This is a genomic window from Sorangium sp. So ce887 (genome assembly GCF_051521455.1).
GTDB lineage: Bacteria > Myxococcota_A > Polyangia > Polyangiales > Polyangiaceae > Sorangium.
Window position 1 is genome coordinate 3,192,666 of sequence record NZ_CP150354.1, and the last position, 115,343, is coordinate 3,308,008.

The 115,343-nt window shown below is 72.9% G+C and carries 83 protein-coding genes (2 of these 83 cut by a window edge); 37 read left to right on the top strand and 46 right to left on the bottom strand.

The annotated features are described in order from the left end of the window. The 4 genes from WMF36_RS12145 to WMF36_RS12160 all read left to right on the top strand — a co-directional run. Positions 1 to 238, top strand: the final stretch of a protein-coding gene (locus tag WMF36_RS12145) for a hypothetical protein (RefSeq protein ID WP_437579757.1). 1,421 nt of this gene lie to the left of the window's left edge; only the last 238 of its 1,659 coding nucleotides appear in the window; the start codon falls outside the window, past its left edge; it ends in the stop codon at positions 236 to 238. A gap of 189 nt (positions 239 to 427) precedes the next feature. Continuing rightward, entirely contained in the window at positions 428 to 2,488 is a 2,061-nt protein-coding gene (locus WMF36_RS12150; protein WP_437579758.1) for a MopE-related protein, read from the top strand. Between the two features lie 223 nt (positions 2,489 to 2,711). Then, entirely contained in the window at positions 2,712 to 3,347 is a 636-nt protein-coding gene (locus tag WMF36_RS12155; protein ID WP_437579759.1) for a hypothetical protein, read from the top strand. A 277-nt stretch (positions 3,348 to 3,624) separates the two neighbouring features. After that, a complete protein-coding gene (locus WMF36_RS12160) occupies positions 3,625 to 4,875 on the top strand; it encodes a helix-turn-helix transcriptional regulator (RefSeq protein ID WP_437579760.1) in 1,251 nt (416 codons plus the stop codon). A 129-nt stretch (positions 4,876 to 5,004) separates the two neighbouring features. On the opposite strand, the gene WMF36_RS12165 is transcribed toward WMF36_RS12160, so the two are convergent. Then, a complete protein-coding gene (locus WMF36_RS12165; RefSeq protein WP_437579761.1) occupies positions 5,005 to 6,393 on the bottom strand; it encodes a KamA family radical SAM protein in 1,389 nt (462 codons plus the stop codon). A gap of 209 nt (positions 6,394 to 6,602) precedes the next feature. Beyond that, positions 6,603 to 7,307 carry a transglycosylase SLT domain-containing protein gene (locus WMF36_RS12170; RefSeq protein ID WP_437579762.1) on the bottom strand — a complete coding sequence of 235 codons (705 nt, stop codon included), beginning with the start codon at positions 7,305 to 7,307 and terminating at the stop codon, positions 6,603 to 6,605. A 252-nt stretch (positions 7,308 to 7,559) separates the two neighbouring features. Between WMF36_RS12170 and WMF36_RS12175 the strand changes: the two genes are divergently transcribed. Beyond that, positions 7,560 to 8,045 carry a hypothetical protein gene (locus WMF36_RS12175; protein WP_437579763.1) on the top strand — a complete coding sequence of 162 codons (486 nt, stop codon included), beginning with the start codon at positions 7,560 to 7,562 and terminating at the stop codon, positions 8,043 to 8,045. Between the two features lie 51 nt (positions 8,046 to 8,096). On the opposite strand, the gene WMF36_RS12180 is transcribed toward WMF36_RS12175, so the two are convergent. After that, the gene (locus tag WMF36_RS12180; protein ID WP_437579764.1) at positions 8,097 to 9,125 is read right to left on the bottom strand and encodes a CPBP family glutamic-type intramembrane protease; all 1,029 of its coding nucleotides are present in this window, start codon (positions 9,123 to 9,125) and stop codon (positions 8,097 to 8,099) included. Between the two features lie 193 nt (positions 9,126 to 9,318). Here WMF36_RS12180 and WMF36_RS12185 point away from each other — a divergent pair, with 193 nt between their 5' ends. The 3 genes from WMF36_RS12185 to WMF36_RS12195 all read left to right on the top strand — a co-directional run bounded on the left by WMF36_RS12185 (position 9,319) and on the right by WMF36_RS12195 (position 12,594). Continuing rightward, a complete protein-coding gene (locus WMF36_RS12185; RefSeq protein WP_437579765.1) occupies positions 9,319 to 9,696 on the top strand; it encodes a hypothetical protein in 378 nt (125 codons plus the stop codon). Positions 9,697 to 9,922: 226 nt separating this feature from the next. Next, positions 9,923 to 11,854, top strand: coding sequence for a biosynthetic arginine decarboxylase (gene speA, locus WMF36_RS12190; RefSeq protein ID WP_437579766.1), 1,932 nt, complete (start codon positions 9,923 to 9,925; stop codon positions 11,852 to 11,854). A gap of 8 nt (positions 11,855 to 11,862) precedes the next feature. Then, a complete protein-coding gene (locus WMF36_RS12195; protein WP_437579767.1) occupies positions 11,863 to 12,594 on the top strand; it encodes a heme exporter protein CcmB in 732 nt (243 codons plus the stop codon). Positions 12,595 to 12,645: 51 nt separating this feature from the next. On the opposite strand, the gene WMF36_RS12200 is transcribed toward WMF36_RS12195, so the two are convergent. After that, positions 12,646 to 13,920: a 2Fe-2S iron-sulfur cluster-binding protein gene (locus tag WMF36_RS12200; protein WP_437579768.1), complete on the bottom strand. Its 1,275-nt coding sequence runs from the start codon at positions 13,918 to 13,920 to the stop codon at positions 12,646 to 12,648. Positions 13,921 to 14,122: 202 nt separating this feature from the next. On the opposite strand from WMF36_RS12200, the gene WMF36_RS12205 reads away from it, so the two are divergent. The 6 genes from WMF36_RS12205 (at position 14,123) to WMF36_RS12230 (ending at position 22,738) form a co-directional block, all read left to right on the top strand. Further along, a complete protein-coding gene (locus WMF36_RS12205) occupies positions 14,123 to 14,740 on the top strand; it encodes a hypothetical protein (RefSeq protein ID WP_437489990.1) in 618 nt (205 codons plus the stop codon). Further along, on the top strand, positions 14,724 to 15,401 hold the full coding sequence (gene nadD / locus WMF36_RS12210; RefSeq protein WP_437579769.1) for a nicotinate (nicotinamide) nucleotide adenylyltransferase: 678 nt from the start codon (positions 14,724 to 14,726) through the stop codon (positions 15,399 to 15,401). Before WMF36_RS12205 ends, nadD begins: the two co-directional genes overlap by 17 nt. Positions 15,402 to 15,406: 5 nt before the next feature. Then, the gene (locus tag WMF36_RS12215; protein ID WP_437581898.1) at positions 15,407 to 16,270 is read left to right on the top strand and encodes a DUF2520 domain-containing protein; all 864 of its coding nucleotides are present in this window, start codon (positions 15,407 to 15,409) and stop codon (positions 16,268 to 16,270) included. A gap of 276 nt (positions 16,271 to 16,546) precedes the next feature. Then, positions 16,547 to 20,011, top strand: a complete 3,465-nt coding sequence (locus WMF36_RS12220) for a sigma 54-interacting transcriptional regulator (protein WP_437579770.1) — start codon at positions 16,547 to 16,549, stop codon at positions 20,009 to 20,011. 4 nt (positions 20,012 to 20,015) lie between these two features. Next, positions 20,016 to 20,417 (top strand): hypothetical protein, encoded by a 402-nt coding sequence (locus WMF36_RS12225; protein WP_437579771.1) that lies wholly within the window; start codon positions 20,016 to 20,018, stop codon positions 20,415 to 20,417. Positions 20,418 to 20,524: 107 nt separating this feature from the next. Beyond that, positions 20,525 to 22,738, top strand: a complete 2,214-nt coding sequence (locus WMF36_RS12230; protein WP_437579772.1) for an ATP-binding protein — start codon at positions 20,525 to 20,527, stop codon at positions 22,736 to 22,738. A 108-nt stretch (positions 22,739 to 22,846) separates the two neighbouring features. On the opposite strand, the gene WMF36_RS12235 is transcribed toward WMF36_RS12230, so the two are convergent. Beyond that, positions 22,847 to 23,926 (bottom strand): L-erythro-3,5-diaminohexanoate dehydrogenase, encoded by a 1,080-nt coding sequence (locus WMF36_RS12235; protein ID WP_437579773.1) that lies wholly within the window; start codon positions 23,924 to 23,926, stop codon positions 22,847 to 22,849. Between the two features lie 337 nt (positions 23,927 to 24,263). On the opposite strand from WMF36_RS12235, the gene WMF36_RS12240 reads away from it, so the two are divergent. After that, the gene (locus WMF36_RS12240; protein WP_437489996.1) at positions 24,264 to 25,193 is read left to right on the top strand and encodes a DUF4388 domain-containing protein; all 930 of its coding nucleotides are present in this window, start codon (positions 24,264 to 24,266) and stop codon (positions 25,191 to 25,193) included. Positions 25,194 to 25,356: 163 nt separating this feature from the next. Here the strand turns inward: WMF36_RS12240 and hisD are convergent, their stop codons facing one another. Continuing rightward, positions 25,357 to 26,742 carry a histidinol dehydrogenase gene (gene hisD / locus WMF36_RS12245; RefSeq protein ID WP_437579774.1) on the bottom strand — a complete coding sequence of 462 codons (1,386 nt, stop codon included), beginning with the start codon at positions 26,740 to 26,742 and terminating at the stop codon, positions 25,357 to 25,359. Positions 26,743 to 26,907: 165 nt separating this feature from the next. On the opposite strand from hisD, the gene WMF36_RS12250 reads away from it, so the two are divergent. After that, positions 26,908 to 27,900 (top strand): hypothetical protein, encoded by a 993-nt coding sequence (locus tag WMF36_RS12250; protein ID WP_437579775.1) that lies wholly within the window; start codon positions 26,908 to 26,910, stop codon positions 27,898 to 27,900. Positions 27,901 to 27,907: 7 nt separating this feature from the next. Here the strand turns inward: WMF36_RS12250 and WMF36_RS12255 are convergent, their stop codons facing one another. Both WMF36_RS12255 and WMF36_RS12260 read right to left on the bottom strand, forming a co-directional pair. Then, positions 27,908 to 29,827 carry a protein kinase domain-containing protein gene (locus WMF36_RS12255; RefSeq protein WP_437579776.1) on the bottom strand — a complete coding sequence of 640 codons (1,920 nt, stop codon included), beginning with the start codon at positions 29,825 to 29,827 and terminating at the stop codon, positions 27,908 to 27,910. Positions 29,828 to 29,881: 54 nt separating this feature from the next. Further along, complete coding sequence (locus WMF36_RS12260; protein ID WP_437579777.1) at positions 29,882 to 30,373, bottom strand: SMI1/KNR4 family protein; 492 nt, start codon at positions 30,371 to 30,373, stop codon at positions 29,882 to 29,884. Between the two features lie 240 nt (positions 30,374 to 30,613). On the opposite strand from WMF36_RS12260, the gene WMF36_RS12265 reads away from it, so the two are divergent. Further along, complete coding sequence (locus WMF36_RS12265) at positions 30,614 to 31,429, top strand: uracil phosphoribosyltransferase (protein ID WP_437579778.1); 816 nt, start codon at positions 30,614 to 30,616, stop codon at positions 31,427 to 31,429. An 85-nt stretch (positions 31,430 to 31,514) separates the two neighbouring features. Here WMF36_RS12265 and WMF36_RS12270 read toward each other — a convergent pair whose 3' ends face one another. Further along, on the bottom strand, positions 31,515 to 32,594 hold the full coding sequence (locus WMF36_RS12270; RefSeq protein WP_437490002.1) for a hypothetical protein: 1,080 nt from the start codon (positions 32,592 to 32,594) through the stop codon (positions 31,515 to 31,517). A 10-nt stretch (positions 32,595 to 32,604) separates the two neighbouring features. Beyond that, a complete protein-coding gene (locus WMF36_RS12275) occupies positions 32,605 to 35,454 on the bottom strand; it encodes a protein kinase domain-containing protein (RefSeq protein WP_437579779.1) in 2,850 nt (949 codons plus the stop codon). A 143-nt stretch (positions 35,455 to 35,597) separates the two neighbouring features. On the opposite strand from WMF36_RS12275, the gene WMF36_RS12280 reads away from it, so the two are divergent. Beyond that, entirely contained in the window at positions 35,598 to 37,133 is a 1,536-nt protein-coding gene (locus tag WMF36_RS12280) for a hypothetical protein (RefSeq protein ID WP_437579780.1), read from the top strand. 98 nt (positions 37,134 to 37,231) lie between these two features. Here the strand turns inward: WMF36_RS12280 and WMF36_RS12285 are convergent, their stop codons facing one another. The 3 genes from WMF36_RS12285 to WMF36_RS12295 form a co-directional block, all read right to left on the bottom strand. Then, complete coding sequence (locus WMF36_RS12285; protein WP_437579781.1) at positions 37,232 to 38,425, bottom strand: CaiB/BaiF CoA transferase family protein; 1,194 nt, start codon at positions 38,423 to 38,425, stop codon at positions 37,232 to 37,234. A 198-nt stretch (positions 38,426 to 38,623) separates the two neighbouring features. Then, positions 38,624 to 38,968 carry an SCP2 sterol-binding domain-containing protein gene (locus tag WMF36_RS12290; protein WP_437579782.1) on the bottom strand — a complete coding sequence of 115 codons (345 nt, stop codon included), beginning with the start codon at positions 38,966 to 38,968 and terminating at the stop codon, positions 38,624 to 38,626. A gap of 183 nt (positions 38,969 to 39,151) precedes the next feature. Then, positions 39,152 to 40,309 carry an IMP dehydrogenase gene (locus WMF36_RS12295; protein WP_437579783.1) on the bottom strand — a complete coding sequence of 386 codons (1,158 nt, stop codon included), beginning with the start codon at positions 40,307 to 40,309 and terminating at the stop codon, positions 39,152 to 39,154. Between the two features lie 573 nt (positions 40,310 to 40,882). Here WMF36_RS12295 and xseA point away from each other — a divergent pair. The 3 genes from xseA to WMF36_RS12310 are packed head-to-tail and all read left to right on the top strand — an operon-like array spanning position 40,883 to position 45,799. Beyond that, positions 40,883 to 42,643, top strand: a complete 1,761-nt coding sequence (gene xseA, locus WMF36_RS12300; RefSeq protein ID WP_437579784.1) for an exodeoxyribonuclease VII large subunit — start codon at positions 40,883 to 40,885, stop codon at positions 42,641 to 42,643. Continuing rightward, positions 42,630 to 43,616 carry a shikimate dehydrogenase family protein gene (locus tag WMF36_RS12305; protein ID WP_437579785.1) on the top strand — a complete coding sequence of 329 codons (987 nt, stop codon included), beginning with the start codon at positions 42,630 to 42,632 and terminating at the stop codon, positions 43,614 to 43,616. Before xseA ends, WMF36_RS12305 begins: the two co-directional genes overlap by 14 nt. Beyond that, positions 43,613 to 45,799 carry an amylo-alpha-1,6-glucosidase gene (locus WMF36_RS12310; protein WP_437579786.1) on the top strand — a complete coding sequence of 729 codons (2,187 nt, stop codon included), beginning with the start codon at positions 43,613 to 43,615 and terminating at the stop codon, positions 45,797 to 45,799. Before WMF36_RS12305 ends, WMF36_RS12310 begins: the two co-directional genes overlap by 4 nt. A gap of 24 nt (positions 45,800 to 45,823) precedes the next feature. On the opposite strand, the gene WMF36_RS12315 is transcribed toward WMF36_RS12310, so the two are convergent. Together WMF36_RS12315 and WMF36_RS12320 are read right to left on the bottom strand one after the other, a co-directional pair. Beyond that, a complete protein-coding gene (locus WMF36_RS12315) occupies positions 45,824 to 46,747 on the bottom strand; it encodes a DUF4123 domain-containing protein (RefSeq protein ID WP_437579787.1) in 924 nt (307 codons plus the stop codon). A gap of 282 nt (positions 46,748 to 47,029) precedes the next feature. After that, positions 47,030 to 48,652, bottom strand: a complete 1,623-nt coding sequence (locus WMF36_RS12320) for an oligosaccharide flippase family protein (protein ID WP_437579788.1) — start codon at positions 48,650 to 48,652, stop codon at positions 47,030 to 47,032. Positions 48,653 to 48,735: 83 nt separating this feature from the next. Here WMF36_RS12320 and WMF36_RS12325 point away from each other — a divergent pair, with 83 nt between their 5' ends. The 4 genes from WMF36_RS12325 (at position 48,736) to WMF36_RS12340 (ending at position 54,990) form a co-directional block, all read left to right on the top strand. Beyond that, entirely contained in the window at positions 48,736 to 50,037 is a 1,302-nt protein-coding gene (locus tag WMF36_RS12325) for a glycosyltransferase (RefSeq protein WP_437579789.1), read from the top strand. Positions 50,038 to 50,174: 137 nt separating this feature from the next. After that, positions 50,175 to 51,125, top strand: a complete 951-nt coding sequence (locus WMF36_RS12330; RefSeq protein ID WP_437579790.1) for a glycosyltransferase family 2 protein — start codon at positions 50,175 to 50,177, stop codon at positions 51,123 to 51,125. A gap of 44 nt (positions 51,126 to 51,169) precedes the next feature. Next, complete coding sequence (locus WMF36_RS12335; RefSeq protein ID WP_437579791.1) at positions 51,170 to 51,895, top strand: class I SAM-dependent methyltransferase; 726 nt, start codon at positions 51,170 to 51,172, stop codon at positions 51,893 to 51,895. 269 nt (positions 51,896 to 52,164) lie between these two features. Beyond that, the gene (locus WMF36_RS12340; RefSeq protein WP_437579792.1) at positions 52,165 to 54,990 is read left to right on the top strand and encodes a cation-translocating P-type ATPase; all 2,826 of its coding nucleotides are present in this window, start codon (positions 52,165 to 52,167) and stop codon (positions 54,988 to 54,990) included. A 129-nt stretch (positions 54,991 to 55,119) separates the two neighbouring features. Here the strand turns inward: WMF36_RS12340 and WMF36_RS12345 are convergent, their stop codons facing one another. Genes WMF36_RS12345 through WMF36_RS12355 form a run of 3 tightly spaced genes read right to left on the bottom strand, consistent with a single transcriptional unit; the run spans position 55,120 to position 59,356 of the window. After that, on the bottom strand, positions 55,120 to 56,532 hold the full coding sequence (locus tag WMF36_RS12345) for a hypothetical protein (protein ID WP_437579793.1): 1,413 nt from the start codon (positions 56,530 to 56,532) through the stop codon (positions 55,120 to 55,122). Then, positions 56,532 to 57,587: a hypothetical protein gene (locus WMF36_RS12350; protein ID WP_437579794.1), complete on the bottom strand. Its 1,056-nt coding sequence runs from the start codon at positions 57,585 to 57,587 to the stop codon at positions 56,532 to 56,534. The genes WMF36_RS12345 and WMF36_RS12350 overlap by 1 nt, the downstream gene beginning before the upstream one ends. Then, positions 57,584 to 59,356 (bottom strand): protein kinase domain-containing protein, encoded by a 1,773-nt coding sequence (locus WMF36_RS12355; protein ID WP_437579795.1) that lies wholly within the window; start codon positions 59,354 to 59,356, stop codon positions 57,584 to 57,586. Before WMF36_RS12355 ends, WMF36_RS12350 begins: the two co-directional genes overlap by 4 nt. Positions 59,357 to 59,531: 175 nt before the next feature. Between WMF36_RS12355 and wecB the strand changes: the two genes are divergently transcribed. The 4 genes from wecB (at position 59,532) to WMF36_RS12375 (ending at position 64,020) form a co-directional block, all read left to right on the top strand. Continuing rightward, positions 59,532 to 60,650, top strand: a complete 1,119-nt coding sequence (gene wecB, locus WMF36_RS12360; RefSeq protein ID WP_437579796.1) for a non-hydrolyzing UDP-N-acetylglucosamine 2-epimerase — start codon at positions 59,532 to 59,534, stop codon at positions 60,648 to 60,650. A 280-nt stretch (positions 60,651 to 60,930) separates the two neighbouring features. Beyond that, entirely contained in the window at positions 60,931 to 61,551 is a 621-nt protein-coding gene (locus WMF36_RS12365) for a prepilin-type N-terminal cleavage/methylation domain-containing protein (RefSeq protein ID WP_437579797.1), read from the top strand. 11 nt (positions 61,552 to 61,562) lie between these two features. Further along, positions 61,563 to 63,149 carry a pentapeptide repeat-containing protein gene (locus tag WMF36_RS12370; RefSeq protein ID WP_437579798.1) on the top strand — a complete coding sequence of 529 codons (1,587 nt, stop codon included), beginning with the start codon at positions 61,563 to 61,565 and terminating at the stop codon, positions 63,147 to 63,149. A gap of 520 nt (positions 63,150 to 63,669) precedes the next feature. Continuing rightward, positions 63,670 to 64,020: a hypothetical protein gene (locus WMF36_RS12375; protein ID WP_437579799.1), complete on the top strand. Its 351-nt coding sequence runs from the start codon at positions 63,670 to 63,672 to the stop codon at positions 64,018 to 64,020. 153 nt (positions 64,021 to 64,173) lie between these two features. On the opposite strand, the gene ptsP is transcribed toward WMF36_RS12375, so the two are convergent. Genes ptsP through dhaK form a run of 3 tightly spaced genes read right to left on the bottom strand, consistent with a single transcriptional unit; the run spans position 64,174 to position 68,279 of the window. Further along, the gene (gene ptsP / locus WMF36_RS12380) at positions 64,174 to 66,630 is read right to left on the bottom strand and encodes a phosphoenolpyruvate--protein phosphotransferase (protein WP_437579800.1); all 2,457 of its coding nucleotides are present in this window, start codon (positions 66,628 to 66,630) and stop codon (positions 64,174 to 64,176) included. After that, positions 66,627 to 67,274, bottom strand: a complete 648-nt coding sequence (gene dhaL, locus WMF36_RS12385; protein WP_437579801.1) for a dihydroxyacetone kinase subunit DhaL — start codon at positions 67,272 to 67,274, stop codon at positions 66,627 to 66,629. The genes ptsP and dhaL overlap by 4 nt, the downstream gene beginning before the upstream one ends. A gap of 3 nt (positions 67,275 to 67,277) precedes the next feature. Beyond that, positions 67,278 to 68,279: a dihydroxyacetone kinase subunit DhaK gene (dhaK, locus tag WMF36_RS12390; protein WP_437579802.1), complete on the bottom strand. Its 1,002-nt coding sequence runs from the start codon at positions 68,277 to 68,279 to the stop codon at positions 67,278 to 67,280. Positions 68,280 to 68,414: 135 nt separating this feature from the next. Between dhaK and WMF36_RS12395 the strand changes: the two genes are divergently transcribed. Continuing rightward, positions 68,415 to 69,185 carry a YqjF family protein gene (locus WMF36_RS12395; protein WP_437579803.1) on the top strand — a complete coding sequence of 257 codons (771 nt, stop codon included), beginning with the start codon at positions 68,415 to 68,417 and terminating at the stop codon, positions 69,183 to 69,185. A 40-nt stretch (positions 69,186 to 69,225) separates the two neighbouring features. Here WMF36_RS12395 and WMF36_RS12400 read toward each other — a convergent pair whose 3' ends face one another. The 10 genes from WMF36_RS12400 to WMF36_RS12445 form a co-directional block, all read right to left on the bottom strand. Continuing rightward, the gene (locus tag WMF36_RS12400; RefSeq protein ID WP_437579804.1) at positions 69,226 to 70,182 is read right to left on the bottom strand and encodes an alpha/beta fold hydrolase; all 957 of its coding nucleotides are present in this window, start codon (positions 70,180 to 70,182) and stop codon (positions 69,226 to 69,228) included. 50 nt (positions 70,183 to 70,232) lie between these two features. Then, positions 70,233 to 72,014: an MXAN_6577-like cysteine-rich protein gene (locus WMF36_RS12405; RefSeq protein ID WP_437579805.1), complete on the bottom strand. Its 1,782-nt coding sequence runs from the start codon at positions 72,012 to 72,014 to the stop codon at positions 70,233 to 70,235. Between the two features lie 182 nt (positions 72,015 to 72,196). Then, positions 72,197 to 73,336 carry a site-2 protease family protein gene (locus WMF36_RS12410; protein ID WP_437579806.1) on the bottom strand — a complete coding sequence of 380 codons (1,140 nt, stop codon included), beginning with the start codon at positions 73,334 to 73,336 and terminating at the stop codon, positions 72,197 to 72,199. Positions 73,337 to 73,642: 306 nt separating this feature from the next. Beyond that, entirely contained in the window at positions 73,643 to 74,944 is a 1,302-nt protein-coding gene (locus WMF36_RS12415) for a hemolysin family protein (protein WP_437579807.1), read from the bottom strand. Positions 74,945 to 75,174: 230 nt separating this feature from the next. Further along, entirely contained in the window at positions 75,175 to 76,242 is a 1,068-nt protein-coding gene (locus WMF36_RS12420) for a 3-deoxy-7-phosphoheptulonate synthase (protein WP_437579808.1), read from the bottom strand. 264 nt (positions 76,243 to 76,506) lie between these two features. Beyond that, positions 76,507 to 77,289 (bottom strand): RNA polymerase sigma factor, encoded by a 783-nt coding sequence (locus WMF36_RS12425; protein WP_437579809.1) that lies wholly within the window; start codon positions 77,287 to 77,289, stop codon positions 76,507 to 76,509. 261 nt (positions 77,290 to 77,550) lie between these two features. Then, positions 77,551 to 78,855, bottom strand: a complete 1,305-nt coding sequence (locus tag WMF36_RS12430; RefSeq protein ID WP_437579810.1) for an RNA polymerase sigma factor — start codon at positions 78,853 to 78,855, stop codon at positions 77,551 to 77,553. Between the two features lie 86 nt (positions 78,856 to 78,941). Beyond that, positions 78,942 to 79,967, bottom strand: coding sequence for a hypothetical protein (locus WMF36_RS12435; RefSeq protein WP_437579811.1), 1,026 nt, complete (start codon positions 79,965 to 79,967; stop codon positions 78,942 to 78,944). A 132-nt stretch (positions 79,968 to 80,099) separates the two neighbouring features. Then, positions 80,100 to 80,597 (bottom strand): hypothetical protein, encoded by a 498-nt coding sequence (locus WMF36_RS12440; RefSeq protein ID WP_437579812.1) that lies wholly within the window; start codon positions 80,595 to 80,597, stop codon positions 80,100 to 80,102. Positions 80,598 to 81,154: 557 nt separating this feature from the next. Next, positions 81,155 to 82,180: a hypothetical protein gene (locus WMF36_RS12445; protein WP_437579813.1), complete on the bottom strand. Its 1,026-nt coding sequence runs from the start codon at positions 82,178 to 82,180 to the stop codon at positions 81,155 to 81,157. Between the two features lie 420 nt (positions 82,181 to 82,600). Between WMF36_RS12445 and WMF36_RS12450 the strand changes: the two genes are divergently transcribed. The 6 genes from WMF36_RS12450 to WMF36_RS12475 all read left to right on the top strand — a co-directional run bounded on the left by WMF36_RS12450 (position 82,601) and on the right by WMF36_RS12475 (position 92,417). Further along, complete coding sequence (locus tag WMF36_RS12450) at positions 82,601 to 83,446, top strand: hypothetical protein (protein ID WP_437579814.1); 846 nt, start codon at positions 82,601 to 82,603, stop codon at positions 83,444 to 83,446. Positions 83,447 to 83,673: 227 nt separating this feature from the next. Next, positions 83,674 to 86,763, top strand: a complete 3,090-nt coding sequence (locus WMF36_RS12455; protein WP_437579815.1) for a DEAD/DEAH box helicase — start codon at positions 83,674 to 83,676, stop codon at positions 86,761 to 86,763. A gap of 112 nt (positions 86,764 to 86,875) precedes the next feature. Continuing rightward, positions 86,876 to 87,415: a hypothetical protein gene (locus WMF36_RS12460; protein ID WP_437579816.1), complete on the top strand. Its 540-nt coding sequence runs from the start codon at positions 86,876 to 86,878 to the stop codon at positions 87,413 to 87,415. Between the two features lie 97 nt (positions 87,416 to 87,512). Next, on the top strand, positions 87,513 to 89,105 hold the full coding sequence (locus WMF36_RS12465) for an SDR family NAD(P)-dependent oxidoreductase (protein WP_437579817.1): 1,593 nt from the start codon (positions 87,513 to 87,515) through the stop codon (positions 89,103 to 89,105). Between the two features lie 241 nt (positions 89,106 to 89,346). Beyond that, on the top strand, positions 89,347 to 91,542 hold the full coding sequence (locus tag WMF36_RS12470) for a cation:proton antiporter domain-containing protein (RefSeq protein ID WP_437579818.1): 2,196 nt from the start codon (positions 89,347 to 89,349) through the stop codon (positions 91,540 to 91,542). A 5-nt stretch (positions 91,543 to 91,547) separates the two neighbouring features. Then, on the top strand, positions 91,548 to 92,417 hold the full coding sequence (locus WMF36_RS12475; RefSeq protein ID WP_437579819.1) for a PTS sugar transporter subunit IIA: 870 nt from the start codon (positions 91,548 to 91,550) through the stop codon (positions 92,415 to 92,417). A gap of 39 nt (positions 92,418 to 92,456) precedes the next feature. Here WMF36_RS12475 and WMF36_RS12480 read toward each other — a convergent pair whose 3' ends face one another. The 13 genes from WMF36_RS12480 to rpmH all read right to left on the bottom strand — a co-directional run bounded on the left by WMF36_RS12480 (position 92,457) and on the right by rpmH (position 110,486). Continuing rightward, entirely contained in the window at positions 92,457 to 93,620 is a 1,164-nt protein-coding gene (locus tag WMF36_RS12480) for a hypothetical protein (protein WP_437579820.1), read from the bottom strand. Between the two features lies 1 nt (position 93,621). Beyond that, entirely contained in the window at positions 93,622 to 96,447 is a 2,826-nt protein-coding gene (locus WMF36_RS12485; protein ID WP_437579821.1) for a TonB-dependent receptor domain-containing protein, read from the bottom strand. A 7-nt stretch (positions 96,448 to 96,454) separates the two neighbouring features. Continuing rightward, on the bottom strand, positions 96,455 to 99,520 hold the full coding sequence (locus tag WMF36_RS12490) for an FHA domain-containing protein (protein WP_437579822.1): 3,066 nt from the start codon (positions 99,518 to 99,520) through the stop codon (positions 96,455 to 96,457). 219 nt (positions 99,521 to 99,739) lie between these two features. Continuing rightward, positions 99,740 to 99,874 carry a hypothetical protein gene (locus tag WMF36_RS12495; RefSeq protein WP_437579823.1) on the bottom strand — a complete coding sequence of 45 codons (135 nt, stop codon included), beginning with the start codon at positions 99,872 to 99,874 and terminating at the stop codon, positions 99,740 to 99,742. 129 nt (positions 99,875 to 100,003) lie between these two features. After that, complete coding sequence (locus WMF36_RS12500) at positions 100,004 to 102,256, bottom strand: protein phosphatase 2C domain-containing protein (RefSeq protein WP_437579824.1); 2,253 nt, start codon at positions 102,254 to 102,256, stop codon at positions 100,004 to 100,006. 45 nt (positions 102,257 to 102,301) lie between these two features. Then, on the bottom strand, positions 102,302 to 104,455 hold the full coding sequence (locus WMF36_RS12505; RefSeq protein WP_437579825.1) for an FHA domain-containing protein: 2,154 nt from the start codon (positions 104,453 to 104,455) through the stop codon (positions 102,302 to 102,304). Positions 104,456 to 104,683: 228 nt separating this feature from the next. After that, entirely contained in the window at positions 104,684 to 105,730 is a 1,047-nt protein-coding gene (locus WMF36_RS12510; RefSeq protein WP_437579826.1) for an FHA domain-containing protein, read from the bottom strand. Positions 105,731 to 106,220: 490 nt separating this feature from the next. After that, positions 106,221 to 106,574, bottom strand: coding sequence for a 50S ribosomal protein L19 (rplS, locus tag WMF36_RS12515; RefSeq protein ID WP_436611162.1), 354 nt, complete (start codon positions 106,572 to 106,574; stop codon positions 106,221 to 106,223). 304 nt (positions 106,575 to 106,878) lie between these two features. Next, positions 106,879 to 107,436, bottom strand: coding sequence for a protein jag (locus WMF36_RS12520; protein ID WP_437579827.1), 558 nt, complete (start codon positions 107,434 to 107,436; stop codon positions 106,879 to 106,881). Beyond that, a complete protein-coding gene (yidC, locus tag WMF36_RS12525; protein WP_437579828.1) occupies positions 107,429 to 109,210 on the bottom strand; it encodes a membrane protein insertase YidC in 1,782 nt (593 codons plus the stop codon). The genes WMF36_RS12520 and yidC overlap by 8 nt, the downstream gene beginning before the upstream one ends. 155 nt (positions 109,211 to 109,365) lie before the next feature. After that, the gene (gene yidD, locus WMF36_RS12530; RefSeq protein ID WP_437579829.1) at positions 109,366 to 109,749 is read right to left on the bottom strand and encodes a membrane protein insertion efficiency factor YidD; all 384 of its coding nucleotides are present in this window, start codon (positions 109,747 to 109,749) and stop codon (positions 109,366 to 109,368) included. Between the two features lie 64 nt (positions 109,750 to 109,813). Next, entirely contained in the window at positions 109,814 to 110,326 is a 513-nt protein-coding gene (gene rnpA / locus WMF36_RS12535; protein ID WP_437579830.1) for a ribonuclease P protein component, read from the bottom strand. A 10-nt stretch (positions 110,327 to 110,336) separates the two neighbouring features. Then, a complete protein-coding gene (gene rpmH / locus WMF36_RS12540) occupies positions 110,337 to 110,486 on the bottom strand; it encodes a 50S ribosomal protein L34 (RefSeq protein WP_272103402.1) in 150 nt (49 codons plus the stop codon). Positions 110,487 to 110,742: 256 nt separating this feature from the next. Here rpmH and WMF36_RS12545 point away from each other — a divergent pair, with 256 nt between their 5' ends. After that, complete coding sequence (locus tag WMF36_RS12545; protein ID WP_437579831.1) at positions 110,743 to 112,500, top strand: OmpA family protein; 1,758 nt, start codon at positions 110,743 to 110,745, stop codon at positions 112,498 to 112,500. Positions 112,501 to 112,778: 278 nt separating this feature from the next. On the opposite strand, the gene WMF36_RS12550 is transcribed toward WMF36_RS12545, so the two are convergent. After that, positions 112,779 to 114,935, bottom strand: a complete 2,157-nt coding sequence (locus WMF36_RS12550; RefSeq protein WP_437579832.1) for a thioredoxin domain-containing protein — start codon at positions 114,933 to 114,935, stop codon at positions 112,779 to 112,781. Between the two features lie 81 nt (positions 114,936 to 115,016). Beyond that, positions 115,017 to 115,343: the 3' end of a beta-ketoacyl-[acyl-carrier-protein] synthase family protein gene (locus WMF36_RS12555; protein WP_437579833.1), read on the bottom strand. Its footprint extends 987 nt past the window's final position; 327 of the gene's 1,314 nt are visible here — the last part of the coding sequence; its start codon lies off the right edge, out of view; the stop codon is at positions 115,017 to 115,019.

Below are 115,343 nucleotides of genomic sequence, written 5' to 3' on the forward strand. Positions count from 1 at the left end.
CGGCTTCAGCGCCGATGGCTGGCACAACGTGGGGTTCCCCTTCAAGCTGAAGCGCCGTCTCCCCGCGCCGCCGTCGAACCGCGGTGAGTGGTTCAAGCCGGATGTCCACGGCGTCGCGTACGACTACGTGATCCTCCGCAACGAGCGGCCGGAGAAGCCGGTGTTCGCCGCGGCGCGCACCTCGTTTCGCCGGATCGAGCGCGAGGGCGCCTTCACCTTGTACGAGCGCACGCGCTGACCGACGTCTCGGTCGCACCTCCGCTCGGCCCAGCCGATTGCGCCGCGCGGCGCGCGTCATCGCCCGTCCAGCGACGCGACCTCTCTCCGCGGATCTGCCGTCGTCCGCGGCGCCGGCGGGGTATTCTACGATCCTTGCGGTCAGGCGCCCCTCGGGGGCGCCGCGCCCGCGGAGGGGAGCCGCTCGCCGATGTCGACAAGAACCCGCGCTGTCCGTCGCCGCCCGCTGGCCTGGACTGGAGGGCTGGCCGCCCTGGCGGGGCTCGCGCTCGCGCCCGGGGTGGCGCCGTCCTGCACCGCCACCGGAACCTCCGACGTCCCCCTGGGCGGCGGAGGCGAGGGCGGTGTCGACTGTCCGACCGACTGCGCCGCGGACCCGAGCGCTCCGCTCTGCGACCGCGCGACGGGCAGCTGCGTCGCGTGTCTCCCCGGCCCTGACGCGTGCCCGGCCGGCCAGGTGTGCGACCCCGAGGCGAAGCGCTGCGTGGCCGGATGCGAATCCCAGGGCGACTGCCCTGCTCCGCTCGTCTGCGATCCGGAGCAGCACACCTGTGTTGGCTGTATCACGGACGGCGACTGCCCCCCTGGCACGCTGTGCACCGGAGAGGGCGAGTGCGTTCATGGCTGCTCGGCGACGCGCCCGTGCGACGGCGGCGCGGCGTGCTGCGATGGGCTTTGCCGGGATCTCGAGACGGACGCGCAGAGCTGCGGCGTGTGCGGTCGGGCCTGTCCGGAGCTTGCGCACGGCGAGAGCGCCTGCGTCGCGGGCGGGTGCGTGCTCAGCGCCTGCGACAGCGGCTTCATCGACTGCAACAAGGACCCGGCGGACGGGTGCGAGCACGACGTCGCGGCGCACGGGCCCTGCTCGTGCACGCCGGGCGAGACGAGGGCGTGTTATCAGGGGCCGCCGGGCACCGAGGGGGTCGCCCCCTGCGCCCCCGGGGTCTCCACCTGCAGGCCGAGCGGCCTCGGCTGGGGGCCGTGCCTCGACCAGGTGCTGCCGGAGCTCGACGTGTGCGCCGACGGCATCGACAACGACTGCGACGGCGCGGTCGACAACACACCCGATCAGGACGGCGACGGGTGGACGAGCTGCGATGGCGATTGCTGCGACGCCACGTCGGACAGGTGCGGCTCCCCGTCCCTCGTGAACCCCGGCGCCTTCGAGGTGGCGGACAACGGGGTCGACGACGACTGCGACGGCACGGTCGACAACGCCTCTCCCTGCGACGAGGGGCTCGCGAGCGACTCGGCGACCGCGCTCGACTACGCGAAGGCGATGGATCTCTGCGCCACCACGACGGCGAGCCCGTCGTCGCCCGCGCAGCGCACGTGGGGCGTCCTCTCCGCGAGCTTCCGCCGCGCCGACGGCACCGGCACGCCCGCGGCGGCCCAGCGGTCGATCCGCCGGGGCTTCGGCTCGGGCATCCTGCCGCTCCAGGGCGCGCGGCTCGCGGTGCTCTCGACGGGCGTGGCCGCGGCCCAGGCGTCGCCGAACAACACGAGGCCGAGCTTCGCCCCCTTCCAGGGAGGCCAGGACATGGGGACGTCGAGCGGCGTGCCCGCGGACTGGCTCGAGGCGAACGGCGACAACCTCCCGAACGCGCCCGGTTGTCCGGAGCCGCAGGGCGGCACGACGGCCCACGATCCCGTGATGTTGCGGCTGCGCGTGCGCGCGCCGACGAACGCGAGCTCGTTCAGCGTCTCGACGTTCTTCCTCTCGTCCGAATACCCGGAGTGGGTGTGCAGCGCGTTCAACGACTTCTTCCTCGGGCTGCTCGACTCGACGTTCGACCCCTTCCCGGGCGAGACGCCGAATCCAGCGGACAAGAACCTCGCGTTCTACGATCCGCCGCCTGCCGGCGGGTCGGTCTATCCGCTGGGCGTGAACCTCGCATTTGGCGGCACCGGGCTCTTCACCCAGTGCGTCAACGGGCCGACCGGGTGCGGCGGCGGCGCCACCGCCGGCTCGACGACCACCTGCGCGGGGTTCGGCCAGCTCCTCGGGACGGGGTTCGACATCACGAGGCCTCCAGCCCAGCCTCCGGGCGAACCAGGCTGGTGCGGCGCGAGCGAGCGCGCCGGCGGCGGGACCGGCTGGCTGGTCATGAACGGCAACGTCAGCCCGGGAGAGATCCTGGAGCTGCGCTTCGTGCTCTGGGACACCGGGGACCCGTGGAACGACTCCGTTGCCCTCCTCGACAACTTCCGGTGGTCGGCCTTTGCCGCGACGCCGGGCACACGCGACTGAGGCGCCGAGCGCGGTCGGGCCGGCGGAGAGCGGGGGCGTTGTGGGACATCGCCTCGCGCGGCGGCGCCTCGGGGACGGCCCCGAGGCCTGTGGCGCCAGGGAGCGCGCGAACGCAGCGGACGGACGGCGACCCGATTACACTGCGCGTCGAGCCGGGGACCGCGGCACGCATCCCTCGGTCGCGCTCGAAGGAGCGCTTCTGTTCATCACCCAAGGAGACTGCATGAGGAGAACGATCACGCCGCTCGCGCTGTTGCTCGCGAGCCTGTCTTTCGCCACGCTCGGCTGCGACAGCAAGGGGAGCGACGCGACGACCCCGGGGGCGGTGGCCGAGGGCAAGCCGACCGAGAGCGCGGCCCCGGCGGCGACGACAGCCGCGCCGGCGGCGACGACGGCCGCGCCGGCCGCTGCCACCGTCGAGCCGCCGGCCGCCGCGCCGGCGGAGACGGCCGTCGCGGCCGCCGATCCGGCGGAGACGGCCGCTGCGGCGGCGCCGAAGGCGACGGCCGCGGCGGCCGCAGCTGCGGCCGCTGTGCCGGCGGCGACCGGCGCCGCCCAGGCGGGCGAGAAGAAGATCGAATGCGGCGCGAAGGGCCAGAAGCTCTGTCCGATGCAGGCCTGGATGAAGAGCACGATGGCCTCGGCGACCTCGAGCGGCGACGGCGTGAAGATCGCTGCGGCGCTCCAGTACGTGGCCGGCAAGCCGCCGCCCGGCATGGGCAGCTGGGGGGCCATCTCGAAGGCCGGCGCCGCCAAGGCGAAGGCCGGCGACATCGACGGCGCGAAGGCGAGCTGCAAGCAGTGCCATGACCTCTACAAGGAGCAGTACAAGAAGACGATGCGCGATCGCCCCTGGTGAGCCGTCCGCCGCGCGCGCGGGCGGCGATCGCCGCCCGGCCGGCGGAGCGCGGGACAAACATCTTGGATGGGCGGGGGTGATGCGATAGAGCGCTGAGCCAATGGCGCGCGCTGTTCGCACAGGCCCCGGGGGTGCCCCAGCGCCGGCCACCTCGCCCACTCGCGCGCGGGGTGCCGGCGGCTCGAGCGGGGCCGCGAGCGCGCCTCGCGCGCGTGTCGGCCAGGCAGCCGACCCGTTCTCCAGCAGCGCGCTGCCGCCCTCGAAGCCGCGTGCGGGCGTGACGCCGCGGCTCACGGGGGACGCGGTGCTCGACGCCAGGCCGAGCACGGCGGCCCCGCCTCCGCCGAGCGTGCGCCCCCCGGCGGCCCCTGCACGGGCGGACGCGAGCTCTCCTGCGACCGCCTCGAAGAAGCCGCCTGCGCCGGACTCGAAGAAGCCGCCCGCGCCGGAGGACGACGACGAGGACGACGAGGACGACGCCAAGGGCGGCGCGCAGCGCGGCCGGCCGCGCGGCCCGTTCACGCAGCACCGGCGGCTCGACTCGCTGCGCAGCTTGCTGCAGAAGCACCCTGCCGGCCTGACGATCTACGAGCTGGCGCGCGAGCTCAACGTCACGCCGCGCTCGCTCCGGCGCTACCTCGTCGAGGTCAAGCGCGAGCTCGACCTCGTGTCGGTCGCCACGCGCCCCGGCGGCCCTCGCCTCTGGCGGCTATCCCCGAGCGAGGCGCCCCGGCGCGTCGAGGTGCGGCGGACGCAGGCGTACGCCCTGCTCGCCGCCCGCCGGCTCTTCGAGCCGATGCGCGGCTCGACCCTCTTCGAGGAGATCGACCTCGCCGCGCAGCGCCTGCTCGGCGTCGCGCGCAGGCCGGGGCGCGGCCCGAACGCCGGCGTCGCCGACGCGCGGCTGGAGGAGCGCTTCCTCTATCTCCCGTTCGCCCCGAAGGACTACGCCGCGCGGACCGAGGAGCTCGACGACCTGTTCCAGTCCGTCGCCGACCTGCGCCCGCTCCGGTGTCGCTACCGCCGCTCGCGGGACGGGCGCGAGGAGCGGGTGCTCATCCACCCGTACGCGCTCGTCCTCTACAAGGACGCGATCTACTGCGTGGGCCTTCACGTCAGCCGCGGCGAGGTGCGCACGTTCCTGCTCGATCGCATGCGTGACACGGAGTGCGCCGTCACCGAGCGGTTCGAGCTGCCCCCTGATTTCTCCATCGACGACTACTTCCAGGGCCAGTTCGGCATCTGGCGTGGGGGCGAGCCCCGGCGCGTCGTGATCGACTTCGACGAGCGCGTGACCGAGTTCGTGCGGACGCGCAAGGTGCACCCCTCTCAGGAGATCACGCCGCTGCCCGGCGGCGGCGTGCGGCTCACGATGCACATCGGCGACATGACGGAGCTCGCGACGTGGGTGCTCGGCTTTGGTGAGACCGCCCGCGTCGTCGAGCCGTCCGACCTCGTGGACCGCGTGAAGCGTGAGCTGGCCGGCGCGCTCGCCCGCTACGCAGAGGCGCCGCCGGCCGAGGGCTAGGGCCGCGCGCGAGCCCGCCTGCCGGAGCCGCGGCTGGCAGGCGGCTCGATCCGGCTCTTCGGTCGATGGAGCCCGCGCGCGAGCGCTCGCTGCGCGCGGCTCCTCCTCCGCCCGTGCTCGCGCGCCGCCTCAGCGCGGCGATGCGCGGAGCGCCTCGTCGATCATCTTCTGGTGCTCCGCCGGGTCCGCCCAGCGGCCGCGCCCCTCGGGCGGGAGCTGATCGATCGGATCGAAGTACGTGTACCGCTGCCCCGGCTTGACGCTCGGCGCCTCGAACACCGAGATCCCGGTCGTGCGGTCGTAGTGCTCGAACGAGTGCGCGTCGCGCTTGCCGCCGCCGCCGGGGGCGTCGACGACGAACGTCGGCGTGTTGAACCCGGCGGTCGAGCCGCGCACGTGCTTCTCGATCATGAGCCCGGTCGCGAGCGTGGTCCGGAGGTCCTCCACGCCGCGGACGAGGTCGTGGATGTAGACGTAATAGGGGTGCACGTGCAGGTGCCCCAGGCGCTTCACCAGCAGCTTCATCGTCTCGGGCGTGTCGTTCACCCCCCGCTGCAGCACGGACTGGTTCCTGACCGTGATCCCGCGCTCGAACAGCTTGTTCATCGCGTCGCGGGTGACGCCCGTGATCTCGTTCGGGTGGTTGAAGTGCGTGTGGATCACGACCTCCTTGTGCAGCTTCCGTCCGAGCTCCACCGTGCGCGTGACCGCGTCGATCCACTCGTCGTCGGTGAGGATCTTCTGCGGCATCACCGCCGGGCCCTTGGTGGCGAGGCGGATGCGCTGGATGTTCGGCATCCTGAGGAGCGTCTCGCCGATCGCGCCGAGCTGCTCCGGCCGCAGGTTGTACGCGTCGCCGCCGGAGACGACGATGTCCTCCAGCTCCGGGCGCGAGGCGATGTACGCGTACGCGCGCTTCCACCGCTCCTCGTCGACCTTGAAGTGGGTCTTCTCGACCTCCTCCGTGTCGATGCCCACCGCGTAGCTGCGCGTGCAGAAGCGGCAGTACACGGGGCAGGTGTCGAGCGGGAGAAACAGCGCCTTGTCGGCGTACCGGTGCGTCAGCCCGGGGACAGGCGCGTCCGCGCGCTCGTGCAGCGAGTCGAGCCCGAGCTTCGGGTGATCCGGCAGGAAGCGCGAGGCCAGCGGGATGAACTGCGTCCGTAGCGGATCGCTGTAGGGATCGCTCCAGTCGATCAGCGAGAGCATGTACGGCGAGACGCGGACGCTCATCGGCGCGTGCGCGAAGCCCTCGGTGGCGTCCCGGATGAAGTCGTCCGACACCATCCCGCGCAGCGTGTCGAGCAGCTTGTCCGGGCGGGTGATCGACTTCTTCGCCTGCCACCGGTGGTCCATGAACTGCTCGTCGGTCACGTCGGCGTACGCCGGGATCCTCCGGAAGTCGGGCACCTCGAGCAGGTTCGTGTGCTGGAGCGACGCCGGATCCACCGGCGGCTTGAGGGTCGCGATGTCGGGGCTTCGCTTTGTGAGTTCGATGAGGCTCGAGGTGGTCGTCATGTCGTGGACCCTTGCCCGCGCGGAGCAGAGAGAGCGTCAGGAGATTGGCCGCGTGCGCCTGTGCTTCCCGGGGCCTGCCCGGGGAGAGGCTGCGGCAGCGGTTCCTGGGATCGTAGCATCGCGGTACGCCCGTCGGGGGCGGTGTGCGCTGCGCCGTCGAGCGGCGCCTCCGGCTGGCGGGCGGAAGGGCGGTGCGGCGGGCGAGCCGATCAGGGCTCGATGGAAGCCACCGTTGTATCCCGGGTGGTTCGGTAGCGCGCATAGTAGGTCCGCACGCGCGTCACATAGGCCTGGGTTTCCGCGTAGGGCGGGATGCCGCCGTACCGCATCACCGCCCCTTCGCCGGCGTTGTATCCGGCGATGGTGAGATCGAGATCTCCGTTGAAGAGGTTGGCCAGGATGCGCAGGTACCGCGTTCCTCCGAAGATGTTCTCTCGCGCGTCGAACGCGTCGCGCACCTGCATGCGGAGGCCGGTCTCGGGCATCAGCTGCATCAGCCCCTGGGCGCCGACGGGCGAGACGGCCCGCGGATCGTAGTCGCTCTCGCACTTGATGATGGCGCGGACGAGCTCCTCGGGGATCTGGTAGAGCGCCGCGGCCTGCCGGATCCACGCGTCGTAGCGGCTGAAGCGCTCGAGGGATTTGTCGCTCGGGGCGACCGGGGTCACGCCGGGGCGCGTCGAGGAGCGGCGCCCGTCGCCCTTGATGTACAGCTTGAACCGCGCGTCGCCGGCGGAGCGGTTCGAGAAGTGCACCGTCCCATCCGCGTCGGTGTACGTGAAGATATCGGCGAGCGCGCTGCCCGGGTGCAGCGCGAGGGCGGCGAGCCCGAGCGCGGCGGCGAGGGCCCGCAGGGGCACGCGAACGGAGGAGCCGGAGGTCGACGACTGGACGGGCATCTCTCGGCTCAGCATAGGTTGGGATCGCCTGCTCGCGCAAACCGCACCGTGGCGGCGGAAAGGAACGTCGCGGCGCGGTGTCGTGACGAATGTCCGCGGGGGCGCGGTGTCGCGACGAGCGCCGCGGGGACGCGGCGTCGCGGTGAACGCCTCGGTCCGCGGCGTCATTCCGGGGACGCCCGCGCGAGGGGGTCCGCCGCGCCGCGGCGTCTGCGTGGAAGCTCGCTCTGGTGAGCACGTTCCGGGCGCTGTACTAAGGCGGACGCCATGGAGATCGGCTGGCGACACGTGCTCGCGGGGGTTGCGGCCCTCTTCATCCTGTTTCTCGTGGTCAAGATGCGCCCTGCCCGGCGGCGCCGGGACGCGCTGAGCGCCGAGGTGCAGGCCGCGCGGGAGCGCGCGCGGCGCGCCACGACCCCGCGCGAGCGGGCCGAGGCGCTGTGCGACGCGGGCGTGCAGGCGATGCGCAGCGGCCGCCGCGTCACCGCCGCCGTGGGCTTCTTCGTGCGCGCGATGCGCGCCGACCCCGCCTCCGCCCGGGTCATCGAGCTCGCGAGCGGCGCGCTGGCCAGGCGCCGGCCCCGGCTCCTGGAGAAGATCCTCTGGCGGCGGCTCGCGGTGCTCCCCTGGGACGGCGAGCACCGCGACGCGGCGCGCGCGGCCGCCGTCGCGCTGGAGGCGCTCTACCGGCGCGAGATCCGGGACCGGAGCCGCGCCGAGATCATGCGCAAGCTGACCCGGACGCTCGGCTGAGCCGCCGCGCGAGGGCCGGCGGCGTCCCCCTCGCCGTCCCCCTCGCCGGTGTTACGTCCCCCAGAACGATTTTGGCAGCGCGCCGCGGTTCGACAGCGCGACGAGGTCCATGAGCAGCGCGACGGTGACGTGGACCAGGAAGCCCGAGTAGATGCTCTTCGTGCGCATCGCGAGCGAGCCGAGCGCGATCCCGGCGACCACGGCGCCGGCCGCCTCCAGGTACGGCTTGCCGAAGTGGATCATGCAGTAGGGGACGATCATCGCGAAGATCGCGCCGGAGCCCAGGGTGTGCCGGAGGCCGGCGAGCCAGAAGCCGCGGAAGAAGATCTCCAGCGCGAAGAACTGGGCGAAGTACATCGCTTCCCAGGCGATGAGGTCGAACCAGGAGCGGGAGGACTGCTTGTAGAAGGGGTAGTAATTCCCGAAGTCGGGCGCGCTCGCGACGAGGAACACCGCCGGGACCACGACGGCGAGGCAGAGCCCATAGATCCACGCGTGCTTCGCGAGCCCCCGGACGCGCAGCCCCATGTCGAGCAGGCTGTCCTTGGGGAAGCAGAGCTTCCACGCGCCCATGGGGATGGCCACGTAGCCGAAGACGCGGGTGAACGACCACCACACGTAGCTGTAGAGCTCGTCGTAGCGGCGGAGCGAGATCGGCACGATCACGCCGGCCGGCGAGAGCGTCTGGGCGAGCTCGAGCTCGCGCAGCCACGGCCGGATGTGCTCGTCGTAGACCGCCCTGCCGCCGTAGTACTGCTGCAGCATGAGCACGACCGCGGTGATCGTGAACAGGACGGCGGGGCGGCGGTCGTAGCCCCCGGCGGCGAGGGTGCGCCGCTGGTGCTCGTGGGCCTCGACGTCGAGCTCCCGCCAGGTGCGCCGGAAGAAGAGCCAGAGGACGGGCGCGAGCGCGATGAACGCGACGACCGGGAAAAGCGCCTTGAGGAGGGTGCTCGCCAGGGCCGAAGAGGGCTCGGCGAGGCGGGAGCCCACGTCCGAGGGCGGCCGGAGGGGCCGGAGCCGGTCGACGAGCGCCACGAGCCAGCTCCCCAGGTTGAGCATCGGCGCGCCCTGTACCATGATCCGTGGCCCAGCACAGCGGCGACGCGCTGGCCCCGCCGCCGGCGCGCCCTCCGCCGCCCGTGGGGCCATCCGCGACGCGCCCTTGCGGTGACCCAGGCCGCTCTGCTAGATCGCGCCCCCTCTTCAATGCCGTGCGAGTCATCTCGCGCATGTCCGGTGCAGGCCTCGCCTGCCCGTGGGAGTTTCAGCAATGGCCAGCAAAAATCCGCTTGCAATCGTGAAGGAGCGCTTCGGCGACAAGGCAAAGCTCGTCGAGGCCGTGAAAGGGTTCGCGACCGAGGACCTCTGGCTCGGGCGCGTCAGCTCCGATCGGGGCGGGTCCAAGGGGCTGGACCACGTGTCGAACACCAAGCTCCTCCGCCTCCACGCGACGTTCAGCGCGGTGAAGGAGAAGTTCGGGACGCGGGCGAAGCTCATCGACGAGACGCTGACGGTCCTGAACCGGTCGAAGGACCAGGGGTACAGGAAGCGCCTCGAGACGTACCCCGTCCCGCGCCTCTTCGACCTCTACAAGTCGGCCTCGAAGCGGGCGAAGGCAGCCTCGGCGACCCCGAAGGCCCAGGCCTGAGCCACCCGCTCGTCGAGCGCACCGTCCATGCCGGATCGCATCGGGCTGCCTGCCCTTGAAGGTCCGGCGTTCCTATCGTAATTGAGCCGCGTCGCCAGCGCGCGGCGTCCAGCCGTCCAGCGTCGGACCGACGATCTGACGTCCCCCTGATGAGCCTGAAGCCCCTCTTGGGCCCTCCCAGAAAGGTGGGGGTCGCCTGCCGCGAGCCCCGCCAAGGAGAACGACTGTGAGCAGCGCGCACGAGATTGAGACCGGCGACTGGACCACGGAAGACGCCAAGTCGCTTTACATGATCGACCGCTGGGGTCGCGGCTATTTCGATGTGAGCCCGGACGGCAACCTCACGGTCGCGCCGCTCCAGGAGCGCGGCAGCAAGATCGCGATCCGCGACGTCGTGGACGCCGCGCTCGAGCAGGGGCTCCGCACGCCGCTCCTGATCCGCTTTCAGGACCTGCTCCACCACCGGGTGCGGTCGCTCAACGAGGCCTTCAACAAGGCGATCGCCGAGAGCAAGTTCCGCGGGACGTACCGCGGCGTGTTCCCGATCAAGGTGAACCAGCTCCGGGAGGTCGTGGAGGAGATCCTCGACGCGGGGAGGGCCTATCACTACGGCGTCGAGGTCGGCTCGAAGCCCGAGGTCTTCGCCGGCCTGTCCGTCCATACCGACCCCGAGTCGCTGATCGTCTGCAACGGCTACAAGGACGAGAACTTCATCCGGACGGCGCTGATCGGGCGCAAGCTCGGCAAGAAGGTGATCCTCATCGCGGAGAAGCTCTCCGAGGTGCGGATGATCACCCGCGTCGCCAAGGAGATGAACGTCGAGCCCATCATCGGGCTCCGGGTGCGGCTGCTCACCGAGGGGGCGGGCAAGTGGAAGACCTCCGGCGGGGAGAACGCGAAGTTCGGGCTCTCCACCGCCGAGATCCTCGCGGCGATCCGGATCATGGACGAGGCGGGGATGAGCGCCTCGTTCAAGCTCCTCCATTTTCACATCGGCTCGCAGGTGCCCGACATCCTGATCATCAAGCGCGCCGTGCGCGAGGCGGCGCGCTACTACGCGAAGCTCCGCAAGATGGGGCAGCGCCTCGAGTACATCGACGTCGGCGGCGGGCTCGCCATCGACTACGACGGCTCGCGCTCGACCTTCCACTCCTCGATGAACTACTCGGTCGAGGAGTACGCGCGCGACATCGTGCACAACATCGCCGACATCTGCGACGAGGAGCGCGTGCCTCACCCGAACATCGTCTCGGAGTCCGGGCGCGCGATCGTCGCGCACCACTCGGTGCTGGTCGTCCAGGCGTTCGGCTCGATCGAGAAGACGCCGATGTCGCCGATCGACATCCAGACCGAGGAGCACAAGCTCATCCAGAACCTCCTCTACATCAAGGACAACATCTCCGGGCCGAACCTCGGCGAGTCGTGGCACGACCTGCTCCAGATCAAGGAGGAGGCGCAGAAGATGTTCGAGCTCGGCCTGCTCAACCTCGACGTGAAGGCCCGGGTCGAGATCCTCTTCTGGGAGATCGCCGAGGGCATGCAGAAGATCGCGTCGGAGCTCGATCCGGAGGAGGTGCCGGACGATCTCGGCGAGCTCCGCAAGCAGCTCGCCGATCAGTACATCTGCAACTTCTCGGTGTTCCAGTCGCTGCTCGATCACTGGGCGCTCGGCGCGCTCTTCCCGATCGTGCCGATCCACCGGCTGAACGAGCGCCCCGCGGTGGACAGCACGCTCGTCGACATCACCTGTGACTCCGACGGCAAGGTGAGCAAGTTCATCGATCTCAACGACGTGAAGGACACGCTCCCGCTGCACCCGATCTCGGGCGACGAGCCGTACTACGTCGGCATCTTCCTGACCGGCGCGTACCAGGACATCATGGGCGATATCCACAACCTCTTCGGCCGGGTCAACGAGGTGCACGTCTTCCTCGATGAGGACGAGGACAGCGGGTACTACATTGAGGAGACGATCGCCGGGAACAAGATCCATGAGGTCCTGGCGATGACCCAGTACGACAACCGCGATCTCGTGGGGAAGGTGAAGGCCCAGGTGGACGGCGCGATCAAGCAGGACCTCCTGAAGCCGACGGAGGGCATGCGGCTCCTCGCCGACTACGAGCGGGGGCTCAAGGACCAGACGTACCTGAGCCTCTGAGCCGCTCCGTGCTCTCCGACACCACGGCGCCCGCGGGCCCCGCGTCGCTCCCCCGGCGCCGGCCCGGGTGGGTGCGCCAGGCGATGCTCGTCGCGCGGAAGGACCTCGCGATCGAGCTCGCCACGGGCGAGATCGTCACCACGAGCGGCTTCTTCGCGGTGCTCGTCGCCGTGATCGCGTCGCTCGCGTTCTACGCCGGGCAGGACGCGGCCGAGCAGGTGGCGCCCGGCGTCATCTGGGTGAGCGTGGCGTTCGCGTCGGTGCTCGCGCTGAGCCGCACGTGGCAGCGGGAGCGCGAGGACGGCGCGCTCGCGGGCCTGCTCGTCCTGCCGATCGCGAGGAGCGCCCTCTTCGCCGGCAAGGCGCTCGGGCTCTGCGTGTTCGTGTTCGCGGTCGAGGCGATCATCATCCCGGTCGCGGCGCTGCTCTTCGCGGTGGATCTCGCGGAGACGGGCGCGGGGCTCGCGCTCTTCTGCCTCGCGGCGACGCCGGGCATCGCCGCGAGCGGCACCCTCTTCGGGGCCATGACCGTGCGCACGCGCGCCCGTGACCTCGTGCTCGCGAGCGTGCTCTTCCCGCTGCTCGCGCCCACCCTGCTCGCCGCGGTCGCGGGGACCCGGGAGCTCTTCGGCGGCGCGACGATCGGCGAGCTCACCGATTACGTGGCGCTCATGGGCGTGTTCGACGTCGTGTTCATCGCGGGAGGGGTCGGCCTCTTCGATCTGATCATCGAGGGCTGACCTGCCGCGCGGCCGCGCCGGGGGGCTCGCGGCGCGCCGCGGATCGCAGGCTCAGGCGGCCGCGCTGCGCGCCGCGAGCACGTCGTCGGCGAGGGTCTTCGCCGCCAGCTCGATGCCGTCGAGATCGAGCGCGGCGCCGGTGCACTCGCCGAGCGCCCACACGCCGTCGCCGGCCCGGCCGCGCGCGTCGACCCTCACGGCGTACCCCGCGCGCGGGTCGACCTCGACGCGCGCGCCCGCCTGCGCGGCGACCTCGAACGAGGGCGCGGCCGGCGCGTCCACCGCGAGCGCGACCACCTTGAGGTCGCTCGTCGGGCTATCGGGGGCGAAGGGCGCGTCGCGCACCGTCACGCTCTTCACCTGCGAGATCCCGTTCACCGCGGCGAGCGCGGCGAGCGGGATCCGCGCCGCGACGCGGCCGACGAGGGCGCTCGCGAGCTCGCCGGCCCAGAAGCCCTCGCCCGCGATGGCGACGGGGCCGGTCGGCTCGACGCCGCAGGCGAGCAGCCGGCAGAGCGCGCGCGCCGAGAAGACCCCCGGCAGATCGTTGTTCGGGAACGCCGCGACGCCGTCGTGCGCCCCGGTGGCGAAGACCAGGGCGGGCGCCCTGATCACGGTCGCGCCCGCGTCGCCGGCGACCAGGAGCTCGCCGAGGTAAACGCCGGCGGCAACGTGCCGGCAGAGCACGCGGACCCCGTCGAGCGGGTGTCGCGCGAGGAGCTCCGCCGCCCGGCGCGGGGCCCCGGCGAGCGACCCGGCAGGGGCGAGCGCGTCGTCGATCAGCGCGACGCGGAGGCCGCGCGCCGAGAGCGCCGAGGCCGCCGCCACGCCGGCGGGCCCGGCGCCGATCACCGCCGCGTCCAGGTCGAGCCGCGCGGCGGGCTCCGGCGGGAGCGCCGCGCTCGGCAGCCGGCCGAGCCCCGCCAGCTTGCGCGCGATCGACTGCATGACCCCGGACAGCCCCGGGACGCCGGCCATCAGGTGGTGGTGATCGATCCCCTGCGGGAAGAACCAGTCGGTCACCCGGAGCAGGTCCGCCTGCCGCGAGCCCACCACGTTCTGCACCTCGATGCGCTCGCCGCCGGCGGCCGGCCGCAGGCAGGTCATCACGTTGGGCACCCCGTCGACCCGCGCGAGGCAGCCGTCGCAGCCTCCGCGCAGGCAGGTCGGCGCCCGGGGGCGGTGCAGCTTCGGGCTCCGCGCGAGCGTCACGCGCCCCGAGGCGAGCAGCGCCACGGCCAGGGGCTCTCCTCGTTCCGCCGGGACGTCCGCTCCGTCGAGGGTGATGGTGACCGGATCCTGGAGCGCGCGACCTCGCCGAAACATGGGCGGACGCTAGCAGACGCGCGCCGGGGGCGCGCGCGCCATGGCCACGGAACCGTGGGGGAGGAACCGCGGCGCGACCGCGGTGCAAGAGCGGTGCAAGAGCGGTGCAAGAGAAGAGAGCAGGAGCGGTGGAGTCACCGGCGCGAGCGCGCGGAGTGGAGAAGGTGCCCTCCGCTTCGCGCGCTGATCTATGCTGTGACCGATGCGCCTCGGCGTCCTCGGCCCTGCACAGGGTGATCTGCCCGCGCTCGCTCGCGGCGCGCAGCACCTGCTCGACGAAGGCCACGCCGAGCGGGTCATCTACGTCGCCGAGGACGACGCCCTCGACAGGGTCGTCGAGGGCTGGGCGCAGAGCCTGGTCGGCGCGAACCCCACCGAGGGCGCCCTGTTCGATCGGGCCGCGCGCTGCGCGACCGCGACGCCGGAGCAGCTCGACGCGTTCGTGGCGTCCGAGCGGGCCCGGCTGCGCCTCAAGGTGCTGATGAGCCTCCCGCCGGGCCAGCGCACGATCGAGATCCTGGACGGGCGCGTCGCGCTCTTCGTGTTCGACAAGGCGGCGCTCGACGAGGAGGACATCGTCGCAGCGTCGCTCCTCGTCTTCGGCAAGAGCTCCGAGCCGCTCATCAAGAAGGTCGGCCCGCGGACGTTCTTCTCTCCCGGGCCGATCGGCTCCGAGGGCGGCCGGGCGCTCCTCGACGACGGGCAGGGCGGGGTGCGGATCGAGGTGATGAACGCGAGCGGCGCGGTGACCGCGCGCGAGATCGTGGGCCCGTCCGCGGCCGGCCCCAAGCTGCGGGTTCAAGGTGGCTCGCACGGCTGAGGCGCACGCGGTCGCGACGCCCGGGGTGGCGCCCGAGGCGCGCCGCGTCGCGATCTTCGGGGGCAGCTTCAACCCGCCTCACGTGGCGCACGTGCTCGCGGCCACCTACGCGATCTCCGTCGCGCCGGTCGACGAGGTGCTCGTCGTCCCCGTCTACCGCCACCCCTTCTCCAAGGAGCTCGTGCCGTTCGAGCATCGTCTGGCCATGTGCCACCTCGCCCTCGGCTGGCTCCCGTGCGTGTCGGTCTCGGCCGTCGAGCGCGATCTCGGCGGCGAGAGCCTCACGCTGCGCACGCTGGAGCACCTCGCCGCGGCGCACCCCGACTGGGCGATGCGCCTGCTCGTCGGCGCCGACGTGCTCCCCGATCTCCCGCGGTGGCACCGCTTCGACCGCATCGAGCAGCTCGCGCCGCCGATCGTCCTCGGCCGCTCCGGCTTCGCCGCGACCGGCGCGGAGCGCCTCGACGCGGCGGCGGCCGATCCTCGCCCGCACCTGCGCCCCGACCCCCTGCGCCCCGCGGACGTGCTGCTCCCGCAGATCTCGAGCAGCGAGATCCGCCGGGCGTTCGCCGCGGGCGAGCTGGAGGCCGTCCGCCAGCGCGTGCCGCGCGCCGTGCTCGACTACGCGCTCGCGCACGGCCTCTACGGGAGCGGCCCGTGAGCGAGATGGACAGCACGCGCCCGTCGCCGATTCTCCGGGACGACAGCGCCCTTCCGGAGGTGTTCATCTACGGCGGCGGCAAGGTGGGCCGCGGGCTCGCGCGCGCGATCCGCGACGCGGGGCTGCCGGTCACCCTCCGGCCCGCGCGGGACGGGCTGCCGGCGGAGCCCATCGAGGCGGACCTCGTGATCCTCGCCGTGCGCGATCGGGACATCGGTCCCTGCGCCGAGGCGCTGCGCGACCGGAGGCTCGTCGGCCACAGGGACGCCGCGGTGGTGCACTGCGCCGGCGCGCTCGGCCCGGAGGCGCTCGCGGCGGTGCGGGGCCGCCGCGTCGCCGTCGCGCAGATGCACCCGATGATCTCGTTCGCCTCGCCGGCGTTTGCGCCGTTCCTCGAGCGCGGCCACCTCCACATCGACGGCGATCCCGCCGCCGTGCGCGCCGCGCGCTCGCTCGGGGTGCGCCTCGGGATGACGCCGCGTACGGTCCCCGGCCTCGACCGCGTCGCTTACCACGCCGCCGCGGGCCTCGTCGCCAACGGCGCCGCGGCGCTCGCCGCCGCCGGGGTCGACCTGCTCGAGCGCGCCGGCATCGAGCGGAAGACCGCCGCCGAGATGCTCGGCCCGCTGCTCCGCACGGTCGCCGACAACGTCGAGGTGCTCGGCGTGCCCGACGCGCTCACAGGGCCCGTGCGTCGCGGCGACGCGGCCGGCGTCGCGCGGCACCTCGAGACGCTCCGCCGGCTCGCGCCGCGCCTCGTGCCCTTCTATGTCGCCGCCGCGGCGACGCAGCTCCCGCTGGCCCGCGCCCTGGGCGAAGCACCTCCGGACGCGTTCGACGCAATTCAGCAGGTCCTGGACGGAACTTAGCAGCTTCATTGAAAAGTTCTTTTGACACGGCACACGCTTATCGATGGCTGATGGCGGGATCCATTGATGCGACGTCCAGCGGAGAGGTACGCTTCTGTTGCCTTGGGATCTGTTGCCGCAGCCTGCGTTCTCTCTGCCACGACGAGCGATGCCGGGGGGTTCCGGGCGCTCGACGAGCGCGTTCGTGAAGCCGCGTCGCGTGGGGTGCTCCACGTCCATGGACAGCGGCCGATCCTGGACGCGGTTTGCTCCCACCTCGCGCGTCGCGCTCGAGGTGTGGGGCGCTCGCTGATCTCGGCCGCGCATGCCGCGGATCGGGATCCCTGGCGCGACCTCGCGCTGCGCTGCGGGGTCGCCTCTGCGGACCCGGCTGCGGTCGCGCAGGGCATCAGCGCCGCCGCGCAGGGCGCGCTCCTGCTCGTCTCCGAGGGGGAGCCGACGAGCTGGGGGAGCCTCGTGCTCGAGGAGGTCTCCCGCCTCATCGCAGAAGGGTCGAGCTCCGCGCTGGTCATCGTATGCAGCGACGCCGCGAGGCGGCTGTGGACGAGCGCGATCACGATCGACGGCATCGCGTCGCCCGACGAGCTGCACCGCTTCTGGGAGGCGTTCGCGGCGGACGCGGAGCGCCGGGTCGTCGCGAAGCTCGACCGGCTCGACGCGCTCGAGGGCTGGTGCTCCGCCGTGCTGGCCGCGCCGGCCGAGCCGCGCCCCCTGCAACAGCAGCCGAGCCGCGAGGCCAAGCGGCTGCTCGATCGGCTCGCGCTGAGCCAGCGGCCCTGGCCGACCGGGCAGCTCGGCCTGCTCGCGGCGCGACGCGCGGAGCAGGGGCCCGGAGCCGTCGCGCACCCCCTCGCCGGCGAGGAGCTCGCGGCCCTCGGGCTGATCGAGGCCGACGATCGCGGGTGGGTGGCGGCGCGGCGCGCGGCCGTCGACCTGGCCAGCGTCGACCCCGAGGACGTGCTTGCGGTCGCCGAGGCGCTCGAGGAGCAGTCGTCCGATCCGTGGAGCCTCCTGCGCGCGGGCGAGCTCTTCGCTTCGCTGGGCCGGGACGACCGCGCCGAGGCGGCGGCGACGCTCGCGATCTCCTCGGTCGGTGAGCCGTCGGCGCGCGCCGATTTCTGGCGGCGCTGGGCCCGATCGATGCGATCGCTGTCCGGCTCGCCTCCCGGCGAGCGGCTGCTCCGGGCCGCGGAGCTCGCGCTCCGGCTCGGCGACGTCGAGTTCGCGATCGACTTCTCCTCGGCGGCGATGCTCGAGGGGGAGTCGTTCGCCGCGCTGCTCGTGCACGGCCGCGCGACGAGCGCGCGCGGCGACCTGACGACGGCCGCGATGGTGCTCTCGCGCGCGGTGGCCGCCGCGGCCACGCCCGCGGAGCGGTCGCGCGGCGCCGTGGAGGTGGCGGAGCTCTGCTGCAAGACGGGCGATCTCGAGGCCGCCAAGGCGCACGCGGAGGAAGGGCTCGCCGGCGCGGGCGAGACGGTGACGCGCCTCCAGGCGCGCAACATCCTCGGCAAGCTGCTCCTCACGCAGCAGGCCTGGTCCGAGGCGGAGCGGCACTTCGCGGCCGACGCGTGGGAGGCGGCGCGCGCCGGCGAGCACGTGAGCGAGCTGCGCGCCCGGCTGAACCGCGCCATCGCGCTGCTCTCCAGGGGCCGGCTCGACGAGGCGCGCGCGATGCTCGCGGCGGTGCTCGACGACGGCGAGCGGCGCGGCGAGCGCATGGCGGCCGGCTACGCGCTCACGAACCTCGCGGTCATCGCCAACCTGAAGCACGAGTACCCGGAGGCCTTGCGCCTCTTCGAGCGCGCGATCGGCATCTTCCGCAAAATCGGCGACAAGGTCGCGCTCGTGAACCTCATCGCGAACCTCGCGGAGATCCGGCTCCAGCTCGGGCTCATCGAGGAGGCCGAGCAGGCGCTCGCGTTCGCGCGCAAGGTCTCCGGCCCTGGCATCCCCGGCGTGTGGATCGCGCACGTGGCCTACGTCGCGGCGCAGATCCACCTCGAGCGCGGCCGCACCCACGACGCCGGGGAAGAGCTCCGCGCCGCCTTCACGTACGGCGCCGGCCCGAAGCTCGGCGAGTGCTACGCCGTCGCGGCGCGCATCGCGCTCGACGACGGCGACCTCCTGCTCGCCGCGCAGATGATCAAGGCGGCGCGCGCCGAGGCGAAGTCCGACCGCCATCTCGCCGAGGTCGCGCTGCTCGAGGCGCTGCGCGCGCGCGCCGCCGGCGAGCCGTTCGGGGAGCTCGCCGCCGAGGCGCTCGCGCTCTCGCGGAAGGACCACGGCCGCGAGCGCGCCCTGGAGGCGCACGTGCTGCTCCACCACGCCTCGGCGTCCGGGGGCCGGCCGCCGCGCGCGCCGGACGACGCCGCGGCCACGCGATCGCACCTCGAGGCGGCGACCCTGCTCCGCGATCGCATCGCCGCGTCGCTCCCTCCCGAGATCGCGCGCAGGTACCTCGCGCGCCGGACCTTCGCGGAGCTCGCCCGGCTGGAGGTGTGCGCGCGCATCGCCGCCGAGGCAGAGCCGAGGGGCTGCGAGCTGTGCGGATCGAGCGCGTGCTCCGGGTGCGCGCGGGTCGCCGCGCGCGCGCACCGGCCGTCGGCCGTTGCCCCCGCGATCAAGCGGCTGGTGGGGACGGCGCCCGCGCTGCTCAGCCTCCTCCACCAGGTCGAGAAGGTCGGCGCGAGCGACGCGACCGTGCTGATCCACGGCGAGAGCGGCACCGGCAAGGAGCTCGTCGCCGAGGCGATTCACGAGGCGAGCGGGCGGGGCGGGCCGCTGATCAAGGTGAACTGCGCCGCCCTGGTCGAGACGCTGCTGCTCTCGGAGCTGTTCGGACACGAGAAGGGGGCGTTCACCGGGGCGGCGTCGCGCCGTCGCGGGCGCTTCGAGATCGCCGAGGGAGGAACGCTGTTCCTCGACGAGATCGGCGACATCTCGCCGCGCACTCAGGTCGCGCTGCTCCGCGTCCTGCAGGACAGGACCTTCGAGCGGGTCGGGGGTGTCACCCCGCTGCGCGCCAACGTCCGGATCCTCTGCGCCACCCACCGCGATCTGCGTGCAATGGTCGCCCGGGGCGAGTTCCGGGAAGATCTCTACTATCGCCTCCAGCAGGTCGTCCTGGAGGTCCCGGCGCTCCGGCAGCGGCCGCGCGACGTGCCGGTGATCGCCGCGGCGATCCTGGAGCGGATCGCCGCCGAGCGCGGCACCGCGCCGAAGCGCCTCTCCGGCAGGGCCGTCTCAGCCCTCTCGCAGCACGCCTGGCCGGGCAACGTGCGCGAGCTCGAGAACGCCTTGCGCGCCGCGGCGATCTTCGCGGACGGCGAGGTGATCGATCTCGAGGACTTCACGGCGAACGTCGAGGGGCTGCGGGTCCTCGAGGCCCTGGAGCCGGCGAGCGCTCCGGCGACATCGAGGCATGGCATGCAGCCTGCTACTCCTGCCGCCGAGCCGTCGAGCGGTCCTCGCTCCTCGGCGCCGGAGCGGGTGGCGCCTGAGCCTCATCCCCCGTCGATGCCCATGGATCGCACGCCGCTGGAGCTCGCGTACGCGCATGTCCGAGGAGGGGTCAGCCTGAGCGACATGAAGCGCGAGATCGAGCGCGAGTGTATCGCCCGAGCGCTCGACGAAAGTCGCGGGAATATCACGCGCGCCGCGGTGCTCTTGGGTATGAAGAGACCACGTCTTTCCCAGCTCGTGAAACAGTATGGCTTTGGCGGGACGTCGGAGGACTGAAGTGATGCGACGTTGCAGGAGGGGTTGGCTGTCCGGGGGCCTCGCGCTTGCGCTGTCCGCCCCTGTGCTGCTCGCGGGGTGTGCGCTCGCGCCCGGGGAGAGCGACGAGCAGGCGGGCGACGCGTGGAGCGAGCTCGATTCGATGACCTCCGACGAGGCGCTTGGATGGGGCGCCGACGGGGAGGACGTCGAGCGCGACGCCGACGCTCCCGTCGTCGATCCGGCGAGTCGGCCGCAGCTCCGGCTGCGCGAGGCGGCGCATCCGTCCGTCGGCGAGGGGAGCTCGCGGACGCGCACGTACGCGCGGTCGAAGGACTCGCACATGCCGGAGCCGCTCCCCTGGCACGCCCAGGGGAGCACGGACCGCCGCGACAAGACCTCGTCCGAGAGCGACGGGACGCGCTGAGCCGCGGGCCGGGGCCGCGCCTTCGTAGCCGCGCCGCCGCACCCGGCGTCGCGGCGGCCCGGCGCCTTTTGGGGTTGCCGCGCGGCTCGCTGCGGTAGCCTTCGCGCGTGGCGCCGCTCGGGATCGATCTCCGCACACGGACGACCCTGGTCTGCGGGGCCCTGGCCCTCGCCATCGCGGCCTCGACGCTGCTGCGAGGCCGCGTCCGGCGCGTCCACCTCTTCTTCGCGGCCTTCGCCGCCGACGTCGGGCTCTGGTACCTCTCCCAGTCGCTCTTCGGCTTCTTTCAGGCCTCCATCTGGGAGCGCTTCACGGCGATCCTCGCCGTGCTGCTCCCGCAGTTCGCGCTGCAGCTCTTCGAGGCGATGATCCCCCACGACGGGGACCGGCGCTCGCGCCTGCTCCGGTTCGCGGGGGTGCTCGTCATCCCGCTGTTCATCCTCGCGCTGATGAGCCGGGAGCCGGGCTCGTGGCTCGACTGGCTCACGCGCGGCTGCATCTTCCTCTACGTCTTCGCGCTGCTCACCGCGGGGCTGTACACGCTCGGCCAGCGCGGCAAGCAGAGCTCCTCGCGCGCGACGCAGCGGCGCGTGCGGTTCCTTGTGGTGATCGGCGCGCTCGCCGCGCTCGCCAGCGTCGCCGACTTCGCCTGGTTCCTCGGCGCGGAGCCGCCGCCCGTCGGCGCGGCGCTCTCGATCGTGTTCCTGTTCGTCCTCGCCCAGGCCCTGCGGCACGAGCGCCTGCTCGACGCCTACGAGATGCTCGCGCGCCTGCTCGTCGCCACGGCGGTCGCGTTCCTGATCGCGCTGATCTTCTATCTCCTGCTCACGTTCATCGGCGGCTTCAACACGATGTACCTGAACGCGGTGCTCGCCGCGATCGTGATCCTGGTGCTCTTCGATCCGCTGCGCGAGCGCGTCGAGGAGCAGCTCCAGCGCGTCTTCTTGCGGGAGCGCTTCGATCTGGATCGCTCGCTCGCGGAGGCGCGGCGTCGTCTCGTGCACACGCTCGAGGTCGAGGAGATGGGCTCGATCGTGATGAGCGCGCTCGAGCAGTCGCGCCGGGTCACGGCGGCGGCGCTCTACCTGCGCGATCAGGACGGGACCGGCTTCGACCGCCTCACCTCGCTCGGGCCGCGGGTCCCCGAGCGGATCGAGGTGGCGACGGCGCGGGCGCTGCTCGATCGCCTCGATCGCGGGCCGCTCGCGATGGAGGAGCTCGAGCGCGAGGCGCGCGAGCGGCGGGCGCGCCGCAGCCGCAGCGACGCGGACGACGACGGCAATTTCGCGAGGCGGACGGAGGTGCGGCCCCAGGTCCCCGAGGACGCGGTGCTCGCGGCGGCCGAGGTGCTCGGCAGCCTCTGCTCGGGCGTGGTGCTGTGCGCGCGCGATGAGCAGGGCGAGCCGATCGGGCTCCTCGTCGTGGCGGACTCCCGCGTGCGCGACGCGTTCTCGCCCGAGGAGCTGACCCTGCTCGAGACGCTCGCCGCACAGATCGGCGTCGTCCTGGAGAACTCGCGCCTCTACGCGCAGATGAAGGAGCGAGACCGGCTCGCGCTCCTCGGCCAGATGGCGGCCGGGCTCGCGCACGAGATCAGGAACCCGCTCGGCGCGATCAAGGGGGCGGCGCAGCTGCTCGCCGATCCCGTGCCGGAGACGCAGATCGATCCGGCGTCGCGCGAGTTCATCGGGATCATCCTCGAGGAGGTCGATCGGCTCGACCGCGTCGTGGGCTCGGTGCTCGATCTCGCGCGGCCGGCGCAGGGCTCGGTCGTCCCGACCGACGTGAACGCGATCGTGCGCCGCACCCTGCAGGTGCTCTCGATCGAGCGCAGGAACGACCAGCTCGAGGTCGAGGTCACGCTGGACCCCGATCTCCCCCGGGTCGCCATCGATCCCGAGCAGCTGCGGCAGGTGCTGATGAACCTGTTCCGCAACGCCGTCCAGGCCATGAAGGGCCGGGGCAAGGTGGTCATCTCCACGCGCGTCCGCTTCGGCCGCGGCACGCGGCCCGGCTCCGGCTCGGACGAGCCGTTCGTCGAGCTCAACGTCACCGACAACGGCCCGGGCATCTCCCAGAAGGTGCTCGCGAACATCTTCCTGCCGTTCTTCACCACGAAGGACAAGGGGACGGGGCTCGGGCTGTCGATCAGCCAGCGCATCGCGCAGAGCGCCGGCGGCCGCATCGAGGTCCGCTCGTACGAAGGGAAGGGGAGCACCTTCGCCGTGATCCTCCCGGCCGCCGTCGACAAGCTGGGCGCGCCGGCGACGGCGACGGCGCTCTCGGCGGGCGAGCCGACAGCTCAGAGTCGGCCCGGCTGAAGCCGGCGCCGCGGTGTTTCCGGCAGCGCCGAGGCGTCCCCGGCGGCACCGCGACGCTCCCTGCGGCGCCGAGGCGCGCGCCCGCTCGCGCTGCGCCGCCGCGTGCGCTCAGCCGTAGCGCGACGACATGAGCGCCGCGAGCGCGGGGTGCTCGCGCACGAGCGCGAGCGTGTGATCGGCGTGGCCGTGCGCGTAGCCGTTGCCGATGTAGAGGTCCACGTCCTTGCCGATCCCCTCGGCCCCGAGGGCGGCGGCGGTGAAGCTCGTGCTCATCGCGAAGAAGTACGTCTTGCCGCGGTCGCGCGTGGCGACGATCGCGCTGAGCTCCACCCCGGGGACGTTCACGCACGAGAGCGTGAGATCGGCGCCCGCGCCGCCCGTGAGCGGCAGCACGGCGTCGCGCACCGCGAGGGGGTCGCGCGCGTCGACGACCGCGACGTGATCGCAGAGCGCGAGCGCGCGCAGGTCGGCGGCGAACTCCGGAGACGCCTCGATCCCGATCACGCGCCCGCCGCGGCCGACGCGGCGCCGTGCTTCGGCTGCGCACAGGAGGCCCGACTTCCCGCCCGCGCCGAGCACCGCCACGGTGTCGCCTGGGCCGGCGAGGCGCGCCACCTGGGGCGCCGCGCCCGCGACGTCGAGCAGCGCGAGGGCGAGCCGCTCGGGCATGTCGGTCGGCATCCGCGCGAGCGGCGCCGACGCGAAGAGGATCGCGGTGCCCTCGACGTCGATCTGCGCGGACGCGGGCCGCACGGCGACGATCCGGCGGAGCGAGAGCGGCGTCAGCGACAGCGACGCGAGCGTCGCGATGCGGTCGCCGACGGCGACGCCGCGGTGCGCTGCCAGCGAGCCGATCCGGCGCACGACGCCGAGCAGCATGCCGCCCGAGCCGGTGACCGGGTTGTGCTGCTTGCCACGGCGCGCCACGGTCTCGAGGACGAGCCGCGCTACGCCGTCCGGGCTGCCGGAGGCATCCTCCATCTGACGGAAGCTCGCTGCGTCGATGTTCAGCGTCTCCACATCGACGACGAGCTCGGTCTCGAAGCTTCGCGAGGCGTCGGCGTCCAGCCGCTCTGCCGGCTGCGGCAGGGCCCCCGGTGGATCGAGCACGCGGTGCGTGCCCAGCGGATCGCCTGCAGCAAGGGTGCGTTGCGTCGCTTCGGAGCTCACGCCGAGGCCGTTCAACATGCCGGGCCTGAAAGCAAGGGCAATAAGCCGAGCGGCCGCTGTCTCCGACGCCGAGGCCGCCCGGCGCCCCGCCAAGAAAGACCCGGAAGCCGGCCGCCCGGGCGACGCGAAGCGGCCTGTTTCCCGCAGATTTGGATGCACTTGTGCCCCCCTCAGGCGCCGCCCGAGGGGGCTCAGGGGAGGGTGGAGGGCGGGGGGCGGCGCGCTGCGTTAGGAGGAACGAGCCAACTCATTTGAAAGAACCACCCGGATCTCTTGACCATCTTTGCTCGGTGAAACTAGACTTTGCCCCCTGCTGGCGCTCGCGTAGCGCCCGAAGGTTTCTACTCCCCCTGCGATGGATAACCACGCTCCCAAGGTGTCGGCAACGCGGCAACTGGCGTTGCGCTTCATCTCCGGGAAGTACCAAGGCGGCGAATTCCCCCTCGGGGAGCAGCAGGAGATCGTCGTGGGTCGCTCCAGCGACCTCGACATGGTCCTCGTCGAGGACATGGTCTCCCGGCGCCATGCCCGGATTGCCTGTACCGAACAGCAGATCGTGATCGAGGATCTCGGCTCGACGAACGGCACGTTCGTCAACGGCGAGAAGATCAAGAAGACGACCCTGAAGGAGGGCGATCGGGTGCTCATCGGCACCAGCATCCTCAAGGTCGTCTCCACCGATCCGAGCGCGCCCCCGGCGCGCCGCCGGATGGACGAGCCCTCGCTCAGGAGCGGTCAGACCCGGTCGATGTCCGGGTCGATCGACGAGATCCCGCTCCCCGATCTCCTTCAGCTCTTCGGCACATCGAAGAAGAGCGGAGTCCTCGTCGTCCGTTCCGACGATGACGTCGGCAAGATCTACCTGCGCAAGGGCATCGTGACCTTTGCGACGATCAACGATCTGACCGACGTCCCGCCGCTCAAGAGCGTCTACCGGATCCTCACGTGGGTCGGCGGGACGTTCGATCTGGAGCAGGCCGAGGAGCGGGTCATGACCGGCGAGATCAGCGCGACGGTCCAGGAGCTCCTCATGGAGGGGCTCCGGCAGATCGACGAGCTGAACAACATCCGCCACCAGCTCCCGGATCTCTCGGCGCGCCTGGTCATTCCCCAGCCGCTCAAGCCGCTGCTCCGCGATCTCTCGCCCGTCGATCTGGACGTCCTCCAGGTCGTCTACAACCACGGGCACCTCGCGATGGTCCTCAACAAGAGCCCCGCGACGGACCTGGAGACCGCGCAATCCGTGATGAAGTTGATCAACGGGGGCTATCTCCGCGTCGAGTGAGCCCGCGCGCCCCGGGGGGCGGCGGGCGATCACGTGCCTGCCGCCGAGGGGAACGGAGCGCGCCGAGGCAGGCGCAGGAGCTAGCGCGTGTTCGATGCGCGCATGCCGCCCTCCAGGCGCCGCGCTTCGGTGGGCGCGGCGCCCTCGGCGGTAGCGCGAGGCGTCAGGACCGCGGCGCGCCGCGCTTCGCTGCCGGGCCTTCGGCCGCGATCGCGAGGCGGAGCGACACGGCGCGGGCGTGCGCCTGCAGGCCCTCCGTCTGCGCCAGCTTCTCGATGGTCGGGCCCTGCGCCTGCAGCGCCGCGCTCGAGTAACGGATGAGGCTGGCGCGCGTCACGAAGTCGTAGACCCCGAGCGGCGATCCGAAGCGGGCCGAGCCCCCGGTGGGGAGCACGTGGGAGGGCCCCGCGAGGTAGTCGCCCGCGGCGACCGGGGTGAGGCTGCCGAGCAGCGCCGCGCCGAGCGTGCCGATCTCCGAGAACAGCCCCTCGGCGTCGGTGACGTGGAAGGCGACGTGCTCGACCGCGAGCTGATCCGCGACCTCGGCGAGACGAGCGCGCGAGCCGACGACGAGCGCAGCGGCGTGCGTCGAGAGCGACGCCTGCACGATGGTGCGCCGCGTGAGCTCGGGGAGCGCTGCGTCGAGCTCGCGCGCGACCGCCTCCGCCAGCTGGACCGAGGTCGTCGCGAGGAGGGCGTAGGACGCCTCGTCGTGCTCGGCCTGTGAGAGCAGATCGGCCGCGACGAGCCGCGGATCCGCGGTGTCATCGGCGAGCGCCAGGATCTCGCTCGGCCCGGTGATGCCATCGATCGACACGTCGCCGAAGACGAGCCGCTTCGCGCAGGCGACATAGGCGTTACCGGGCCCCACGATCTTGTCGACCGACGCGAGCTCCGGGAGCCCGTAGGCCATGGCCGCGATCGCCTGCGCTCCCCCCGAGTCGAGCAGGGTCGTCACGCCGGAGAGGTGCGCCGCGGCGAGCGTGGCGTCGTCGGCCGCCGGGCTCGCGAGGACGATCTCGCGCACGCCGGCGATGCGCGCGGGGATGGCCGACATCAGCACGCTCGATGGGTAGCGGGCCTTGCCGCCCGGCGCGTAGACGCCGACCCGACGCAGGGGGCGTACGCGCATGCCCAGGAGGACGCCCTCCTCCTCGTAGCTGAAGCCGGCTTGCAGCGGGGGCCCGTTCGCCGTGGCGTCCGCGGGCCCGAGGTCGCCCGCGTCGCGCTGGCGCTCATGGTAACGCGCGATCCTCGCGGCCGCGGTCTCGAGCGCGGCGCGGACGTCCGGCGGCAGCCGCGCGAGCGCTTCGGCCCCGCCGAAGCCGCCTTCCGCCTCGGGCCCCGCATGGCGGACGAGCGCCTTCGACGTCCTCCGCTCGAACGTCTCGATGTAACGGAGGACGGCGGACGTCCCCCCGCGCCGCACGTTGTCGATGATCTCGGTCACCGCAGGCGTGACGTTCGCGAGATCGCCCGTGCCGCGGGTGCGCAGGGCAGACAGGGTGGAATCGAACTCAGGCGAACCTTCGATGTAGATGGGCAGCATGGCTTGATGTGGACCGGCGCGGCGGAATCTCCGCGTGGACGGCGACACCCCGTACCACACCACCCCGGCCGCCGGTATGTCGGCCGCTCCCGCCGGGCGCTGCGCGCACGGCCGCGCGTCGCTCCGCGAGTTTCCCGGCCCGAGCGGATCGGGTAGGGTCACCCCATGCGGTCCGGCTCGTTCGGCCTCGCCCCCACCGCGCTCTCGATCGTGCTGCTCGCGCTCGCGCCGGCGGTCCTCATCGGGTGCCCGGAGAACTCCTGCTTCCTCAAGATCTGCCAGGGCAGCAGCTGCCGCTGCTCGATCTCGTCGTGCAGCGACGGAGCTGCCTTCGACACAAACCAGAACCGCTGCCGTTGCCTGAAGGGCTACCTCGCGATCGCGGGCCAGTGCCTCACGCCCCAGGCGGCGAACGCCTACTGCGGCGTGGGTCGCCACTACGAGGCCGGCGGGTGCGCCCCCGACCGCTGCCGGCCAGGCGACGAGATCGACCAGAGCACAGGCTTCTGCGTGTCGCGCGAGCAGGTGGCGACCAACGCCGGGGTCGCCATCGGCGCCGGGCAGAAGCTCGGATGCCCGCCCGGCCAGGAGCTCATCGTCGACGGCCCGACCGCCGCATGCGTCCCCCTCTCGCAGACCTGCGCGCGCGACGAGGTCTGGACCGGTCAGGCTTGCGCCAAGGTGGGGCGATGCCCGACGGGCGCGATCTGGGACCCCGCGCTCGCTCAGTGCGTCCAGTACGCGCAGGGCTCGGGCGACAGCGGGCTCACGGTCAACGTCGGGCAGTGGGCGTCGGCGAACTACGGCCCGAACGGCGGCATGGGCACGAGCGGCTTCTGCGGAGCCTTCGCGAAGAAGCCGCACAGCTTCGGGATCGTCGAGGGCGCGTCGGCCTACGTCCGCATCACGGTGATGATGTCCTTCCCGGAGAGCGAGATCGCCCGCGGCGTAGTGCAGGCGGTGACGGTGTTCGACGCGAGCGGGAACCCGGTTCCGCCGCGCGGCGCCGCGGAGGTCGATGCAGCGGCGCGCAATATCTTCGGCACGCTCGTCCTCGGGGGCGGGCGAGCGAGCGCGCCGACGTCGTCGACCACCGTCCGGTGCGCGGTCATCCACGCCGGTAAACCGCAACCGGTGCCCGCCGTCGGCGGCCTCTGAACGAGGCTCACCTCCTCGACAGGGTGCTCACGACGCGCGTGGCAGGGAGCGCGCTGAGGCCGACGCAGCTCACGACCCTGCCGCGCTCGATCACGAAATTGCTCGTGGTTGGCTCGATCTTCGCGAACTCGACGCTCAGGCGCGTCCCGTCGAAGCTCGCGCGCAGGGGACGGCCCTCCACGTCGCTGCGGACGTCCTGGCAGGTGCCGCGCGAGCGGGCCGGATCGAACTGGCGCGACTCGGGCGCGATGAAGCGGAGCCGGTCCTCCACGGCGAACACCCCGCTCTCGCCGGGGATCTCGCGCAGCGAGAAGCGGGCCTCACCCTCCGCATAGTCCTGCGGGGTGAACTGCTCCGGGCGGCGGACCCGGAACTCGAGCGCCTCGCCGGCCAGCACGGCCTCGAGCTCGCGCCCGTTGCCGACCCACAGGCCCGTCAGGCCGGCGAACGGCGACGGCTGCGGCTGCTCCGCGCTCGCCTCCGCGGCGGCGCTGCTCGCGCTGGCTGCCGGGCGCGATTGCAGCGAGGCACCCCTCCGGCGGCCGTCGCGCGGCCTGTCGAGCACGCCCAGCGCGAGCAGCGCCGCAGCCCCGCCGAACATCACGAGCGCCCCGGCGCCGATCGCGAGCCACGAGCCCCGCGCCCGCTGCGACCCGGCCGGCCTGCTCGCCAGCGCCGCACCCGACGGCGATCGCGCCACGTCGCGGACCTCGTCGACTCTCGTGGCGGCGGGCGGCGGCGGCGGGCGACTCGACACGCCGAGCGGCGCCGAGGTCACGGGCGGCGCAGGGCGGGCGGCCGCGTCGAGCGCCGCGAGCATCTCCTCGCAGCTGGCGAAGCGATCCGCCCTGTCCTTGGCGCACGCCTTCTGCAGGAACGCGTCGAGCTCCGGAGGGACGTCGTGACGCACGGCGCTGACCCTGGGGAGCGGCACCTCCGCGTGCAGCCGCATGATCTCGATGTCGCTCTCGGCGTCGAACGGCACCCGCCCGACCAGCATCTCGTAGAGCACGACGCCGAGCGCGTAGATGTCCACCCGCTTGTCGAGATCGCGGCGCCCGAGGACCTGCTCCGGCGACATGTAATAGAGCGATCCGATGATGCCCTTGGTCATCCCGCGCCCCGCGAGCGCGTCCGCCTCGACCTTGGCGATGCCGAAGTCGGTGACCTTCGCGACACCGTCCTTGCTGCGGAGGAGCACATTCGCCGGCTTGAGGTCGCGGTGGATCACCCCCTCGCGGTGCGCGGCCGCGATGCCGGAGGCGATCTGCCGGAAGATCGAGAGCGCCTCGGGCAGCGGCATCGGCCGGCGCTCGTCGGCATACCTGGCGAGCGCCTGCTCGAGGCTCTCCCCGTCGATGTACTGCATGACGAGCCAGAGGTCGTCCCGCTCCGCGACCACTGCCTTCAGGTGGACGACGTTCGGATGATCGATCTGCGCCAGCGCGCGGCCCTCGGCGAGCGTCCGCGCGCGCACGTCGGGCCGGTGCCCGAGCTCCTGCCGCACCGCCTTCAGGACGACGTGCAGCCCGGTGTGGACGTCCCGGGCGAGGTAGACGACCCCCATGCCGCCCTCGCCGAGCACCCGCTCGACCACGTACTTCTGATCGACGAGCGTCCCCGCCGGCAGGTGACCCCCCGGTAGGCGCCGCGGGAGCGAGCCCGCCAGCGGCGCCGGGACGACGTGCGGCGCCGCCGCGGGCCCGTTCGCGCCGCCGGCCCCGGAGGCCGGTAGGCTGACCCGGCGCGCCGGGTCCTCGGGCAGCAGCGCCTCCAGCAGCGGCTGCGCAGGGACGGTCGCCCGCGCGCCGGGAGGGGGAGCCGAGGGGGCCGCGCCGGGGTTCTTGGCGGCGATCGGCGCGCCACACGCCACACAGAACCGGGCAGTGTCCGGGTTCCCTGCGCTGCAAACCGGGCACCTGGCCATGGCACGGTCAGCTCGATCCACGGCGCCCGCGAGCAGCGCGCCGTGGACGCCACGTCATGTCCAGTGACCCGCGCGGAGGGCCGCGGAGTCGATCGTCTTGATCTTCGGCGCGAGCGTCTCGCGGAAGATGGCCTCGTCCTCGTCGTCGAGGCCGCTCTCTCCGAAGCCGGACGCGACCTCCATCGAGGTCGCGAGGATGCGGAGGAACTGCTGGAAGCTCGACGCGCAGAGCTCCGGCTTGAGCGAGTCGATCCCGGTCATGCAGGTGAACACGGGGCAGTCTCCCTCGGCGTCGAGCTTCGAGATGTCGAGGAAGTAAGGGTCTCCCAGGAGGGCGCTGCGCGCGATGAGGATCCAGCTCTTGCGCCAGCCCGCGAGGGAGCTGTCGCCGCCGCTCGCTTGCTGCTCGGCCGTGAGCTTCTCCGAGGGGATGAGGCGTACGCGCTCGACCGGAGTCACCGTCTCGACATCGTGCGGGTCGGCCTCCTGCAGGAAAGCGCGGTACCTGGCAGGCACGCGCAGCGTCCTGCGCAGCTCTTCCACCACCGCCGGAGCCGCCTTTCCGAACCTCGCGGCGATACCTCTTCGGGCAAAGGCATCCTTGAGCGCCGTAACCGACTCGGCAAGGTCGCTATCCACCGAACATCCCTTCCTTTGCAAGTCCACCGGACAGCCCGCTGAGCGGGCGCCCTCATCGCTTCGAAAACCGCTTCGCTCTCGGGGAGAGCACCGGTGCGCACCCGGAGGAATACCCCGCGCCGGGCCAGGTAGTGTAACAGAAAAACGATGGTCGACGTTGCGTACGCTGAGAGTCGATTCCGGCCCCCCGAAATTGCGCACCGATACGGTCCTGGCGTGCACCTTCTCGATGATCCGCTCGCATGGACTCTGCTGGCTCGCGCTTGCTCCCCGGAAACGGTTCAGCCCGATGTCGGGCGTCTCGTCGGCTTTCTCTACCAGAACCTGGCGCGCGCCGTCCTCGCCACCGAGCTGGAGCGCACCCGCGTCGACGTCCCGACCCGGATGATCTCGTCCCATCCGGAGGCCATCTATCGCGGCGCCGCGCTGTCCCGCGCGACCAAGGTCGTCACCGTGGGCATCGCGCGCGCCGGGACGATGCCCTCCCAGGTCGTCTACGAGCTCCTGAACGAGGTCCTCGACCCCGCGCTGGTGCGGCAGGATCACCTGTTCATGAGCCGGCAGACGAACGAGCAGGGCGAGGTCGTCGGCGCGACCTGGCACGACGCCAAGATCGGGCGCGACGTCGAGGGGCGCCACGTGCTCTTCCCCGATCCGATGGGCGCCACCGGCTCGTCGATGGTCAGCGCCCTGACGTATTACAAGACCGCGCTCGAGGGGCGGCCGGCCAAGTGCGTTGCCATGCACCTCATCGTGACGCCCGAGTACATCCGCCGCGTCACCGAGGCCCACCCGGACGCCATCATCTACGCGCTCCGGCTCGATCGCGGCCTCTCGCCGGCGCGCGTGCTCAAGACCGAGCCAGGCACGCACTGGGACGAGGAGCGCGGCCTGAACGCCATCCAGTACATCGTCCCGGGCGCCGGCGGCGTCGGCGAGATCCTCAACAACGCCTGGCTGTGAGCGAGCGGCCATCGCCGCGCCCGCCCCGCCCGCGCTTCGCGCCGCGCCGGTGCCGCGCCCGGGGCGCACCACCCGGCGCGCACCGTCAGCGACCGCGCTTCGAGCGGCGGTTGTGGCCGGCGGCGAGCGCGCGGTAGTCGATGGCGGCGTGCGGCCGGCTCATGGCGGGGCGCAGATCGCTGCAGAGCCGCGTGAGCTCCGCGACCATCGCGCCGAGGTCGCTCGCGCCCGCGGCCCTGCGCTGCGCGAGCTCGCCGTAGGCGGCCTCGAGGGACGCGATGCCCTTGCCCGAGACGTGCCCGCGGCGGGACAGGTCGACGTAGCTCCGCGCGAGCGCGACGCTGTCGAAGTTGTGGGCGACGACAAGATCCTGCGCGACGCGGAGCACGGCGTGCGCGGCGATCCGGCCGTCCTCGTGGAGCACGAAGGCCGCCTGCAGGTAGTTGTAGAAGGGGACGACCCGGTCGCCGAAGATCCGGAAATCCGAGGGGGATGACTGCCGATCGAGGTGGATCAGGATGCGCTCGACGACGGGGCCCTTCTCGACGTAGCTCGCGAACCGGGTCGCATCGAGGATGGTGTCGTCGTAGGCGTGCCCGAGCCGCATCACCTCGCCGAGCTCCAGCGGGGTGACCCTCCCCTCACAGACGTCGGCGTACAGCGAGTAGACGAACGCGTCGGCCTCGGCGTCGTCGCCGAGGAGCACCTCGCGGATGAGCGCGCCGTCCGGGTCGCGCTGGCTCGGGAGCTCGCAGCGGCGCTGGAGCAGCGCGGGCAGCTTGTAGCCGAGCTGCCCGCGCAGCGCGCGGAAGCGCAGCCGGAGGATATTCTGCAGGTTGGGCTTCAGCGTGAGCGACGCCCAGCGCGCGCCGTCGAGCCGCAGCTTCTGCTCGATGCGGGAGCGGAGCTGCTCCGGGCTGCCCGAGAGGATGTGGGTCTCGACGCCTGCGCGGCCGAGCTCGCGCAGGAGCGACCCGGCGCCCGGCACGGTGCGCTTCTGATCGGGCCGCTCGATCGCGGTCCGCACGAGGTCGCGCAGCGTCTCGAAGTCCGTCCTGAGGTAGGTCTTGTCGAGGTCCCACCGCGCGATGAACGGCGCGCGCGCCGCGGGCGCCGCGGCGTTCGCCGGAGATCGGGACCCTTGCGCTCGCTCCTCGCTGTTCACCGGTTCTCGCTCAACGCGCCATCCACTCGCGCCGCATCTTGTCGAGCGACTGCACCACGTCGCTGTCGGCGCTCTGCCGGGCGAGGTCTATCGCCTCCCGGAGATACATCGACGCCTCGCTCGTGCGCTCGCGCTGGTGCGCCACGTGCGCGAGCGCGCCCAGGACGAGCGCGCGGTCGGGGCCGCCGGGGCCGGCGAGGTCGAGCGCCTCGCGCAGCACGCCGTCGGCGTCGGTGAGATCGTCGGCGCGCGCGAGCGCCTCGCCCAGCTTCCGGCTGAAGATGAGGACGGCGCGCACCGGATCGTCGAGCTCGCCCCGGAAGATCTCCCGCCGCGCCAGATCGAGGCCGCGGCGCAGCGCGAGCACGCTGCCGGCGGTGTCCCCGCGCGCGGCCGAGCGATCCGCCGTCTGCTCGAGCAGCATCAGCGCGACGAACGCGTTCTGCGAGTGGTAGGCGTGGATCGCCTGCACCTCGAGCGGCAGCGCGAGCGGGTCGCCCGCGCTATCGAAGGTCGCCTTGGCGTGCAGATCGCGCCGGACGCCGGCCGGGATCGTCGCGAGCGTCACGTCGCGGAGCAGCGGGTGAGCGGTGCGGATGCCGCTCGCGTGCTCCTCGATCATGCCCGCCGCGACGAGCTTGCCGAGCAGATCGTCGAAGGCGCGGATGTCCGGGAGCAGGCGCTGCAGCGTGGCCCGATCCGCCGCGTCCCCGATGACCGTGAGCGCCTGCAGCGTGCGGCGCGCGTCCTGCGGCAGCCGCTCGATCCGCGCGGCGACCAGATCGGCCATCCGCGCGGGCGGATCGCTGCCCCCCTCGAGGGTGTAGCGGACCAGCTGGTCGATGTAGAGCGGCGGCACCGTCGCGGCCTCGCCGCCGACGCCGGCCGGGGTCGCCGCGCTCGGCGGCAGGCCCAGCGCGGCCTGATCGGCCGCGCCGTCCGCGGGCTCGCGCCGCGGCGAGGGCCGCGCCCCGCCCGTGCTCTGCGGCGTCTTGCGGGCGGCGCGGTGATCGAGGCTCATGCTGCTCCGGAGGAGCGAGAGCGCGATGTCCTTCGGCAGGCCGCCGAGCGTGCGCACGGCCCCGCCCCACTCCGGCTCGAAGCCGGGCGTGTGGCTGGCGACGATGAGCAGCGCCGCGAGCGGCGGCTCCGCGATCACGTCGGCGAAGGCGTTCCGGCTCGCGCCGTCGATGGCATGCAGATCGTCGACCGCGAGCAGGACCCGGTGCGGGAAGGCGGACTGCTGCGCGCGCGAGAGCGCCCAGCGCAGCGCCTCCGCGGCGATGAAGCGGCGATCGTCGGGCGAAAGGCCGCCCACGGCCGGCTTGTTCCAGGCGTTCCTGCGCACGTCGGTCGCGCGGTCACCCTTGCCGAAGATCTCGAGCAGCCCGCGCCGCGCCTCCGGCGTCGCGCCGCTCCAGTTCGACGCGTTGCCGCCGTCGGGCGGGAGCTCGGCGAGGCCGGCGATCGCCCAGCGGAGCGCGTAGTAGCCGACCTCGGCGCTCCACGGGTCCGGGCCGGTCTGGATCACGATGTCGCCCCGGCTCGCGGCGACGTCGAGGAACTCGCGGAGGAGCCGGGTCTTGCCGACGCCGTGATCGCCGACGATGCGCGCGGCGACGACCGAGCCCTCGACGTCGGCGAGGCAGGCGTCGAGCCACGCGAGATCCTCCTCGCGCGCGGCGAACGGCAGCGGGAGCGGGGGGGCCGAAGGCGCGCGATCGCGCCGCGCGGCCGGGGGCGCCGCGCCCGCCGCGGCGCGCGGCGCCGGAGCCGGCGAGTGCGGCTGCGCGATCCTGACGCCGCACTCGCCGCAGAACTTCTGGCCGCGCGGGACGATGGCGCGGCAGGCGGCGCAGATGACGGTCGCCTCGGCGAACGAGAAGCGGCCGGAGGGCGTGTCGAACGTCCCGACCGCCGCGCGCAGCGCGGCCGAAAACTCGTCCGCGGTCTGGTAGCGCCGCGCGGCGTCCTTCTCGAGCGCCCGCAGGGTGAGCTCGACGAGCGGCTCCGGGATCTCGCGCTCCGGCGCGATCAGGGCGGGGTCGGGCGGGGGCAACGAGAGGTGCATCAGCACGACCTGCGTCGGCGACTCCGCCTCGAAGGGGAGCCGGCCGGTGAGCAGCTGGAACAGGATGACGCCGCACGCGTAGAGGTCGCTCCGCGCGTCGATCGGGTCGCCGCGGCCCTGCTCCGGGGCCATGTAGTCCGGGGTCCCGCAGACGATGCCGGGGCTCGTGATGTTCGTCGTCGTGACCTCTTGCTTCATCTTCGCGAGGCCGAAGTCGACGACCTTCACGAAGTCGCCGCCCGAGCGCATCTTCTCGAGCACGATGTTCTCGGGCTTGAGATCGCGATGGATGATGCCGAGGTGGTGCGCCTCGGCCAGCGCCGCGAGCACCTGGCAGAGGATGTCGATGATGCGGCGGAAGGGGAGCGGGCCGTCCTCATAGACCACGCGGGCGAGGTCGCGCCCGCGCAGGAACTCCATGACGAGGTAGAGCTGCCCGCCGTTCTTGCCGAAGTCGATGACCCCGACCGAGTTCGGGTGGTTGAGCCGGCTCGCTGCGCGCGCCTCGGTGATGAACCGGACCGACGCGCTCTCGTCCCCGAGCAGGTGGGGGTGGATGATCTTGACGGCCACCGTGCGCCCCAGGGCCTTCTGCTCGGCCCTGTACACGCGGCCCATGCCGCCCACCCCGACGAGCTCCAGGATCACGTAGTTGCCTGGGAGCGTCGTCCCGATCAGCGGATCGTCGGACGTCCGGTTGAACTCCGAGATGGGGAAGCCGCAGACCGGGCAGAATTTGTGCGCCTGCTCGCACGGATTCGCGCATTGCGGGCAGACCACTGTGGACACGCGCGGGACCTTACCACGTTCGGGATAGCGATTGGAGTCGAGGTCTCCCCTGGCCCCTGCGGCCTCGCCGGGAGGGGGGGCGGGGGGGCTCGTCCAGTCGTCTGTTAGGTCCTGGATCCCCAGTTGGGGTAACCTCGGGCGCGATGGTTACGCCTCGCCTACGTCTCGGTCAGCTCCTGGTCGACGCGCGGATGATCACCCAGGACGCCCTCGAGAGGGCCCTGGAGCAGCAGCGCACGGACGGCCGGCGGTTGGGGACGCTCCTCGTCGAGCAAGGTCTCATCAACGAAACCCAGCTGACGCAGATCCTGTCCCACCAGCTCGCTGTCCCCTGGGTCTCACTGCTGCACATCGAGTTCTCGCGGCAGCTGCTCAACCTCGTGCCGCACGACGTGGCCGAGCGTTACTGCCTCGTCCCGATCTACGTGCGCCACGTCCGCAACCAGGGCGAGACGCTCTACGTCGCGATGGACGATCCGACCAATGAGGACGGCATGAAGGAGTGCATGGCGTTCTCCGGCCTGCCCGTGCGCGCGATGATCGCTCCGCCGAGCGACATCCGGAACGCGATCCGGGTCTATTACGGGGCGCGCGCTCGTTCGGTGCCGCCGCCGGCGCCCGCGCAGCCGGCCCAGGCGAACGAGCCTCCGTCGCGGGCGCGCCCGGTCGACCCGCCGCCTTCCTCCGAGCTCTCCGGAGCGCCGGAGAGCGCCAGGCACTCGGAGGAGGTCTCGTCGACGCCGGAGCCCTTGCTGCTGACGCGGCCCGCGCTCCGCTCCGGGGCGCGGCTTGTCGATGACGCGGTGCCGGCGATCGAGACCTCCGACATCGACGCCGCAGAGATGGGCGTCATGGAGGACGAGCTGGCGTGGGAGCCGCCTCGCCCCGCGACGCGGCCCGTGGAGCGGGAAATCCGCGGGCGGCCGGAGGAGCGGGAGATCCGCGGGCGGCCGGAGGAGCGGCAGATCCGCGGCCGTCCCGACGAGCGCTCGCGGCCGACGCTGAAGGTCGCGCCGTCGCCCGAGCTGCTCGCGGCGGCGCAGGCGGCGCAATCCGCGCAAGCCGCGCAGCCGGCGCAGGCCGCGCAGTCGGAGCGCCGGAAGACGCTGCGCCCCAGCGCCGCGCCGGGGCCGCTGACGCCGCCCGCCAGCGAGTCCGCGCCGAGCACGGACGCGGCGCCGACGTCGAGCACGCCGGCCGCGGCGCTCCTGGGCGCCGTGCTCGGACGCGCCAGCGCTGCGGCGCGCACCGTCCCGGAGAGCGCCCCGGACCACGGCGAGGAACCCCCGAGCGAGCGCGAGGTGCGCAACATCCCCGCGCCGCAAGGCCGAGGTCGCCGGCGGATGGTCTCGCTCACCCTCCTCGACGGGACGACGATCACGCTCCCCGCGCGCGGGACCAAGTCCCAGCAGCAGCAGCAGCAGCCGCGGCAAGCAGCCCCGGCCCCGCGGGCCGCCGCCCAGTCCGAGCCACCGCCCCCGCTCACCACGGACGATCCGGGCCTCACCGCGCGCGACCTCGTCTCCGCGCTCCGCGCCGTCTCGCACGGCGCCGACGCGAGCGAGATCCTCGGCAACAACGTGCGCTGGGAGGCGATGTTCGCCGCGCTCCTGTCGCTGTTGCTCAAGAAGCACCTCATCGCCGACTGGGAGTTCGTGGACGAGCTGAAGAAGATCTGACGCGAAAGGAAGTGCGCCGGGCGCCTCTGCGAGCGCTCGGTGCGTGCGTCCTCGGCGTGCGGAGCGATCTTCTTCGCGGCGCGCGAGGCGCGCGATCCTCAGCGCGCCGCGCCGGCGCGGATCAGCGCGTCGATCTCGTCGTCCGAGAAGCCCGCGTCGCGCAGGACGGCGCGCGTGTGCTCTCCGGCGCGGGGCGCCGGCGCGAACGCGACGCCTGCCGGCGTGACGGGCGTCCTGAGCTGAGGGATAGGGCCGCGCGGCGAGGCGATCTCGAACAGGAGATCGCGCGACGCGAGGTGGGGATCGGCCGGAGCGCTCCGCGGATCGAGCACCGGCTCGAGGCAGCAGTCGCGCTCGGCGGCGAACGCCTCCCACTCGGCGCGCGTCCTTCCCCGGAAGACCGCGGCGACCTTGCGCTTGAGCCCGGCCTGGTGCGGGCCGGGGACGAGCGCGCTCAGGTCGGGCTCGATCCCGGCGCCGTCGCAGAACGCGACCCAGAACTTCGGCTCCAGCGCGGCGAGGGCCATCGCGTGCCCGTCCTTCGAAAGGTAGGTGTTGTACGGCGCGAGCCCGCCGGTGAGCGGCTCGTCGGCCGCTCCGCGCGCTCCCTCCGCTGCCCCTTCCCCGCCGCGCGCGGGGGCGCCGCCCGCGAGCGCCGCGGCGAGCGTGGGAAGGGCGAAGCCGAGCGCGCCGTCGGTCATGGCGATGTCCAGCACCGCGCCTCGCCCGGTCCGCTCGCGCTCGCGCAGCGCCGCGAGGATGGCGATCGCGCACCACATCCCGCCGCTCACGTCGGCGACCTGGAAGCCAGGCACCTGCGGTGGACCCTCCGCGGGCCCCTGCGCGCCGAGGACTCCCGCGCGGGCGACGTAGTTCAGATCGTGCCCCGCGCGCGTGGCCAGGCTGCCCGTCTGACCGTAGCCGGTCAGCGCGCAGACGATGAGCCGCGGGTTGTCCGCGCAGAGCGCCGCGTGACCGACCCCGAGCCGATCGAGCACCCCCGGGCGGAACTGGTCGAGGAGCACGTCGTACGTCGCGACGAGCCGGCGGAAGGCGTCGCGCCCCTCGGGCTTCTTCAGATCGAGCAGGGCGCTGCGCTTGCCGCGGTTCAGGAGCTGGAACGCCGCGGATTCACCGGCGATCTGCGGGGGGAGCTGCCGGAGGAGGTCGCCGCCGGCGACGTCCTCGATCTTGTCCACCGTCGCGCCGAGATCCGCGAGCACGAGGGTCGCGAAGGGGCCCGGCAAGAGCCTCGAGAGATCGAGGATGCGCGTATCGGTGAGCGGGCGCATGGCCTGTCGTTCTTGTGGTGCGCGAGAGAGGGGTCGAGGAGGAGCACCGAAGGAGGCCGGTCGCGTCCGCGCCCACGGCGTGAGGCGGGCACCTCGAGGTCGGGGAGGTGAATGCAGGGGCTGCGACTCACCAGCAGCCCGTCGCCGGCGCCGGGCGCGACGCCGGAAGGGGACGGCGGGGCTCCGCCGACGCCGGGATCAGCCCGCGTTGAGCTGGAACAGCTTCGGGAGCTTCATCGCGAGCATCTGGTTGCCCGCGACCTTCAGCTTGCCCGCGAAGAAGAGCGGCATCGAGTTGGCCTGCGGGTTCTCGTGCAGCTTCTGGAAATCCTCGGTGCTGAGCGAGATCGTGACATCCGCGCCGCCCGGGCTGCCCGAAGCGATGTTGGGCCCGGTGTCGGACAGGTCGATCAGCCATTCGCCGCCACCCTCGCCCGTCACGTTGATCTGGTACTTCCCACCGAGCTGCTTGGCCGCGTCGGAATTCTTCGCCAGGGCAGCAGGTAGCTCCTCGTTGAACAGTTTCTGGATATCGACGGCCATGGATCGCCTCCGGATCTCGTAGGGGACGTGGTGACTCAACCTCTGGGTACCGGCGCGGTTTACCCGTGCCCGCACGCGGGCGTCAAGCGAAGCCCGACGCTGGAGCGCGCTCGCATCGCACCGTCAGGGCACGTCTATCGCTACCACCTTGTCGCGCCGTCAGGACGGGCCTGGTAAGCGTTTTCATGCACGCGCGCGCGGCGCCTGCGCGGCGGGTCGGGGCGCCTTGTCCAGCGCGGATCGGATCGGGACCATCAGCAGGCGATCGATGGCGACGCGCTGATCGGAGGGCGGCGGGCTCTCCGGGATGCCCTGCATCAGCCGGAGGTCGCGGAGCGCGCCGCGATCGAGCGGGCCGAGCGACTTCCCCGGCCCGTCGAGCGCGGGCGTCATCGCAGGGAGCAGGCAGACGAGGAAGATCTCGCTCGTGCCCTGACGCACCCACGTCCCCTGGTACACGGCGATCGCCTGCCCGAGCGCCTCCTGGAAGACGAACGCCCGCCACTCGAGCGGCGCGGTCAGATCGAAGACGCGACCGCCGGCGCGGAGCTCCCCGCTGTCGAGGACGAGCGTCGCGCCGCGCGCGTCGGTCAGGAGAAAGCGATCGAGGCACCCGGGCGAGCGCAGCGTGAGCTCCTCGAGGAGCGCGGCGAGCACCGGGGGGCTGAGCGAGATCGGCTCGCCGTCCGGGCCGATCGCCTCGAGCCCGACCTCGTCGGAGCCCACGACGGACGCGCGGTCGAGCAGCGCGGCGAAGGTGCGGCGCGCGGGGCCATCGAAGCTGGCCCCGACGCAGGACATCCCGGCGCTGGAGCTGAGCAGGGCGACGATGCGATCCCGGCGCGGCGTCGCGAGGAGCGTCACGCCGAACCGCTCGCGGGTCGTGAGCAGCACGTGCTCCCCGGCGCCGCCCTTGCCCCGGAGCAGCAGCTGATCGCCGTCGAGGCTCAGCCCGCGCCGGCTCGCCTGCGCGGCCGGCAGGAGGTGCCGCCGCCCCCGCGCGAGCAGCGCCACCGCCGCCGCGACGAGGGCGACCGGCAAGAGCGCGCGGACCATCACGCTGCGCGCGGTCGCGAGCACCACGAGCGCGGCCACGAGGAGCGGGATCGACCAGAGCCGTCGAGCGCCCGCCCCCCGCGACGGCGCCGGGTCGGGAGCGGTCGCGTCGAACCATTGCGTCTCCGGGGAAGGCATCACGGCGTCGTCGCTCGCCGGCTCGCCCGGGCGCTGCGCGGCCGGCCAGCCTGTCGCAGGTGGAGGCTCGTGCGCGCGTGCCTCGATCGGTGGGAGCGTGGCGACGGACCCAAGAGGGTCCTTCTGGCCCTTCGCCTCGCGTCCCATCACACCTCCACCCCAGCCGAAAGTTGGGCGTAGAATAGCATTGAGCGGGGCCGGAGCGAGAGGAGACTTTGGGGCGACGCGCTGCGTAGTAGGCAGCGCGCTGACCGGGAACGTCCGGGCGCGCCTGGCTTCGGATGTCGTCGGTCCGTTGAGCGCGGCGCGTGGCGATGTGTCGCGCCGGACTGCAGCGGCGCGACACATCGCCCAGACCGCGCGCCCGTGGCCGACGGCGCGGGCGGCGGCGAGCGACGCGTCATTCTCCCGCGGGAGTCGCGGTGGGCCGCAGCGCTCCGCCGAGGCTCGGCGATGAAGCCCGTGTCGCAGCGAACGGCCTGGAACTCAGGGTACAAGAGGAGATTCCCGTGAAACGAGAGGCTCGTCCTGATGCCCGCGACGGCGTGCTCGCCGACGGCGCGCCGTATGCGCACGATGACACCGCGTGATCCGGACGCCGGTCGTCCACTCGGTGATGGGGTGGGCCACCTGGAGCCTCGTGTTCATCCGCGAGGCATGACGCGGGATCAGGCCAGCGAGAGTCTTTCCCCAGGCCGAGCAAAAGGGTAGGTCTGCCCTGTGCAGCGCCGCGATATCACGCCCGAGCTCTCGTTTGCGGCCCTTCCCGCAGCCGAGCCGCGCGAGCTCACGAGCCCGCCACCCTCGCGCCGCTCGAGGGGCGCCGAGCCGGAGGTGGTCTCGGTCGCGGAGCTGGATCGCCGGCTGAAGCGGATCCTCGAGGGGTCGACGGCGGACGTTCGCGTCGAGGGCGAGATCTCGGGCCTGCGCGTCGTGGGCAGCGGTCACGCCTACTTCACGCTCAAGGACGAGAACGAAGAGGCGGCGATCGACTGCGTGATGTACCGGACCGCCGCGCCGCGCGCGCGCAAGCTGCTCGCCGACGGCGCCCGCGTCGTGCTCACGGGCCGCGCCACGGTCTACGTGCCGCGCGGCCGGCTCCAGTTCTGCGCGGACGACGCGCGCCTCGCGGGCCGCGGCGCGCTGCTCGAGGCGCTCTTCCGCCTCAAGGAGAAGCTCGCCGACGAGGGGCTCTTCGCGCCGGAGCGCAAGCGCAAGCTGCCGGTCGATCCTCAGATCATCGGCGTCGTCACGAGCGGCGACGGCGCGGCGATCCACGACATCGTGACCGTCGCGTTCCGCCGCGGCGCCGCCCGGCTGATCCTCGCGCGCACGCCGGTGCAGGGCGCCGGCGCGGGGCAGCGGATCGTGCGCGCGATCGCGCTGCTCGAGGAGTTTCCGGGCATCGAGGTGATCATCGTGGGGCGCGGGGGCGGCTCCGCCGACGACCTCAGCGCGTTCAACGAGGAGATCGTCGTCCGGAAGGTCGCGGCCGCGCGCGTGCCGATCGTGAGCGCGGTCGGGCACGAGATCGACGTCGCGCTGACCGACCTCGCCGCCGACGCGCGCGCCGCCACCCCCTCGCAGGCGGCGGAGATGCTCGTCGCGGACGCGGCCGCGCGCCGCGCGGCGCTGGAGCACCTCGAGGCCCGCATGCGCCGCGCGATGGCCCACCGGCTCCGGGCCGCGCGGGCCGACCTCGACCGGCAGCGCGCCCGGCTCGGCTCGCCCGCGCAGATCCTGGCGGAGCCGCAGCAGCGGATCGACGACGCCGTGGCGAGGCTCCGGCGCCGGATGGAGCGCATCGTCGTCGAGGACCGCGCCGGGCTCCAGCGCCTCGAGCGGCGGCTCGCCGCGCGCCACCCGCGCGCGGTGCTCGCCGGCGCCCGCGGGGCGCTCAGGCCGCTGTCGGTGCGCCTCGCCGCGGCCACCCGCCGCCACGTCGCCCTCCTGCGGGAGGGCTTCGCGAGCGACGTCGCCCGGCTCGAGGCGATGTCGCCGCTCCGCGTGCTCGCGCGGGGCTATGCCATCGCGACGGACGCGTCGGGGCGCGCGGTCCGCGATCACCGCGAGGTCGCCCCGGGCGATCCGATCGCGGTGCGCGTGCACCACGGCGCGCTGCTCGCGCGGGTCGTGGCCACGGCAGGACCGGACGAGCCGCTCGTCGAGCGCAGCGCGCCCGCGGCGCCCGCGCCAGCCGCTGCGGCCGCTGCGGCCGCGGCGCCCGCGCCAGCCGCTGCGGCCGCGGCGCCCGCCCCGCCGGCGCGCCAGAGCGGCGGGCCGCGCGCTCCGGCGACCGGCCGCGCGACGAGGCGCGGCAGGGCGCAGCCCGGCGCGCCCGCGTGCGAGCAGCTCGGGCTCGGCTTCGCGGCCGACGAGCGCGCCCCGACCTTCGGTCGCGCGGGCGCCTCCGGCCAGGTCTCGGCGGGGCAGGGCGGAGCAGAGGCCGGCCCGGAGGAAAGGCATCATGTCGAACCCTGAGCGGCGAATGTTCGGTCTGGTCGGGCACCCGGTGGGCCACTCGGTCTCGCCGGCCATGCACTCGGCCGCGTTTCGGGCCCACCACCTGCCCCACATCTACAGCGCGTTCGACGTGCCCACCGGCGCGGAGCTCGCGCGCTTCGTCAGCGACATCCGGAGCGGCCTCATCGCGGGCGCGAACGTCACCATCCCGCACAAGCGCGCGATCATGTCGATGGTCGACGACGTGGACTCGAGCGCGGCCGACGTCGGCGTCGCCAACGTCCTCTGCGCGACCGAATCGCGGCGCGTGGCGGCGCATAACACCGACGTCTTCGCGCTCCGCGACGAGCTCTCGCTGCTCCTGCGATCCGACCCGCCCCAGGGGGACGATCCGGAAGGGCGGCACGGCGCGATCGCGAGCCCGCGGCAGCGCGCGCTGATCATCGGGGCGGGCGGCGCGGCGTTCGCGGCGATCGCCGCCTGCAAGCTGCTCGGCTACCACCTCATCAGCGTGACCACCCGGTCGTGGACCAGCACCGAGGCGATGCTGGAGTCGCCCGCGGGGCAGCGCGCGTCCGAGCTCGGCGCGCTCACGGCCCCCTGGCCGATCCCGACCGAGCGGTCGATCAGCAGCAAGTCCTCGGTGGCGCTGCGGCTCAACTGGAGCGAGTTCGCCGTCGCCGCCGACCTGATCATCCAGGCCACGAGCGCCGGGATGCTCGGGGGGCCGCCGGGCGAGGAGGTCACCAGCATCATCCCGTGGGACTCGCTCTCGCCGAGCGTGTGCCTCTACGATGTCGTCTACAACCCGCCGGTGACGCCGTTCCTCCGCATGGCGCGCGAGCGAGGGCTCCGCGCGTCCGATGGGCTCGGGATGCTGGTCGGCCAGGCGGCGCAGTCCTTCACGCTCTGGACCGGCCTCCCGGCGCCGGTCGAGGTGATGCGCGCCGCCGCCGAGGACTCGCTCAGAAAGGCCACCGCCGGTCGATGAGCTCTGACGGATCCCGGAGGCACGCTCCGCCTCACGACGCGCTCTCGTCCACGCCCGCGGCGTCGCGCGCCCAGGGCGCCGCGCGGGAGCACGCCTCGCCCTGGCCGCACGTCGAGGTGCGCGGCCAGCTCTCGATCGCGCGCAAGGAGTGGCTGCACACGAACGGCGCGGGGGCCTACGCGAGCTCGACGATCGCCTGCATGCACACCCGTCGCTACCACGGGCTGCTCGTCGCGGCGCTCGACCCGCCGCGGCGCCGGCACGTGATGCTCTCGCACGTCGACGCCAGCGTCCGCCCGATCCGGCAGCAGGGCGCGCCGGCCGAGCGCCGGGCGTCGTGGCCGCGGTGGGACCTCGCCAAGCACCAGTTCCCGGGCATCGACCCCGAGATCAGCTCGTTCTACCTCGAGCGCTTCGATCAGGATCCTCTCCCGCGCTGGGCGTACGCCCTGCCGGGCGGCGAGATCGAGGTGACGCTCGGCCTCGTGCGCGGCGAGAACGCGGCCGTCCTGCGCTATGCCTGGAGCGGGGCGGAGCCGGTGATGCTGACCCTGCGCCCGCTCCTCGCCGCCCGCCACATGCACCAGCTGCTCCGCGAGAACGGCGGCATCTCCCAGAAAGTCGAGCTCCGCGCCGGCGCGCCGCGCGGCGAGCCCGGCTCGGGGCGAGACCGCCCGTCGACCGGCGAGGTCCGGGTGCAGCCGAACCGCGCGCTGCCGCGGATCTGCTTCCGGTACCAGGGCACGTTCGTCGGCTCGCAGGACTGGTGGCGGCGCTTCGAGTACCTCGGCGAGCAGGATCGAGGCCTCGACTTCCTCGAGGATCTCTGGACGCCGGGCCACTTCGAGACGGTGATCGGCGCCGAGCCCGTCCACCTGCTCGTGGCGGTGGGCGCGCTGCCCGAGGACGAGCCGGAGGACCTGCTCGCGGCGGCGAGCGCGGCGATCCGCGCCGAGGACCCCGGGCCCCGGCGGCCGCTCCTGGAGCGGCGGCTCTCCATCGCGGCCGAGACGTTCCGCGCCGACGCGGCCGCGCGGCCCGGCGTCGTCGCGGGCTACCCCTGGTTCGAGGTGTGGGGCCGCGACGCGCTCATCGCCCTGCCCGGCCTCTACCTCGTGCCGCGCAAGACCGAGGGGGCGATCCGCGTCCTCCGCGCGCTGATCGACGCCATGCAGGACGGCCTCGTGCCGAACCGGCTCCCCGACGCGGGCGAGCCCGCGGAGTTCCACACCGCGGACGCGACGCTCTGGCTGTTCGAGGCGGCCCGCCTGCTCGCCGACGCGATCGGCGACACGCACCCGTTCGTCACGGGCGAGCTGCTCGGCGCGCTGCGCGACGCCTTCGAGGCCGCCCTGCGCGGGACCCGCAACGCGATCCACATCACGGCCGACGGCCTCTTCGCCGCGGGCCGCAGCGGCGAGGGCGCGATGGACGGGCTCACGTGGATGGATGCGCGCGTCGCGGGCCGCGCGGTCACGCCGCGCGCGGGCTGCCCGGTCGAGCTCACGGCGCTGTGGGCGAAGGGCTCGGAGACGCTCGCGCGCCTCGCGCGGGCCGCCGGCGACGAGCGCCTCGCGGAGCGCGCGGAGGCGGCCGCGCGCGCGGCGCGCCGGGGCTTCGCCGGCCGCTTCTGGTGCGAGGCGACCAGCTACCCGTACGACGTCATCTCGGAGCACGCGGACGGCGAGGGCGCGTTCCGCGACGCCTCGATCCGCCCCAACGCGGTGATCGCCGTGGCGGTGGATCCCGCGTGCTTCACGCCGGAGCAGGCCGCGTTGCTGCTCGAGCGGGCCCGTCTGGAGCTCTTGACCCCCGCCGGCGTGCGCTCGCTCTCGCCCGCCGACCCGGCCTACGTGGCCCGGTACCAGGGGGGCCCCGAGGCGCGCGACAACGCCTACCACCAGGGCACGGTCTGGCCGTTCTTGCTCGGGTTCTACGCGCGCGGGGCCCGGCACTTCTCCGCGCTCGGCGAGCACGTCATCCCGCTGCTCCACAGGCTGGTCACCTCCGCGGTCGCCAACGAGATCGCGATCGGCCAGGTGCCCGAGGTCGCGTCCGGGGAGCCGCCGCACCACCCCGGCGGCTGCTTCGCTCAGGCCTTCAGCGTGGCGGAGCTCCTGCGCGTGCTCGCCTGGGATCTGCCCGGTCAGGACCCGGGCGGCACCTCGGGCGCGCCGCGCTGAACGCCTGGCCCGCGCCGCGCGCCGTCAGCCCTCGCGCTCGAGCGTCCACTCCTCGCGGATCGCCTTGCCGCCCTGCGCGGTGAAGCGCAGCAGCTTGCCCGGATCCTCGGCCTCCAGCGCGAAGGCCTCGATCTCCTCGAACAGCGCCTCGATCTTTCGCGGACCGCACGTCGGCAGGAAGCCACGGAGCACGCGCGGGTCGTAGAACCGGAAGTACTGCTGCTTGCCCGTGCCGCTCTCGACAAGGAGGAATCGGCGGAGGTGCTTCCGCACGTCGCCGAACGCGCGGTGGCTCGTCAGGAAGACGCCCCAGCTGGCGCCCCAGCCGCTGTCGACCAGCGCGTCGAGCAGGGTGGACTCGTGCGCGAGGCGCACGAGCGTGGGGCCGACGTCCGCGAGGATCTCGCCCTGGAAGCCGGTATAGAGCGAGGCGGTCTGCTCGCCCGCGTTGCCGAGGAGCAGCCGGATGCGCGGGTCCCGGGCGGCGTCGATCACCGCGAAGAGCGGCGAGCGCTCCTGCCGGAGCCGCGCCCGCGCCGACGCGGTGAACGGCGCGCCCGTCGCGACGAGCTCGGTCCTCCGCGCCCGGCGCGAGGGCGGGGCGGGCCGGGTCGGCGCGCAGCGGCGGTTCGGCTCGCGGCGCACCACCTCGAACAGGGTCGCCCCCGCGCGGATCTCGTCGCCGTCCCGGAGCGACACCTCGCGCGCGCGCTCGCGGTTGACCTGCGTCCCGTTGCGGCTCCCCAGGTCGCGGAGCAGGTAGCTGCCGTCGATCTGCTCGACCGAGAAATGCAGGGCAGAGAGCTCACCGTCGCTCGTGATCGAGAGATCCGATTCGGGCGCGCGGCCGACGAGCAGCGGACGGTTGCCGGGGATGTGCGCGCTCTGTCCGGCCATGGGGCCCGAGATGACCTGGAGAACGAATCCTGCTTCCTGGTCTTCGCTCATGGTCGTCTCCATCGCACAACGCGCCGATCAGGCCGGCGAGTAAGCCTAGAACACCGATCGGCGGGAAATCCACACGAAGCCGGGAACGACAAGAGGCGCGACCGGACGACTGCCAACCTTTCCAGGCTGCCCATCCTTCCAGGCTGTCTGCGCGGATTCCACGTCCGCATCCGCTGTTTGCCGCCCGAGACAGCGACCGTGGACGACGGTGCTTCGAGCGGCCCGGTCGATCGATCGGTTATCCCCCGCGCCGGCGGTGAGGGCGCGGGGCTCGCGGGCGCCTCACCCATGGCGGCTGCGCAGCGGCTCGAGGCGGAGCCAGCGCGCGACGAACGCCCGGTCCTCGGGGGCGAGGACGCCGGTGACCCACGCGGCCACGAGGTAGAGCCCCGCGTAGAGGGGGGCGCCGACCGTGAGGCAGAGCGCGGGGCGCTCGTCGATCGCGCCCGTGACCAGGAACGCGGTGAGCGGCGCCGCGGCGACGAGCGCGGTGGCCGCGACGCGCCCGTAGTGACCCCACGGGAAGACGCCGCGCAGGCCGACGCCGGAGAAGCGCGCGATGGTGGCGACCGTCATGACGATCCCGATCGCCTGGGTCAGGACGGCCGAGAGCGGCGCGCCCACCATGCCGATCGTGGGGAGGAGGACCAGGTTCGCCGCGACGTTGAACGCCATGGACAGCACCTGGATCCGCAGGATCATCGACGTCTTCCCGAACGCCATCAGCAGGATGGCGTACGCCGTCACGCGCAGCGGCAGGAGCGCGGAGTAGATGCGGAACGGGACAGCGGCGCCGGCGTAGGCGTCGCCGTAGACGGTGCGCATGAGCGGCTCGGCGAAGAGGAGGAGGAACGCCGCGACCGGGAGCATGATCAGCGTCGTCTTGCGGATCCCCGAGTGCCACAGCGCGATCGCGCTCCTCGCGCCCTCCGCGGGCGTGGGCCCATTCTCGACGCGGGCGACGAGGTCGGGGAGCATCGTCGAGGCGACGGAGTAGGCGAGGACGCCCACGAGCGGGAGCTCCTGCGAGCCGACGGCGAACTCGGCGTACAGCCCCGCGCTGAAGAAGAGGCCGATGACGAACTTGTCGAGCTTCTGGTTGAAGAGGCCGGCGAAGCGGGTCACCGAGAGCGGGAGCGCGTAGGCGAGCTGCGCCCTGACGCCGCCGGGGAAAGGGGTCGCGGCGACGTCCCGGAACAGCCGCGCGTAGAGCCGGTACGAGAGCCCCAGCCGGAGCGCCTGGGCCGCGCACTGGGCGGCCACGATCCAGATCACCGAGCACCCCAGCGCGGCGGGGAGGATCGCGCCCGCGGCGCTCGAGAGCGTGACGAGCAGCGCGACGCCGGCCGACTTGCGGTGGTTGTTCGTGGCGATGAAGAGCGGGCCGAAGACGCTCGCCGGATAGGCGATGATGCTCATCAGGCCGATGAGCAAGAGGAGCTGCGTGACCCCCTCGCGGCTGTCGAGGAAGACGCCGGGGACGAGGGCAAAGGCCGAGAAGGCGAGCGCGGAGAGGGCCCCGAGGCCGAGCAGGAGCAGCAGGCTCTGCCGCACCAGCCCTTTGAGCTCGGGGCGGGTCACCTTGGGCGCGAAATAGAGGAACGACTCCGGCAGGTAGAGCTGCGCGAGATCGCGCCCCGTCATGAACAGCATCGTCGCGAACGCGAGCACGCCGTATTCGGATTTGCCGAGCAGCCGCACCACAACGACGCCCTGCACGAGCACGATGAGCGTGTTCACGAACTGCCCGCCGACGACCATCCCGATCCGATCGGCCAGCGACGCGCCCTGCGCGTCGCCGGGGCCCGGCGCGCTGGCGGCCGGCGCGGCCGGCGCGGCCCCCGCGGCCTCCGGCGCCCGCGGGGGCGCGCTCGGCTCGGCCGGGGGGGGCTGCTCGTCCCGCATGGCGGCTCGGTAGCACATGCGCGGGCAGGAGCCGCCTCGCGGCGGCGCGCGGCGCCCTGCTCGGCCGTGATATAGGCGCGGCGATGAGGCGCGCGCTCCTCGTGAGCTACTACTTCCCCCCGCGGTTCAGCGTCGGCGGTAAGCGCGCGTACCGATTCGCAAAATTTCTGCCGGAGCACGGCTGGGCGGCGACGGTGCTCACGGCGAGGCCGCCTCCCGGCGAGCGGCTGGATCCGTCGTTCGCGGAGGCCGATCTGCCCGCGTGCGACGTGCGCCGCGACTACCTCACGGACGCCGAGCTCGCGCGCATGCCGCGCCGCGCGCTCGGCTCCGACGGCACCGTGGAGGCGCCGACCGAGGCGCCGCTGCCGGTCGCGCGCCGCAGGGGCCTCGCGCGCGTCGCCGCCGAGATCCGCTACGTCTCGGTGGTCGGCCCGGACACGGGCCGCGTCCCGGCCCTCGCGGCCCGCGTCGCGCGTCTCGCCCGCGAGGTGGGCGCCGAGGTGATCTTCGCGAGCGGAGCGCCGTGGGAGACCGTGCTCGCGGGCGTGCTGGCCGGCAGGGCCATCGGCCGGCCGGTCGTCGTCGACTTCCGCGATCCGTGGTCGTTCGGTCCGGTGATGGCGACGCGGCCCGCGTGGGTCCGCGCCGCGGCGGCGCTCGTGGAGCGGGCCGCGGTGGGCGCCGCCGCCGCGTTCACGGTGACGTCCGAGATGACCCGCGACGCCTACGCCGCGCGGGGCATCGCGCGCCGCGTCGCGTCGATCCGGACCGGCTTCGATCCGGACGCGGCGGTCGCGCCGCGGCGCGACGGGGCGGTGACGCTCGTGCACTTCGGCAACTGCTACAGCGAGCGCACGCTCGCGCCGTTCATCCGCGCGCTCGCGGCCGTCGCGCGCCGGAGGTCGCTCGGCCCGGGCGCGATCCGGCTGCTCAACCTGGGGCGCGTCGCGAAGAGCGACCTCCTGCTCGCCGAGGAGCTCGGGGTGTCGCGGCTGTTCGAGCACCGCACCGTCCTGCCGTACGCCGAGGGGCTCGGCCTCGTCGCGGGCGCCGATCTCGCGCTGCTGACCGGCTTCGGCGACGAGCCATACCTGCTGCCCGGCAAGCTCTACGACTACCTCCTCGCGCGCGCGCCGATCCTCGCGGTCTCGCCGTCCCCCGAGGTCGCGCGCATCCTCGACGCGACGCGCCTCGGCTGGACGCACGCGGCCGGCGACGCCGCGGCGATCGAGCGCCGCGTCGAGGACGCCGTCGACGCGCGCGCGGCCGGGCGTCCGCTCGTCGAGCCCGACGACGAAGCGCTCTCCGGCCTGAGCGCGCGCGCCACGGCGGGCGCGCTCGCGCGCCTCTTCGAGGACGTCACGGCGCGCGGCGGGGGTTGACCCAGCGCACGCGGCGCGCGGCGCTGTCCTTTCCCGAGCGACGCCGCGCACGGGGCGCGCGGCGCCGTCCCTATCCCGATCGACGCCCGCTCGACATCCTTGCCTGCGCGGCGGCCCCCGTGGCATGCGAGCCCGCGATGCCTGACCATCTTCCCAAGGATCGAGCGGGGCTCCCCGAGGGCGAGCGCGCCCTTCAGGAGGCGTGGCGCGCGAAGTACGCGCCCGAGGTGAAGGAGCTCATCGTGCGGCGCGAGGTCCCGTCGCCGAAGCTCACGCTGATCATCATCTCCTACAAGGCGAAGGACTACCTCATCGAGTGCCTCCAGCACGCGCGCGGCCAGACGGCGGCGCTCGACGTGCCGTTCGAGGTCCTGCTCGCCGACAGCGGCGGCATCGAGCACCTGCGGCCGCGCTCCGCCCCGCTCGTCGACGTCGAGCTCCGCCTGACCGACGGCATCCCGCTGAACGCCGCGCGCAACGCGGCCATCGCCTGGGCGCGGGGCGAGCACGTCGCCTTCATCGACGACGACGGCCTGATCGCGCCGACGTTCGTCGAGGTCGTCTGCCGCGTCTTCCAGGACCCGCGCATCGCCGCGATGCGCGGCCGGATCATCCCCAAGGAGCACCCTTACTTCTGCACGCTCGCGGGGCACTACGACCGCGGCGACGACATGATCGACGACGTCCTCGCGACCGAGGGCCACATGGCGATCCGGCGCGGCATCTACCTGGAGACCGGGGGCTTTCCGGACCAGTTCTACGGCGCCGAGGGCGTCTATCTGGTCTACCGGATCGCCAGGGCGCTCCCCGACATGCGGGTCGTCTACGTGCCGGAGCTCCTGATGCGGCACGACTACTTCGACAGCTGGGAAAACTTCATCTGGAAGACGCGCAAGTACCGGGGCATCCGGCGCGAGGTGGGCGGCATGGAGCCGGATCCGGAGTTCCTGCGCTACCTCGACGACTACCTCGCGCGGCGCAAGCCGCAGCGCCCGCGCACGGTGGAGCAGACGGTGGCGCTCGGGCTGCTCAAGGCGGTGCGCTGGGGGGTCCTGCGCTTGCCGGCGTGGGCGGTGGGGCAGCCGTGACGGCGCAGGCCGGCGGGGCGCGCGCGGGAGAGGGAGGCGGGCGGATGGCCGAGGACAGCGGCTTCGAGCGGGATCTCGAGGCGATCAACCGGCATTACACCGAGCGTTTTCTGCCCGCGAACCCCTGGGCGAGCCTGCTCAACGCCCACCCGTACCTCGTCGCGCGGCAGCGGCAGCGCCGCGTGCGCGAGGCGCTGTTCGAGTGCGGCGTGCGCACGCCCGAGGCGCTGCGCGAGATGTCGGTGCTCGACGTGGGCTGCGGATCGGGCTCCAACCTCGCGTGGCTTGTCGAGCTCGGCGCGGATCCGTCGCGCCTCACGGGCGTCGATCTCGTCGCCGAGCGGACCGAGCTCGCGCGCTCGCGCTTCGCCGGCATCCGCTTCGTCGCGGGCGACTTCCTGAAGGCCGACCTCGGCGGCCCCTTCGACATGGTGATGATGTTCGCCGTCCTGTCGTCGGTCACGAACGCGGAGCTCAAGCGCGGCCTCATGGAGAGGGCGCTCCGCCTGCTCCGGCCGGGCGGCATCTTCTTCTTCTACGACGTCGTCTCGCGGCGACCCGTCCCCGGCACCGCCGAGTACCAGCGCCTGACGTTCGCGGAGCTCGAGGGGTACTTCGCCCCGCGCCCGCTGCGCGTCTTCCGCAGGGACATCCTCCGCCGCGAGATCGCGGACCGGCTCGTCCAGCGCTTCGGCGTGACCGTGGCCGAGCTCGTCCAGGCGACGCGTCTGCTCAACATCGACGGCACCTTCGCCTACGCGCGCGGCTAGCGCCGCGGCGCAATGATCGCCGACCGCAGGCCCATGCGCGGTGGACCGCGCGCCGGTGTCCCAGAGTGGGGCAAAATTCCCCACCGGGGTGAAAAGGCCCCCCGCGATTCCAGGGTGCGAGATGACCGGAATGCTGAACAGCCTGGTGACGCGCTGGCATGGGACGTGCCGAGAACGCCGCAGCCACGTGCGAACCGCGTGGCACGAAGCTGCCATAGCCCGTGAGCGCGGCGCGCACAGCGCAGCTGCACACCGCAGGAGATGACTCCATGTCCCAACGCGTCCTCCCACCATCGGCCGCGATCGCCTGGCACAGCCTGTCTGCCAGCGATGCGCTCTCCAAGATCGAGAGCGCCGAGGCGGGCCTCGCAGAAGGCGAGGCCGCCCGGCGGCTCGAGACGGTCGGGCCGAACGTGATCCAGCGCGCCAAGGGCGACGGCGCGCTCAAGCTGCTCTTCCGTCAGATCAACGACCCGCTCATCTACGTGCTGCTCGCGTCGGCGGCCCTGGCGATGGCCATGGGCGAGGCGATCGACGGCGCGGTCGTGCTGGCGGTCGTGGTGCTCAACACGGCGATCGGCTTCGTGCAGGAGTTCCGCGCGGGCAAGGCGATCGAGGCGCTCGTCGACATGGTGCCCCAGACGGCCACGGTCGTGCGCGGCGGTCAGCGGAGCGCGATCCCGGCGGCGAACGTGGTCCCCGGCGACGTGGTGGTGATCGAGGCCGGCGACAAGGTCCCCGCCGACGCGCGGCTGCTCTCGGTGAAGAACCTCCGCGTGGACGAGTCGGCGCTCACCGGCGAGTCGGTGCCCTCCGACAAGCACGTCGCGGTGGTCCCCGAGGACGCCGGCATCGGCGACCGCAAGAACCTCACCTTCGGCGGGACGCTCGTGACGAGCGGCACGGCCACCGCGGTGGTCATCTCCACCGGCGCCGCGACCGAGCTCGGCCGCATCTCGTCGATGCTCCACGAGGCGACCGAGATCGAGACGCCGCTCACGCGCTCGATGGCCAAGGTGGGCCGCGTGCTGACGATCGCCATCGTGGCGGTCGCGCTGGTCATCGTCGGGGTCGCGCTGCTCCGGGGCTACCCGCCGGTCGACGCGATGCTCGCGGGCATCTCGCTCGCGGTCGCGGCGATCCCGGAGGGGCTGCCCGCGATCATCACCATCTCGCTCGCCATCGGCGTGCAGCGGATGGCGCGACGCCGGGCGGTGATCCGGAAGCTGCCCGCGGTCGAGACGCTGGGCAGCACGGGCGTCATCTGCTCCGACAAGACCGGGACGCTGACCCGGAACGAGATGACGGTCCGCGCCCTGTGGACGCCTCCGGCCGGAGCCGCCGGGGACGGGGCCGAGGAGACGCTCGAGGTGACCGGCGTAGGTTACGCGCCGGTCGGCGAGCTCCGCCGCGGCGGCGCGCCGGCCGGCGAGGTGCCCGAGGCGGTGCGCGCGCTGCTCCGGGCGGGGATGCTCTGCAACGACGCGCGCATGAAGCGCGAGGGCGACGCCTGGGGCATCGAGGGCGACCCGACCGAGGGCGCGCTCGTCGTCGCGGCGCAGAAGCTCGGCGTCGACGCCCACGGGACGCGGCGGGAGTACCCCCGCATCGACGCCGTCCCGTTCTCGTCCGAGCTGCAGCTCATGGCGACGCTCCACGATGCGCCCGGCGGAGACCGGGTGATCTTCATGAAGGGGGCGCCCGAGGCGGTGCTCGGCCGCGTCGCGATCGGCGAGGCGGAGCGCGCCCACGTGATGGCGCAGGTCGAGCGGATGGCGGCGCAGGGCATGCGGCTGCTCGCCGTCGCGTCGCGGCCCGCGGACCGTGGCGCGGCGTCGCTCGACGAGGCGCACCTCGCGGAGGGGTTCGCGCTCCTCGGCCTCGAGGGGATGATCGACCCGCCGCGGCCGGAGGCGATCGACGCGATCAAGGCGTGCCACGAGGCCGGGATCACCGTGAAGATGATCACGGGCGATCACCTGGCGACCGCGAGGGCGATCGGCGAGCAGCTCGGGATCGTGGTCCAAGGCGGGCGGGCGATCAACGGCACCGAGCTCGCGCGGCTCTCGGAGGACGAGCTGCGCGCGGCGGTGGCGTCGACGAACGTGTTCGCGCGCGTGGCGCCGGAGCACAAGCTCCGCCTGGTGAAGGCGCTGCAGGCCCAGGGGAAGGTCGTCGCCATGACGGGCGACGGCGTGAACGACGCGCCGGCGCTGAAGCAGGCGGACATCGGCGTGGCGATGGGGATCACGGGGACGGCGGTGTCGAAGGAGTCCGCCGACGTCGTGCTGACGGACGACAACTTCGCGAGCATCCAGGCGGCGGTCGAGGAGGGGCGCCGCGTCTACGACAACCTGGTCAAGGCGCTCGCGTTCGTGCTGCCGACGAACCTGGGCGAGGCGCTGATCCTGCTCGTGGCGGTGATGACCTTCCCGGTCCTCGGCGGCGCGCCGCTCATGCCGATCACGGCCGTCCAGATCCTCTGGGTCAACCTCGTGGCCACGGTGGCGCTCTCCCTGCCGCTCGCGTTCGAGGCGATGGAGAAGGACGTCATGAGCCGTCCGCCGCGGGATCCGAGCGAGCCGATCCTGAGCCGGTTCGTCCTCGTGCGCACGGCGATCGTCGCGGTGCTCATGACGGCGGGCGCGATCGGGCTCTTCCTGTACGAGTACTTCACGGAGGTGCGCGGCGGCGTCGTCTCGGAGCTCGCTTACCGCGAGGCCCAGACCGCGGCCGTCACGACGGTCGTGCTGTTCCAGATCTTCTACGTGATCAACTGCCGGTCGCTGCGCGACTCGCTCCTGAAGATCGGGCTCTTCTCGAACCCGTGGATCTACGTCGGGATCGCCGCGCTGCTCGCGCTGCAGCTCTGCTTCGTCTACGCGCCGTTCATGCACACGCTGTTCGGATCGGCGCCGCTCCCGCTCGACGCGTGGGTCAGGTCGACGCTGGTGGCGATGACGATCCTGCCGGTGATGAGCGTCGAGCGGTGGTGGCGCCTCCGCCGCGCGCGGCGCGCGGCGGAGCGCGAGCGCCGGACCCCGACGTCCGACGTGCGCGGCGTGGCGGGCGCGATGGCGAACCGCGGCGCCTAGCGCCGGAAGAGACCGGATGCGCCGGCTGCACGAGGTGCGGCCGGCGCCGCCGCGCCGCGCCGCGCGCGGCGCGGCGAAGATCATCGCGCCATCGAGGCTGCGCGCGGGGAGGACCTGGGCGCCGCCCGCTCAGTCGACGGGGAACGCGGTCCAGCCCTCGAAGCCCGGACAGGTCTCGCCGCAGGCGCCGACGAAGCTCGCCGTGGCATCGAAGAACGGGTCGCCCTCCGGGGGCCGCGCGGCGCCCTGCAGCCCCGGCGATCCCGGCTCGAGCGACAGGTCGAGATCGAGCCACCAGCGCGACCGGATGCCGAGGGCGGAGGAGCGCTCCTGCCGGTTCCACCGCGCGGGATCCACGGACAGGATCCACGCCTCCTCATCGTAATCGTCGGCCTCGGGATCGGTGCTCAGGTCGTCGAAATTGGCCTCGTTGGCGAGGAGGGAATGGGTCATGTCGAGCGCGCGCGGCGCGATGTTCGCGGCGGTCGCCCGATCGCGGACCTGGACGCCCGCCTTCTGGAAATCGGCCACGAGCACGTTGTGCAGCTGTCCGCGCGTCCCTCCGGCGAGCTCGATGCCGGCGCCGTCGGAGTCGGCGTCGAGGTTGCCGAGGAGGGTGACGTTGTACAGCGTGGGGCTCGACACGAGCTCCGGGTCGTCGCCCGGATCGTCCCCCTCGATCCCGCTCCCGTGAAAGTCGAAGCTCGTCCTGAGCGCGGCGAGGAACTGTCCTTTGCCGCGCCAGCCGTGTTCCCAGTCAAAGCTGTCGTCGTCCCCGCCGACCACGAGGATGTGCTTCATCTCCACGGTGCCGCCGACCACGTACACACCGTCGTCCGTGACGTGAATCACCTCGACGTGGTGGATCGACGTGCGGCGTCCGACCCCGATGAGCTCGAGCCCGGCCATGTCCTCGCCCTCGCGGACGTCCTCGCCGGCGAACTCGATCCTCAGGAAGCTCAGCTGGCCGCTGTCGTCGTCGTCGTCCTCTCCTCCGCAGACCAGATCGAGGGAGCGGGGCGACGAGCCGACCATCTTCTTGCCCTCCGGCGCGTTGATGCGGGCCTTGCCGCAGAGCACGAGGCCGCCCCAGTCGCCGGGGCTCCGCGGCGAGCGCGCGCTCGTGAGCACGATCGGCGCCTCGCGGGTGCCGTTCGCCAGGATCCGCGCGCCGGGCTTGATGGCGAGGAGGCTGCCCTCGTCGGCCAGGACGGTCGTGCCCGGCTCGATGGTGAGGGTCGCGCCGGCCTCCACCACGACGGGCGCGCGCAGCCGGGGAGGGCGGCTGGACGTCCAGGTGGTGTCCGACGTGATGCGGCCCGCGACGTCGAGCACGCCCTGGCCCCCGCCGCCGCCCTGGCCCCCGCTGCTGCCCTGGCCCCCGCTGCCGCCCTGGCCGCTGCTGCCGCCCTGGCCGCCGCTGCCGCTGCCGCTGGAGGGCCTTGGTTGTCCGGGCCTGATGCCGAAGACCACGTCGCATCCCGCTGCGCCGAGGAGCGCCGCGACCATCACGAGCAAGCGCGCCGGGCCGGCAGGGCGCATCAGAATCGTCCTCCGAGCGAGAGGCCGAGCGGCCCCAGGCCGACCTGGACCGCCGGGCGCGTGCCGGCGCCCGCGTCGGGCGACGGGGCGGTGAACCAGAGGACCCCGCCCGTCGCCAGCCCGGCCGCGCCCACGAGGAAGACGACGGTGCCGGCCCGCGCCAGATCCATGGCGTCGCCGCGGATCTCGATCCCGTCGTCGTCGCAGAGGTCGCCGTCGCAGTGCGCTCCCGCGTCCTGGAAGCGCGCCCGTGCCTCGAACCCCAGGCCGACCGACACCCCGATGCCGACCACGCCGGCGCCGGCCGCGACGAGCGCGACGAGCCGCTGCGCGGGCATGCCGGCCGCGTCCGGAGACGCGGGGCGCGCAGGCGGCGCTGCCGGCGCGGTCTGCGCGGCCGGGGCGCCCCGGGAAGCGGCCGCGGGCGCCGCGGGCGGCGCGCCCTGCGGCGGTGGAGCCGCTTCGAGGGGCGGCACGGTGACGGTCACGGTGCCGCCGGCCGGGTCGATCGCCGCCGTCGTCGACCACGGGAGCCTGCCCGGCGCGCTCGCCTCGACCGTGTAGGCGCCCGGATCGACCGGCATCGGCGTCCCCCAGAGCACCTGGGCGAGCTCCTGGCCGTTGCGCCGCACGGACAGCCCCGGCGCGGCGCTGTCCGCGGGGACCTCGACCAGCAGCCGCGTCAGCCGCGCCTCGATCGCGGCGGCGCCCTCGCGGGCCTTCTGCTCGCGGTCGGCCTGACCGTGGCGGCGGGCCGCGTCGGCCGCCTCGCGGTAGGTCGCCCAGGCGCTCGCGGTCTTGCCCAGCCGCTCGTAGCAGGCGGCGAGGTACAGGAGCGTGCCCACGCCGGCGTCGAGCCGCTGGCTCTCCGCGAGCCGCGGGCACGCCTGCTCGTAGTTGCCCTGCCTCATCAGCGCGATCGCCTGCTCGAAGAGGACCTCCGCCGCCGCGGCATCGCCGCCCGCCTGCGCGTGCGTCGGCCGAGGGATGGCCGCGAGCGCCCCCGCGATCGCGAGCTCGGCAGCGCCCAGCCGTGCCGCGCGGCGCCGGCTCATTTGCGCCCACCGTAGTTGGGGACGCCGTCGCCCGCCGGCGCGCCGGTTGCGGAAGGGGAGGCGGAAGCGGAAGGGGAGGCGGAAGCGGAAGCGGCGGGTCGTGGCGCAGCGGTGCGCGCATCGCGAGGGGAGGCTCCAGTGCGGGTGGGGGCGCTGCGGGGCGGCGATGCGGTCGCAGCGACCGGTGCAGCCGTGAGGTCGGCCGGCTCGGGAGCGGTCGAACCCGCGAGCGCGGCGGCGGACGATCCCGTTGCAGGGCCGTGCGGCGGCGGGAGCGGGTCGAGCGCAGGCTGCGCTCGGACGGCCTCGGGCGCAGCGGGCGCCGGGAGCGGCTCACGCGAAGCCTGCGCCGGAGACGGCGGTGACGCGGCCGCGGCCGTGTCCCCGGTCTCGGCGGCCGGCTCCTGGCGCGTCCAGAGCAGCGCCGCCATGCCCAGCCCCGCGATCACCGAGGCGGCGCCGGCCCGCTGCAGCCAGCGCGGATGCGCTCGCCCCTCCGGCGGCCGCCGGCTGTCCGACCACGGCGCGGCCGTCTGCGTCATGGTCGGCGCGGACGCGCCCGTGGAACCGGGGTCGGCCGCCGGATCGCTGGCGTCGCGCAACGCGACGGACGGCCCCGGGTCCGCCGCTCGTGCGCCCGCCGCTGCCAAGAGCAGCTGGGTAGAGTCGGCGGGCGGGGTGCCCGCGGCGCAGACGAGCGGGGTGGCCGGCAGGGTGGCAGCCGCCGGCAAGGTGGAAGCGGCCGGCAGGGTCGCGGAGGCCACGAGCGGCGTGCCCGCGGCAGCGCCAGGGCCGACCACGGGCGCCTGCCCGTGCGGCAGGGCCGGGCGCGCCCCGCGCTCGCTCGCGGCGAGCGTCGCCTCGGCGCGCTCGACCAGCGGCCGGCACCGCGCCGGAGCGAACGGCGCGAGCGCGGCCGCGAGCTGCGCGACGTCCTGCCATCGATCCTTGGGGCTTCGCTCCAGGCACCTCATCACCGCTCGACTCAGCGCCTCGGGCACCTCCGCGCGCAGGGACGACAGCGACGCGGGGCGCTCCTGCATCACGCAGAGGATCAGCTCCCCGAACGTTTCGGCCTCGAACGGCAGCTTGCCGGAGAGCGCCTGGTACAGCGCGACGCCGAGCGACCAGAGATCGCTGCGCGTGTCCACGGCGCGGGACGAGCGCATCTGCTCGGGCGACATGTAGAGCGGCGAGCCCACCAGGGCGTCCTGGCTCGTCAGGCTGTCTGCGCTCATCGCTTCCGCTGGCCCAATGTGCTTGGCGATGCCGAAGTCGAGCACCTTGACGAGGGGGCTGCCGTCGGCGCGCCGCACGACGAAGAGATTCCCCGGCTTGATGTCCCGGTGCACGATCCCGCGCGCGTGCGCCTCGGACAGCGCCTCGCAGATCTGCACGCCGATCTCGCACGCCTCCTCGACCGGCAGCCGCCCCTCCGACCGGAGCCGGTCCGAGAGATCGGCGCCCTCCAGGAGATCCATCACGAGATAGGGCAGGCCCCCGTCGAGCGTGTCGACGTCGAGCACGCGGGCCACGTGCTCGCTCCGCAGGCTGCTCGCCGCGCGCGCCTCTCGCAGGAAGCGCTCCACGCTCGCGGCGCGCTTCGCCGCGCCGGGGAGCACGACCTTGATCGCGACACGCTGGTTGAGGACGAGGTGATGCGCCTCGAGGACGGCGCCCATGCCGCCCGCGCCGATCACCCGGACAATACGGTACTTTCCCTTGAGGATGTCGCCTGTCTGAAGCGGAAGATCATCTGGCATGCTCATGGCGCTGCCTGGTCGGCGACGGGCTCGGCACGGGCAGGCTATCGGCGCGGTGGCGAGGGCGCAAGACGCGCAAGACGCGCAAGACGCGCAAGACACGCGATGCCACCCCGGCGCGCCCTGGAGCCCTCAAAACGCTGGTGCCGCGCCGCATACCGCGGCATGCTCCTCGGTCGAAATGATCTACCTCGTCGCCGCGACGCGCCCGAATTTCATGAAGCTCGCCCCCATCTGCCGCGCCCTCAAGGCGCGCGCCTTACCGATGCGGCTGCTCCACACAGGCCAGCACTTCGACACGACGATGAGCGACGTGTTCTTCCGGGACCTCGGCCTGCCGACGCCCGATCACACGCTCAAGGCGGGCGGCGGCTCGCACGCCCAGCAGACGGCCGCGGTCCTCGTCGGCGCCGAGGCCGACCTGATGGAGCACCGTCCCAAGGTGGTTGTCGTGGTCGGCGACGTCACGAGCACCCTGGCCGCCGCGCTCGCGGCGTCGAAGCTCGGCATCCCCGTCGTCCACGTGGAGTCCGGCCTTCGCTCGCGCGACTGGACCATGCCCGAGGAGATCAACCGCGTCCTCACCGACCAGCTCTCCGATCTCCTGCTCACGCCCTCTCACGACGCCCGCCCCAACCTGCTCGCCGAGGGCATCGCGCCGGAGCGGATCCGGTTCGTCGGCAACGTGATGATCGACTCGGTCCACTACGCCCTCAAGCGGCAGACCGACGCGCTCTCGCGCTTCGGCCTCGAGCCGAAGAAGTACGCGATCGCGACGCTCCACCGCCCCGCCAACGTCGACAGCGCCGAGCGGCTCGCCGAGACGCTCGACGCGCTCACCGCGATCGCGCAGCGCCTGCCGACCGTGTTCCCCGTCCACCCGCGCACGGTCGCGCGCGCCGAGTCGTTCGGGCTGTCGTCGCGCCTCCGGGAGACCCGGGGGCTCCGGATCATGGAGCCGCTCGGGTACGACGATTTCGTGACCGTGATGGGCAATGCCCTGCTCGTCGCCACCGACTCCGGCGGCATCCAGGAAGAGACGACCGCGCTCGGGATCCCGTGCCTCACGATGCGTCAGGGCACCGAGCGGCCGGTCACCGTGACGCAGGGCACCAACATCGTCGTCGGGCTCGACGCCGCCCTCATCGCGCGCGAGGTCGACGCCATCCTCGACGGCCGCGGCAAGCGAGGCACCGTGCCCGAAGGGTGGGACGGCAAGACCGGCGAGCGCATCGCCGACGCGCTGGAGGCCTTCCTCGCGGGGGACCCGCCCCCCAAGACAGCCGGCCCGCGCGCCTGATCCGACTCCCGGCCTGAGCCGACCTCCCGGTCCGAGCCGACCTCCCATCCGTTGCGCTCACGGCCGCTCCGAACGGCTCGCCCGCTTCCGGGCGCAGGGCGCACCACGCGCGTTCGCCGCCGCATCGCGGCGCTCCTCACGTGGCCTACGTGGCCTACGTGGGATGCGCGCCGCCTGAGAGACCGCGCTCCCCACAACACCCGACCAAACAGCGCTTGCTGTGGCCTATCGCCCAGGTTTCTGGCTGTTCAGCGGACCATCGTCCGGTTATAGGTGTATCGTGGCAAGGATCTTCCGAGTTCAAGTCGATAGGGCATCTCGGGGGCGGGGTCGACGAGGGTTTACCCTCGTCGAGGTGATGCTCGCGGGCGGGCTCGTGGGGCTCCTGGCCGCGCTGGCGACGCAGGGGGTATCCAAGTATCTGGTGCTCGCCAAGTCGGCCGAGGCCAAGCAGACGATCGGCGGCATCGCCAGGGCCGTTGTCGCCTCGGCCGATCGCCTCCAGGCGCGCTCGGATGGCATGGCGGCCCAGCCGCTGTGCAGCGATGCGGTCACGGTGCCGAACGCGTTCTATCGCGTCCAGGGGGTCAAGTATCAGCCCGATCCCAGACCGGGCGTGGACTACAACACAGGGAGCCCGACGGTGGGCTGGAAGTGCCTTGGATTCGAGATCAACCAACCTCAGTCGTATCAGTATCGATATCGACTCGGCGGCTCTCCCATGCCTGTGTCGGCCTCTCCGTGGCCGGCGGACGTGCCGCCGGACCGCCGGTGGGCCGCGTACGCGCGAGGCGATCTCGACGCCGACGGCACACACGCGTGGTTCGCGCTGGACGGCTACATGAAGGACGGGCAGGTGGTGTTCGCGAGCGCGATCGGCACCATCGACCCGGATGAGTAGGCGGCGCCGCCGTGGATACCGCAGCGCTGCACAGGTTGTTCGGCGCCCTCTCGGCGCGCCGCGGCGGTGAGGGCACCGCGATCGAGCTCCCGGGCGCGGACCTCGCGGCCGCGCACCTGCTCTGCGCCGATCTCCAGGGCGCGAACCTCGCGGGCTCGCGCCTCGACGGGGCCAAGCTCGCCGGCGCGAACCTCGCGGGGGCGCGGCTCGACGCCGCGTCGCTCGTCAACGCCGACCTCACCGGCGCCGACCTGCGATGGGCCGATCTCTCGGGGGCGCTGCTCGGCGGGGCGCTGCTCACGGCCGCGGATCTGCGCGGGGCCAAGCTCCCGCGCTCGTTCTCGTCGGCGAGCTCGCTCGCGGGCGCGCGCGTCGATTCCGCGGCGTGCGCGCGCTCCGGCCTCGACGAGGAGGCCGTCCTGGCGCTCGCGAGCGCGGGCGCGTCGTTCGACGACATCGCGTCGTTCGCCTCGCCGCTCCGCGAGGCGCTCGCGAGCGCGGACGCGCGCCCCGCAAGCGCGGAGCCGGGCCGCTCCACGGCGCCGGGGAAGGCGCCGGACTCGCAGCGGCTGGAGGCAACGCCGGACTCGCAGCGGCCAGGGGCAGCGCCGGACTCGCAGCGGCTAGGGGCAGCGCCGGACTCGCAGCGGCTGGGGGCAACGCCGGACTCGCAGCGGCTAGGGGCAACGCCGGACTCGCGGCGAATGTCCGCGGCGCCGTCATCGCAACGGATGTCCGCGCCTCCCGATTCGCAGCGGCTGGCCGCGGCGACTGACGCCGCTCGCCCCGGCGCGGCCGCCGGGGCCTCGCGCCGCGCCGGCGAGACGGCCAAGCCGCCGCCGGTCCGCCGCGCCGCCGTAGCCGCGGGCCCACGCCCGACGCCGGACGCGCCCCTGCTCGCGCGCTCGCTCGAGCTCCGCCTCGCGCTCGCCGGCGGCGCGCTGCTCCTCGTCCTGGCGGCCGCCGTCGCGTTGGCGAAGGTCCCGCCGCCCGGGCTCCTCTGGGCCGTGCACGCCGGCGGCGCGCTGGGCGCGGCGCTCCTGACCTTCGCGCTGCCGCCCTTCGGCACCGAGCGCGGCGCCGCGCGCTCCCTCGGCGCCCGCCTCGTGCTGGCCGCGCTCGCCGCGACGCTCGTCCACGGCCTGGATCCGTCGCGCCTCGCCGTCTTCCGGCTGCGCGCCACGCTCTCCTCGGGCGACGCCGCGCCTAGGTCCGCCGCCGTGCGCCTGCTCGCGCGGAGCGGCCACCGCAGCTTCGACGGGCGGGACCTGTCAGGGCTCGACCTCTCCCGCGCCGATCTCACCCAGGCGAGCTTCCGGAACGCGCGCCTCGTCGGGGCGGATCTCTCGGGCGCTGCCCTGATGGAGTCGACCTTCGAGGGCGCCGATCTGAGCGCCGCGAACCTCCGGGGCGCCGACCTCTCCGGGTCGGACGCCGAGCAGGCGCGCGGCTGGGAGCTCGCCGAGTGCGACCCGGCGACGGAGCTGCCCGGGGAGGGCACGTGCCTGCTCGGCCACCCGGTCGGCGCGCCGCAGCCGGCGGAGGACGCCACCGCCCGCTCCACGCACGAGGGCGCGCCGCCGGCAGGGGCGCTGTAGCGAAGGGGCGCGCTGGCGGCCGCGGCGCGGAAAGGGCTCGTACACCGGAACCGGTGAGAGGCAGGCAACTGGGCAGCCTCGCGGAAGCGGAAACGGTCTGTGGGAGGCAGCCGGCATGCCCGCCAGCCTCACGCGTCATCGCAGCGATGTAGCTACCTTGACGCAACGCGTTGCGCGCCGCAAGGATGCGTCATGGCGCGCACGGCTCCGGTTCACGTGTGCAACCGCGAGGTGGTGCGCGAACTGCGGCGGTGCTTGCCAGGCCACCGGTCCGTGCCGGCTCATCCAGAGCATGAGCCGCGCGGACGACTGCTGGGGCAACGCCGTGGCCGAGAGCCTTTTCGCGACGCTTATGACGGAGCCGATCGAGCAGGAAAGGCGCAGCGCCGGGCGACCATGGACAGACAGAACGGTCTTCCGAGCCCTTCGGGATGTCAGCAACTGGAGACAACTGTACTGTCATCAATCCAATCGGAACCTGGCTCTGCCGATACACGTCTGAGAAATAGGGGACGGGCAAATGACGCGTGATCGGCAAGTGGCGCAGGGGCTCTCTCAAGGACTCAATTGCCTCTCTGCGATCGTGGAATCGCTCGACATCGGCGCGCCGACGTCCGAGCTCCCGAGGGACGAATGGTTGGGGGCTCTGCATGCGATGGGGGATGCCTTCGACGCGCTCCTGTCAAAAGATGTGGCGACGACGTTGATCGTGCAGCCGTCTGACTGTGACTACGTCCGAAGGTTGGTCGCCTTGGTGCTGGAGTGGACGTCCGCGCGTCAGCCTCCCCAGGAGCTGCGGCCGATGGCCGAGTCTATCTTGAAAATCTTCGATGGTCGCGGCACCGAATCTGCATCTGAACCGCAGAAGTGACAGGGAGCCCACCAGCGTAGGAGTGGTTCTCGGGCAGGCTCCGGCGCGAAGGAGAAGCAGATGCGGCTCACGATCTCCGGCGACGTCGGCGCTGCGTTGAAGTCGCCGAGCAGGATCCCTGTCGGCGCGCTGGCCCTTTCGCACCACCGGCCGTCAGCCCGGACGTCGCGCCGCCGCGCGGGCGGCGCGGGCCGCCGTCGCGTCGTCGACCGCGAGCGCGTCCTCGGCCACGGCGGCGAGCTCGGCGAACGAGGCCCCGGCGAGCGCATCCTCCACCGCGTCGAACGCGGAGGAGCACATGCTGAGCCGGGTGATCCCGAGGCCGACAAGGAGCGGCGCGACGCCGGGATCGCCGGCGGCCTCGCCGCACACCGAGACGGGACGCCCCGAGGCGTGCCCCGCCTCCACCACCGCGCGCACGAGCCGCAGCACCGCCGGGTGCGCCGGATCCGCGAGCGCATGCAGCCGCGGATGACCGCGCTCGGCCGCCAGCGTGTGCTGCGTCAGATCGTTGGTCCCGATGCTGAAGAAGTCCGCCTGCCGCGCGAGGCGCTCGGCCATCAACGCCGCCGACGGAACCTCGACCATGATGCCCGTGGCCACGGGCCAGAGGTGCGGCCTGCCCGCGGCCGAGAGCGCCTCGTGCGTGCGCTCCAGCGCGGCGCGCACCGCGCCCACCTCCGCGGCGGTCGAGACCATCGGGACCAGGACGCGGACGTCGTGGCCGCGCCCGGCGACAAGGATCGCGCGGAGCTGCGCCTCGAGCAGCGCCGGCCGCGCGAGGGAGAGGCGGACGCCGCGGACGCCCAGGCTGGGGTTCGTCTCGGCGTCGAGCTCGAGGTAGGGCAGCGCCTTGTCGCCGCCCGCGTCGAGCGTGCGGACCACGATCGGCGCGCCGGCGAACACCGCGAAGATCTCCGCGAGCAGCTCCGCCTGCTCGTCCTCGTCGGGCTCGTCCACGCGCCCCAGGAACGGCATCTCGGTGCGCAGCAGCCCGATGCCGAGGGCCCCGGCCTCGCGCGCGGCGCGCGCGTCCGAGGGGCCGGCCACGTTCGCCCACAGCTCGACCTCACGACCGCAGGCGAGGCGCACGCGGCCGTCGCGGGCGCCCGGAGGCCGCCGCGACGCGCGGAGGGCCGCCTGCCGCCGCTCGATCTCGACCGTGGTCTCGGGATCGGGGTCGAGCCACACCTCGCCGGTCGTGCCATCCAGGCCGGCGCGCGCGCCGCCGGCCTCGGGCACCAGCGCCGCCGCCCCCGCGACCGCGGGGATGCCGGCGCCGCGCAGCAGGATGGCGGCGTGCGACGTGGGACCGCCGCGCCGGTCGATGACCCCGAGCACGCGCGCCGCGTCGAGCCGCGCGGCCTCCGACGGCGTGAGGTCGTCGGCCACGACGACGGCCGGCGGCCCGTCGGGCACCGTGGCCGCGGCGCCGCCGAGCAGGGCGCGCACCACCGCGTCGCCCACGTCGTGCACGTCCGCCTCGCGCGCTCGCAGGTAGGGGTCGTCGAGCTGCCGGTAGATCGCGGCCGCGGCCTCGATGGCCAGACGGAAGGCCCAGGCGGCGTTGCGGCGCTCCCGCTCGATGCGCGAGAGGGCCGCGCCGACGAGGGCCGGGTCGCAGAGCAGCGCCTGGTGCGCATCGAGGATGTCGCTGCCGCGGAGCGCGCTGCCGAGGTCCTGCGCCGCGATCTCGAGCGCCCGCCGCAGCCGCTCGGCCTCGGCCTCGGGGTCGTCGACCGTGGTCTCGGGGACCTCCGGGGTCGACCGCACAAGCCGCACGAGGGGCCCGAGCGCGACGCCCGGCGCGACGGGGATGGCGAGGCCGGAGGCCGCGGACGCCGCCGCCGCGCCCGCCGGCGCCTCGCGCTGCACGAGCGCCGCCAGCGCCTCGACCGCTTCGGCCGCCTGCCGCCCGGTCGCGCGCACGCGCAGCACGTCGCCGCGGCGCACCCCGAGCGAGGCGAGCGCGATCAGGCTCGAGGTCGCCACCGGGCCGCGGCCGGCGGTCACGTTCTCCAGGGTGATCGCCGCGTCGAGCTTCGCCGCGCGCGCGATGAGCTGCGCGGCCGGGCGGGCGTGCAGGCCGCTCGGATCGGCGATCGCGACGTCGGCCGTCACGGCCGGAGCGACGGCGGCGGTCGCGGCCGCAGCTGCCGCCGTCGCGGCCGCGGCGCCCTCGGCCTCGCCGAGCTGCGCGGCCTTCGGCTCGAGCGCCTGCCGCGCATCGGCGGCCACCTGTTCGAGCGTGCCGCCCGCCGCCGCCCGCACGGCGGCGGCGACCGCGCCTTCCACGATCGGCCCGCCGGTGAGGCGCGTGCGCGAGCCGAGCTCCGGGTCGACGAGCTCGAGCGCCGTCTCGGCGCTCAGGATCGCGCTGCCGAGGTCCATCAGCACGACGGCGCCGGCCGGCCCGCAGACGCGCTCGATCGCCGCGGCGATGGCGGTCGCGTCGGTGCCGAGCTCGGCGCCGCCGTCGCCCGTGCCCGCCGCGCACGCGATGGAGACCGACTCGCCGGTCATCTGGCGCGCCAGCGTCTCGGTGGCCTCGGCGAGCGCGCGGCTGTGCGAGACCAGGACGAGCCCGACGCGGCCCGCCGCCCCGCTCATGCGCCTGCCGTCGCGGCCAGGCTCCGCAGCAAGAGCCAGCACGACGTGGCGCCGGGGTCCTGGTGCCCAGCGCTCCGCTCGCCGAGGTAGCTCGCCCGGCCCTTGCGGGCGACGAGCGGCACGGTCGCCTCGGCACCGGCCCGCGCCGCCTCGGCGGCGCGGCCGAGCGCGTCCCCGAGCGGCCCGCCCGCCGCGCCCGGCGCGCTCAGCGCGGCCTTGAGCGCGTCGACCGCAGGGCCGAGCGCGTCGACCATCGTCTTGTCGCCGGGCGACGCCTTGCCCCGGCGCTTCACGCCGTCGAGGCCCGCCTCGAGGCAGCCCGCCAGGGCCGCGAGGTCGAGCGCCGCGGCGCCGGCCGCCCTCTGGCCCGCGTCGCGGAACAGCGTGCCGTAGAGCGGCCCGCTCGCCCCGCCGACGGTCGACAGCAAGGTCATCCCGACATCCCTGAGGATCGCGCCGACGTCGCCGCGATCGAGGCCGCCGAGCCGGGCGCGCACCGCCGCGAAGCCGCGCGCCATGTTGATCCCGTGGTCGCTGTCGCCGATCGGCGCGTCGAGCTCGGTCAGGAACATCTTCTCGCGCTCCAGGACCTCGGCCGCGCTCTCGATCCACGCCGCGATGTGCTCGCCGCTCAGGGTCTGCATGGCTCAGGCCCCCCAGCGGAGCGCCGGCGTGTGCACCGGCGCGTCCCACCAGCGGAGCATCTCCTCGTCGAGCCGGAGGACGGTCGCCGAGACGCCCGCCATCTCCAGCGACGTGATGTACGACCCGACGAGGCTGCGCGCGACCGTGAGGCCGCGCTCGCGGGCGATCGCGTGGGCCTTGCGGTAAACGACGTAGAGCTCGATGAGCGGCGTCCCGCCCATGCCGTTGACGAACAGGAGCACGTCGTCGCCCGGCTTGAACGGCAGGTCGTCGAGGATCGGCTGCATCAGGATCTCGGCCACGCGGTCCGCCGGCTCCAGCGGGGCCCGCCGCCGGCCGGGCTCGCCGTGGATGCCGATGCCGACCTCCATCTCGCCCGGGCCGAGCTCGAACGAGGGCTTGCCGGCGTGCGGCACCGTGCACGCGGAGAGCGCGATTCCCATGCTGCGGCCGTGCGCGTTCACCCGCCGGCACAGCGCCGCCACCTCGCCGAGCGGGCGACCCGCCTCGGCGGCGCCCCCGCAGATCTTCTCGGCGAGGACGGTGGTCCCGACGCCGCGCCGTCCGGCCGTGTAGAGGCTGTCCTCGACCGCCACGTCGTCGTTCACGATCACGCCCTCGACCTGGAGCCCGGCCTCGCGCGCGAGCTCGGCGGCCATCTCGAAGTTCATGACGTCGCCGGTGTAGTTCTTGATGATGTGGAGCACGCCGGCGCCGGCGTCGACGGCCCGCGTCGCCTCGAAGATCGGGTCGGGCGTCGGGCTCGTGAACACGGCGCCGGGGCAGGCGGCGTCGAGCATGCCGCGCCCGACGAACCCGGCGTGCAGCGGCTCGTGACCGCTGCCCCCGCCCGAGAGGAGGGCGACCTTGCCCTTGCCCTTCGCCTCCGCGCGCGTGACGAAGAGCGGCGCGGCGTTCACCCGGAGGAGCTCGGCGTGGGCCAGCGCCATGCCCTCGAGCGCCTCGCCGACCAGATCGTCCGGCGCATTGATGAGCTTCTTCATCCTGCCTCCGCTCCGTCTTCGTCCGCTCTTCGTCCGCTTCCCGTCGGCTTCCCGTCGGCTTCCCGTCGGCTTCCCGTCGGCTTCCGGGTGCAGGATATCCCCAGGCCATCGCCCGCCGCGAGAGGAGATCTTTCCGTGGCGCTGTCCTACGCTGCGGGCGCCATGGACCGACTCGCCCCCACGCTCCGCCCACCTGGCCGCCCGGCGGGCTTCCAGCGCTGGAGAGATCTGCTCTTCCTCCACTGGGAGACGCCGGTCGACGCGCTCCGCGCCGTCGTGCCGCCGGCGCTCGAGATCGACACGTTCGAGGGCAGGGCCTACGTCGGCGTCGTCGCCTTCACCATGCGCGACGTCAGCCCCTGGTGGTCGCCGAGCGTGCCGGGGATCTCGAACTTCCACGAGCTCAACGTCCGCACCTACGTGCACCGGGAGGGGCGCGACCCGGGCGTGTGGTTCTTCAGCCTGGACGCGGCCAAGGCCCTCGCGGTCCTCGTGGCCCGCGCCGGCTGGCACCTGCCCTATCACCACGCCTCGATGGCGCTCGAATCGAGGGACGGCGAGGTTCATTATCGCAGCGAGCGGCGCTGGCCCGGCCCGGTGCCCGCGCGCTTCGAGGCGCGCTATCGCGTCGGCGCGGCGATCGACGGGGGCGCGGCGGCGCCGGGGACGTTCGAGCACTTCCTTGTCGAGCGTTACCTGCTGTTCGCCGCGGGCCGGGGCGCGCTCAAGGTCGGGCAGGTGCATCACGCGCCCTATCCGCTCCACCGGGCCGAGGTGAGCCACGTCGAGGAGAGCGTCGTGGCCGCGGCCGGCTTGCCCGCCCCCCAGGGGGCCCCGCACGTGCTCTACAGCCCGGGCGTGGACGTCGACGTGTATGCGCTGAAGCCCGTCGCGCCGCCAGCGTGACGCGGTCGCCGCGCGCGGCGGCGCGGCGCGCGCTCGCGCGTCAGTGGCTCTCCAGCCAGTGGATGACCTGGGACTCGAGGCCCGGCGCGGCCCCGAACCCGAGGCTCAGCGTCTGCGGGAAGCCCACGTGCCCGCCGAACCGGAGCCACTGGACGTCGAGCAGCGGCGAGCGCGGGTAGGCCTCGATCGCCGGTCGCACCGTGTCGAGCGGCACCATCGGGTCGGCCTCCGTCGCGACGATCAGCGACGGAACGGCGAGGTCGCGGAGGCGCGGGGCGACGCTCTCGATCGCATAATACGCCTCCGCGCTCCGGTAACCGAACCGCGGCGTCATGATGCGCCGATCCCATTCGCGGATCGTGCGGATCGCGAGCGCCTCCCCGACGGGCAGGGGCACGGCCCGGCGGGACGCGACGGCGCTGTACATCTCCTTCAGCGCCGACAGCACATGCCAGCGGTACATCCAGCGCTCCGGCTTGTCGATCGCCGCGACGGCCTGCTCGAGATCGAGCGGCGGACAGATGGCGGCCACGGCGCGCACGCGCGCGTCGAGCGCGCCGGACGCGGCATACCGGAGCGCGATGTGCCCACCGAGCGAGTAGCCGAGGAGGAGCACGCGCTCGTACCGATCGAGCTCGGGCGACGCGACGGCGGCGTGCAGATCCGAGAACAGGCCGGCGTGGTAGAGATCGGCCCCGTCGCCCCCCGCGCCGCGCAGGTTGATGCGCAGGCACGCGAGGCCGGCGCGCTCGGCCTGCGCAGCGGCCTCGACCACGTAATGGCTCTCCAGCGTGCCGCCGAGCCCGTGCACGACGACGAGGATCGAGGTCGCGCCTTCCCGGTGGCGCACCCTGCCGACCAACCGGACGGGCCCGGCAGGCGATTCGTCGACGTGCACCGAGAAGGGGGAAGACGGGGGGAGCGGCGGGGCCCGGAGCTGATGCTTGAGCCACGGAGCGATCGTCCAGAAATGGCCGTGGAGGAGGATGCGCCGCATCGACGCGCTCCTACCACGGCCACCGGGCTCGTTCTATTTGGCGCCGCCGCTCACGGGCAGGTGACGACCTCGCCGCTGCAGTCGTTCGGGCACTCGGAGCAGAAGATGCAGGCGGTGTACGTGTCGAACAGCGCGGCGCTGGCCGGGTCTGCGGCGATGCAGGCTTCCTTGCAGGCGTCCGTGCCGCACGTGCGATAGCAGTCCACGAATTCGAGGCAGTCGAGCTTGTCAAAGCAGGCCGAGACCTCGTCCGCGCAGTTGCCCTCGACCGCGCACCGGACGCACCCCGAGCTCCCATCCCCGCACTCGCCCGAGCCGTCGCACACCGGCGGCGGGACCGCCCGCTGGACGTTGAGCGTGAACGCGCCCGAGTCGGCGGCGTCCGACCCGTCCACCACGATCACGACCGTCTGGCCCGCGGTGAGCGTCACCGTGACCTCGGACTGCTCGACCACCGTGTCGTCGCTGCACGCGAGCTGCGTCCCCCGGCACGTGGCGTCGCGCACGTGGAGCACCGTGTCGAACGCGGACCCGTACGTATCGAAGGAGTAGTCGCCGGAGACGGGCGCCGTGAACGCGTACCCCGCGTCGGGGGCGGTCGCGTCGCGGCACCACGTGGACGCGGTCGGCCGCACGCTGTTGGGCCGGCCGACCGTGCTGCCGGTGATCGTCTGCGGCACCGAGGGGGCGAGCGTGCCCGCCGGGCAGCTCGGCGCGCTCGCCCGCGTCACGTGCAGCTCGAACGTGCCCGCCTGGCCGTCCGCGCCGTCGACCACGACGTAGACGGTCTGGCCCATGGCCAGGTCGGCCGTGACGATCGCGCTCGGGTCGGCGTTGCAGGCGAGCTCGGAGCAGCCCGTGGCGTCGAGCAGGGCGAGGACGACCTGGTACCCGGAGTTGCTGCTGTCGAAGGAGTAGACGCCCGCGGTCGCGGCGGTGAACGAATAGATGCGCTCGCTCGAGCTCGCGGACACGCACGAGGGGGCGTACGAGTTCGGCAGGCCGGCCGTCGTGGCGTTCACGAACTGCGGCACGGCGTCGCCGAGGTCATGGCCCGGGCCCACCGTGCACGCGCACATCCCGGCCTGGCAGACCTGCGTGGCGTTGCACTCGGTCCCGCAGGCGCCGCAGTTCTCGGTGTCGGTCTGGACGTCGACGCAGGCGTCGCCGCAGGTCGTGAGCCCGGAGCCGCAGCCGCCCTGGCACGCGCCGGCCACGCACGTCTGGTCGTCGTTGCACTCGGCCCCGCAGGTGCCGCAGTGCGACTCGCTGCTGCCGACGTCGACGCAGGCCCCGCCGCAGTCGGTGAGCCCGTCGGAGCACCCGCCGGCCTGGCAGGCGCCGGCCTCGCAGGACTCCCCCTCCTCGCACGCGGCGCCGCACTCGCCGCAGTTCTCCGGGTCGGACGCGGTGTTGACGCACTCGCCGTCGCAGTCGGTGCGCCCCCCGGCGCATCCGTCCGCCTGGCAGGCGCCGTCCTGGCAGGTCTGCTCCTCCGCGCAGGCCTTGCTACAGCTGCCGCAGTGCGCCTCGTCGGTCGCGAGGTCGACGCAGGCGTCGCCGCACGCCGTTTGGCCGCCCTCGCACGCCGAGACGCACGCGCCCGCGCTGCAGGTCTGCCCGCTCGCGCACACCGTGCCGCACGCGCCGCAGTGGCTCGAGCTTGTGCTCGTGTTGACGCAGATGTCGTCGCACTCCGTCTCCGGAGCGACGCACTCGGCCGTGGAAGGGCCGCCGTCCGAGCACGACGCCACGGAGGCGAGCGCCGCCGCGACGAGCCAGAACAGGGTGTACGTCGGCGCGAGCCTGAAGCGCGATTTGAAGTTTTTCATGAGCCTTCCCTCGGCAGAGATGCCGGCGACGGGGGGTCGAACGAGGAGCTACCGGGGAGGATACGCTGATGGCCTTCCACGCTGTCAATGCTTGCAGCCCCATCCCGCGCACGGATCTCGCCGGCGCGCGTCGCGTCGCGCCGGCCTCGCTCGCCTCAGGCCTGCGTCACGGCGTCACGGCGTCAGGTAAATTGCGTGCGCGGCGCTGCCGGCGACGCGGCGCCGCCCAGGCGCGAGGCCGGCAGGAATTGCAGCAGCGTGAGCGCCTCGGCGATGTCGTCCTGGCTGATGAGACCCAGGTATCTTTCACCGTCGTACACCGCGACCACAGGGGTGCTCTTCTCGGACATGAGGTGCATGGCCTCGTCGAGCGAGCGGTCCGCGCTCACGCGGGCGACGTCGCGCCGCATGACCCCGGCGACGTACGCGTTGCCCGCGCCCTCGGCGAGCGCGCGGACCACGTCGGCCCGCGTCAGGGCGCCGATCGGCCGCCCCTCGAGCAGGACCGCGAAGTCGGTCTGGTACGTCGTGAGGATGTGCTCGGCGGCGTCGCTCACGCGGTCGCAGGGCGACAGCGCGATCGCCCGGCGGTTGTAGGCCCGCCCGACGGAGACGCCGCCGAGGATCGAGCGCGCGCGCTCCGTGGTCCGCTCCTGGGTGGCGCCGAAGAACACGAGCACCGAGATGAAGGCGAGCACGAGGTGGCCCGAGAGCACGGCGACGGCGAACAGGGCGACGGCGAGGACCTGCCCGATCGCGGCGGCCGCGGCCGTCGCGCGCGCGGGGCCGATGGCCATCGAGAGGCCCGCCCGGAGCACGCGCCCGCCGTCGAGCGGCAGCGCCGGGATCATGTTGAAGACCGCGAGCGCCACGTTGGCGCCGAGGAGCCAGAGGAGCGCCGTCTGCAGCGAGGGGCTCGCCCCCGCCCCGAGCGAGGGGAGCTCCGAGAGGACGCCGAGCGCGCCGGTCACGACCAGGAGGACGGCGGCGAGGACGACGTTCACGGCGGGGCCGGCGAGCGCGATGAGCAGCTCGTGGAGCGGCTTCCGCGGGCGACCCGCGAGCATCGCGACGCCGCCGATGGGGAGGAGCAGGATCTCGCGCACGGTGAGCCCGAAGCGCCTGGCCACGAGGCTGTGACCGAGCTCGTGCAGGGCCACGCAGGCGAAGAGCGCCAGCATCAGCGCGGCGCCGAACAGCGCCCCCCGGGCGCCGTGGCGGTCGCTCCACTGGAGCGCCCCGACGGCGACGATGAGACCGAAGGTCGCGTGCACGTTGACGTCGATACCGGCGACCCGGGCGACCCTGAATGACCACTTCATGGTGTCTGGCTCCTGCTGGATGCGCGCGAGCGGCGCGTCACTGCGCGGGAGAAGCCGACGACCGCGCGTGCCTGGCGGTGCGGCCGGGTCGCTTGGTCATGAGATCTCTCGATGCCTGCTCGACGATCCTTGGACCTGCGAAGCAATGCGCGTACCGGGTTTCACGGCGGCGGCGGGCCGGGCGAGCGGCGCGTCGGCGCGGCGCCTCGCCGCAGCGGGGCATTTCGCACCGGGCATTCGAGGCGAGGTGTTTGCTCGGGAACATCGAGCGGGAGAGCGCGCCCGAGCAAGGCGGGCCGCGCTCGCTCAGCCCGCGCCGCGCAGCTCCTCGTCCTCGGTCGGCTCCGGGGGCGGGATGCGGACCCGCACCGTGCGGATCTGCCGGGGGCTCGCGTCGACGATGTGGAGCTCTACCCCGTCCGGGGTCCTGAGGACGTCGCCGGGCGCGGGGATGCGCCGGGCGAGCCCCATGCAGAGGCCCGCGACCGTGGACCAGCGCACGTCGTCCGGCAGCTCGATCTCGAGCTGCCGGTTGAGGTCGTGGACCGGCATGTCGCCGGGCACGAGCGCCGACCCGTCCGGCTCGCGCCGGATCGTCTCGGCGGGGGGCGGGTGCGCCTCGTTCTCGGCGAAGATCTCGCCGACGAGCTCCTCGACGAGGTCCTCCATCGTGACGATGCCGATCATGCCGCCTTGCTCGTCCACGACGACGGCGAGCTGGAGCCGGCGCCGCTTCATCTCGGCGAGGAGGTCGACCGCCGGGATCGACGCGACCACGAAATAAGCCGGGCGCAGGATGCTCTCCAGCGAGAACTCCCCGTCGCCCCAGAGGAGCGCGAGCACGTCCGGCATCGTGACGTAGCCGATCACGTTGTCGTTCGACCCCTCGTAGACCGGCATCCGCGTGTGGCCGTGCTCCAGCACGATGCGCTGGACCTCCTCGGCGGTCGTCTCGCGCGGGAGCGCCACGACGCGGAGGCGGGGGAGCATCACCTGGAGCGCGGTGAGCCCGGCGAAATCGAGGGCGCGGGAGGCGATCTCGCCGGCGCGCTTGTCGACCGAGCCCGCCTCGGCGGCGTCGTCGACGATCTGCTGGATCTCCTCGGGCGAGATGCGCGCCTCGACGAAGTTCGTTCGATCGCCGAAGAGCCTCAGCACCAGGTTCGAGCTCGCCGTGAGCAGCCACACGAGCGGGCGGGCGAGCGACGACAGCCCGCGGAGCGGCGCGCCGACGAGCAGCGCGTACCGCTCGGCGCTGCGGAGCGCGAGCGACTTCGGGACGAGCTCGCCGAGGACGAGCGAGAGGAAGGAGACGAGCGCGACCACCGCGGCGAGCGCGAGCTCGTCGGCCGCGTCCCCGATCCACGGCACCGCGCGCAGCACCGGCGCGAGGTCCTTCGCCAGGGTCGACCCGCCGAAGGCGCTCGCGGTCGCGCCGACGATGGTGATGCCGATCTGCACGGTGGCGAGGAAGCGCTCCGGGTTGCCCCGCAGGCGCTTCACCGCGCGCGCACGGGCGCTCCCCGACTGCACGAGCTGGTCGAGCCGCGTCTTGCGGATCGTGACCACCGCGATCTCGGCCCCCGAAAAGAAGCCGTTCACGAGCACGAGGGCCAGGATGATGAGGATTTCCGAGAGAATAACGGCTCCCTCCGCGGGGCTCCGGGGACATAGCGCGTCGCCCGCTGGCGCGGCAGCGGCGCGGAGCGCGCAGCGGACGCGGCCCGGCGGACAGCCGGGGCTGCGCCGCGCCGCGCCGCGATCCGAAGACTACACTAAGGGTGAAATGTTCTGAGAGGAGCGGGCGCGCGCGCCGGCCTGTGTGCGGCGCGGCTGGGTCACGCCGCCTTGCTGGCCCGCCGGTCCCGCACCCCCTGTGCGAGGAGCTCGAGGACCGGCACCGTGTCGTTCCAGCCGAGGCAGGCGTCGGTGATGCTCTGGCCGTAGGTGGGGAGCTTGCCCGGCGCGAGGTCCTGCCGGCCGCCGACGAGGTGGCTCTCGATCATGACGCCGAGGAGGTCGCGCGAGCCGGAGCGCAGCTGGTCGGCCAGGCTCTCGGCCACGCTCCGCTGGCGGGCCGGGTCCTTCTGGCTGTTGCCGTGGCTGCAGTCGACCATCAGCCGGTGCGGCAGGCCCGCCTTGGTCAGGCGTTCGGCCGCGTCTCGGACGTGCTCGGGCGCGTAGTTGGGCCCGCGCTGCGAGCCGCGCAGGATCACGTGGCACGCCGGGTTGCCGCGCGTCGCCACGATCGCCGAGATGCCCTGCTTTGTGACGGACAGGAAATGGTGCGCCTCGCGCGCGGCCCGCACGGCGTCGACCGCGATCTGGACGTCGCCCTCCGTGCTGTTCTTGAAGCCCACGGGGCAGGAGAGGCCGGAGGCGAGCTCGCGGTGGACCTGGCTCTCCGTCGTGCGCGCGCCGATCGCGCCCCAGGAGATGAAATCGGCGATGAACTGCGGCGAGATCGTGTCAAGGAACTCGGTCGCGCTCGCGAGGCCGAGCTCGGCGATGTCGCGGAGCAGCCCGCGGGCGACGCGGAGCCCCTTGTTGATCGAGAAGCTCCCGTCGAGGTCGGGGTCGTTGATCAGCCCCTTCCAGCCGACCGTGGTGCGCGGCTTCTCGAAGTACACGCGCATGATCACGACAAGGTCGTCGCTCAGCCGGTCGCGCGCCTCGCGGAGCCGCGCCGCGTACTCCAGGGCGGCCTTGGGGTCATGGATGGAGCAAGGGCCCACCACCACGATGATCCGGTCGTCCTCGCCCGAGATCACGCGCTCGGCGGCCCGGCGCGTGAACGCCACCGTCTCGGAAGCGGCGGGGCTGACGGGGATCTCTTCGATTAGGATCGCGGGGGGGATCAGGGGCCTGAGGCCTGCAATACGAAGGTCGTCGGTCGAGTAGTACATCGTTGAGGTTCCAGCATAGCGCGATGCGATATGCCCCGACTACCCACGCGTGGGACGGAAGCGCTTTCTCATTTCTGGATCGGCTCCGGTCCGTTCCGATCGGTTCGGTGCCGGCCGGTGCTGACCGGGACTGACCGGGACCGAACAATTCCGATCGGCCTGAAGATTTGTCTCGCGGGTGCTCGATCGCTGCAGGGGCGTCCGGGGCGCGCGGTTGCGGGCCGGCGCGGGCGCGCCTCCGGCGGCGCCGGCGGTCTTCGCGGCTCATGCGCTCGCGGGCGTGTGCGCCTGCTCGGCGTCCGACCGCCGGGGGAGCGGGGCGCTGCGGCAGGGAACCGACGGCTGCTTCGTGCTCGCGGCGGTCGCGCGGGCGGCTCGCTCGGCCGTCCCCCGTCGCGCGGCCAGCGCCGGCCGCGCGGCCTTCGCCGGCCGCGGGGCGGGCTCCCCGGCGTCGCTCCCCGCCGGTCGCGGCGGTCGCTTTCGCTTGTGCTCGGCGCGGGGCTCCTCGATCAGCGCGCGCAGCGAGGCGATCGCGCGCGTGCGCCACTTGTACGCGGTCGACAGCGGGATCCCGTGCTGCTCGGCGACCGTCGCCATCGGCACGCCCTCGATGTCGTGCTCGATGAGGATCCGCTGCTCTTCCGTCTGCAGCGACCCGAGCCGCGACAGGATGAGCGAGCGCGTCTGCTCCGCGTCGATCTGCTCCTCGGCGTTCGGGCGCTCGTCGGCGACGCGCCGCGGGGCCCGGCCGGAGGAGAGCTCCTCGCGCCGGTGGTGTGCCCGGTCGCGGTAGTGGGCGGCCACGTGGACCGTGATCCTGTTGAGCCACCTCTCCGGCCGCGCGCGGAGCGGATCGTAGGTGGGGAAGCTCTGGTATCCGGCGAGGAAGACATCCTGGAGGATGTCGCGCCGGTCACGGCGTGGGACCCCGAGCCGCTTCAGCCAATTCCATACGGAGTCGTAGGTCTTCCCCCGAAAGAGCCGGACAAAGGCGCGCTGTCTATCCAGCGGCATCGACGGAGCGAGCGTGCGGTTCAATTGTCCCATGCTCGCTTAGTTAGGAGGACCCGATCCCCCATCTCAAAAAAAGCCATCCTCCTCTCAAAAATGATCTCCTGTGCGCACCCCGAAGCGCCATGGACGGGAGAGCGCCGCTCGGCAGCTCGGGAAGCGCCGGGCGGCATGTGGAGTGGCGGACAGGAGGAAGGGAATCGGCATGGCGCCGAGGACGGCGGGGCGACCCGGAGATTTCTTTTCTTGGCGGCTTGGCGGCTTCGCGGTTCAATTCATTCTCGTCGGATCATCGCGCTAGGGCGCCGGCGAGGTTGAAACGGCTGTGGCTCTGGCGCGGAGAGCGCGCAGCGCCGCGTTCCTCTCGGCGGTGAGGCGGCCCGCAGGGAAACGCCGCCGGTGCTCGATGAGGTGGCGGTTCGCCTCGGCGTAACGGCCCTTCGAGAACGCCGTGATCGCGCCGTCGATGAGGGCGCGCTCCGCGGCGATCTCCTCGTCGCTCGACGCAACGGCTCGCGTCGCGGCGGGCACGGCAGCGCCGCCGGCCGGACGGAGCGCGGCCTTCCTGCCGGCGAGCGCCGCGCCGCTCGCTGGCGAGAGCCCGACGACAGCGCCCGGGGCGCCCGCGCTTTCGCGGTCCCGTGAAGCGTCCGCCGCGGCAGCTGCGCCGGGCGGAGGCGGCGCGGCGCCCGCGGACGGCGGCGGCGCCGGGCTGGCGGGCGGCGCGGAGGCCTGCGGCGCGACAACGGCGGACGGCGCCTGCGGCGCCGCGACGGCGGCCAGGGTGGGGGCGGTCGCGGTGCGCTCGCCGGCGGAGGCCGGGGACGAGGCGGCGCGCAGCGCGCCGAGCGCGATCGCGACGACCGCGGCCAGCGGGACCGCGACGGCCGCGGCGGCGTGGAGCGCGCCGGCCGCGCCGGAGCGCGAGGCCGAGCCGCCGGCGAGCCGCCGCGGCGAGAGCGCGCGGCGCGCAGCGCGGTAGATCCGCGCGAGCAGCGAGCGCGCGACCTCGCGACCCGCGCGGGCCTCCTGGACGAGCGCGCCGGCGCTGAAGGGGATGAGCGCGAGCCCGCGGCCGCGATGACGCGCCTGCCAGCGACGCCTCGCCGCCTCGAGGTCGACCCAGGCGAGCCGGTGCCGGCTCCACGCGGTGCTCAGGGGGATCGAGAGCTGCTGGGCGATCTCGGCCATGTCGATCTCCTCGAGCTCATGGGCGACGAACACGCAGCGGCGCTCCATCGGCAGCTCCGCGAGCAGCTGGTCGAGCACGCAGCGCCGGTCCCTCGCGATGACGCGTTGCTCGGAGTCGGGGGTGGCGTCGGGCAGCTCCGCGAGATCGTCGAACGGACGGAGACGCTCGCGACGGCGGTGAGCCCGCCGGAAATGATTCGACGCCTGGTGGGTCGCGATCCCCATGAGCCACGACCGTACGCTGCCCCGGCTCGCATCGAACCGCGGCAGCGCGCGGTAGGCGCCGGCGAGCACCTCCTGGGCGACATCCTCGATGTCCTGCGCGCGCACCCCGAGGCGGGCGAGGTAGCGGGCGATGAACGAGAAATGTTCCTCGGCGATGCTCACCATGATGGCGTGGGAAGGCTCCACGGACGTGCTCTTGCGTGACGGTGACCCCATCTCTTTTCCCCCTCGATTCCCCCTCGAGCGCGGCGACGTCGCCGTCGCGAAGCTGGTCAATGCGGCGCCCCCGTGCCCCGAGCAAGGGGAGCGCGCCGCGCGGTCGCCTCGCGCCGCGGGCTCAGATGGACGTCCACCCGGAGACCGACGAGCCCGCCGGACGCCGGCGCGGTCCAGAGGACACCGGACGCGCGCTCGATGCGGAGCTCCGTGAGACGGAGCACGAGATCGCCATAGAGCTGCACGCTGATCCGATCGGAGAGCGGCATCTCGATGCCGGCGCGCGGCCCCGTGGCGAGCCAGAGCGACGGCGTGTTCAGGAGCTCGGTGTGGCCGCCGAAGCTCGTCACGACCCCGATCGACACGAACGCGCAGGCGAAGAGGCGACGGATCTGGGAGCACGGGATCGCGCTCGCCGCCGCGATCCAGGTCGAGACGGAATCGTCCTTGTCGGCCTGGAACGTGGTGGGCCATTGAACTTGGCCTTCGAGGCCGAGCGAGAAGGACGGATAACGGAGCGCGACGTGGAGCGCCGTCCCGACGGCCGTGTCCGGCAGGTTCCCGAACACCGCGGCGCCGGCGAGGCCGACGCTGATCCTGGGCCACGCGGGCTGCACGGGCGCGCTGGCCGCAGCCTCGGCCGGACGCGCGGGCTCGGGGAGCGGGGCGGGCGCGGGCTGCACGTTCAGGCTCGGATCGAGCGCGACCCGGAGCGAGAGCGCCATGTTCATGACAAGCTCCCTGCAGTCGTCGTTGTAGGCGACAAGGTGCCGCGACCACGTGATGGATCCCTCGGCGTCGTGGAGCTCCATGGCGGCGTGCACCTCCCTGCCCGGCCCGCGAAAAACAAGCGCCTTGGCCTGCAAAGCCGCCTCGGGCTCCACCGGGTCGTAGCCGAGCTGCCTGGCCATCTCCTCGCGCAAGAGCCCCTCGTCCGGACAGCGCTCGGTCCCCGGCGCGCGCCGGTACTCGAGCTGCACCGCGGCGCGGGGCGGCGCGGCGCCGGCGCGCCAGGGCGCGAGCAGGGCCGCGGCCACCGCGACGAGCCACGCGGGCCCCCGGCCCCTCGGTCGCCCCGACATCGCCGCACCGGCCCCGGTGTTTCTTGATGAAGCTGCTGACATGGTGCTCATCGCGGGTGGTGACCGCTCGTTCAGTCCAGTGCCGACGACGAATCAGCCGCGCCCCATCGAGGAGCGACCAGGGTGTCTCCGCTAGAAGGCGTCCACGGGGAGCACGAGCCCCAACCCGATCACCCCGGAGAGCGGCGGGACCCGCCATACCTCTCTGCCGTTCACCCAGAGCGACGGGCGGCTGTGGTTCGTGTGCAGCTCGGCGAACCCGCGCAACGACAGCTGCTCGGAGAAGCGCCAGTCCCCGGCGGCCCGCAGCCCGATCGAGCTGACCCAGGGCTTTTGTGCCTGAATGCCGACGCCGGGGTCGCTCGTGATCTGCAGCTCGCCGGCACCGAAGACGGCGCACACCGACAGGACCCCGCGATGGCCGCAGATGTCGAGCGTCGGCATCGCCAGGCTCGCGTGGACCAGGACGCCGTCCGCAAAGGTATCCGTCAGGGCGGTGAGCATGCGCGCCTCGACGGCGATCGACAGGCTGGGCCAGCGGAACGTCGTGGCGAATGAGGCCCCTCCGGCGAGCGCGGGCAGGAGGCCCACCGCGAGCAGCGGCGACGCGGAGATCTCGCCTCGCAACATGTCGTCTCCCTCCTGCGTCTCCCGTCGCGATTCAGACCGAGGCGTATCCGCATGCACCGGGGTCGTTGCCATGAAGACAGCGACCATGGCGGCGCAACCGGCGCGTAGCATCGGCGTCCCGGCTAGGGCGGGATCTGTGCCGCATCGCGCGGAGGGAACACCTCGACCCGAAGCACCCCGCTGCCTCCCATCTGGCCGCACCACCCCGACATGTGCCCCCCCTCCTCAACGTCTCCGACGCCCGTGGGACAGTGCACCTCTGCCGCGTGGCGGAGGCGGGCTCGACGTCGCCGCTCCCACGTCGTGATCCTGTAGATACTGACTTTGGAGCGCACGTAAAGGCTTTTGTGCGCGTGTCCGATCGCCCGGTGATGCATTGCGTTCTGGTTTGTTTATTTCTCTCGATCGAGAGAAATTTTGTCAGATCGGTCGAACCCCGCACTCAGGATCTTCTCGCCGTGCCATCGGGTCTGGTTGTGCCCGACCCTGATTCAGGGGGAGCCTGGGCGGGCCCGGGGCAGCGCCGACGTCGCGTCCTCGACGATGACGTGCACCCGTCACTCGTTCTCGCCCGGACGTGTCTGGCAGCAAAACGTGCTCGGACCGGTGAGGGTGATCTGACCGTACGCCTCCCCGCCTCGCGGCTCGCAGCGGCCGGGGTTGTTGACGTGCCAGACCGCCTTCATGCTCTTGGGCTGGACCCCGGGGACCGGCGTGAGGCAGCCCGGGTCCTTGCTCGACGCCACACCGGCGGTGAGCATCTCGCTGCACGCCTCGTCCCGGAAGGAAAGGAGCATCAGAGAGCACGCGCCGCCCTCGGGGGGGCCGCATGCGCACGGCGTGCAGCGGCGCTCGTCTCTCAGGCCGTCGTAGAGGACGACATTCACCGGATAGTCCGGCGGGCAGGTCACCTCGCCCTCGCCGAGGTGCATGATGCACTGCGAGAAGCCCCGCTGCTCCTCGGTCGGAACGCACGTCTTCGGAGAGATGCAGGTATCTTCCAGGAGGGTGCCCGAGCAGGCTTTTCCGGAGCGATACCACCACGAGACGAGGCGCGGCACCGGAGGGGGCTCGATGCTGGGCTCGCATGGCCTCACCTGGGGCGAGCCCAGCAGGAGCGACTTGCGATCGCTCGCCAGCGCCTCGCTGGGCACCACGCAGGTGCCGCTCAGGATGTCCCGGGCGTCGTGCAACCCCAGCTCCGCTCCATCGCACCTCAGCGAGGCGGCCGTCCTGAGGCCGTCGGGCAGGGCACACGCTGGCTCGCTGCACCGACATGGGTCGCACGCGAAGGGGATATCAGGGCTCTTGTATCCCACGTACACCGTGCTCGGGGCGCTGGCAGGGCACTGTGGCTCATCCACCGTCCTGCCCACCCAGAGCAACGCAGGGCCGTCGAAGCCCTCTGGAGCCGGGTTGACACACACGCCGGCGCACGTGCCGCATTTCACTATGCACGCGTCGGGGTCGAGCGCCGTTCTGCATTGTTCTGCGCACGTCAGGTGAGTCATGCCGCCGAGCATCTCGCAGCCTACGAGGCACGCGGTGAACAGCAGCGCAAGCGCGAGATCGGTCCTCTTCATGAGACCTCCTTTGGGGCAGAGCTCGCAGCCCTCGGCTTACTACAGATCCGGAGGTTCCAGGCGAAATCGGTCCGGGTAACGCGAGGAAGGACGCTGCGGGACCCATTACGGAGCCGGCTGGTGAATTCTACGTGTCCGTGAAGATGGGCAGTTTTTGTCAGCTGCGCGGGGTGGCTGGGTGCAGCGACGCATTTTGTGAAATGAAGGTTCATCGCATCACGTAATTTCTCGGCGGCCGCGCGCGACCTCGCACAACCACGCGCAACGACGTCGTTGGTGGCCGGCACGCGGTGCGCCGCGCCTTCCGGTGCCCGGGCGGAGCGCCGCGCACCCCCTCGTTGCCTTGCGTCCGAGCGCTGCCGGGCGGCCGCTGAAAGCGCTCGCGGAGCGCGCGCTTTCAGCGTTAGGCTCTGCATCCTGATGAGTGGGGATCCACCGGATACCGAGCCCGCGCTGCATCAGGCGGCGCCCCGTCCTCAGGAAGAAATCGGCTCGCGGGGGGCGGCGTGCGGCGCGCCGGTCCCGTCCGCGACCGTCCTGCTCTCGTCCGGTCGGCGCTACGAGATGGAGGCGGCCGTGGCGGGCGATCGGCTGATCGTCCGCGGAAGGGACGGCGAGATCGTCCTGCAGATGGAGATCACCGACGCCGGCCCGGTGCTGTCGTTCGCGGCGCCCGACGGCGAGCGCCCCGGCTCGCGGCGGGGCGCCCGGGCGGGCGAGTCGTCCGTGCCCCCGAGGCGCGCGGCCTCGCCGCCGCTGTCCGCGATCGTCCCCCTGTCGAACGGGAAGGGCTACCCCTCGGAGGGCGAGGCCGCCGAGCCCGTCGCGGTGCCGCGGGCCATGCCGCTGCCCTCGATCAAGCCCCCGAACGAGACCGAGCTGATGGAGCTCGACGGCGGCAACGCGCGGTCGGGGGTCACCCTCCGGCGGTCGCCCGGCGAGCCCGGCGCGGCGAGCACGGCGCCGGCCGCGCCCGCGCCGTCGGGCCTCGCGGCCCGCGAGCCGGCCTCGGAGCAGGACGTGCCCGGCAAGCCGAGCGCGCTGCCCTCGCTCAGCCTGCAGCAGTACGCGGCCCTCTGCGCCGAGTCGTCGGTCGGGCTGGCGTCGTCGTTCGATCGGGCGCTGCTGCGCCACGGCATCGCGGACCGGGACCTGTGGAAGGCCGTCGATCGCAGCTGGCAGGACCGGCTCGAGCGCGAGCCGATCCTCACCCTGCGCTGGATGGAGCTCACGACGCGCTACCGCGAGCACCTGACGCGCCGGTAGAGCCCGTCGCGTCAAGCCACGCGCCGTGCGAATTCCTGCTACAGCAGCGCCCCGCCCTCGCAGGGCAAGCTCCTGGAATCTGGAAGACGAGGCGGCGGAAAAAGACGCCCGAGCCTCTTCCCGTCCTCTCCGTCTTCCTGTGTACATTCTCAAGAAGTGGCGCCGGTCCCTGGCGAGCGCGCGAGCGCGCGTTCCGCCAGGGCAGGTCGTCGGCGTCTGGAGTCGCTGTGCAGGGTCTTCTCGAAGCCATCAGAAAAGCCTGTCTTCCGGGCCTCTGGTCCCAGGGCGTGAAGCTCGCCCGCGAGGGCGCTGCCTTCGGCCGGGAGGACCGCGGCGATTCCGTCGTGGTCCGCGTCAAGGCCGCCGGCCAGCCCGTCGCGCCCACCGTCACCCTCTACCCCGCGGACGCCGAGTGGACGTGCGACTGCGGCGGGAAGGTCGACCCCTGCGCCCACGCCGCCGCGGCGGTCATCGCGCTCTCGCAACCGGCGGCGCAGGGCCAGCCGGCGGCGCAAGGCCAGCCAGCCGCGCCCGGCCAGCCGGCCGCGCCCGGCCCGCCGGCCGCGCAGGGCGGCGCCGCGGCCGTGCCCTCTCCGGCGGCGCGGCTGCGGTACCGGCTCCGGCGCAAGGGCCTCGTGCTCGCCCTCGAGCGGATGATCGTCCACGCGAACGGCGCCGAGGAGCCGCTCCGGATTTCGCTCGCCAGCCTCGCCGGGCGCGCCGTCAGGGCGCCGGCGGGGGCCGAGCGGCCGGGGCCGAGGCTGCCCGAGCTCTATCCGACGCACGAGGACCTCGCGGTCGATCGGCTCGTGGGCACCAAGCAGCACGGCTACTTCCCCTCGGATCGCCAGCCCGAGCTCTTTGCCGCGCTGGCCGGCGTCGCCGACGTGGAGCTCGACGGCGCGCCCGTCCGCATCTCCAGCGAGGCGATCGGCCCCCGCGCGACGGTGCGCGATCACGACGACGGCGTGGCGCTCGTCGTGGAGCGGGACCCGCGCATCGACGAGGTGATCGCGTCGGGCGTCGTCCGGTGCGGAGGCACGCTGCACCTGCTCCGGGAGATGGACCTCACCGGCCCGAAGCTCGATCGGCTGCCGCTCCGGCGCGTCTTCTCGCGGGGCGACCTCGGCAAGCTCGTGACCGAGGTCCTGCCGGAGCTGACCAAGCGCGTCCCGATCACGGTCCGGAGCCAGCGCCTGCCCCGCGCGGGCGGCGCCTCCCGCCCGCGGATCCTCCTCGAGCTCAGCCAGAAGGATCACACGCTGTCGGTCGTGCCCAGCCTCGTCTACGGCGACCCGCCCGAGGCGCGTATCGAGCACGGCCGGCTCGTGCACCTGTCCGGCCCCGTGCCCGTCCGCGACGAGGCCGCGGAGCGCGTGCTGCTCATCCGGCTGCGCGATGAGCTGCACCTCATCCCCGGCCGCCGGGTCGACTTCGACGGCGCCGAGGCGATCCGCTTCGCCTCGCGCCTCGAGGCGTGGGACGCCCGCGCCTTCGCCGAGGCGCGCGGCGAGCTCTTCGGCAAGGCCGAGCTCGTGCCGCGCTTCGTCGTCGACGACCGCGCCTTCGACGTCGAGTTCGAGCTCTCGACGGGGCGCGAGGACGGCGCGGGCGAGGGGGGCGATGCCGCCGGCGCGCCGCCGAAGCGCGCGGACGCCGCGGCCGTGATCCGGGCGTGGCAGGACGGCCTGCCGCTCGTGCCGCTCCTCGGCGGCGGGTGGGCGCCGCTGCCCGCGGCGTGGCTCGAGAAGTACGGCGCGCGCGTCGCCGACCTGCTCGCGGCGCGGCGCGACGACAAGGAGGTGCCGCCGGCGGCGCTCCCGGCGCTGGCCGCCCTGTGCGACGAGATCGAGTTCCCGCGCCCGTCCGGCTTCGACAAGCTGATGCCGCTGCTCGACGGCTTCGCGTCGCTCCCGGAGGCGCCGCTGCCGGCCGACCTGACCGCGACGCTGCGCCCGTACCAGCGCCGCGGCGTCGACTGGCTGTCGTTCCTGCGCGACGCTGGCCTCGGGGCGGTGCTCGCCGACGACATGGGGCTCGGCAAGACGCTGCAGACGCTCTGCGCGGTGCGCGGTCGGACGCTCGTCGTGTGCCCGCGCAGCGTCGTGCACAACTGGGCCGACGAGATCCGGCGGTTCCGCCCCGGCCTCCGGTTCGCGATCTACCACGGCGCGCGGCGCGCGCTCGATCCCGCGGCCGACGTCACGCTGACGACGTACGCCGTGCTCCGCAACGACGTCGAGCTGCTCGCGGCGCAGGCGTGGGACATCGTCGTGCTGGACGAGGCGCAGGCGATCAAGAACCCCGACAGCCAGGCGGCGCGGGCGGCGTTCGCGCTCCGCGCCGAGCTGCGCGTGGCGCTGAGCGGCACGCCGGTCGAGAACCGGCTCGAGGAGCTCTGGAGCCTGCTCCACTTCACGAACCGCGGCCTGCTCGGCGGGCGCGGCGCCTTCCAGGAGCGCTACGGCCGGCCGATCGCCGAGGGCGCGGCCGGCGCGGCGGCAGAGCTGCGGCAGAAGATCCGCCCCTTCGTGCTGCGGCGGATGAAGCGCGAGGTGGCGCCCGAGCTGCCGCCGCGCTCGGAGATGGTGCTCTACTGCGAGCTCGAGGAGCCCGAGCGCGAGCTCTACGAGGCGGTGCGCGCGGCGACGCGCAAGGACGTGGTGGAGCGGCTCGCGCAGGGGGCGAGCGTCATGGCGGCGCTGGAGGCGCTGCTCCGCCTGCGCCAGGCGGCCTGCCACCCGGCGCTGATCCCGGGGTCGAGCGCCGGCCCCGCCGACGCGGCCGCGGCGTCGGCGTTGCGGAGCGCGCCTTCCTCCAAGGTGATGCGGCTGCTCGCGGCGCTGGAGGAGTGCGTGGCGGGCGGCCACAAGGCGCTCGTCTTCTCGCAGTGGACGTCGCTGCTCGACCTCGTCGAGCCGCACCTCACCGAGGCGGGGATCCCGTGGAACCGCCTGGACGGCTCGACGCGCGACCGCGCCGGGGTGGTCAACGCGTTCCAGTCGCCGGGCGGCCCGCCGGTGATGCTCATCTCGCTCAAGGCGGGCGGCACCGGCCTGAACCTGACCGCGGCGGATCACGTCTTCCTGCTCGATCCCTGGTGGAACCCGGCGGTCGAGGATCAGGCGGCCGATCGGGCCCACCGCATCGGGCAGCACCGCCCTGTGCTGGTCCACCGGCTCGTCGCGAAGGACACGGTGGAGGAGGGGATCCTCGCGCTGCAGGAGCGGAAGCGCGCGATCGCGGGCGCCGCGCTGGGCGAGGCGGACAGGGCGGTCTCGCTGACGCGGGACGACCTGCTCGCGCTGCTGGGGTAGCGCGAGCGAGGGGGGGGAGCGCGCGCCTCGACGGGGCTCGTCACGCGCCCGGCGTCACTTGCAGGTCACGTCGCCGGCTTGCGAGGGTTGAGCCTCCATGGGATGAGCGGCCATGATGCGAACGGTCGTCTTTCCCCTCGCGGCGCTGCTCACGTCGCTCGCTGCGTGCACCGTCAACAGCCCGCGAGAGCCGGCGCCCGAGCCGCATCCACCGGCCTCGCCCGCGGAGCCCTCCGAACCGCCGACGACGCAGGCGCCGACCGCGCAAGAGCCGACGACGCAGGCGCCGACCACGACGGCGCCGACCGCGGCCCCGGGGCCCGGCGGCGACGACCCGCTGCTCGGCACGTGGAGGTCCGCGGCGTGCGGCCCCCGCAAATACGAGCGCGTGCTCGCCTTCGCGAAGGGCGGCAGCTTCACCGCAGAGGATCGCGTCTCGCCCTGTCCACCGAAGGTGGCGTGCGTCTGGTCGGGCATCGTCCAGCGCAAGGGAGCGTTCAAGCGCTCCGGCAACGCCCTCTCCCTCTCGGTCGCCGAGGCGTCGCGGGGGCCGGGCGGCCAGGAGTTCCCGACCACGCTCACCGTCGACGCCGCGACGGGCGCTCCCGTCGAGGCCGGCGAGGGCGGCAAGCCCTGCCCCTACCAGCGCTGACCCTCCGCGCGCCCGGGCTCTCGCCGGTGCGGTCCCCCGTGGCCGCTCGGCCGCCGGTTCGCGCCTGCGCGCCCGCATGCTATGCACCGCCGCTTCGATGAGCTCCGAGAGCGAAGCCGCCGGCGCTGGCGGGCCGTTCACCGCTGCCGATCTCGACGCCTGCCTGCGGGTGCTCGAGTCCCTTGTCGACGACCGCGCGCAGCTCGCCTCGATCAGCGAGGAGGACCGCCGCCGGCTCCTCCTCGCCGCCGGCCGCGTCTCGCGCCCCGAGCGCGCCGAGCAGCGCGAGCTCGCCAGGGCGTTCCGCAAGAGCGATCGGCGCGCTCAGAGGTCGGCGGACACCGCGCTCCTCGACGCGGTCGGCATCCGCGCCGCCCGCCGTGAGCCCGTGTTCCGCACGCCGGACGCCCCGTCGCTGGCCATGCCCCCCGCGCCCGCCGCCCCCGCGCTGTCGCCGCCCCTCGCGCAGGAGCCGCCCCCCGCGGAGGAGCCCGCGCGGCCGGGCGAGCGCGGCGCGCCGGAGCTCGCGAAGCCGCGCAAGTGCTATGTCTGCAAGGTCGAGTTCCGCAAGCTGCACTTCTTCTACGATGCGATGTGCGGCCCCTGCGGCGACTTCAACTACCGCAAGCGCAGCCAGACGGCCCCGCTCGACGGCCGCGTCGCGCTGGTCACCGGCGCCCGTGTCAAGATCGGCTATCAGGCGGCGATCCTGCTGCTCCGCGCCGGCGCGCGGGTGATCGTCACGACCCGCTTCCCGCACGACGCCGCCCGCCGCTTCGCGTCCGAGCGCGACTTCGACGGCTGGGCCTCGCGGCTCTCGATCTACGGCCTCGATCTCCGCCACACGCCGAGCGTCGAGCGCTTCACGCGGCACCTCCTCCACACGCTCGACCGGCTCGATTTCATCATCAACAACGCCTGCCAGACCGTCCGGCGCCCGCCGGGCTTCTACGGTCACCTCATCGAGGGCGAGACCGCGCCCGTCCACGCCCTCCCGGAGGTCGCGCAGCCGTCGCTCCGGGCTTACGACGCGCTCCGCGAGCGCGGCGAGCTCCCCCTGGTCGCCGGCGGCGACCCCGCCGCCGGCCTCCGCGAGCCGGCGCTGCTCTCCCAGATCCCCGGCCCCGGCGACGAGCCCCTCGACGGCGTGCTCTTCCCCAGAGGCCGCTACGACGCGGACCTCCAGCAGGTCGATCTCCGCACGATGAACAGCTGGCGGCTGACCCTCGCCGAGGTCCCGACCGTCGAGCTGCTCGAGGTCCAGCTCGTCAACGCGGTCGCCCCCTTCGTGCTGAATTCGCGGCTGAAGCCGCTCATGCTGCGACACCCGACGTTCGACAGGCACATCGTCAACGTCTCCGCGATGGAGGGGCAGTTCTACCGTCGTTACAAGACGGACAGGCACCCTCACACCAACATGGCGAAAGCCGCGCTCAACATGATGACGCGCACCTCCGCGCCCGACTACGCGAAGGACGGCATCTTCATGAACAGCGTCGATACCGGGTGGGTCACCGACGAGGACCCCGCGGCGCTCGCCGCCCGCAAGCTGGAGGAGCACGGCTTCCACCCGCCGCTCGACATCGTCGACGGCGCCGCCCGCATCTGCGACCCCATCTTCTCCGGGCTCCTGAGCGGCCAGCACCTCTCCGGCCAGTTCCTCAAAGACTACATGCCGACCGATTGGTAAGCGCGGCCGCCGCCCACGCCAGGGCGCTGCTCCACCCCGCCCGGCCGCCGGCGAGAGGCGCCCGGCGCCGAACAGATCGAGAGAGGCTCGACCGGCCGTCCGCGCGGCACGCTTGATGCGCCGGGCGGCGCGTCTTCGCCGGCGCGCCCCGGCGGTTTGACGCCGCGCGTCTCAGTTCTTGACAGCCGAGATGGGCCGCTGATAAGCGATAACTTAACACTTACCAGGAGGGAGCGCTCCCATGGAGAGCCTGATTCACACCCCGCTGACCCGCTTCCTCATCCAGGCCTTCCTGATCATCGCCTGCGCGCGCCTCGTGGGCATGGTGGCCCGCCGGCTGGAGCAGCCGATGGTCGTCGCCGAGGTCACGGCGGGCATCCTGCTCGGCCCCTCGCTGTTCGGCTGGGTGTTTCCCGATACATCGGCGGCCCTGTTCGCCTCCGAGTCGCTGCCGCTCCTGAAGCTGGTGAGCGAGGTCGGGCTCATCGTTTTCATGTTCCTCATCGGGCTGGAGCTCGACCCCAAGCTCTTGCGCGGGCGAGGCCACGCCTCGGTCATCATCAGCCACACGAGCATCATCGTGCCGTTCGCGCTCGGCGGGCTGCTCGCGCTCTACCTGTACCCCCGGCTCTCCGACACCTCCGTCCCGTTCATGTCGTTCACGCTGTTCATGGGCGTGGCCATGAGCATCACGGCCTTCCCGGTGCTCGCGCGCATCCTCACCGAGCGGCGCCTCCTGCGCTCGAAGGTCGGCGCCCTCACGATCACGTGCGCCGCCGTCGATGACGTGACCGCCTGGTGCATCCTCGCGTTCGTCGTCTCGATCGCGCGTGCCACCGGGCTCGTGGGCGCCGTCTGGACCACCGTCTTCGCCATCGTCTACATCGGCGGCATGATGTTCGTGGTCCGGCCCTTCCTGGCCCGGCTCGGCGAGCGCGGCGCGAACAAGGAAGGGCTCTCGCAGGACCTCGTCGCCATCACGCTCCTCCTGCTCATCGTGTCGAGCTGGATGACCGAGATGATCGGCATCCACCCGCTGTTCGGGGCCTTCATGCTCGGCGCGATCATGCCGAAGGGCACCGGCTTCGCGCAGAGCCTGGCCGAGAAGCTCGAGGACTTCGCGGTGGTCTTCCTGCTCCCGCTGTTCTTCGCCTACAGCGGCCTGCGCACTCACATCGGGCTGCTCAACTCGGCCGACGGCTGGCTGATGTGCGGCTTCATCATCGTGGTCGCCTGCGTCGGCAAGTTCGGCGGCAGCGCCGTGGCCGCCCGCCTCACGGGCCTGCGCTGGCGCGAGGCCAGCGCGCTCGGCATCCTCATGAACACGCGCGGCCTGATGGAGCTCATCGTCCTGAACCTCGGGCTCGATCTGGGCATCATCTCGCCCACGCTGTTCACGATGATGGTGCTCATGGCGCTGGTCACCACCTTCATGACCACGCCGCTCCTGCGCTGGGTCTACCCGCCGGAGGAGCTCTCCAAGGAGCTCGCCGACGTGCCGGACCGGACGCCTCTGCCCACGGCGGCAGAGGTGTTCACCGTGCTCATGTGCGTCTCCTACGAGCGCTCCGGCCCCGGCATGGTGACGCTCGCGAGCGCGCTCGCCGGCCACGGCCCCGAGGCGCGGCGCCTCTACGCCCTGCGCCTCATCCGGCCGACCGACCGCGGCTCGTTCTACCTCGACCAGGGGCCCGAGCGGCACGGGGCGGCCGCGCTCGCGCCGCTCCTCTCGCGGGCCAAGGAGCTCAGCGCTGACGTCCGGCCGCTCTCCTTCGTCTCGCCCAAGCCGAGCCACGACATCTGCAACGTCGCCGACGTGAAGCAGGCCGATCTCGTGCTGGTCGGGTGGCACAAGCCGCTGCTCAGCCAGACCGTGCTCGGCGGCACCGTCTACGAGGTCATGCGCGGCGCCCGCACCGACGTCGGCGTGCTCATCGATCGCGGGCTCACCGCGGTCCGCAAGCTGCTCGTCCCGTTCCACGGCACGTTGCACGACAAGGCGGCGCTCGCGCTGGCCCGCCGGCTGGCGCAGCAGGTCGGCGCCGACGTCACCATCCTCCACGTGGTCAAGCCGAAGCGCAGGTCCGACGACGCGCTCGGCGCGCAGGAGGCGGTCGACGAGGTGTTCGAGGGCGAGGAGGGCGGCGCGCTGCGGAAGTCCAAGGTGGTGCTCAAGGTGGTCGAGCACGACTCGCCCGCGGACGCCGCCCTCGAGGAGGCGGGTCGCGGCTACGATCTCGTCCTCGTCGGCGTCGGGACCGAGTGGGGCCTCGCGCAGCGCCGGTTCGGCATCCGCGCCGAGCACGTCATCCAGGGGTGCCCGACCTCGCTGCTCGTCGTGCGGTGCTACGAGCCCGCCGCCGTGCCGGCCCCGGCCCCGGCGCCCGCCCCGCAGCTCCTCTCGACTTCGCTCGCGGCCGAGACCGATCGCTCCTGAGCCCCATGCCAGCGATCTCCGACGCTGACAGCGCCGCGCGGGCGCGCGTGCTCGCCGAGTTCGGGGCCGCGCTGCGGCTCCTCCGCGTCGAGGCGGGCCTCAGCCTGCGCGCGCTCGCGCACCGCATCGGCGTCTCCAGCGCGTACCTGAGCCGCGTCGAGCACGGGCACGACGCCATCCCCACGCCCGACCGGCTCACGGCGATCGCGGGCGCGCTGGAGCTGCCCCCGGCGGTGCTCCTCGAGCTCGGCCACCAGGTCGAGCCGCTCGTCTCGCGCTACCTCGAGCGCGTCCCGGCGGCGAACGCGCTCTTCGTCGAGCTCGCGCGCCGCAACGTCAGCGGCCCGCAGCTCGCGCGGGTCAAGGCGTTCATCGACGCCGAGTTCGCGGTGAGCGCGCCGTTCGGCGTGGCGCCCGCGCGGCGCCTCAGCGGGCTGCTCACGCCCGAGCGCATCGTGCTGCACCTCTCGTGCGTGCACATCGAGGACGTCATCGACGTCGCGGCGTCCCGGCTCGCGCCCCCCGGCGGCGCGCTGGCCGCGAGCGCGCTCGCCCAGGAGATCCTGCGGCGCGAGCGCGAGTCGCCCACCGCGCTCGGCAACGGGGTCGCGGTGCCGCACGCGATTATCCCCGGCGTGCGCACCGCGGCCGTGCTCGCCACGCTGGCCGAGCCGCTCGCGGTGCCCACGCCGGGCGGCGCCCCGCTCCGGCTGCTCGTCGTCCTCCTCTGCGGCGAGGGCGGCCGCGCGCACCTGGAGCTGCTCGCTCAGGTCGCCAGGCTCGCCGGCCACAACGCCGCCGAAGTGCTGTGCGCCGCGCGCGACGCCGAGCAGCTCATCGATCAGCTCGCGCAGCTCGAGGCCGGCTGCGGATGACGGAGGCGGTCCCCTCGGCGGCGCGCCCGCCGGCCGCCGTCACTTCACGCGGACGAGGCGCTGCACGACCGACGAGCCGCCGCGCGCGTCGCGCAGGACCGCGGTGAGCGTGGCGATGCCCGGCTCCGCCGGCGGGATCCACTTCACGGCGTGGTCGCCGAGGTCCCCCTTGGCCGCGTCGCTCACGAGCTTGATGCCCCGGTCGAGGTCGCCCAGATCGGTGAAGTAGTCGACCCAGACGATCTCCTTCAGGTCCTGCTGCTTCGCGTCGGGATCGTCCTCCGCCACGTTGGGGGGGATGATCGCGTCGAGCTCGTAGGCGTGGCACGCGGTGAACGGATCCTCCGCGCTGCACCCCGCCTCGCGCCGCTCCTCTCGGCCGATGGGGCAGCGATCGACGTTGGGGATCTCGGCGAAGTCCTCCGGCATGGGCTCGCCATCGAGGGTGAGCCCCAGCATCTTCGGGTTCGCGTTCGCGCGGTTGTCCTCGAAGCTGTAGATCTGCGTGTAGCCGGCCACGAAGCTGTCCGGGCCGAGGCGGCGCCCGCGGTCGAAGCAGGCGACGGGGAAGGTCCCGGCGCGCCCGGTGCCCTGGTCTTCCACGACCTTGAGCTCCCCGGTGCAGGCGACGAAGAAGACGTAGGCGCTCCCGGACCGCGGGCCCCCCGTGGCGGGCGCCTCGCGGCCTTCGAGGATGTCGTCCGAGATCGTGATCGTGTACGTGTCGCCGAAGCCGGGACGCACGCCGTTGAGATCGGGCATCGGGATCGTCGGGTCGTCCTTCCGCGCCTCCTCCCACTCCTCGAGCTTCGCGGCGAGCTCGGCGAACTCCGGATAGCAGCCGTAGTAGTCGTCCCCGTTCGGGTTCTTGCACCCGCCGAACCAGTACACCGAGACCGGCCGCGACCCTTCCTCGGGGCCGCCGAGCCCATCCTGGTAATGGATCCTGAAGGTGACCTGAGCTCCGGGGGAGGCGTACGAAGAGCTCTCCGGCTCTCCTTCTTGGGTCTCGACGTCGGCGACCACGGCGAACACGCGGAGCCCGTTCACGAGGCTCGGCGGGTCGAAGCCCGCGACGCACCCGGAGGCGATCGCCGGCGCGGTGAGCGCGCCCAGCGCGAGCGTCCCGAGCACCGCGCGCCGCCACCCGCGACCCGCGCCGGCGCGCCTCACCGCGCCGCCCATCGCTCGCGTCGATCGCATCTCAGAACTCTCCTCGCAGCCCGAAGCTCGGCAAGACGGGCAGCCCTGTGACGTACTGGCGGGCGGTATAATTATAGTTGTACTGAATCGCCTCGCTGTTCGCGTTGTTGTAGACGTTCTGCACGTCGAGGTAGGCCGAGAGCTGCCAGCTCTTGAACTTCCACGACTTGTCGAGGCGCAGATCCAGCTGGTGGAACGGCGGGAGCCGCTCGCTGCTCGGGCCGGAGAACGGGATCGGCGTATAGGTCCCGGTGGGCGCGTAGAAGAGCGCGTTCGTGCGGTACGGGTCGCAGCTCTGCTCGTTGACGTTGCACACGTTGGGGGTGGCCAGGTTGCCGGAGACCAGGCGGAACCGCGCGCCGAACTCCCAGCCGTCGCCCAGGCGGTAGCTGCCGAGCACCGTCAGGATGTGGGTCTGATCGAACGGGACGGGCCGCTCCGCCTCGCCGATCCCGGGCACCCGCGTGCTGCGCGACAGCGTGTAGGCGGCCCAGCCGAAGAAGCGATTGTCGGGCTTGTACTTGAGCAGGAATTCGCCCCCGATGACCCTGCCGGACCCGACGTTCTGGTAGTCGAGCTGGATCGACCCGGGTCGATTCACGCCGACGATGAGCTCGTCGAGCTGCTTGTAGAACCCCTCGGCCGACGCCTCGATGTTCCGGGTGATGTCCTGCTCGACGCCGGCCGCGTAGTGCAGCGCCCGGGTCGACTTCAGGCCAGGGTTGCCGAGCGGCGGGATCACCTCCTGGAACTGCGGCGGCTGGTGGAACACCCCGACGCCGCCCTTCACCGTCGTCCGCGGGAACCCCTGGACCACGTCGAAGCGCCCGTTCACGCGCGGGCTCACGGTGGCCCGCTCGTTCAGGTCCTGGTAGTCGAGGCGCAGCCCCGGGACGATCTTCGCCCGGGGGCTCGGGGCGAGCTCGAGCTCGGCGTAGGCCGCGGGGTAGAAGAAGCCGCCGTCGCGCGAGACCTCCTGGAGGGGGCGCGTCGAGAACGGCTGATTCGGCGGCTCGCCGGGGCGGCTCGGCGCGGGGGCGCGGAAGTTCACCGCGTAGAGGCCGGCGTAGACGTCGAGCCCCGCGTTGAAGACCGCGCCCTTGGACAGCCGCCGCACGTACTCGAGGCGGCCGGAGAGCGTCTTGAGATCGAGCTGGAAGTAGATCGGCCCGATCCCGAAATCGGCGTCGTCGCGCGCGACCGCGAGCACGGCGTCGAGCCGGTCCCGGTCGGTGAGCTCGTGATCGTAGCGGAGCTGCAGGCGCTGAAACGCGGTGTGCAGCCCGACGTTGCCCGAGAGGGCCGGCTCGTTGGGCGCCGGGTCGCTGAGGAGCACCTCGAGGGCGTCGTCCGAGCCGAAGAACGTGAGGCGGAGGCGCGACGAGGGCGTCGGCTCGGTCTCGAGGAGGACCTGGTAGTCGTAGTAGACGGGCGCCTGCGTCACCCCCGCGCCCGCGGCCTCGAGCACCGGGCCGAACGACTCGCCGATGTAGCTCCGCCGGCCCGCCACCATGAAGCGCGTGTTCTCGAGGAAGGGCACGGGCCCCTCGAGCAGGACGCGCGCGTCGATGAGGTCCATCTGCGCGAGGCCGTGGAGCTTGCCGTCCTCGTTGGGCGAGCGCAGGGCGACGTCGACGATGCCGCCCTGCACGCGGCCGTACTTGGCGCTGAAGTTGCCGGGGTAGAAGTCGATCTTCTCCAGCATCTCGGTCGGCACGACCGAGGAGAGGCCGCCGAAGTGGTAGATGAGCGGCACCTGCGTGCCGTCGACGAAGGTCTGCGTGTCCTGCGGGCCGGAGCCGCGCACGATCAGCAGGCCGGCGAGGGTGGGCGGGCGCGCCACGCCGGGCAGGTTCTGGAGCGAGCGCAGCGCGTCGCCGTTCGTGCCGGGGATGCGGTTGATCTCGCGCTGCTCGAGCGTGCGCTTCGTGACCTCGCGCGGCGGCCTGTCGCCGCGGACCGTGACCTCGAGGCCCTCGCCGCGGGGCAGGAGCCGGTACTTCACCTCGATCTGCTCGCCCGCGGCGATCTCCTCCTCGACGGAGAGCGGCTCGAAGCCGGGCGCGGCGACGGTGACCTGGTAGCGCCCCGGCGGCAGATCGGCGAAGACGAAGGCGCCGCCCTCGTCGGTCGTGAGCTCCGGCGCCGCGGCGTCGCCGGCGGCGCGCGCGCCGGCGACGCGCGCGACCGAGACGGTGGCGCCGGCGAGCGGGACATCGCCGCCGCTGGCGAGCACGGTGCCGCGGAGGTTCTCGGCGGGCCTCGCCGGCTCGCCGGCGGCGGGCGGCGGCGCGGCCGTCTTCAGGGTGAACGAGTAGCGGTACAGGATGCGCGCCGCGGCGGGGGTGCCGTCGGCGCGGCGGGCCGGCTCGAACTCGAGCTTCTGGGCCGCGGCCACCGCCGACTCGTCGAACCCGTGCCCCGCGCTCTCGACGACGACCGCCTGCTTCACGCGCCCGTTGCGATCGATGTCGAGCTGCAGGGTCACCGACCCTTCGAGCCCCTGCTTCTCGGCCTCCGGCGGGTACGCCGGGGGCGTGTAGTTGAGCGCCCGCGGCGGCGTCGCTCGGCCCGCCGGCGCGGCCGTGGGGGCAGGGGGCGTGACGATCGCGCCGCCTTGGCCCCGGGGCACGCTCGTCGGGCCCGCGGGCGCCTGCGGCTCCCCCTGACGCTGCTGGCCTTGCTCCTGCTGCTGCGCGCGCGCCGCGGAGGGCGAGAGCGCGGCGAGCACGAGCGAGAGGAGCGCCGCGGCGCCCGGCCCGCGGTGGCCTCGCGGGTGCGGGAGGGGGACGACATCGGTGAGGGCGGAGGCGGGCTCCTGCGTCATCACGAGGTCACACCGGGTCGCGCCGCTTGAGCACCACGCAGAGCGTGACGAGGAGGACGAGGGTCATCCCGGAGAGCACCGCATAGGGCATCCAGGTCTGATCGTACGTGGTGAAGCCCCACGCGCCCGCGTAGTTGTCGGCGGCCATCTGCGCGATGGCGCACTTGAACTTGCCGCCCTCGATGAAGTCCGCGGCGCTCGAGTCGGTGCGGTGCAGATCGATGACCCAGGCCGGGGACTCCGCGGTCGCGAGGCGCTCGGGCGCGATCGCGCCCTCGAAGCCCCAGCGCGCCGGGATGATGTACATGAGCGGCCGGAGGTGCGGCACGGTCGTCATCGGCACCATGAGCCCGCCGAGGACGACCTGGGGGATGAGCGCGATCGGCGTGAGCGCCATGGCCGCCTCGGACGAGGCGACCACCGTGGAGAGGAGGAGCCCCATCGCGACGGCGCTGAGCGAGGTGGCGGTCAGCGCGGCGAGCTGCATGGCGAACGCCTGCATTCCGCCGTGGAAGCCGAGGGTGAAGAACACGATCGCGAGCAGGACGGTGCACTGGACGAGGCAGAACCCGGCGAGCAGCAGGTACTTGGAGAGCACGTAGTTGACGAGCCCCAGGTTGACCATGCGCTCGCGGAGGTAGATGGCCCGCTCGCTGACGATCTCGCGCGCCGCGTTCGAGGTCCCGAACCAGACCGCGGCGACGACGAGGAAGAAGATCGCCGCGGTGTGGTCGGTGGTGACCTCCATGCCCTTGATGACGTCGGTGCTCTGATCCGCGCCGCCCGCGCGGCGGCCGAGCTCCTGGAGGGCGCCGAGGCACCACGCCGGGATCGCCTTCTCCTGCCCGCCGAAGACGATCGCGAGGAGGATGCCGATGATCGGGGCCTGGAGGAGCATGATCAGGGTGCCGCCGAGGTCGCGCTTCTTCACCTTGAAGTAGCGCGACAGGAGCAGGCCGAGCTGCCCCTTGGTCGTGGCGCGGCCGGCCGGGATGCCGCGCTGCCCCTGCCCGGTGCCGATCTCCCGCCGGCCGGAGTACATCCGCCGGTACGTCGGGTTGGCGTCGCTGAAGAACTCCTTGCGCCACTCGATGGCCGCGAGCCGCCTGGCCTCGCCGCGCGACGCGTTCGGGTCCCGCGCGCGGAGCTGGTCGAAGATGGGCCGCTCGCGGAAGGCGAGCATCTCGAACATGTCGCGCGGGTTGTCGACGTCGTTGGGCTGGCCGTGCCGCTCCTTCCAGCTGCCGAAGAAGCGGTACGCGTCGGGCTGGGTCGGCCCGAAGAACATCGGGATGCCGCCGTAGCCGAGGATGAGTGTGTGGCTGAACTTCTCGAACTCGTCCTTCGCCGGCTGGTGGATCGTCATGATGATCGTCTTGCCGGTGGCCTTCGTGAGGTCGTGCAGCAGGGTGATCAGCGCGGTCGTGTCGTCGGCGGCGAGGCCCGAGGTCGGCTCGTCGAGGAAGAGGATGACCGGGTCGGTGACGAGCTCGAGCGCGATGTTGACGCGCTTGCGTTGCCCGCCCGAGAGGATCTTGTTCTCGGGCTTGCCGATCTGGAGGTTCTTGACGCCCTCCAGGCCGAGATCCGTGATGGTCTGCTCGACGCGCGCGTCGATCTCGGCCTCGGTGTAGTCGGGCGGGAGGCGGAACTTCGCGCTGTAGCGGACCGCCTCGAAGACGGTGAGCTCCGGGTGGACGAGGTCGTCCTGCGGCACGTAGCCGATGGAGCCGCGGAGCGTGTCGTAGATGTTGTAGAGGTCCTCGCCGTTGATGCGGACGACGCCGCTCGTCGGCGGCAGGTAGCCGTTCAGGGTGAGCAGGAGCGTCGTCTTGCCGGCGCCTGACGGCCCCATGAGCGCGATCATGTCGCCCGGCAGCGCCTTGAACGACACGTTGTCGAGGAGCGTCTTCTGCTCCTGGGGGTTGTCCCTGTCGGGGACCTGGAGGGCGAGGCTCCACGCCTCGATCTCGTAGAGCGGGCGCCCAGCCCAGCGATCGGCGGAGTACGCTTCCTGGATGACCTCGACCGCGCCTGCGCCCCCCATCTCGATCTGGAGGGGCATGGGCCCGATGTAGATCTTCTCGCCGCTCTGTACGGCGATCTTCTGGCCGGGCGCGATGCGGTTGCCGCGGACGTACGTCCCGTTGGCGCTGCCGCAATCCTCGACGTAGAGCTGCCCGTTGATCGAGTGCAGGAGGGCGTGGTGGCTCGACACCTGCGGGTGGGCGAGCACGATGTCGTTGTCGGGCGTGCGGCCGATCCGCTTGACGTTCGACCCGCCGCCGGAGAAATCGAGCTGGCCGAGGACCGTCTTGTTCTTCCGCCCGGGCGCGCCGGCGGCGGGCAAGGACGACGCCGCCTGCGCGGGCGGCGGCGCGTAGCCGCCGGCGGGCTGCGGCGGCGGCGCGTAGCTTCCGGCGATCGGCTGCTGCGACGGCGTGTAGCCGCCGGAGGGCTGCGGCGGCAGGGCGCTCGTGCCGGCCATGGCGCCCTGCGCGACGGGCAGCGCCGACTGCCGGGCCGCCTGGGCGAGCTGGACGAGCAGGCTGACCTGGACCGGGACGGGCCCGAAGGCGACGGCGCCCTGCGGATCGATCGGCGTCGGCGCGCCGGGAGCGATGCGCTGCGCGCCGACGTAGGTGCCGCTCGTCGAGTTGTGGTCGATGACCATCATGCGATCGAGCGTGACGGTGGCGTGCTGGCTCGAGACGCTCGGGTGCTGGAGCACGAGGGAGGCGCGCGTGGGGTCGCGCCCGATCACGACCTGTCCGGGCGCGGGCGCGAGCGACCCGGGCGACGCCATCATCAGCGTGATGGCCGGGTGGTTGAGCGGCACCGGCGTCTGCGCGACGACGAACTGGGTGCGGAAGTCGAACGGGAGCTGCTCTCCCGGCGCGAGGGGCCGCCCGTTCGCCGATGCAGGCCCTTGACCGCAGGCGAAGAGCAGCTTGCCACCACCCTGATTGATGATGCGCGCGTGCTCGGGCAGGACGCCGGGAGCGACGAGCACCACATCGCAGGTGGGGGCGCTGCCGATCGTGATGCTTTGTTTACCTAGCCCCGGGATCATGCGGGCCGCGTTTCACCACAGGCGGTTGGGGAGAGCAAGGAAAGAGGCGCGTGGTGCTCGCTGCGACGGCGCGGTGCTGCTCGCGGCCGTGGGCGGGAGGGAGCGCGTGTCGGGTGACGCGTGACGCGCGACGCGCGACGCTAAGCGTTCGCCTGCTGGGCGCGAAGAGAGCTTCAGAGCGGAGCGTCGTGACGGCCGGGAGCCGGGCGGCTCAGCGCATCACAGGTCGAGGAGCATGAAGCCGGCGCGGACCTCCTCGAGGGAGGGCATACGGGTCGACTGGGGCTCGTCTTCCATCTCCGTGGGCGCGCCATCCATGTCGTGTCCGTACTCGAGCTCTTGATCTCCAGGCATGGAGGAACCTCCGGAGAGCTAGGCTAATCCGGAATCTGGTCCTTCTTCAATTGCATTCCGCGGCCGAGGTCGTCGCGCGGCGGTCATCCGTTCATGTTGGTGCGTGGGGACGTCGTCGCGCCGTCGCGCTCAGCCGGCGGCGAGCTTCCAGAGCAGGAGGGCGACCAGCGCGAGGATCACGACCGAGATCGAGGCGATGAGGGCGATGTAGACGCCGCGCGAGGCGCGCACGGTGCTCGGGACGCCCGATGCCGTGGACACGGGCCCGGAGAAGCTCGGCGCTGGAAGGGCGCGCGGTCCGGTCGCGGCAACTCCAGGTGCGTGCGGCGGGGCAGGGGCGAGGTACGGGGCGGCGGCGGCAGGGGGACCGCCCGGCGCCGCTGCGTGGTGCCCCGAGAAGGCCACCGAAGCGGGAGGAGCGTCCTGGTCGATCGGGTGGGGCGGTGGGCCGAAGGCGGCGCCCGGGTGAGGCGGGGCGCCGAAGGCTCCCGGGTGAGGCTGTGCGCCGTAGACGGCGCCGGGATGAGGCGGGGCGCCCGGGTGAGGCGGGGCGCCGAAGGCTCCCGGGTGAGGCTGTGCGCCGTAGACGGCACCGGGATGAGGCGGGGCGCCCGGGTGAGGCGGGGCGCCGAAGGCTCCCGGGTGAGGCTGTGCGCCGTAGACGGCGCCAGGCGGGCCCAGGACGGCGCCCGGGTGAGGCGGGGCGCCGAAGGCTCCCGGCGGAGGCTGCGCGGCGTAGGCGGCGCCCGGGTGAGGCGGGGCGCCGAAGGCTCCCGGGTGAGGCGGCGCGCCATGGGCCATCGGAGAGGGTGCGGGTGCCGCGGGAGCGCTCAGCGGAAGGGGAGACAGCACGGCGCGCGCATCGGGCGCGAACGTGTGAGGCATCGGCGCAGGGCCTCCCGGCACGGTCGTGGGCAGCGGGTGGACGGAATCCATCGCTGTCGGACTCACGGCAGGCGCGCTGTCGGCGGCGGTCGGGCGCACCGCCGGTGCGCCGTGGGCGATCGTTGGCGCCACGGCGGGCACGTGGTCGGCGGCGGTCGGGCGCAGCGCCGGCGCGCTGTCGACGGTTGTCGGGCGCAGCGCCGACGCGCGGTGGGCGGGTGCTGGCGCCACGGTCGGCGGGTTGTCGGTGGCCGTCGGGGTCAGAGCGGGTACGACGTCGGTGGCCGTCGGGGTCACGGCGAGCACGCCGTTGATGGCCGTCGCGGCCGCGGCGGTCGCGCCACCGGTGGCCATCGAGGCCAGGGCGGTCGCGCCGTCGGCGGCTGTCGGGTCCGCGGCGGTCGCGCTGCTGGTGGACCCCGGACGCCGCGCCGGCGTGCCGGTGGTGCCCGTCGGGATCACGGTCATCGCGTCGCTGGCGGACGCCGGGTGCAGCGCGGGCGCGCCGGTGGTGCCCGTCGGGATTACGGTCGTCGCGTTGCTGGGGGACGCCGGGCCTGCAGCAGGCGCGCTTCCAGCGGTCGCCACGCCCGGCGACCCCTCGGGGCGCGTCATCGCGACGGTCTCCTGAGGGCCCGAAGCGCGCGCCTGGTCGACGCCGTCGCCGTCGCCGCTTGCCCCCGGCGGCCCGTGCGCGATCGTCAGCGAGCGGCTGCCCGTCTCGATCACCCGGACCATCTGGACGGTGATGTTGTCGTGACCGCCGCGGTGGTTCGCGAGCTGCACGAGCATCCTGCATGCGTGATCGATCGAGCCCGACGCGAGCGCCTGCCGCGTGCACCCGAGGATGTCCCCGCTGAGCACGAGATCGGTGAGGCCGTCGCTCGCCTGGATCAGCACGTCGCCCGGATACAACTCCATCGGCTCGGGTCGAACCTCGACCTCCACCTCCGGTTTCATCCCGAGCGCGCGCGTGATCTTGTTCGCGTCGGGGTGGCCGATCGCCTGCGCCTCCGTGATCATGCCCGCGTCGACCATCCCCTGCACCATCGAGTGGTCGCGCGTGAGGGGGTAGATCTGCTGGCTCCGGATCACGTACGCGCGGCTGTCGCCGACGTGCGCGACGTCGACGCCGCCACCGTGGAGGACCATCGCCACGACGGTCGAGCCCGGGCGGACGCGGTTCTCCGCCGGCCCGCCCAGCTGATAGACGCGGCGCCCCGCCTCCTCGATCGCGGCCTTGAGCGCCGCCCTCGGATCGATGGCGGCCGGCGTCTGCTCGATCACCTCGAAGAGGGTCTGGATGGCGGTGCGGCTCGCCTCGCTGCCCCCGTAGTGCCCGCCCATGCCGTCGCACAGGACGCAGAGGTGACCGAACCTGGTCTCGGCGTAGCCGCACGCGTCCTCGTTGACCTGCTTGTTCGGATCCCGACCCGCATCGCTGGCCTGGGCGAACTCGATCTTGAGGTGCGGGGAGGACTCGGTCGGGGGCATCATGGGGGGGGCGTCGCTTGGGGCGTGAGGCCGGGGGCCCCGGACACGCTACTCCAAACGGACGTTGAACTCGACGGGGCCGAACCGCAACGAGGCACCGGGCGGCACGGGCGTCCAGACGCCGGCGGCCACGCGCTGACCGTGCACATAGGTCCCGTTGTTGGAGCCCTCGTCCCGCACGAACAGCTGACCGGCCTCGAGCTTCACGCTCGCGTGGGTGCCGGACACGCGCGGCTCCGAGAGCGCGATCAGGCACGAGGCGCCGTCGCGCCCGGCGCGCACCTCGGCGCCGGGGTGCACGGTGAAGATGCCCGCCGCGCCCGAGAGCGTCGCCCGGCTGACGCCGCCCGGGGGAGGCGCCATCATCGGCCCGCCGCCGTAGCCGAAGTCGCCCGGCGGAGGCGGCGCGGGTGCGTAGGGCGGAGGCGCCCCGCCGCCCGCCACGATGGGCCTCGGGGGCGCCGCCGCCGCCGCCGCCGCGCCGCGCCGCCGGCCGCCGCCGCTGCCGCCGCGGAAGATGGAGACGAGCAGCAGCACGATGACGACGCCGCCGAAGGTGACGCCGGCGATGAGCAGGTACGGCAGCGGCGCCTCCTTCGCCTTCAGCGTGAGGATCTTGTCGGCCGTGACCGCGCTCGTCCGCCGCGCGTGGTTATCGTAGACGATGAGGCGCGCCGTCATCTGGTCGCCCTTGCCCACGAGGAACTTGTCCGTGTCCGGGAGCTCGAACTCGACGACGCTGTCCCCGGCAGAGACCGCCTTGCCGCGCATCCCGCTGTCGATCAGCGTCCGCTGGGCCTTCCTCGCGTCCTCGATGTTCCCGCCCTGCAGCGACTGCGGCGCGGCCTGGTTCTTCGGGACCATGTAGATCTCGGCCCGCTGCGCGTTGCCGCCCCAGCAGAAGTTACCGAAGATCTTGATCGTGCTGCCGGGGTAGATCGGCGACTTCTTCGCGGCGCGATCGGTCGCGTCCCGGTCGATGTCGAGCGGCCACACGGTGGGATCGATGCCGACGGGGACGTTCTGGAACGTGGCGTCGCCCGCGATCGGCGGATCCGTGTTGATGAAGGCGAGCTTGAACGTCTGCGTGATGCTCGGAGCGACGCACGAGACCCGCCACTTCACGATGTGCATCTTGTTGAAGCGGGTGCGGATCGCGTTGACGATGTTGGCCGCGCGCCGCTGCTGGCCGTCGCGCACCACGCTGAAGAAGCCGCCGATCTCGGTGTTCGCCATCCCCTCCATGAACTCGCGGGCGTTCGCGGTGAACTCCTCGACGAGCCGGCTCGGGAACCAGATCGAGATGACGGGCACCGGCGTCTTCGGCAGGACGTCGTTGTTCTCGGGGAACCGCCCCTTGGTGAGGTAGTCCCGGAGCAGGTTCGACGCCGCGGCGGTCGAGCTCGGGTCGGCGCCGGCGGCGCCGTTCGAGAGGACGACCAGCGCCTGGTGCATGGGCACCGGGACCCCCTGGCCGGCGTTGCCGAGCTCCTTGAACGCGTCGGTCGCGGCGTTCTTGATGATCGTGAAGAGCGGGCGCGTGCGCCCCTGCGTCGGGTAGGTGCGCGTGACGCCGCCGATGGCTTGCGCCGCCGTCTGCTTGTTGCTCACCCACTTCGAGTCCTCGACGACGCCGCGATCGTTGAAGAACATCACGTCGACGATGTCGTTCGGCTGCATCGCGTTCACGAACGCGCTCGCGACCGCCTTGGCCTCGTCGAAGCGGGTGCCCATGCTCGACGCGGCGTCGATCAGGATGAGCCACGCCGTGCCGACGCCCGGCTGCCCGGCGCTGTCGCCCCACCGGGCCTTCGACTCGAACTTCGCCGGCAGGTCCGTGCCGTCGACCGTGACGGAGAAGATCGCGTTCTTGTCCGGGAAGTCGAAGGACGAGTAGAGCGCCGACGGCTGCTCGATCGCGTCGGAGACGCAGTCGAGGTTCGCGTCGCCCGTGAGCGCGGCGCAGGTGCGGGTGATGTCGCTGAGGCGCTTGCTCTGCACGACCTCGAGCACGGTCGTGAGCACGGGCGACCCGTCCGCGGTGCTCGCGCGCGGGTCGATGCGGAGAAGGTGCGCTTCGGGCGCGGCCTCGGCGCGGCGCGGTCCGCCGAGGAGCGCGAGGACAGCGGCCGCGAGCGCGAGCAGCGGAGCGCAGCGGAGGGGGTTGCCCCCGCGCCTGCCGCGACGGGCGGAGGCGCTCATGGAGTGGATCGGGCGAGTCGCGTCATGAGAGGGAGTCATGCGTGGGGATCTCCAGCGAGCGCGAGGGAGCAGAGGAGCGCTCCCCGCGCGAGCGGGGCGGCCGCCGCGCGCTGGCGGCGGCTATCCGGTTGGTTTTCACGCAGCCTGACCGGGGCGCCAGGTGCCGGTGGAACGTCGCGGGGGAAGGGGGCCAGGCTCGGCAACGCCTCTCCTCGTGCGATGGGCCCGTCAGGCCCGCGTGGCCACGTTGAACAGGATGACGCTGAACCCGCCGAAGCGGATCTTGTCGCCATCGCGCAGCTCTCGTCGGCCCTGGAAGCCGACCGCCTCCTCGTTGTGGAACGTCCCGTTGGTGGAGCCGAGGTCGGCGAGGACGAGCCGGCCGCTGTCGACCTCGATCGTCGCGTGGTGGGTGGAGGTCGTTCCGTGGGCTATCTCGATGTCGACCTTCTGTCCTGTCTCGGCGCGGCCGACGACGTTCTTGCCTTGCCAGAGCGGCCAGAACCGGCCGAGCGGGTCGTCCTGGAAGCTCACGAGGAAGCCGGCGAGGGCGCGTCGGTCCTGCCCGATGGCCCTCGGCGGCGCCGGCGTGGACGGGTGCACAGCCGGAGGGGCGGACATGTACTGAGGCGGTGGCGCCGGCTGGGGCATGTGGTGCTGCTGGGGCGGAGGAGGCTCGCCGTAGCCGCCCATGCCGCCCCCCTGCTGCACGGGTGGCGGCGCGGACGGCCCTGGGTAGCCGCCCATGCCGCCCCCCTGCTGCACGGGCGGCGGCGCGGACGGCCCTGGGTAGCCGCCCATGCCGCCCCCCTGCTGCACGGGCGGCGGCGCGGACGGCCCTGGCTGGTTGGGCGCGTGCGTCGTCTGATTGAAGGCGTCGCCGCTCATGTGGATACCGTCGAGGGCGATCGGGTGGCCTCCCTCCATGCAGAACGAGCCGCCCGCCGGGATCGCGTGCCCCTGCACGCAGCGCGCGCCCTGCGGCTGCGGAGGAGGACCGAAGCCGGGCCGCGGGATCGGGGGGCCGGGATAGCCGCCCTGCTGCTCCGGGAAGCTCGGGGCCGAGCCATAGCCGCCGCTGCCGCCCTGCCCGCCGTAGATCGGGGGCTCGGGTGGGAACGGAGGCGGCTTCAGCGGCAGCGGAGGAGGTGGCGGGGGAGCGCCGTAGCCACCGGGCTGCGACCCGAAGGGCGGCGGGGGACCGAAGCTCGACGAGCCGCCCTCGGGCGCCGGCGGGAAGCCGGGGGGCGAACCCGGAGGAGCCCCGAAGGGCACCGGCGGAGGCGGACCGAAACCACCGCTAGGCGAGCCGAAGTTGGGGGGAGGCTCAGGGGGCGAGCCGAAGCCGGGGGCAGGAAACGGCGGAGGAGGAGGCGGCGCCCCGAACGCTCCGGGCCCGGAGGGAGCGAGCGGCGAGGCGCACACAGCGCAGAATTTATCGGCTGGGGTCGCGGGCGCACCGCAACGCGGACAGAGCATGGTGATCCTTCTCGGGTTTCGCGGCGCCGCGGCGCCGCCGCCGCGAGCATACCGTGGGCGCTCGGCCGAGGATCAAGAAGAAGTATGCGGGAATCCTTGCTGGTGGCCGACAATGCGGCTCGCGCACGCCTGCGTGCAGCGCTGTTCGGCGCGCGCCGGCTGCAGCGCTGCGCCATGGCCGCGTCGGCGCGCGCGCTCGAAGCCAGGGGCCGGCTGCCACCTGGCCATCTGCTCTGCGGGAGCGCGCTGCGTCTGTCCGCGTGGCCGGGACGCCGGCCGGCGCGGATCAATCCTTCGCGTCGCGGACGCGGGCGGCCTTGCCGGCGAGGCCGCGCAGGTAGAACAGCCGCGAGCGGCGGACCACGCCGCGCGAGACGATCTCGACCTTGTCGATGCGGGGGCTGTGGAGGAGGAAGATGCGCTCGACACCGACCGTGAAGCTCACCTTGCGCACGGTGAAAGTGCTCCGGACCCCGGCGCGGTGGCGCTTCAGCACCACACCCTGGAACACCTGGATGCGCTCCTTCTCGCCCTCGACGATCCGGTAGTGGACGCGCACCGTATCGCCGACGCGGAAATCCGGGATCCCCTCGCGGAACAGGGGCGCTTCGATCTTCGCGAGGATGTTCGAGGTCTGCATGGTCGGTCAATCCTTCAAAGGGTCGGGGATCCGTCTTCGCGGGCCCGTGCTCAAGGGGGCAGGGCCGCCGCCGTTTGTGGACTGCATCCGGCGGAGCGGGGGCCGCGAGCGGCCCGGTGCTTCACGCCATGACGCAGATGCTGGCCCGGTCGCGGTTCCGGGAGCATGGGCGCGAGCTCGGCCCGCGCACCTCCCCGGGGGGTACCGGAGAGGTGCGGCATTATGCATGCGGGCGATCGGGTGTCAACGCCGGCAACGGCGCATCTGCGAGCTCTCGCGCTGCTCTGCGCGCGAGCTCTCTGCCTCAGCGGCGGACGGGGATGATTTGCACGCGGCGGGCCTCTCCCTCGCCGTCGCTCTTCGTGACGACGCCGGGGAACTTCGCCAGGGCCAGGTGGACGACGCGGCGGTCCTGCGGGTTCATCGGCTCGAACGTGATGATCTTGCCTTCCTCGACCGCCTGCTTGCCGAGCCGGCGCGCCATGGACGAGAGCGTGTCCTCGCGGCGTTGCCGGTAGCCCTCGGCGTCGATGATCACGTGGCGCCGCTTCTTGCCCGGCCGGTTGATCACGCGGTTGGCGAGGAACTGCAGCGCCGCGAGCGTCTGACCTTTCTTGCCGATCACGCGACCAGCGTCCTTCCCCTCGACCTCGAGGCGGATCTCTTCGGGCGGATCCTCCTCCTCGTTTTCGAGGAGGTCGACGGTGCAGTCCATGCCCATCGACGCGAGCACATCGATGACGAAGTCGAGCGCGATGTCGGCGCGTCCGTCCTCCTCGAACTCGGCCGCGTCGCCAGCGCCCTGCGCCTCTACATCGACATCCGCCGCGTCGATTCCCCTTTCGGCAGCTTCACTATCCACGGACACGTGCTTTTCCCTTTCCGAGAGCAGGCGCCGACTTGTCGTCGCCCGGAGTCTTCTTCGTCGCGGATTGGGGCTCCGCGCTCGCGATCTCTCGCACCTCGATACCGGCGGCCCGTTCGTCCCTCGCCTTCAGGTACCGCTCGACGAGCAACTGCTGGCCGATGCCGAGCCAGGTGTTGGTCAGCATGTAAACGCCGAGGCCGGCCGGGAGGAAGAGCATCATGGCGGTGAAGATGCCGGGCATCAGGTACAGCATCATCTTCTGCTGCGCAGGGTCGCCCTGCGGGGGCATGAGCTTCTGCTGGATGAAGCTCGAGGCGCCGAGGACGATGGGGATGATGAAGTACTTGCCCGGGGCCGACAGGTCCGGGATCACGGGGCCGAACGGGGTGTGGTAGAGCTCCACCGCGGTCTGGAGCGCGGTGTAGAGGGCGAACCATACCGGCATCTGGAGCAGCATCGGGAAGCAGCCGATGACCGGGTTGGCGACCTTGTTCTTGCGCCAGAGCTCCTGCATCGCGAGGCCGCGCTGGGTGGCGTCGTCCTTGTACCTCGCGTTGATCTCATCCATCTCCGGCTTGAGCTTGCGCATCGCCGCGGCGCTCTTGATCTGCTGGATGCTCAGCGGGAAGAGCAGCAGCCGGACGGTGATGGTGAGCAGGACGATCGCCCAGCCCCAGCTGCCCACCGCGCCGTAGAGGACATAGAGGTACGAGACGAGGAGCTTCGCGATCGGCGAGAACCAGCCGAGATTGATGACCTCGCTCGCTCCGTGGTCCACGGCGGCGAGCAGGTCGCGCTCCTTCGGGCCGGTGAAGGAGAGGACCTTGTAGGTCACCGCGCCGCCGGGCGCGAGCTCGTGCTCCGGGTAAGCGAGCCGCGCGCGGTAGACGTGCCCGAAGGTCGGGTCATTGCCCTTCTGCTGGAACTTCGACGTGTCCCAGATCTCCTCGATCTGCGTCTCGGCCACGGGCTGCCCGGGCCCTTCCAGCGGGATCGCGATCTTGCTGAAGTAGCTGCTCGCGACCGCGGCAAACCGCGCGTTGCCCGGCGTGCGCCGCCAGCGCTCGGCGGTGAACTCCTTGTCCTCGAAGTCCTTGGGCTCGAAGGCGTCGGGGAGCTGGCGCTCGGTCGTCTGATCGGTCGCGGCGACCGTCTCGGTGATCCACTCCGAGAGCAGGCCGAGGTGGCCCTCGGTTTCCTTCTGGGTTCGCCACGAGGTCTGCTCGACCGCGAACCGGTGCTTGCGCGGCTCCTGGCCGACGTTCTCGACCGTCACCTGCAGCGAAAGCTCGTAAGGGCGCCCGGAGGCGGCGACGACCTTCGTGAGCTTCGTCGTGTCGTCGGTGTAGGTGAAGGTGCAGCTCTTGCCGTCCTGCGCCGAGAGCTTCCAGTCGAGGTCGTCGAACGGCACCTGCTGCGTGTTGCCGCCCGGCAGGCGCAGGTCCGTCCTCAGGGGCATCCGCGACTCGAGCGAGGTCGTGACCAGGTCCATCGGCCTGCGCTCGCCGTTCCCCGTCGTGTACTTCGGGTCGGTCATCCAGAGGTGCCGGACCGACGCGCCCCGCGTGGAGAGCTCCGCCTTGAACCGATCTCCGTCGATGACGCACGCCTCCGCGGGGGTGCGCTCCGCGGGGGCGGTGCTGTCGTTCACGTCGAGCGGCTGGAACTGTTCCGCGCTCTCACCGAAGAGGAGCGGCTTGCCGAACTGGATGAACAGGATGATGGCGAGGCCGAGGAACAGCCATTTGGCGATATTGCTGCGTTCCATGAAGTCCTTCGTCGATCCCAGGATCTCGAGCCGCGCCCTTCGCTGCTGGCGTCTCGTGACGCCTCACGAGGCTGCCCAGCGTCGCTTCGGACGGGCTTCGCTCCGCGGCTTGTCGGGCGCCGTGCCGCCGGGGCCTTGTCGATGGTCGAGCGGGATTAGTCCATGAGAGTGACCCGGCCGCTGAAGCCCGCTCGCCGAGGGGGCGAGGCGTGCGAGGCGAGCTCCGTGCCAGTAGCCGAACAGCGTGCCGTATCCCGCGGGTCAGCGTCCCGTTGCGTCGGCATCCGAGCCGCCGCGCCACGGGGAAGACGAGGTGGTGGCGGAGGGTCGAACCCGCCCGGATGAAACGGGTGACACCTACACAGTCGCTTGAGCGAAAGCAAGCTCCCCCGAAGCGCTCCGTGACCCAGGATGCAGGCGGCGGCGTAGCGCGAGCACGAAGGCTCGAACCGGCAGACCGGGCCCATCAACGCCACGATGACCCTGGAGAGCGTCATCTGGTAGGCGCGGATCAGCGCGAGGAGGAGCTTCGCCAGCATGCGGTGACCCGTGAGTGAGCGGGGAGCTTGGGGCTCAGCGCACCACGGCGCAAGGTAAGCCTCGTCATCGGGCGGGCGGATCTTCTGCGCCGCGCTCGTCCGCAGCCGGGGGCGCGCCGGCGAGGGATGGCGCGGCGGCGAGCGCGTCCCGTGCCCTGCGCCGGAGCACCGGGACCACGCTGCGCAGCTCCGCGAGCACGTCGTCGAGGCCGAGCGAGCCGGCGCCGGTGCGCAGGATCACCACGATATCGACGCGCTCCGGGAAGAGCTCCGGGAACCTCCGGAATGCCTCCCTGAGCAGGCGCTTCGCACGGTTGCGGGCCACGGCGTCGCCGACCTTGCGCGAGGCGACGAGGCCCAGCCGAGGCGCACTCGGTACGGGAGCGGGCGCCGCGCCGTTCTCCGCGCCGCGAGCGGGCGCGTCGATGGGGGCCGCGACGAGGATCAGCAGGTGCCGGGTGTTGACGCGATGACCGCCGTTCTGGATGCGAACGAAATCGGTCCGCTTGCGGATGCGGCGCCCGCGGGGGAACGACGAGGGGGAGGACGCCGACGAGCGCGGGCGCGCTGGCGCCATCACGCCCGCGTTACTTCTTGTAGATGGTGGGCGAGAGCCGGGCGCGGCCCTTGCGGCGGCGGTTGTTGATGACCTTGCGACCGCCGGCGGTCGCCATACGCGCACGGAAGCCGTGAGTCCGGGCGCGGCGGGTGTTATGGGGCTGGTAGGTGCGCTTCATGGCTGGTGGTCCCTTGGCGTTCTGGACCGCGAACGGCGGCGACCTGGCCGCACGTCAAGCGGGCGCGCAAGAAAGCACGGCGTTCGGCCCAGGTCAACACCAGACGACGCGGCGCCGACTCGGTTCGCCGTTCTCTCTCACCTTTCTAGGTACCTGGGTTAGCGTGTAGCCTCCGATCGACCGCGACGGCCGTTCTAGACGGGTCACAGGAGGGAATTTGACGCGCACCGGAGGACATGTGGGGGAGAAGCAGCACGTGGCTGCGCGGGGCGTCACACGACGCGCGCTGGGCGCTGCTGCGGCGGGAGCACTGTTCCTGAGCGCGCTCCCTGCCAGCGCACAGACGAGGACGTTCTACCTGGACCGGCTCTACATGGCCGGCGCTCCCGAGGATTCGATCGCGCTCTGGAGGCCGCAGGTGGCGCCGGAGACGCGCTTTTTCGGGCAATTCGGGCTCGGCTTCGGTCTCAATCCCTTCCGGATCGAGAACATGCTGAACGATGAGCGCTCCGCGCAACGCTTCAGCAGAGAGCACGGCGCGCCGGTGTCGTCGCAGCTCATCGGGTACCTCAACGGAGGCGTCGAGTTCCTCGACCGCTTCAGCGTCCAAGTGGGGCTGCCGTTCGTCGGCTTGCAGACGAGCAACCAGACGAACGACGCGAGCATCGCCGGCGCGCAGGACGCGGCGAGCCCGTCGAGCGCCGCGATCATGGACATGCGGCTCGACGCGCGCGCGGTCCTGTACCGCTCCGACGATCGCTTCTTCAAGCTGGGCGTCAACGCGGCCGCGTGGGTGCCGACGGGCCACAGGTTCTCGTTCGCCGGCGACAAGAGCACGAGCACGCTGATCGGGCTCTCGGGCGAGATCGACCTCCGATCCATGTTCTTCGTTCTCAACACCGGAGTGCAGTTCCGGCCGTACGCCTCGCTCAACGACTTCAACGTGTCGCACGAGTGGCGGTGGGGTATCGGCGGCTTCGTGCCGCTGCGGAACGGGACCTTGCGGCTCGGCGCGCAGATCTTCGGCTCGACCGGCCTCGGTCGGGGCACGACGTTCACCGGGGACAACACCCCGCTCGAGTGGATGGCCGAGGGGCGGCTCGCCCTCGACCAGCGGAAGAAGGCGTGGCTCGGCGTCGGCGGTGGAACGCGGCTCACCGGCGGCTACGCGCCGGATTTCCGGATGACCGGGGTCCTCGGCTACGCGTTCGGCATCTCGGATGTCGAGCCCATGTCGCCCGGCGCGCGCTTCAAGGGGCCCCCGCCGCGCGCCGCGGACACGGACAAGGACGGCTACCCGGACGACATCGACCTCTGCCCGACCGATCCCGAGGACAACAAGCCGCCGAACTCCAGCGACGGCTGCCCGGCGCTGCCCGACCGCGACGGCGACGGCATCCCCGACGTCAGCGACAAGTGCCCGGATGAGGCCGAGGATTTCGACAAGATCAACGACGCCGACGGCTGCCCGGAGGACGACGCCGACGAGGACAAGATCCCGGACGCCAAGGACGCCTGCCCCAAGGAGCCGGGCGAGCCGAGCCCCGAGCCGGCGAAGAACGGCTGCCCGCAGTTCATCCGCCGCATCACGGGATCGAGCGAGATCCAGATCCTGAAGCAGGTGCAGTTCGCGACCGGCAGCGCGAGGATCCTGCCGAGCAGCTACGGCATCCTCGACGAGGTCGTCCGGCTGCTCAAGGTGAACCCCGAGATCGGGCTCGTCGCGATCGAGGGCCACACGGACAACCGCGGGCCTGACCAGCTCAACGAGCGGCTCTCCAACGATCGCGCCCACTCGGTGAGGACCTACCTCATCGAGCGCGGCGGCATCGACCCTGCCCGGCTCACGGCGGCGGGCTTCGGGCCGCGGCGGCCGATCGACAACAACAACACCGAGGCCGGACGCCAGAAGAACCGGCGCGTCGAGTTCCACATCCGGGAGAGCAACACGGGCGGCAACAAGGCCTCCGGCAACAACACCGGCGGCAACAGTGGCGGTACGGTCACGCCCTAGATGCCAGCGCCGGGCGGCGCGCGCGGGAGCTCTGCTGTGTGCAGTCCTCGCCGCCGCGTGCCGCCCGGACGAGGGCACGCCCTATCGCTGCAGCTGCACCTTCGTCACGGACTTCGACGCCGACGCGAAGCTGGACGTGGAGGTCTGCTCGCCGACCGAGGCCCGCGCCGAGGGCGTCGGACGCGGGTGCGCGCAAACCCACGCGCCCGGCCCGGTGTCCGGATGCTCCTGCACGAGCGCCCCGGCGCGCGGACCGTGCGAGCTCGGCGCGTGCCGCGCTACCCCAGCAGAGCCCTGAGCTCGGCCGGCGTCGTCACCGGGGCCGAGCACGTTCGCCCGCGGCAGACGTAGGCCACGGCCGCGCCGGGGCGCGCCGGCTTGCCCTCGGCGACGACCCGCGCCGCCGCGGCCGTCTCCGGGCGCGCCGGATCCACGACGACGACCGCCCGGTTCGGCAGGTAGGTCCCGAACGCCTCGCGCGCGAGATCTCCAGCCGCCATCGAGCCCGCCTCACCGACCACGACCACCGTCACGCTGCCGCGCGCGAGGCGGTCGAGCACGCACACGGTCTGGCCGAGCCCGAACGGGTTCTCGAGGGCGGCCGGCGCGAGGGCCTCGAGCTGCCGCTCCGCCGGCGGTAGGTAGCGCTCGTCGGCGATCTCGGCGAGGCGCAGGCAGAGGAGCGCCGCCATCGAGACGGCCGACGGCGCGGCCTGATCGTAGATGTCCTGCGTGCGCGCGATCAGCGCGTCGCCGTCGTCGGGCGTGAAGAAGAACCCGCGCGCCGCGTCGTCCCAGTGGTGCGCGATCATCGCGTCGGCGATCGCGCGCGCGACGCCGACGTAGCGCGGATCGGAGGTGGCTTCGTACAGGTCGAGGGCCGCGTTCCCGAGGTACGCCTGGTCGTCCAGGAACCCCGGCCGCACGTCGCCCGCGGCCGCGCCGCCGCCCTCCGCCTTCGCGCCCGCGGGCGCGCCGTCCTTGAGGTAACGGCCGACGCGCCCGCCGCGGATGAGCTTCTGCTCGAGCACCGCGAAGGCGCGCGCCGCGGCGTCGACCCATGCGGGCTCATCCAAGGCGCGGCCCGCGTCGGCGAGCGCCCCGAGGAGCAGCCCGTTCCAGCTCGCGAGCACCTTGTCGTCGCGCGCAGGCCGGGGCCTCGCCTCGCGCGCGGCGAGCATCTCGACCCGGGCGCGCGCGAGCGCCTCGCGGCAGCGATCGAGGTGCGCCGCGGCGTCTCCTCCGGCGCCGGCGTCGAGGACCGCCGCGGCCTGCTCCAGCGTGCGGTGCTGCGAGAGCACGGTCGCGCCGGTGTGCTCGAAGTTGCCCTCCTCCGTGATGCCGAAGACGAGGCGAGCCACGTCGTAAGCGAGCTGATCCTCGCCGAGCGCCGCGCGCAGCTGGTCGAGCGTCCACACGAAGAACTTGCCCTCGCTCCCCTCGGAGTCGGCGTCCTGCGACGCGTAGAACCCGCCCTCAGGGGCGCGCATCTCGGCGAACAGGTAGCCCACGATCTCGCGCGCCGTCTCGGCGTAGATCGGCTTCTTGAACGCGCGGAAGCCGTCGGTGTACAGGCGCAGGAGGAGCGCGTTGTCGTAGAGCATCTTCTCGAAGTGGGGCACGAGCCAGCGCTCGTCCGTGGAGTAGCGGTGGAAGCCGCCGCGCAGGTGGTCCCAGATGCCGCCGTCGCGCATCCTGTCCAGCGTGAGCTCGACGCTCTCCGCCGCGACGCGATCGCCCTCCAGCACGCCGCGGCGTAGCAGCACGTCGAGCGACATCGTGTTCGGGAACTTCGGCCGCGATCCGATGCCGCCGTGGCGGTTGTCGAAGCGCGCGAGCAGCTGCCGCGACGCGCGCCGGAGCAGCTCCGACGAGGCGGGCTCGACGGCGCTCGCCGCCCCGGCGGCGGCGGTCGCCGGCGCGCGCTGCACGCGCTCGATCGCCTGGGTGATCTCCTTCGCCTGGAGCTCGACCTCGCCGCGCCGGTTCCTGTAGGCGTCGGCGACCGCGTCGAGGACCTTCGGGAAGCCGGGCATGCCGTGCTGGTCCTTCGGCGGGAAGTAGGTGCCCGCGAAGAAGGGCCGCTGGTCGGGTGTGAGGAACACCGTCAGCGGCCAGCCGCCGCTCCGGCCCATGAGCTGCACGACGAGCTGGTAGATGTGATCGAGATCGGGGCGCTCTTCCCGGTCGACCTTGATGTTCACGAAGAGCTCGTTCATGCGCCGGGCGATCGCCTCGTCCTCGAACGACTCGCGCTCCATGACGTGGCACCAGTGACAGGCGGCGTAACCGATGGACAGGAGGATCGGCTTGTCCTCGCGCCGCGCGAGCTCGAGCGCCTCGGCCCCCCACGGGTACCACGCGACCGGGTTGTGCGCGTGCTGCAGGAGGTACGGCGACGGCTCGCTCGCGAGCCGGTTCGTGGGGGATGCCATGGGGCCCCACCTAGCGTCGGGCGAAGGGGACCGCCAGCCGGGCGGTAGCGGGCTGGGCGCCTGGGCCAGGCCCGCTCTGGGCTACGCCCGCTCCAGCACGAGGGCGCAGTTGTGCCCGCCGAAGCCCGCCGAGCACTTCACCGCGTGACGCAGGTCGACCGAGCGCTGCTCGCGCACGACGTCCAGGGAGCATTCCGGATCGAGCTCATCCACGTTGATCGACGGGTGCAGCAGCTGGTCGCGCAGCGAGCACACGACAGCGATCGTCTCCACGGCGCCGGCGCCGCCGAGCAGGTGCCCGATCATCGACTTGGTCGCCGAGATCGGGATGCGCGCGAGGCGCTCGCCGAAGACCCGCCGCAGCGCGAGCACCTCGGCGGCGTCGCCCTGCGGCGTCGAGGTCGCGTG

Excerpts from the sequence above, each read along its gene's own strand:
- WMF36_RS12550 (WP_437579832.1), bottom strand. The coding sequence starts at position 114,935 with ATGGCATCCCCCACGAACCGGCTCGCGAGCGAGCCGTCGCCGTACCTC.
- WMF36_RS12465 (WP_437579817.1), top strand. The coding sequence starts at position 87,513 with ATGAGCTCCGAGAGCGAAGCCGCCGGCGCTGGCGGGCCGTTCACCGCT.
- WMF36_RS12495 (WP_437579823.1), bottom strand. The coding sequence starts at position 99,874 with ATGCCTGGAGATCAAGAGCTCGAGTACGGACACGACATGGATGGCGCG.
- WMF36_RS12170 (WP_437579762.1), bottom strand. The coding sequence starts at position 7,307 with ATGCTGAGCCGAGAGATGCCCGTCCAGTCGTCGACCTCCGGCTCCTCC.
- WMF36_RS12235 (WP_437579773.1), bottom strand. The coding sequence starts at position 23,926 with ATGTTGAACGGCCTCGGCGTGAGCTCCGAAGCGACGCAACGCACCCTT.
- yidC (WP_437579828.1), bottom strand. The coding sequence starts at position 109,210 with ATGGAACGCAGCAATATCGCCAAATGGCTGTTCCTCGGCCTCGCCATC.
- yidD (WP_437579829.1), bottom strand. The coding sequence starts at position 109,749 with ATGCTGGCGAAGCTCCTCCTCGCGCTGATCCGCGCCTACCAGATGACG.
- WMF36_RS12325 (WP_437579789.1), top strand. The coding sequence starts at position 48,736 with ATGAGGCGCGCGCTCCTCGTGAGCTACTACTTCCCCCCGCGGTTCAGC.
- WMF36_RS12200 (WP_437579768.1), bottom strand. The coding sequence starts at position 13,920 with ATGTTTCGGCGAGGTCGCGCGCTCCAGGATCCGGTCACCATCACCCTC.
- WMF36_RS12305 (WP_437579785.1), top strand. The coding sequence starts at position 42,630 with ATGTCGAACCCTGAGCGGCGAATGTTCGGTCTGGTCGGGCACCCGGTG.
- WMF36_RS12435 (WP_437579811.1), bottom strand. The coding sequence starts at position 79,967 with ATGTCGGGGCGACCGAGGGGCCGGGGGCCCGCGTGGCTCGTCGCGGTG.
- WMF36_RS12425 (WP_437579809.1), bottom strand. The coding sequence starts at position 77,289 with ATGGGACAATTGAACCGCACGCTCGCTCCGTCGATGCCGCTGGATAGA.
- WMF36_RS12405 (WP_437579805.1), bottom strand. The coding sequence starts at position 72,014 with ATGAAAAACTTCAAATCGCGCTTCAGGCTCGCGCCGACGTACACCCTG.
- WMF36_RS12155 (WP_437579759.1), top strand. The coding sequence starts at position 2,712 with ATGAGGAGAACGATCACGCCGCTCGCGCTGTTGCTCGCGAGCCTGTCT.
- WMF36_RS12320 (WP_437579788.1), bottom strand. The coding sequence starts at position 48,652 with ATGCGGGACGAGCAGCCCCCCCCGGCCGAGCCGAGCGCGCCCCCGCGG.
- WMF36_RS12335 (WP_437579791.1), top strand. The coding sequence starts at position 51,170 with ATGGCCGAGGACAGCGGCTTCGAGCGGGATCTCGAGGCGATCAACCGG.
- ptsP (WP_437579800.1), bottom strand. The coding sequence starts at position 66,630 with ATGAGCGGGGCGGCGGGCCGCGTCGGGCTCGTCCTGGTCTCGCACAGC.
- hisD (WP_437579774.1), bottom strand. The coding sequence starts at position 26,742 with ATGCTGCCCATCTACATCGAAGGTTCGCCTGAGTTCGATTCCACCCTG.
- WMF36_RS12215 (WP_437581898.1), top strand. The coding sequence starts at position 15,407 with ATGGACAGCACGCGCCCGTCGCCGATTCTCCGGGACGACAGCGCCCTT.
- WMF36_RS12445 (WP_437579813.1), bottom strand. The coding sequence starts at position 82,180 with ATGAAGAGGACCGATCTCGCGCTTGCGCTGCTGTTCACCGCGTGCCTC.
- WMF36_RS12240 (WP_437489996.1), top strand. The coding sequence starts at position 24,264 with ATGGATAACCACGCTCCCAAGGTGTCGGCAACGCGGCAACTGGCGTTG.
- WMF36_RS12290 (WP_437579782.1), bottom strand. The coding sequence starts at position 38,968 with ATGGCCGTCGATATCCAGAAACTGTTCAACGAGGAGCTACCTGCTGCC.
- WMF36_RS12470 (WP_437579818.1), top strand. The coding sequence starts at position 89,347 with ATGGAGAGCCTGATTCACACCCCGCTGACCCGCTTCCTCATCCAGGCC.
- rnpA (WP_437579830.1), bottom strand. The coding sequence starts at position 110,326 with ATGGCGCCAGCGCGCCCGCGCTCGTCGGCGTCCTCCCCCTCGTCGTTC.
- WMF36_RS12295 (WP_437579783.1), bottom strand. The coding sequence starts at position 40,309 with ATGGGACGCGAGGCGAAGGGCCAGAAGGACCCTCTTGGGTCCGTCGCC.
- WMF36_RS12375 (WP_437579799.1), top strand. The coding sequence starts at position 63,670 with ATGACGCGTGATCGGCAAGTGGCGCAGGGGCTCTCTCAAGGACTCAAT.
- WMF36_RS12280 (WP_437579780.1), top strand. The coding sequence starts at position 35,598 with ATGGTTACGCCTCGCCTACGTCTCGGTCAGCTCCTGGTCGACGCGCGG.
- WMF36_RS12225 (WP_437579771.1), top strand. The coding sequence starts at position 20,016 with ATGCGACGTTGCAGGAGGGGTTGGCTGTCCGGGGGCCTCGCGCTTGCG.
- WMF36_RS12355 (WP_437579795.1), bottom strand. The coding sequence starts at position 59,356 with ATGAGCATGCCAGATGATCTTCCGCTTCAGACAGGCGACATCCTCAAG.
- WMF36_RS12250 (WP_437579775.1), top strand. The coding sequence starts at position 26,908 with ATGCGGTCCGGCTCGTTCGGCCTCGCCCCCACCGCGCTCTCGATCGTG.
- WMF36_RS12420 (WP_437579808.1), bottom strand. The coding sequence starts at position 76,242 with ATGTACTACTCGACCGACGACCTTCGTATTGCAGGCCTCAGGCCCCTG.
- WMF36_RS12345 (WP_437579793.1), bottom strand. The coding sequence starts at position 56,532 with ATGCGCCCTGCCGGCCCGGCGCGCTTGCTCGTGATGGTCGCGGCGCTC.
- dhaK (WP_437579802.1), bottom strand. The coding sequence starts at position 68,279 with ATGAAGAAGCTCATCAATGCGCCGGACGATCTGGTCGGCGAGGCGCTC.
- WMF36_RS12410 (WP_437579806.1), bottom strand. The coding sequence starts at position 73,336 with ATGAAGTGGTCATTCAGGGTCGCCCGGGTCGCCGGTATCGACGTCAAC.
- WMF36_RS12475 (WP_437579819.1), top strand. The coding sequence starts at position 91,548 with ATGCCAGCGATCTCCGACGCTGACAGCGCCGCGCGGGCGCGCGTGCTC.
- WMF36_RS12330 (WP_437579790.1), top strand. The coding sequence starts at position 50,175 with ATGCCTGACCATCTTCCCAAGGATCGAGCGGGGCTCCCCGAGGGCGAG.
- rplS (WP_436611162.1), bottom strand. The coding sequence starts at position 106,574 with ATGCAGACCTCGAACATCCTCGCGAAGATCGAAGCGCCCCTGTTCCGC.
- wecB (WP_437579796.1), top strand. The coding sequence starts at position 59,532 with ATGATCTACCTCGTCGCCGCGACGCGCCCGAATTTCATGAAGCTCGCC.
- WMF36_RS12480 (WP_437579820.1), bottom strand. The coding sequence starts at position 93,620 with ATGCGATCGACGCGAGCGATGGGCGGCGCGGTGAGGCGCGCCGGCGCG.
- WMF36_RS12180 (WP_437579764.1), bottom strand. The coding sequence starts at position 9,125 with ATGGTACAGGGCGCGCCGATGCTCAACCTGGGGAGCTGGCTCGTGGCG.
- WMF36_RS12400 (WP_437579804.1), bottom strand. The coding sequence starts at position 70,182 with ATGCGGCGCATCCTCCTCCACGGCCATTTCTGGACGATCGCTCCGTGG.
- WMF36_RS12460 (WP_437579816.1), top strand. The coding sequence starts at position 86,876 with ATGATGCGAACGGTCGTCTTTCCCCTCGCGGCGCTGCTCACGTCGCTC.
- WMF36_RS12450 (WP_437579814.1), top strand. The coding sequence starts at position 82,601 with ATGAGTGGGGATCCACCGGATACCGAGCCCGCGCTGCATCAGGCGGCG.
- rpmH (WP_272103402.1), bottom strand. The coding sequence starts at position 110,486 with ATGAAGCGCACCTACCAGCCCCATAACACCCGCCGCGCCCGGACTCAC.
- WMF36_RS12150 (WP_437579758.1), top strand. The coding sequence starts at position 428 with ATGTCGACAAGAACCCGCGCTGTCCGTCGCCGCCCGCTGGCCTGGACT.
- WMF36_RS12285 (WP_437579781.1), bottom strand. The coding sequence starts at position 38,425 with ATGCGCCCGCTCACCGATACGCGCATCCTCGATCTCTCGAGGCTCTTG.
- WMF36_RS12310 (WP_437579786.1), top strand. The coding sequence starts at position 43,613 with ATGAGCTCTGACGGATCCCGGAGGCACGCTCCGCCTCACGACGCGCTC.
- WMF36_RS12340 (WP_437579792.1), top strand. The coding sequence starts at position 52,165 with ATGTCCCAACGCGTCCTCCCACCATCGGCCGCGATCGCCTGGCACAGC.
- WMF36_RS12350 (WP_437579794.1), bottom strand. The coding sequence starts at position 57,587 with ATGAGCCGGCGCCGCGCGGCACGGCTGGGCGCTGCCGAGCTCGCGATC.
- WMF36_RS12315 (WP_437579787.1), bottom strand. The coding sequence starts at position 46,747 with ATGAGCGAAGACCAGGAAGCAGGATTCGTTCTCCAGGTCATCTCGGGC.
- WMF36_RS12505 (WP_437579825.1), bottom strand. The coding sequence starts at position 104,455 with ATGAGCGCCTCCGCCCGTCGCGGCAGGCGCGGGGGCAACCCCCTCCGC.
- WMF36_RS12165 (WP_437579761.1), bottom strand. The coding sequence starts at position 6,393 with ATGACGACCACCTCGAGCCTCATCGAACTCACAAAGCGAAGCCCCGAC.
- WMF36_RS12500 (WP_437579824.1), bottom strand. The coding sequence starts at position 102,256 with ATGATGCCCCCGACCGAGTCCTCCCCGCACCTCAAGATCGAGTTCGCC.
- WMF36_RS12485 (WP_437579821.1), bottom strand. The coding sequence starts at position 96,447 with ATGACGCAGGAGCCCGCCTCCGCCCTCACCGATGTCGTCCCCCTCCCG.
- WMF36_RS12490 (WP_437579822.1), bottom strand. The coding sequence starts at position 99,520 with ATGATCCCGGGGCTAGGTAAACAAAGCATCACGATCGGCAGCGCCCCC.
- WMF36_RS12440 (WP_437579812.1), bottom strand. The coding sequence starts at position 80,597 with ATGTTGCGAGGCGAGATCTCCGCGTCGCCGCTGCTCGCGGTGGGCCTC.
- WMF36_RS12175 (WP_437579763.1), top strand. The coding sequence starts at position 7,560 with ATGGAGATCGGCTGGCGACACGTGCTCGCGGGGGTTGCGGCCCTCTTC.
- WMF36_RS12265 (WP_437579778.1), top strand. The coding sequence starts at position 30,614 with ATGGTCGACGTTGCGTACGCTGAGAGTCGATTCCGGCCCCCCGAAATT.
- WMF36_RS12255 (WP_437579776.1), bottom strand. The coding sequence starts at position 29,827 with ATGGCCAGGTGCCCGGTTTGCAGCGCAGGGAACCCGGACACTGCCCGG.
- WMF36_RS12205 (WP_437489990.1), top strand. The coding sequence starts at position 14,123 with ATGCGCCTCGGCGTCCTCGGCCCTGCACAGGGTGATCTGCCCGCGCTC.
- dhaL (WP_437579801.1), bottom strand. The coding sequence starts at position 67,274 with ATGCAGACCCTGAGCGGCGAGCACATCGCGGCGTGGATCGAGAGCGCG.
- WMF36_RS12185 (WP_437579765.1), top strand. The coding sequence starts at position 9,319 with ATGGCCAGCAAAAATCCGCTTGCAATCGTGAAGGAGCGCTTCGGCGAC.